This is a genomic window from Paenibacillus sp. GQ49, assembly GCF_059759055.1.
The window spans coordinates 57,672-173,014 of sequence record NZ_JCAXEL010000007.1 but is presented as its reverse complement, the minus strand read 5'-3'; the positions used below and the strand labels follow the sequence as shown (position 1 = coordinate 173,014).

Below are 115,343 nucleotides of genomic sequence, written 5' to 3'. Positions count from 1 at the left end.
GAATACAGGAATCAAGAATAACGTTAATCCCGTAACGATAAACAGATCATGCCATCCCAGAAACTGAGTAATACTTCCGCCAATGACGGGACCAAGTCCAAGCCCCAGTGAACTGGCAGACATGATGACAGCCATCGATTTACCCCGGCGATCATGTGGAATGTACCGGGTAATCAGCACAATGGCAAGCCCCGGAACCGAAGCAGCACCTGCAGCCTGAATCAGACGTGCAATGAGCAAAATGATGAAATGATTACTGAAGAACCCGAGAACGGATGCCGCACCAAGTAACGTAAGCCCGGTCGTGAATAATGTACGAATAGGTATGAAATCCGATAGACGTGAGAACGTAATCGAGGAAATGGCAAATACAATGGAATACCCTGTAACAATCCATGAGGAAGCGACGGATGTAAGCATAAATTCGGCTGCAATTTTGGGCAGGGCCAGATTAAACATCATTGTATTCATCACAACGAGTACAACGGTGAAGCCAAGCAAGCCTACAATTAATCCTTCCTGTATTCCGGTCCGTTCCCCTGATGATGCGGTTGCGGTGTTGTTCATAAAAACCTCCTAAAGTGATGTGTATTTCGCAACATTTCAGAAACGGTGTGTAACATTTGCAAAATGTAGTATGATGTCAATCCCGTGCCTGACAGCAGGGGTTACATAACGAAATCATTAAAGTTCGATTGGTGTCGAACATTAGAAATATATCATGGATGTGTGTTAAAATACAATGGATAGTCTGAGAAAAGGGGACTACAGTATGAAAATTTTACATCATCCACAGGTGTCAGATATTGAACTTTCCTCCGTATTGTATGCGTTAAGCGACCCGACCCGTCTTGGGATTGTTGCGGAAGCAGCGAGAAGCGGGGAGCAGCCGTGCAGTCATTTTCATGCACCTGTTGTGAAGTCAACGATGTCGCATCACATTCGTACCTTGCGGGAAGCTGGAGTTATTCGGGTCAGAGTGCAGGGCACACAGCATTTTCTCACCCTGCGATCCGATGATCTGGAAACGCGCTTTCCAGGACTCCTGCAACCGTTATTGCAGGCCGCAGCTCAGTCGAGCACAGATCCTTCCTAAATGTTGTCCTTTCTTCAAGTCGAAGAGGGGACATTTTTATTTTCTGCTACTGCATGTTCAAAAAGTTAACGATTCAGCACCGAGAAGGTGAACGCAAGATTCGATGTCGAGTTCGCTTCTTGGGCTACTTCGTGATCAATTGGGGACTTTTTGAACAACCTTTAAAACTGATGCGACATTCTGTGTCGTACCTTGCCCTATATAATAACGGTGAACACACAAACCATATCGAAAAGAGGTTCACAACCATTGGCAAAAACGAAAAGAGGACGCGTTTTGTGGAGTCTTCCTTCCAGGGGCCGGGGAACATGCCCGGTGTGTAGCAGTACCCGAATTAAATTGTTGTATACGCAAACAAAAACAGACGGTACAAGTCTGAAAGTATGCAAGAAATGCTTCAAAGCTGTGCAATCCAGAGTGGATAAGGCACATGTGTAACATAACCGGCCTGTTCTTCGGAACAGGCCATGTCTTTTGATATAATCGAATATATTAGGAATGGATGAGATGGGGGCGGGAAGATGAGTAACATGCATCGGATTCACTGGTTTGACGAACAGATTCGGGGTGGACGTTTTCCGAATAGCAGCTGGCTTGCCCGTGAATTTGAAATCTCCCGTCGTCAGGCTCAGCGTGATATTGAATATATGGCAAGTTCCTTGCGAGCCCCTTTGGTGTATATGGCAAAATATCGGGGCTATTGTTATGAGGATCAGACTTTTCGATTGCCCCATTTGTATATGACCGAAGAAGAGCAGCGTGTGCTGAAATATCTGGCGCATCGCTATCGACATTACGATTATGATCAATCGGACGCGGTGAAACGTGTAGCACATTTGCTGGAGCGTTTTACGTTGGAGGAACAACAGATGGGAAGTAGCGAGCTTCCGGTATTTTCGGCGCAACCGAAGCAACTGCAATTCTTTGAATTATTGTCCCATGCCATAACCGACTTGCGCAGAGTACATATTCATTACAGGGATCACGATGGAGAACGGCAGTTTTCCTTGTGTCCATTAAAGATGATATCCCAGTTTAACGCCGATTACGTGGTGGGTTATGAAGCAGATCCTGTACAGCAAGTGGCGATTCGCTTGGAGGGCATTGTTCATGTATCGATCTTGGATGAGAGATTTGAGTACAGGTCAGATGCCCTCCTAGGTGGATGGGAAGAACCACTGCCTGTGCGTAAACCGTTTGTAGCTGAGATTCGCTTGAAGGAATTGCAGCAAATGGACCTATGGCAAGGGTATCGTATCCAGTCTAGGCAAGATCAGATTTATTCAATTGAATTTTATGACACGGATGCTTTCTTGCAGCATTTGTTTGTTAGCGAATGGGAGGAACTATTGTCTCCTGGGTGGCTTAGGCGCAAGCTTCAGCAAAGCGCAGAAGGATTAATGGACAGGCTCGCGATACAACGTAAGCAAAACGTGGAATAAAGCAGCATAGAGAGGAGAAGATCCGTCCTTGGCTGAGAATATTTTAAATAACCTCATCATGAAGCGGGAGTCCAAATCGTACGTGGATAGTCTGCATGCGATACTAACCCATACGGGCCAGTTTCAAGGTTCCAAGGTTGTACTTGCCGGATATACGGGCATGGCTTTCAAGCTGTCGGTGCATCGCAGACTACTTCCCATGTCGGTTACAGCATATGGACAATGGGGGGAAGCACATCGTCCTGGAGTCGATAACCTGGGGATATTCACGATCTGGGATGGGGGACGTACACGTCATTCCACGTTCAGTTATTATCAGCAGGATGCCGTGAATTGGGCGAGACGGAGTATTGATGAAGGCACTGGTGTGATTTACTGGATTCCTGAGTTCGGTGTTATCCATGGATATGATGACAGTGACCGCATCTTTTATGTGCAAGACGGATGGAGCAAGGAACCGCAGATTTTGTTGTATGACAATTTCGGCTTGAACTTTACCGGATTTTGGTATTGTCAGGTGTTTGGTGATCAGGTGCGCATCCCTGAACAGCAGATGCTGCTGGAATCCCTGCGACTGGCGATTGAGGATTGGGATATTCCCTATCGTCTGTTACCTGATCAGAATATTGCTTCAGGCAGAAAGGCATATGATGTGTGGGTGAAGGCCTTGCGGAGTGGGGATTTCGATGAATCCGGTGCAGGTTATATTTTGGAATCCTTCTGCCATTCGCGAACCGAAATACGAATGTATTTGCAGGGTGTTCGAGGGATATGGAACGAACTGGACCACGCTTGTGCAGGTTATGAACAGCTTGGGACGTTAATTGACCAAATGAAAGGATATATGGTTCAGCAGGAGAATAGACGTGTCTTGCGACCAGACACCACAGAAGATTTAGCACAAGTACTCGTGAAGGCGAAAGCACTGGAAGAGCAGGCTATTGATTATTTTCGAGTGATATCCAGGAAGTATCCTGACCGTAAAAGGTCCACTATACCACGGTGGGGAGCACATTCCGCACGATAGGATGAGAGAGGAAGGGAGTGAAGGATAATGGCGACAAAAGTAGTATTGCAGGACTGGATTCAATCCCCGCAATCTGTGAATTCTGCTGATGAATGTAGATCATGGAGCGGTGTGAGCGCGTATACAGATGCGTTGTTTCGCATTTTATTACATAAACAGTGGACGGTTTTCCCACACCACATGATTGCAGGCATGACAGCAAGTGCCTTCCGGTTAGTGGTGGATCGGCGTCTGACGTCAGAATCAATTTCGACATACAATTGGATGGCAGAGAACTTTGTCGCAGCTGACTTCATTGGTGTGACGGCGAGCCAGGCAGCGGGCTTTTCGTTCGAACCAACCTTTCCGCTCTATCAGAAGCAGGCTCTGCTGGACATCAAAGCTTCCATTGACCGGGGCGTAGGTGCGATTCTCTGGCACGATCAATTTGTCATTGTTACTGGATATGATGATGCGGAACGGGTGTTATTCATCTGTAAAAGTAAAGGTGATGAAATCATTCGTGTGCCCTATGATTCGTTTGGGAGGAGCAGTACAACCTACTGGTATTATCAGATTCTGGAAGCCTGTGCACCTATCGATTTATGGGAAGTCTGCAAGGAATCGTTAATCCAGGCCGTGTACAAATGGGAAACCCATGACTATATGCTGCCGCCCCAAGATTATGCCTGTGGGGCGGCTGCGTATGCCGCTATTGCTGCTGCTTTGCAGTCAGGAACATATGACGCAGAACAAGCGGCAACTGTACTTCGCTATTATGCCAAATCAAGATTGGATATTGCCTCTTATGTTGCAGGACTTAAGCATCTGTCCATTCAAATGGATGAGGTTATAAACGAGTATGAGCTACTGGCAAACCTGTATACAATGATCGTTGAGGAAATAGACAACTCCATCTCTTGGGATTCGAGAGAACCGGAATGTGTACAAAGCGTGATTGAGCTTATCCGGAAGGCAGGGGCTACGGAACAACGTGCCATTGATGCCATTAAACGTGTCTTTCCAGAGACGATAGGCAATCGTTTTAAGGATGTTGGATTAAGATGAATGGAGCATGATAGAGAAAATTGAAAAACTCAGCAGGAATAAAACCGGACAGGCCGCAGCCGATCCGGTTTATTTGTATTGAACATATATGTACATCAACTCATGTGATCCACGCTAATCATAACTTTTACAAGAAAAAATAACCAAAATTTTAATTTTGGGGTAATCCAAATCCCCTCTTGTTCCGAATATTATATTAGATGGTCTTTTTTGGATGATGATATTCAAGGACAACAGGGGGCGGGAGTATGGTACATAATCCGGAAACCATTCAGGAATGTATCGAACATGCACGGCAAAGGCTCTACCAGATTGCAGCTCAATACCCGGAACTATGGCATCCGGAGGTTATTCGCCAATCCATGGTGCTGGATGAGTTAATTAATGAATATAACAACGCAACTCGCGGGAGAAAGATCTCGAATCAACTGAAATCATGATCTTTCTGAACAAAGAATCCCATGAAGGGATTCCGTGTGTTTGCCTTACTCTTTTACCGCCCCGAGCACAATCCCCTTTACGAAGAAACGCTGCAAGAACGGATATACGAGCAGAATCGGCAGAGCGCCAATAAAGATCTGAGCCGCGTTCACCGTACGTTGAGACATGTTCTGGAGCTGCGTTGCATCCACGTTCATGTTGGAGAAATCTTGCTGTACAATTATGGTCTGCATTAACGTGGCGAGTGGATATTTGGAAGCATCATTCATATAGATCAGCCCGTCAAACCAGGAATTCCATTGACCTACCATGGTGAATAAGGAGATCGTGGCAATGGCGGGCATGGAAACAGGCAGATAGATTTTGAACAGAGTTGTGATATGGTTGGCTCCATCAATGAATGCGGCTTCTTCCAGCTCTTTTGGCACGTTGCGGAAAAAGTTCATCATGAGAATCAGGTTCCAGACAGCCACCGCGCCTGGCAAAATGAGAGCCCACATCGTATTCATCAATCCAAGCTTCTGGATCAAAATATAGGATGGAATTAATCCCCCGCTAAATAGCATCGTGAAGATGAAAAACCACGCATATAACGAACGTCCTTTAAAGTGCAGACTCTCCTTGGATAACGGATAAGCCGTCAGGAAAACAAGTGTCATACTGAGCAGTGTGCCAAGAACGGTACGTTGAACTGAAATCCAAAGCGCGCTGAGAAAGTTACTGTTACCAAATGTTTTGGTATAGGCGTCCACCGTAAAATCAATCGGCCATAGTGTTACCAGATTGGCGGATGCTGCTGCTTTACCACTGAAGGAAACCGCCAGAATATGGACCAGCGGCAGGATGCACAGGATCGAGATGGCCGCGATGAATAGCAGGTTAAAACCATTGAATATACGGTACCCGGTTGTTTTGTGATACACCTTGATTCCTCCTCAGAAAATACGGTAATTGGCGATTTTGTATGCCATCCGGTATGCAGAGATGACCAGGAACATCGCGACAAATGATTTGAATAGTCCAACGGCGGTCGCAAAGCTCATTTTGCCATTCAGAATCCCCATCCGGTAGACAAAGGTATCGATAATATCGCCCTTCTCATATACCAGCGGATTGTACAGGTTGAAGATCTGGTCAAAACCTGCATTCAGGATATTGCCCAGCGATAACGTACCTACCACGATAATCATCGGCACGAGTGCAGGCAGGGTAATATGCAGTGTCTGTCTAAGTCGTGTTGCCCCGTCCACCTCGGAAGCCTCATACAGTGCAGGGTTAATGCCCGCAAGTGCTGCCAGAAATACAATTGTCCCAAATCCAAACTCCTTCCACACATCACTGACAACCACCGTGACACGGAACCAGTCGCCATCTCCCAGGAAAAAAATTGGTTCAACACCGGCCGCCGCCAGCACCTGATTTACCAGTCCACCTTCCGGTGATAACATGTCGAGCAGAATTCCACCCAAGACAACCCAGGACAGAAAATGGGGCAGATACACCAAGGTCTGTGAGAAACGTTTGAACGTAGAGTTCCGAACCTCGTTTAGCAAAATGGCAAACACCACGGGGGCCACAAGTCCGGCCACGATTTTCATTGAAGCAATCAGTACCGTGTTCCAGATGACCTGAACGCTGTCGGGATATTCGAACATGAACCGGAAGTTGTCCCAGCCCACCCATTTGGAGCCAGTGAACCCCAGCCACGGTTTGAAGTCTTGAAAAGCAATAATAATGCCGCCCATAGGCACATAGGCGAACAGTAAAGTGAGCAGTACAGCAGGCAGCAGCATCAGATGCAGCGGCCACGTGCGTTTGAAATTCCAGCGGGTACGTTTGCGTGGATGGGGTTTCATTTTGCGCACCGGCGTATTGGTTGTTAACGGTTGTTCTATAGCCATCAGGGTCCCTCCTTTATCTCGTCCAGCCCTGAAAGTGAGGCGAGTAAGCCTCTGTACAGAGTGGAGCAACTGAATTATAGCAACGGAGAAAGGTCGACTATAGAACAACATTTCAATGCGGATGTTGAAATATTAACTTGTTGATGGAAACAGAGGTTTTCAAGTCACAGGAAAACGGGAGAACATAAAATCATATAGAAATGTAAGGGTTTTCAATATAAAATAGGACTTCGGTGTAGAAAGACTTCAAATTCAGGGACAGGGTGAAACGATGAAATTCACAGTATTTGCGAAGACGGTCATTCTCTTAATCTGCCTGCTCGTACCCATTCTGCTGCTCTATACGTATGCGAACCAGGCAAATGTGGACATGGTCGTTGAAGAGAAACAACAGTCGAGTCTAAACCAGTTCAATTATTTCAGTTCCCAGGTGGATAAAAATATCGAGCAGCTCTCGCTGTATGGCCTGACGTTGCTGAGAGATCCCAGTATCCTGCATTACCGTTACATGACGGACTCCACCAGCCAATATGAGAAAAACAGTATCTATCTGGATATTCTCGACAAATTATCATTGTACCAGTCCACCAGCCGCTGGAAGAACGATATTACCATTGTGCTGCCACAAGCGGAACTTGTGTTATCCACCATGTCCAGCCGGACGGTCTACGATGAGAAGATGTTGACGTTCCCGCAACCTGGCCAATGGCAGCTGGAGCAGGGGAGTTTCACCTACTTTTTCACGGATAACTACGAGTGGAATGAAAAACCGGTGAACACAGGCGTGCGAACCGTGATGGAAATTAATTTTGACCCGATGAACGTGGTTGCCATGTTGGATGATTTTAAAGAAACGCAGGGAGGAGATCCTTTCTTGCTAGTACCGGGCAATGATCCGTTGCTGAACCGTACGGCAGACCCCGAACTGGTCGAAGCGATTATGCGTGATATGCCTTTTAACGGGCCGGAGAGGGAAGGCAATCATCAATTGGAGGTGGGCGGTAAACAATATCTGGTCAGTTACGTGCACTCCAAACAACTGCAAGCGGTATACGTGAACCCGGTGGTATTGGATGATTTGTTAACCCCGATGGACAAGAGCCGAAATATGTTTATTACCTCCATTCTGTTACTGCTCGTGTTGAGTATCGGGGCTGCACTGCTTTTGTATCGAAAAGTTCAGGTGCCCATCCATCGTTTGATGAGAGGGCTGCAACAGATTCGCAAAGGGCAGCTGTCCACGCGGATTCCGGTCGATCACTCCCGTGATGAATTCGCGTATCTCACCCAGAGCTTCAACCATATGGCGGAGCAGATTCAGGAACTGATCGAGAAAGTATACGAGGAACGTATCCGTTCACGGGAAGCGACATTGAAACATCTGCAATCACAGATCAATCCGCATTTCCTGTACAACTGCCTGTTTTATATCAAAAATATGACCCAGCTTGGCAACCGTGAAGCGGTTATTGCCATGTCGCTAAGTCTGGGAGACTACTATCGCTACATTACGCGGGGCGAGAATGACATGACAACAGTGGAAGAAGAGATTCGGCTGCTGGACCATTATCTGTCCATTCAACAGATGCGGACCAATCGGCTGACCTACGAGATTGCCGTACCACAGCAACTGATGTTGCTTCACATTCCGCGACTGCTCATTCAACCGATCGTAGAGAATGCGGTGATCCATGGCATTGAGCCGATGGAGGGCAGTGGGCATGTCGTTGTAACGGGGATGGCGGTACCCGAACATATTGAGGGTCGGAAATATACAAGATATAGCCTGTTTGTAGACAATGACGGGGTCACACTGACAGCGGAAGAGATTGCCGAATTGGAACGGGAGATCAATGAACCAATGGGTGAAGAGATTGGAACAGGCACGTGGAATGTGCACCAGCGTCTCGTTACGCGATATGGGCTGTCGTCAGGGCTTCATTTTGGAGCGATTCCGTACGGTGGACTCAGTGTAGAAATTCGATGGTTTGAGGAGGAACAACCGCATGATGAATCTGATGGTCGTGGATGATGAACATTCGGCAGTAGAGTCGATCGCTGTCTCGATACCGTGGAGAGAACACGGGATTGGTCAGGTATTCAAAGCCTATTCAGTCAAAGAAGCTCTGGAACATATGGCATCACATCAGGTCCATATTATTATCACGGATATCCGTATGCCGGGTATGTCCGGTCTAGATCTGGTCAGTCACATCCGCCAAAAGTGGGAACAGACCAAATGTATTATTTTATCGGGGCATGCTTCCTTCGATTATGCGAAGCAGGCGCTCAAACATGGGACGGTTAGTTATTTGCTCAAACCAGTCCGGGATGAAGAACTGATCGAGTCCGTGCAGCAGGCCGCCGTGCAGATTCGCCTGGAGGGTGAGAAACAAATGCTGCATCAGCGGGCCATGTATTCGGTGAGGGAACATCTGCCCGAGAAGCGGGCGGAACTGATGAAGGATGTACTTTTAGGGCATAAATTTGCGGATGATGAACTCGAGGGCAAGCTGGAGCAATTGGAGATCGGGTTCCGTCCACAGGATAAAATGCAACTGTTGCTCATCCGGTATGATGACCATCAACCCACACATAAAGCGTTTCGACTGATGAAGTACGCCATCTCCAATGTGGTGGAAGAGATCTACGGCAGTACCTATCACCTCTGCCATACGGATGACGCCTACGATGATCTGGTCTTCATGGCTAGTCCCAAACAAACCCAAGCCGAACCGGAAATGTTAATGGGCCGACTTGGAGAGCGGTTGATCCACAGTGTGAGGCAGTATCTGAACGCGACTATTTCCCTGTCCGTTAGTCGTATGGGACGTTTTCCAGATCAGGTGCCGCAGCTATATCATCAAGCCGTCAGTGCGCTTCGCAAGCAGGCCGAGGCGGGCAAAGGATTACATCTGAATGCGGCGGCAGGAACCAATGGGGCCACGTTGAAGTCTCTTGCAGCGCTTTATGAACCGCCGGGTCTGACGACGTTACTGGAAGCCGGGCGCATGGAGGATGCACACCGTAAGATTGGTCAGATCTTTGCCGAGCTGTCGAACAGTGTGTTCCCGGAACATGTGTATGTGGCCTTTCATTATTTGGCGGCAGCATTCTCATATATGGCTCATCGGGAAGGAAGACAGTTAGCCGAAGTGCTTGGGGAGCAGTACCAGCAGCTGCTCAAGGATGGTTATGGCATCTCGCTGCGTAGTCTGGAAACGTGGACCAGAAGTGTGATGCAGCAGTGGGAAGAGAGCACAAGCGATGCGGGACAGGATGCCGGATCAACGCTGATTCGGCAGGTGCAGCAATGGATTGACCATCATCTGGGTGAGGATCTATCGTTGCAGGTCATTGCCGGAGAGGTGCATTTGCACCCCGTATATCTGTCGAAAATGTACAAACAATCCACAGGTGAAGGCATTAGTGATTATATTATCCGTTCCAGAATGGAACGTGCGGTTCATTTGCTCAAGCATACGGCGATGAAGATCTATGAAGTCGGTCAGGAAGTGGGGTACAACAACACGCCTTATTTCATTCAGGTGTTCCGCAAACATTATGGACTGACCCCGCAGGATTTTCGGAACGGTTAACAAATCAATATGAACATTGAAATTGTGATATATGTTTGCCTCCCCGGCTGCACTATCCTTTTCATGTAAGGTGCATTTGGCACATAAGGGTATCCAAGTTACCTGAGGAGGGGTTAGTTTATGTATAGAAAAATGATGACAACATTGCTCGCGATCACGATGGTTGCTGTAACGGCATGTAGTTCGGGGGCCAAGGAAGAACCGGCGAAGGAAGCCGCTGCACCACTTGCTCTGCAAGGTGGGAAGTATGAACCCGCGGTACAGATGAGTTATTTGCGGGCCTGGAATGATGATACGAAATTCAAGAATGGGGAAACGGCCCAGAACAATGTGCATACCAAATGGGCCAAGGAACGACTTGGCATCGATCTGACTACACCGTGGGCTGTATCGGTTACCAATGATGCATTTTACACGAAATTACGCTTGTCTCTGTCCGCTAACGAAGAACTGCCGGATATCGTCTCCATTCGGGGGGACTACAATTTGGTAAGGGAATTAATTGAGTCCGGAAAATTTGCGAATGCAGGTGAGTTGTTTGACAAGTACGCTTCGGACACATGGAAACAGGCATCAGAATCGGCGCCGGAGGAATGGTATCCGTACATGTATGAGGGCGAGCGTTATGGCATTCCAATCTTCGATTATGCCTACAACGGCGATTCGGTCATGTTTATTCGGGAAGACTGGCTGAAAAAGCTGGGACTGGAAGAACCAAAAACCATGGATGAGCTGGTTACGGTCATGGATGCTTTTACAAATCAAGACCCGGATGGGAACGGCAAGAAAGATACGTATGGTCTGACCGTGGGCATGAAAAATGCGCTCAATACCTGGATGACGGAATCCGGCTGGATCTTCGGAATGTACAACACGATGCCTGGACAGTGGAATGATGCCGGAGACGGAACACTGCAATATGGCTCCATCCAGCCAGGTGTGAAGGAAGGTCTTGCAACGATGAAAGATTGGCTGTCCAAAGGTTACTTGCCCAAAGAAGCAGGCGTCTATGACGAGATCAAGGCAGCAGAACTGTTCACCGCAGGTAAAGCTGGCATTATCGTGGGACCACACTGGATGCCAAACTGGCCGATTGATGATGTGAAGAAAAATGTGGACGGTGCCACGTACAAGGCCATTGCCTTACCTACAGGACCAACAGGTGAGAGCCACCAACATGGTTCTGGTGCAAGTAATGGGGTGGTGCTGATTAACAAAGACATGGCGAACCCGGAGATTTTCTTCACGTATCAAAATTATCTGTTCGACAACTTTGCTAATCCGGAAGTGGGCAGCGAGTTCGAACATGGCTTCGCGCAAGGATACGACTATGACATCGTGGACGGCAAAGTGGTTGGTGAAGCTGAAGTGAAGGACGGCGTATCCCCACTCAAATATACGATTACGTATGATGGTGCACGGATTCCGAATCTCATGATGGATACGCTGGCGGAACTTGCGAAGGGCAAGGAACCGGAGACTCCTTTTGAGAAAAATACGAAGATTGCCAACAAACCGGAAGTGTTTGTAGCCGCTGAAGTCGTCGTTGCGAATAAAGATAACGCGATCAAGAACAAGTTCACGGGAGCACCAACCGAGACGATGAAAATGAAGAAGGACGCGATCGACAAGCTGGAAAAGGATACGTTCAGCAAGATCATCTATGGTCAGGTAGGCATTGAGGAATTTGATGCGTTTGTGACGAAGTGGAAATCCATGGGCGGCGATGATATTACCGCCGAAGTGAACGAGTGGTATAAGACAGTTAATTAATTTACAAAGCAGGGGAGAACGGATGAATTCATCAGTCCACCCTGCTTTTTTTGTCTCGAATAACATTTATGGAAAAATAGATCCTTTGGAGTTATAACTATTAATCTATATCGTACAGATCGATTATGACTCGCAGCGGACAAAAGTTACTTGTTTTCCTAGAATCACATTCTCAACCTTCCATCCGGCATTTAACCAGGATAGTGCCTGTGTATGATTATTGGAATTATTCACCCACCATTGTTCGCGATTATACGCTGTAGGGGGTAACTTAAATCCGAGAATTTCCTCAAGCTCTACGTATGTAAGGGTGATTGAAACTTGATTCAAATAGTTTTCCAAGGGGAAGTATTTGCTGTAGCTCATTTAGTCAGACCTCCTGAAAAGGAATACAATGATTATACAACGTGGGGATGACGATAGCGAGGGCATGCCGAGAGCGTACATAGTTATGAAAGGAATCCGTATCCGTAGATCTCTTTGACTAGGGCATGTCTTAAATACCACTTATGGGCATCTTTCTCCACCTTTTCTCCCCCTGCTGCCTTATTGTTCCGGGTGTCTGGAGAGAGTAAAATAATAGGTAGTATACGAACATCAATACGTATGTATAACATAGATGTCCCGGATTGACCCGGGATTCATAGAGGTTCAAGTGTGTTTGATGAACATCATAAGATGCATGGGAAGGCAGGAGATCAGATGAGTACACTTTATGATCAGGCGATGGAAGAGATGATAACGACGATTCATGAATGGTTTGATGAACAGGAAAAGCGGGATGACTTGGAAAGTGTTGTGAAGCGAACTACACTGCAAATGGGTGTTTTTAATGATATTGTGCTGGATTACAGACCTGGACGGACCACGGTAGACAGCCTGGATCTGGGTTTGGATAATGATGTGAAATCAAAGCAGGAAGGAGCTTTTACCGAGGAACAGGTACGTAACGAGATCGGGCCTAAGCTTGTAGAGGTTGTTGAGGGCAGATTAGACAAGCTGGCAGATACTCCGTTGATTGACTACCGCTTCACCTTACGAGGGAAATTCCCAACAACTGAAGGCAAGCTGCAACTGACTTTATTGGAATGGATAAACGAAGAGAAAAGACAGCTGCTCCTTGAGCGTATTCATACCTATGTAGACAAGAAGCTGGAACACGGTACATATCCAACGAAGCCATTGGAATCCTTCTTTTTGACGAGTCATCTGCTCGATCCAAAGCTGTTCCCGGAGTTGAATGTAGCATGGACCATCAGGCTGTATGACCGGATTCAAGAGTTGAATCAGGGGCGTCCGGATGCACTGGCGGAACATCGTGGTGAGATTACTCGTACAGTGACGGCATGGGCGGAGAATCAGTTTTTGCCACAGTATTATGATGTACAATCTTCGCCTTATCGTACCAATGAATATTCGCTTAAGCCCGGAGCAACGCTTCAATCGAACATTGAAACACAGACAGGTCAACATTTGGATGAGCATGGGGAGCAGCAAACATCCGGGTCTCAACCAATCGATCTGCTGTTATACGTGGCGGTCATGATTCTACGTTTTGAGCCGAGTTATAGCAAACCCAAAGGTGTGACTTTTCTGGAACTCGCGAAGCAGCTGGGTAGCCGTCGTGCGGCACGGATGATGACAGAAGGTAGCGGAACGTATGCGAAGGACGATATTCATGTGAAAACGGAAGAAGTAGAATGCAAAGCAAATGATGTATTTGCACTGATGACCATTCACATTCGTAAGGAAGAGCCGGGTGCCTATCGGCAGGCACTTACCTTTATCACTCATTTATTGAAACAGGGCTTTCCGAAAGGTTATAAGATCAAGCTCAAATCTGCCGTAAAGCAGTATTTGCCGATCAAAGGACTTGCGAAGTCGGATACCCACCGATTCTTTGCCAATGCACTGGAGTACCCGGAGCTGCATCCACTTCTGGAAGAGTATGCGCGTGACGCTATCCAAGAGTTCGAGTTTTATGAGGATACCGAGGGAGAGAAAAGCTGTATGCCAGGCAGTTATGCAACCTTTGGACTGGGGCTTGTGGATGAGCGGTATTTCCCGCTGGTTGAATATTACATGGGCGAAGTGGATGATGAGCATCAGTTAATTCAGAATAAGTTCATTGCGGCATTTGTGGAAAAACACGGTGTAACGGCTCAAGCCATACCTGCGTTAGTCGCCAGCTTACGTCGTGCGACCCATAGTCTGAAGCTAAAGATTCAGCCCGAACTGGAGAATGGGGAGAAACTCGAACTGTTGGTTAGACAGATTCAAAAACTTGAGCATTATGAAGTGGAACGTGTACTCTATCCGATCTTTGGCAAGGTGGAGAAGCTAACAACGCTAGCTCGCAAAGCGGAAGGAAGACGGAAGGAATTATTGCTGAAACTGTTGCAGGCCGCAGGGAAATAAAAATGTGAACAAGCTAGATTGTACTGTGTCAGCCAGTAAAGCATTTTAGAGAAGTGAAAGTTTATAAGGAAGGGGGGGGAGAGTTATGGAAACATGGAGTCGAGACATGTGGCAGGCGTTGAATGCTCAGGACAAAGAGGCCTGGATGCGTAAGCTTGTTCGTCAGTTACCAGACGGTATGGTATATGAGGGTCTCGAGACATTTGAACGATTTGGTCAGCGGATGGAGACAGGTGTATTTACGGAGGATGGGCTGAGATTTGTGTTTGTGCCTGGAGATCAAGTAACACTCGGCTGGGATCGTTGGCAGCATGGTATGAACGAAGAGACATCAGCCGACCTGCATGAAACGGTCAGTGAGTATGGTGTGGAGGACGTGGATTCGTTTCTGGCGAGTCAAATGTCACCTGTAAGAACGGTCAACATTGCGCCGATGCTTGTTGAATGTGAACTGATCTCACTTGGCTGGATTGAAGTGTCCAATGAGGAAGCATTGGCACAGGAAAATCCTGATTTCCCGTCAGCACTGGAGCAGTTTAAGCAATCGGAAATACGTGAATATGAATTGCATCAACAATTCCGTCTGATTCGCCAAAGTGAGGATGAAGTCCGAGTTCTGTGGTTCAACGAAGGAATAGAGTTGGAAGACGTTGTGAGGGAGGAAGCTGCGGCGGGTTTTGGTTTGCTGACCGAAGACGAATGGGAGTACATCTATGGCGGCGGTTGTCGCACGTTATTTCCCTGGGGTGACAGCTTCGACTATACGATGAGATTAAAGCACTTTGGAAGTCTGGAAGGCGTGGATGAAATTGTGGATGGATTGGCAGAGACGGCCTCTTCACGGGTTGAAGAAAAGGATGATTGTCCTTATGATCTGGAACTGCCAAATTTCTTCGGAGTGCAATTTGCCGGTGATCCCTACAAGTATGAGCTTACACTGGATTCGGTTGGAGATGTGATGCCCAAAGGCGGAGACGGCGGTAGCCTGATATGTGGTGGAACAGGACCGCTGGTTGGTTTCTTGCCTGCTGCTGCGGTCTATTATCGAGACGTTAATGCAAGTGAACTTGACTGGGAGGATTTGATGGATGCGATGATGTATCGCAGGGTTATTCGTTTGGCTGAACTAAAGGTTTGATGGGTTAACCGAAACAGCTATTAAGCGGTAGCATCCCATACGTAGAAAGAGATTTAGTGAATTCTAAAGGGCAGTTGACAGATAAATGTAGATCTGTCGCTGTCCTTTGGAATGTTCCATTAGGGCCAGAAGATGGAAGAAAAAGTAATGAATATTTAGATCAAAAGTTCTATACTTAACGAGTCTCAACCAAATCCATTACACAGAGAAGGAGTTAAGTATGTCCAGAATATCCAAATGGCTCATCGTCAGTTTAGTTTCAATTTTTATACTCAGCATGTCGCAATTCACAGTCTCAGCGTCCACTTCAATAGTTCAAACCACACAGAACGCAGAGCGATCCATTTCATCCAAAGATCGTGTGCAACACAACATTCGTTTTGCAGTCAGAGGAACGGAGGTGGCCGTGACTACGCTTCGAACAAGTTTTGATACTGGTGAAATCAAAGAAAATGAGCACCATTTTACCGATCCAGCTATTCTTCCTCGGATACATACTGGTCTGACGACAACTTCCCATCATTATGATCCTATTGTTAGTGACACACCAGCAGGGTTAAAAGGATACATAACTTATTATGCCACGGATGATAAGCAGCATTATTACGTTTTGTACGAGTATGACTATAGCTCGAACACACTTCGCAAGGTCCATGAGGGCGAAAACCGTATCTACTTGGAACCTCAAATCGGAATATATTATACGATCTACGAGAAAAACGTTCCTAAATCCAACTACTATTCCATGGTCACAGGAAAAAAAGTATACACTCGCGGAAATATTTTGCTGGAAAGGGATTTTACAGATACTAAATATGTGGTATCACCGATTCCACAAACCCGTAATTTTGGGGTGTATTGTACAGATACTTTAGACTGTCACTATCTTGATTATGGCGGTATAAAGGGGAAGAAGGCCAAAGTAAGTGACTTGTGGATGAAGCCTGACCAGAAGACAGGCTTGTCTACTAAAGCTTTTCAGGTAAGTGCAGATGTTCATCTAAATGTTTCTCAAGGTAACACGAGGGATCGGAAATCAGACTGGACTGTGGTTGTAACCAAAAATGGCAAAAAAACCACACTGATTAAAGAGCGAGTGGGCTATGTGCATTCATTTATCTCACCCGAAAGAAAAACATTGGTTCTGGTAACAGAGAACGGTCTGGATAGTAAAATGGAGTCGTCCAAGGTACAAGTTTATGATCTGAAGACCCTTAAACGGATTCGTTCCTATGATTCTCCTTATCGCGCTCGTACCCAAAGTATTCAGTGGATTACTGAGGATGAGTATATTATTGAACAGTATTTTTCCAATCCGGGCTCTTACCCGCCATCCTTGTATATTATTTCAGAAAATAAACATCTCAAATTGACATATGAAAGGTACATTGACTGGAAAAATTACTGGAATTCCTTTCAGTTCTCTACTATCTTTTTCCCTATGGAGCCTGTAGCCATTAAGTCTGATCAGGGTGTATTGGAGTATAAAGGACAGCCCACCTTCTATATGGAAGGGCAGCATTATGTTCCTTTAGAAGTATTTACTAAAGCATTTCATATTCAATATAATCTCGGCAAGGATCGGATCACCTTCACTCGTGGACAGCGTTATTCCAGTGTAAATCAACCTTCAAAACAATTGTTGACGCTATACAATCAGACCTTTATTCCTTTAGGTCAGTGGAGTAAGGACTTGGGGCTCAAAGTATCGGAAACAAAAGGAAGTAGGTACAACAAACAATTAAGCATAAGCGATGAAGAAAAGGGTACTGATCTGGCCATGGAGCCCAAAAATCTCCCTTTTCAGGCAAGTGCACGATGGATGGATCGGGTAGGGGACAGTTACCAATTAGATCCGGTAAATACTAGGCCGATGGAATCAGCTGTGCCAGACCGAATTGATGGTGTAGTGCTGAATTTTGATCGAACATTGACCATTTCCTCCTCTAAAGATTCAATTACAGAGTTGCTGTTCACCAATCCAGACTACACTTCGGTGATCGGGAAAGTATCTTTAACGGACATACCTGAGAGGAAGTGGGGATTTAGCACAGCCAAAATTCCGAAAAACATGTTACAAGATGGTGTGCTTAACGTGATTGTTCCCGTGAAAGAAGGAAAATCAACGATGGTGTACTCCTTAAAGCTTCCAGAACCATTTGATAAAAATAAATTTTAAAGAAAATAAGCAGTTCCGGTACAGCATTATTTTTGCTGTGCCTTTTTCATTTTTTTGGGTAAATATAATCAGGCCTAATGGCTTAAGATCAGGAGTGGGGGCGCATTGAGCCCAGCCAAGGTTCCTTTTACAATAAAAGAATAGAATCTTTCGCCGACCTCTTTAAATTGACAGCATGGAAAAGGGGAATGACTTTGCCTTCATATACATCGTTTCAGTGTTGCGGCCGGGAGGCCTTGTTGCTGTTCCAACTGATGAATATTCCGGAAGCGGATCAGCTTCTCATGGATCTGAAAGACCCTTCATTACAGGGTGAACAGGCCAAGCATAGCTATGAACAAATTCTCATAGGTCTTGTTGAAGAAGGTATTATTGAATTGGACAATCAACAGATCACCATAGACCCGCAAATATACAACCTGCTTACAGGCTGTAAGCTCAGTAGTGCAATAACCAGACTAGATTTGCGTGCAACAGATGGGAAATCATCGGTGACCTATGGATTTTTGTCAGGCATGCAGATGGTTGAGTGGGTCTGGGAACCTGCACAAGATCAGGCGCTACTCACTTCTTTTGACGAATTCGAAAAAATGTTTCAGGTCATTGGGAATCGGATTGAACTACCTGATCCATTAGCTTCCAATGTGAACCCTCAATCACAGGATACAATTCGTACACCCATGCAGGTAGAAACGTTGCAGCGTCTGTCTGCGTTGGCGGTCGATTCAGCACTGGAGATGATCGAATCTATTTTGCAAGAGGACCGGCATCTGGATCAGACTTTGATGCAGACATTGGCTAAAGGCTTTGCCACGCTGGAGAAGTGGGGGCAGTATGAAGTGTACACCCGAGGACAGGAAGGACAGCCGCAAACCATTTATTTTATAGGTAGTATCCACGGTAATTGGTTGTTCCTTGAGGGGGAAGAGAATGGTCTATTTACAGCTTTCAAGATAACGGAAGAAGAACTGGTGCAAAGCCTGTTTCTGCTAACGACGCGTTCATTATCCGTACTGTCCGGAGTTTAAGTCCGATATGAGTCATACATATATGTAAACTAAGGGGGAATCCAGTTGACCAAAATTGTCATGAAGTCAGACTATCTGAATTCACTCGCACAGCAGATTGAACAGGTGACGGCACAACTGCAACAGGTGGACAGTGTTCTCCAACATGCCATTCAGGGAGCTGCCTGGCAGTCGGGGAATCGACAGACTATTATTGGTCTGTACCAGACACATCAGCATCGGTTTCAGACGGCTGGACAGAGCATGCAGCAACTGGCTACATATGTAAAGACAACACGTGAGAAGATGGAACAGGAGGATCAGTCAGGGGGGACATTTGGGCTTACGGGTATCAATCCACTCGCTCCGTTTGATGGCCCTGGGAGCACGGTAGGAACATTGACAGGAGCAGCGGCAGTTGCCAGATTGGGTTATCGCGTGAAGAACGGTTATATGATCAAGCCTCAATTGGATCGGAATTCTCCTCGCGTTCTGGTCCGTGAGAGCTATGATTCAGTTAAAGACAATAAGGCTACGAACGGCAGACCAAGGGATTACAAAATCCATTATGTGCGTGATATCGAAGCCAAAATTGCCAATGGAACGGCTACTCCTCAGATTAAAGAAGTAGCTTCTATGATCAAGCCTGGTTATGCCGTAAAATCGGCCTTGACAGACAAGCTTGGCTGGGCAAGTGTGGGAATAGACGTGTTTACAGATACCCAAGAGAACATCAATCAGAACGCGGGCAGTGACAAAATTGCTGGTGATATCATTGGGAATGTTGTCGTAGGCGGTGCAACAACGGTAGGTGCAACGCTGTTGACTGCGGCCATCTTGCCTGCGGCGGCACCTGTGCTTGCAGTAGGTGCAGTGGGGTTGGGCGTTTCCGTAGGTCTGACTTACCTAGCTGAAGGGGTTACGATGAATATGGATTTGGACGGTGATGGGAAGGATGATTCGGTGAAGGATGTTGTTAAGCATGGTGCGAAGAAAGCCTGGTCCACAGTGGCGGGGTGGTTTAAATAAATGGCGAACAAAAAACGTTCAAAACCCTCGGCCCGTGACGTCGTTGTTTCTACAATGTATGAAGGCACTCCTTACCCAAGGGAAACATTTGAGAACTATCTGGTCATCTATGCGGCAGATGGTATTCGACTGAGTGTAGGTACGCTTGTTCTGTTTTTTCTTAACGTATTTCTGCTCATTCCCGTGTTCAGTGTCCCGTTCCAATCTATGTATGCGTATATTCTCGTGCCACCGCTAGTCTTTATGAATATATGGGCGATTGCCCTTATTGCTGCCCCACGCAGACTCCAACTGAATTATGTATTGTTCCGAGGGGTATTTGGCATCGTTTGTTCTGTGGGATTTATGGTGATTATACAGAAATTTGCCTATGGGACACTTGATCTGACGACACCTTGGTACGCCATTGGATCATTTGCAGTATATGGTTTTGCCTTGTTTCAATACGTGAAGTTTCGTTTGCGTAAGCTACGGCAGCCCCCTCAGCGGAAAAAAGGGGATAAAAGCCCGGGTATGCCTGTTGCCACATTAACGATGATTACGGGCGGAGCATATCTTCTGGCCAATATTTCACTGGCCTTTGTTACGCAGCAGACTGTGGCTGTTGTGCTGATGTGTGTATACATTATGCTGGCCTTTGTCGTGTTTCACTTCATTATGGACTTGCATCGGTATTACTGGCTTCGCCAGGTTATGAACAAATCAGAGGGGTAATTGCAGGATAGAGACATAATTAAGGAGGGCGATCATTTTGGAAAAAAATATAGCTTCGTTTCTGCCGAATGGGTCTGTTATTCGTTTAAAAGAAGGCACCAAGAAGCTTGTCATCTATGGACGCAAGCAGATGTTAATGACAGAACCACCCCGTCAATTTGATTATATTGGCTGTCTATACCCTGAGGGTTACATTAATCCGGATTATACGTATGTATTCAATCATGAAGATATCGAAGAGATCATTTTCAGAGGGTATGTGGATCAGGAGGAAGAGACATTTGCGGCGGAACTGGAGCGTAAGTAGCCCGAGTTGTAAAGGTCGGTTCTACATATGAGGAAATGAAAAAAAACGGATCAGTCCTAACGTGACTGATCCGTTTCGCGGAAACGCGTCGCTGTCTGTTGAAGACTGGTGCTTGTTTCCTGTAAACCGCGCAAATAATGACCGATGTTTGTCATGCTGTCATTCATACGCCCGAGAAACTCTCGCTGGCGTTCCCCTTCCCACTGTCCCTCAGACTGATCAATCATCGTTTTGAGTTGGGTAAGAATATCATGTCCGTTCTGGGATGCCTTATTGAACTCACCCGCAAGTTGTTGCAGTTCTTCTGGGGACAGATCAATACGCTGGTTCATGAGGTCCACTCCGTTTCTCTTCTTGCATAAGATAATGTATATTCCATTATAACCCCATCTTTTTCAAAATGAAGCTGGACAAAAGCCTTGTTTTCAGATCAGTGTAGCGTGTCTTACATAGGACAAAACACACATCAAATCAGCCCCAGCTCATAGAGCGGGACCGAAATGATGTGCGTTTATTTTTGTTTATTTTACTTTTTGTACGGATACCGCCATTTGCTCCAGTTGAGTATGAGTCAATTGGTTATTTGGTGAGCTGAGTGTTACATAACGATCATCCAGCTTGAATGTGAGCATATCCGTTTGGTCCGGTGTGTACCATTTGGCTGATACGCCATTAGGCAGTTTTACCGTTTTGCCATCATAGCTGAACGAGTAATCTTTAGGGGATACCGCTACATTCATACGATTAAAAACAAAGTTTACACCATCACCGCCCGCACCTACGCTTTTGAACGTATCTCCAGCAACCATATGTTGTGGGGCATAGGCTGTGGTGAACCCGTCAAACTTCGCAAATGCTTTGCGAATGTTATCCAATTGTTGTTTGCTATAGTTCACATCTGCGAATGCAGTGATCCCTTGATCATTGTTGCTGTTGGCTTTTTGAACAGAGACAGCGACTTGTTGCAACTGAGCTTGGCTCAGCTTATGATCCGGGGAGCTAAGGGTAACGTAGCGATCATCCAGTTGGAATGTGAGCATGCTCGTTTGATCGGGTGTATACCATTTGGCGATAACGCCATTGGACAGTTTCACGTCTTTGCTTGTATAGCCGTCCGAATAATCTCTTGGAGATACATCCACTTTCATATGGCTAAAAATAAAGCTTATACCGTCGCCACCCGCACCTACACTTTTGAACGTGTCACCTGCGATCATCTGCTGAGGGGCATAAGCGGTCTCGAACCCATCGAATTGTGCAAAAGCTTTTTGAATGGCCTCTTTTTGTGCTGCACTATACGTTACATTCCTCAATGCTGATGGATTGCTGGTAGCTTGGCCGATCATGACCTGTCCTTTTTTGCCGTCATAGGATACAGGCACATGTAGTGCATCGGCAAGCGCACGTACGGGCAGATAAGTAGAGTTGTTATAGGTAATTGGCGCAAGTTTGTTGCCATTGCCATCCGTTGGTGAGTAAGCCGCGCCATCAACATTAAAGCTGATTCCATGGTTAAGGTATGCAGAGATTTTCTCCAGTTGCGTTCCCGCAAATACGCCTGTTGCTCCTGTTAAAGTCATGCCCAGTACCATCATCGTTGCTACGGATTTCTTCATGTTTTTTTTCATCATATATCTCTCCTTCAAGTTGGGGTTTAGTTTTGTTTAATGGGCTCGCCGTCCCTTATGGCTTTATATTAAACCCCGAACATATCCAGAATAATTCTGAATTATCTCCAACTTGTAAACATGTGTATATAGACAGGAGACTAGCATCTGTCTGTTGAATAGATCGCTTAGGATCAGGAAACGAGGTGAAGGCATGACAATTTTTCATTACGTGGCAGTTCATTATGATATTGGGAATATTGTAGGATTTAATGCCATAGAACACGGTAATAGTTCTAAAGCGATGTTGATCGAGTCTACACAAGGTAAATTCGTTTTACGTAAATTGAGGAACGAACAACAGGCGTGGATTGAGTATGAAATGGTTCAGGCATTGGCATCAGTAAATATTTCGCCATCCATGGTACAGACAAAATACAGGATTCCGTATATTACATATAATGATGAGATTTATAATTTGCAGATCTACATAGAGAATTTGCTTCCACGTTCCCAAAGTAACATTGACTTTGTTCGGTTAGGTCAGGTGGTCGGTCTTTTTCATCGTATGACGAATCATCTTAAGGTTACTGGTATGGAAGATCGGTTCGAGTTATCTCAATTATGGCTTGAGGTTTCCAATGTAGTGTTAGCCTCGTCATCTGAACAAATTCGTACGTTAGCCCAGCTTACAGAGGAGTGTCTGGAATTTCGCAAGACGAACCATTCAGTCATTCATGGGGATCTGGGCATGTGGAATTTGTTGTTTACAAAAGAGTCCATCTACATCATTGATTTCGGTGAAGTAAGAATGGACGATCATCATTTCGATCTGGCAGCTGTACTGACTTCTACAATTCCCTCGTCAACACATAGGCAGGAACTTGGAAAGATTATGGCTGACTTTGAAGATGGTTATGTGCAGGAGAATGCTGATTTTAACAGGAGGCAGCTTTACGAACAGTTACAAGTATGGATGTTACGTGGATTTTTGGCAGTAATCAGGGAGAGGGGAGATGGCCCCTCAACCATTGGATATGTAGAGCGAAAACTGAAGCTGCTTGGTGTGTTTGAACGTATTCTTTGCCGAATCGAAACATTTTAGTTAAAAAGATAGAGGATGAGTCCGCCAAAACCAAGGACAATCGCACCAACGTATACATAGGAAAGTTTGCTTAGGTTTTGCTTTGTGCGGCGGTCATATTCGGGGTTGCTGGTCTGATTGGCTTTGGAATTTCCGATGATCATGGTAGCAATACCTCCAAACAAGGCGATACCCACAATTAAAACATAAGGCAACCAGGTCATGAATGGACCTCCTTCGCGGATAATATGTTATGTCCTTATTGTACTTCAGGATAACCTTTGATGTAAGCTTTAGTTGAGAAATAAAGGAAAATGAAGTATCTATAATACAGTATGTATGTGGTCTTGGATCGGAAAGATCACTACAATTTTATATTTTTTTAATTCAAAAAAACCTTGATACAACAGGCGTTCGCAGCTTTCTTCACTGAAGGCTGTGAATTTTTTTGGCCCACAGAGTGATCCAGAAGAGAGAACCCTGCGTTACACCCTATGAAGACGACGACGAGGAAAGAAATTATACACAAAACATAATCGAGGAGTGAACACGTAATGAAAATGAAGATGAAGAAGTTTATCGCACCTGTACTTAGCTTGACACTGTTGATGCCGGGGATCGCTGGAGCAGCTGCCGCACCACAGACACCAATGACCATGATGAAAGCATCCGTGAACACACCTGCGGCTGACCTGAGAGCAAACCTGGACCACCTGTTGTCCGAGCACTTTGCACTCGCAGTAACCGCAATGGCCAAAGCATATGACGGAGCAAAAGATGCAGATGCAGCCTACAAAGCACTCGACCAGAATGCACTGGATATGCAACCAGCAATCGCTTCCCTATACGGTGACGCAGGTGCCAAAGAATTCGAACGCATCTTCCGCGCTCATAACAAATACACAGATGATCTGGTGAAAGCAACCAAAATGGGCAACCAGGCTGGAATCAAACAAGCACAGGCAAACATCAACGGTTTCGTGGATGAGTTCTCCACATTCCTGAGCACAGCTACCGAAGGCAAGTTGCCAAAAGCAGCAGCCAAACAGGCGCTGAAAGTACATGAAGATCTCGTGCAAAAAGTATTTGATGAGTATGTAGCTGGAGATTACGCTGATGCATACAAGGCTTACCGTGAAGGTTTCAAAGAAATGTTCGACGTAAGTAAAGCACTCTCCACAGCAATTACGACACAAATGCCTGAGAAATTCGAAAATACCAAAGCGGATACAAAAGCAGCTGATCTGAGATCTGCACTCAACCACTTGGCTTCCGAGCACTTTGCACTTTCGGCTCTGCAAATGCAAGAGGAATTTGATGGACGTACAGCCGCTTCCAACGCACTGATTACAGCTGAAGCTGGAAACACAGCTGACTTCAAAGCAGCGATTGCTTCCGTTTACGGTAACGACGGTGCCAATGCTTTCGAGAAAATTTGGGTAACGAACCACGTCAATGCACAAAGCGATTATGTAAAAGCTGTTAAAAACAATGATGCTGCGGCCCGTGCGGCAGTAGAGAAACGTATTGATGGATTTACAACAGAATTCGCTACATTCCTGGATTCAGCAACAGCTGGCAATCTGCCAAAAGCAGCAGGACAACAAGCGCTGACAACGCATGAAAATCAAGTACAAAACGTATTGAATCAATATGCAACAGATAACTATGATGCTTCTTACACAACAAATCGTGAAGGCTTCAAAGTGATGTTTGGTGTAGGTCAAGCCCTGGGTAACGCCATCGTGACTCAATTCAACGACAAATTCCAAGAGCCAGCAACACCAGCACCAGCGCCAGATATGACAACGGTGTGGATGCAACTGAACAGCAAAATGCTGAAAATTAACGATAAAACAACCAACATGGATACCACACCAGTGCTTTGGAAAAACACAACATACATTCCATTGCGTTTCCTGAGTGAAGGTATCGGTGCAACGGTGAAATGGGACAAAAAAGCACAACAAGTAACGGTAATGGCTGGCGATGATACCCTTGAATTCTGGGTGAACAACAACGTTATGGAAGTGAACGGTGTGAAGAAAAACGTGGGTGCAACGGTATTTGTAAATAAAGATGGACGTACGCAAGTGCCTCTGCGCTTCATTGCTGAACTTCTGAACTGGGACGTGAAATGGGCACAAAAAGATGGCTCCATTACGCTGACGAAATCGATGTAATATAAAGTTTTCATATGAATCAAACAAAAGAGCTGCCCCAACGGCAGCTTTTTTGTATTCACCCAAAAGTTCAAATATTTGGTATAATCATCGAATAATGACCTACATAACAGCTTGAATAGCCGATGGAGTCTAGAATGATGTATGATAATTTGGTATAAGCAAAATGAAGAGGGGGACAGAGGAATGAGTACATCATCAAAATCGGAGCGTCCAGCGAGAAATGTGGATACCCGGTTATTTGTTGCTTGGGCCGTTTCCGTTATTGCAACAGGGGGGAGTCTCTATTTCAGTGAGATCAAGGGATATCTTCCATGTGATCTATGCTGGTACCAGCGTATATTCATGTATCCACTAACCATCTTGCTGGGCATTGCCTACTTCAAGGATGACGTGGGCATCACCAAATACGTACTCCCACTTAGTTTCGTCGGTGGCGGCATTTCGTTGTATCATGTAACGATCCAACGTATTTTTTCGGCTACAGGTAATGCCGTCGCGTGCGGTAAGGTTCCATGTTATACCGACTATTTGAACTGGTTTGGTTTCATCACGATTCCATTACTGGCACTGATCGCCTTTATTATCATCATCGTGATGCTGTGGGGTATCTGCAAAACACCAAAATCTTCTTAATAAGAAAGGATAGATGGTGATGAGCGGACAAGCTCGTTGGTTCATGCCCTTCCTGGCGCTATTCCTTTTGATCGCTGGCTGCTCCTATGAGGAACAGTCTGCTTCCGGGGAGATGCCGGAAATGATCAAAGTGAAACTTGACGTTCCAGAGAAGGCTACTCTTCATAAACCAACACGGTTACAGGTGAAGCTTACACAGGGAGATGCACCGTTAAGTCATGCTGACCATGTGCAATTCCAGATCTGGAATGAGCTTGATGATCCGCCTTCTGTATCTCCGGAACAAGGTATGATGACAGCGGACGAACTGGAGAATCAGGGGGCTATAACTGCCAAGGAGGCAGAGGAAGGGCTGTATGAAATCCAGCATACTTTTGAAGAACCAGGTACGTATGTGGTACAGGTCCATGTTACGCACGGAGCTATGCATAGTATGCCGAGAGCGAGAATTGTAGCGGAATGAAGCAGCAGGCGGGTGCCAAGGCTTCGGTTCAGGTTTAGCAATAGGTTTATAATTATAATGTTAAAGGTATGAAGAATGTTGTAGGAAAAGAGGCTGTTATGGCAACTATTCATGATGTTGCACTCAGGGCAGGAGTTTCTGTAACTACCGTCTCGCGTGTATTAAACAACCGGGGATATATCAGTCAGAAGACTCGGGACAAAGTGTATCAAACCATGGACGAACTAAACTATCGACCCAACGAAATTGCCCGTTCTCTTCTGCGTAAACAATCCAATGTTATAGGCTTGATTATTCCCGATGTATCCCATCCGTTTTTTGGAGAACTGGCTAGCTATGTTGAGTATCATGCTTACCGGAATGGATTTAAAATTATGTTATGCAATTCTCACATGGACCCTTCCAAAGAGCGTGAATATGTGGAAATGCTTAAGGGGAATCGCGTGGATGGCATTATTATGGGAAGTCATACACTGGAAGTTGATGAGTATATGAATCTGCATTCCCCAATCGTGACCTTTGATCGTAAGATCGGTGAAGACATCCCGTTTATCTCATCTGATAACTATCAGGGAGGGGTTATGGCTGCTGAATTACTGCTCTCGAAGAACAGACGACATTTTGCACATATCTGCGGTAATTTGGAATTGCAAATGCTGTCCAATCGCCGGACGACAGGTTTCGTTGATACCTTGCAGGCTCATGGAGTCAAACCGGTCATGATTCATGAAACCGATCTCAATGTGTTTGACCAGCATCAGTATACGGAATTGGTGGATAAACTGCTTGCACAACACCCGGAGGTGGATGGGCTCTTTGTAACGAGTGATCTGATGGCGGTGCATGCGCTGAAGCAGATCGTGTTAGGTGGGCGCAAGGTACCTGACGATATCGCTATTGTAGGTTATGATGACAGTCGTGCAGCAGCGTATACGGTGCCTGGCATTACAACGATCAGGCAGCCTGTGGAGGCCATGGCTAAGCTGGCGATTGATCTGATTAGGCGCCAACTTGCGGAAGAGAAGATCGGAATGGAGCATATTTTGCCAGTTACCATCGTGGAGAGAGAGACGACCTGATACAGGTCGTTTTTTCATATTCGTCCTTTTGCTACGATAAAATCAAGGAGAAATATTTTTTTAAAATAGTATGTCAAACGATTGACATGTCAAACCTTTGACACTATAATTCGATTTGTAAGCGTTTCCTTTTAAACTATTGATCGGGGGCCATAACAAGATGAAAAGAGAACAGAGATGGATGAAATTATCGGTATTGTCTTTGATTTTGATGCTTGTATTGTCGGCATGTGGAGGTAAAGCAGCGACGGAGTCCAACTCCGCCTCAGAGGGTAACAGCAGTGAGAGTGTCAAAATTACCATGCTTAATTCCAAATCGGAAATTAACAGTCAGCTGGAACAAGCGGCTAAAGACTTCCATGCCGAAAATCCAAATATCACACTCGAAATTGTACCTGTAGGCAGTGGACAGTCTCCGTTTGAAAAAGCGTCTGCTTTGTATGCCTCCGGCAGCCCTACAACGATGATGATGCTGGATACAGGGGATGTCGAGAAATTCAAGGATCGTGTTCTGGATCTCACATCCGAGTCTTGGATGAAGGATGCTGTGGAGAACAGCACAGCGGCTACAACGTTTGATGGCAAAAACTATGCCTTCCCGTTCTCTATTGAAGGATATGGATTCATCTATAACCAGAATGTTTTGGATCAGGCAGTAGGTGGGACATTTGATCCAAAGTCTGTACAGACCACTGCACAGCTCGATGAGCTGTTCCAAAAGATCGCCGCTACTGGAAAATCACCTTTGATTGTATCTCCGATGGATTGGTCGCTTGGTGCGCACTATCTGGGGCTTGCATATGGTGGGCAGTCGCCGGACCGTGCGAAGGTGGATCAATTTATTACTGATCTGAAGGCAGGTCAAGTGGACCTTGCATCCAATGCCGTGTTTAATGGCTTGTTAGATACATTTGATCTGATGAAAACCTACAATATTGACAAGGCTTCTCCATTGTCCGGAACTTATGAGCGTGGACCTGAGGTGCTTGGCAAGGGTGAGGTTGGCATCTGGTTCCAGGGCAACTGGGCATGGCCGCAAATTTCCAGCTTTGATACAGCAGATGGAAAATACGGCTTCCTCCCGGTACCTGTGAGCAATAACCCGGATGATTTCGGTAATACGCAAATCTCTGCTGCCGTATCCAAACGAATATTGCTGGATAAGGAAAAGAGCACACCAGCCCAGCAGGAAGCAGCGAAGAAATTTTTGGATTGGATCGTGTATAACGAAAAAGGTCAGGATTTCCTGGTGAATCAAGCCAGTATTATTCCGGCATTCAGCAACATTACATTAGAGCCAACCGATCCACTTGGCAAATCCATTAGTGAATACATCAAAGCAGGAAAAATCGAGGAATCAATGAGTACACTTCCTGCGGATCACTGGTCCAAACTGGGTGCATCCATGCAGAAATATTTGGCTGACGTCATTGACCGTGCCGGACTTGCCAGCGAAATTCAGGCATACTGGAGCAATGTGAAATAAAGGAATTAATCTTAGCCCTGTGCAGCACATAGAGAGAGACTTGCGGTAGCCGGAGATGATGAATGTACAGCTTCCACATGAGGTCTGTTCAACTTGTTTCCGGCATAACCGTTAGGCTAATCATTTGGATAGAGTGGAGGTTGACAATGCTGACCGAAAAAGGATTATGGACACGTCTGCGCACCCGCCTGATCTTTACTGGCCCGACATTATTTGCGTTTGCTACAGTGATGATCATTCCATTTTTGTATGGTATTTATTTGACGTTTACGAACTGGGATGGCATTGCCATCGATCAAAACTTTGTTGGCTGGGATAATTATATCGGTGTGTTCAAAGACACCGTGTTCTGGAAATCATTCGGGATGACGCTGGAGTACGTATTTATTACTGTTGTGCTGACCAATGCGGTTGCCTTCCTGCTCGCTTACGCTGTAACTCGGGGAATGAAGGCACAGGGCTGGTTTCGGGCCGGATTTTTCCTGCCGAATCTGGTGGGCGGAATCGTGCTTGGTTTCATCTGGCAGTTTGTTTTTAATCAGGTACTCGTTTTTGCAGGACAAAAAATGAACCTTACTCTGTTTTCCACCTCCTGGCTAGCTGACCCGGATAAAGCGTTCTGGGCACTCATTGTGGTGACCGTTTGGCAGTATGCCGGCTATATGATGGTTATCTACATTGCAGGACTGATGAATGTGCCGAAGGATGTTATGGAAGCAGCCAGCATTGATGGGGCAAGTAATCGCAAAATGTTGGCGCGCATTGTATTGCCACTGATGGTTCCTTCGTTTATTGTATGCATCTTTTTGTCACTGCAACGGGGATTCATGGTGTATGATCTGAACGTCTCCCTGACCAGTGGCGGGCCCTTCAAGAGCACAGAGATGGTATCCATGCATGTTTATGAGCAGGCCTTTCTTGCTCGTGACTACGGATTGGGTCAGGCAGAAGCCTTTGTTCTGTTTATCCTTGTAGCCGCCATTACATTGCTCCAGGTCTATTTCAGCAAAAAACTGGAGGTCGAGGCATGATGGCTGGACAATCACGCATTCTCAACTGGATGAAGTTTATTGTATTAATCATTGTGATGATTTTGTTTGTATTTCCGTTTGTACTTCTAATCGTCAATTCGTTCAAGGCTAATCAGGCAATTACCTCCGATCCGCTGGGCTTGCCAAGCTCCTTTCAATTCGATAATTACGTCAATGCGTTTGACAAAATGGGATATGTATCCGCCTTCAGCAATTCGTTGCTTATTACCATTGCAGGTGTATTACTGATTGCTCTTTTTGCGGCGATGACAGCCCATTACTTTGTTCGTCACAAAAGCAAGCTGAATCAGTATCTCTTTTTCCTGATGGTAGCTGCGATGATTATTCCGTTCCAGGCTATTATGATTCCACTGGTTAAAATATACGGCTCGCTCAGCCTGCTGGATAACAAGTGGTCGCTGATCTACATGTATATTGGCTTTGGCAGTCCGCTTGCCGTATTTATCTACCATGGCTTTATCAAAAGTATTCCCCTGGAGCTTGAAGAAGCGGCTCTAATGGATGGCTGCGGCAAAGTGCAGACCTTTTTCCGTATCGTACTGCCGGTGTTACTGCCAACAACCGTAACGATTAGCGTACTGAATGTATTGTGGATATGGAATGATTTTCTGCTACCTTCCCTGGTGCTGACTTCATCCGAGCAGCGTACACTGCCGCTGTCCACGTTTTATTTTTATGGGACATACACCGTGGATTACGGTCCATTGATGGCTGGTCTGGTGTTGACCCTGCTGCCTGTCCTGATCGTTTATCTGTTTGCGCAGAAGTACATTATTCAGGGGGTCATGCAAGGGGCTATCAAATAAGTTCGGTTGCGTGATTTAGAGAGAGACAGGAGTGAAGGACATATGAACCAGGAACGATACGAGAAGCAGGGAATGGACACAAGGCAAGAGACAGACCCTGGACTGACGAGTTCTTCGACTCAGACAAAGGAGAGTTATACACTCGCCCGGGCCAACGCATATATCAAGGCGCATCGACATCAGGTTAATCCAACCTATCGAATGGCCTATCATTTGATGCCAGAGGTGGGCTGGATGAATGACCCCAACGGCTTCATATACTTCGGTGGGATGTATCATTTGTTCTATCAGCATTATCCCTACGAACCGGTATGGGGGCCGATGCACTGGGGCCATGCGGTGAGCCGTGATTTGGTTACGTGGTCTTATCTGCCTGTTGCCCTGGCACCCGATCAGAGCTACGACAGTGGAGGCTGTTTCTCTGGAAGTGCAATCGTGCAGGATGGCAAATTGGTGCTGATGTACACGGGGCATGTCGTGACTGGACCCGACAAGGATAACGATTACTTGCAGACACAGAATATCGCTGTCTCGGACAATGGAATTGATTTTGTCAAAAGCGCGATGAATCCGGTCATTCGACTGGATCAAATCCCAGCGCATACCAGTCCGAAGGACTTCCGTGATCCAAAAGTGTTTGAACGAAACGGTGTGTACTATTGCGTCCTTGGATCGAATGATGCTGCGGGCAAAGGTGTCATTCTGTTATACCGTTCAACGGACTTGCTGGATTGGAGTTATGTCAACATTATGGCCCAGAGTGACGGGACGCTTGGCGACAATTGGGAATGTCCCGATCTGTTCACACTGGATGGCCGAGATGTGCTGATCATGTCTCCGCAGCGCATGCCTGCTCAGGGAGATAACTATCGCAACCTGCATTCGACCGTTTATATGATGGGAACGCTGGATGAAGACCAGGGTGTGCTGAAGTACGATCAGTACGTTCCGCTGGACTGTGGCTTCGACTTTTACGCACCTCAGACGATGGAGGATGCACAGGGGCGACGAATTATTGTGGCCTGGATGGATACGTGGGAAACGGAAATCCCGACACAACAGTCCCATGCCTGGGCTGGAGCGATGACTTTGCCAAGACAACTCATTCGCAGGGGAGAACGATTGATATTCCAGCCGCTTCCCGAACTTAGACAGTACAGATCGGAAGGCACCGAGCAGTATGGTATACATCTAAACGATGATGAACATGTTCTTGATCTTGGAGTCAGCGGAGACCGTTACGAACTGTATGCTGTATTCGAAGCGGAACAGGCACAACACTTCGGGTTGAAGCTGCGCACGGGTGAAGATGAAGAAACCGTAATTTCCTATGATGTAGAGCAGCGTCGTTTATGCTTGAATCGCGAGCAGGCCGGACAAGGGCCGGGCGGAGAACGAGCTGCGACAGTGGAACTGCTTGACGGGAAACTGGAACTTCATATTTTTATGGATGTCAGCTCCGTTGAGGTGTTCATTCAGCAAGGAGAGCAGGTAATGACAGGGCGGATATATCCGGGGCCGAACTCAACAGGTATTAAAGCATTCTCGTCTGGAACGTGTACGTTGACCGAACTTCGCAAATGGGATATACGAATTCCCCGATAAAATTCTATCTAAAATTCAGCCTTGACCTTGAAGTATACTTCAAGGTTTATTCTTTTTTTATCAAGAAATATTGGAGGCTGAATAATGAGAATTTTAGAATGGATTTTAGTAATCATGACAGTTATTGGCGCAGTGGTCATGTTGGTGGCTCCCAAGCGTCGGACAGTGGGGGGCATTACGTTGTTGGCACTGGTGCTGGCTATCCTTTTGCATGGGGTAATTGATCATTTTCGCGTACAGATGCTGCCTACCTATCTTGTGTCTCTTGTTTTAATGATTGTATTGTCCGTTCAATTATGGAAGTCCAAGCGCAATATTCAGAATACACAGAAACAAAAACGTCGATCGTGGTTCAAAATCATTTTGGCATCCATTCTGGTGCTGGCTCTTAGTGCAGGTACTATAGTGTTGACGTCGTTATTCCCTGCATTCACGATGCCCGAATCGACGGGTTCATTTGCCATAGGGACCTTTTCGCAGCAGTTAACGGATGATTCCCGGGAAGAAACAAAATCGGTTGAACCGGGCGACAAGCGGGAACTCATGATCAATGTCTGGTATCCTGTAGATCAGGAAACAGCCAAAGGATTGCCGCTAGAGCATTATCCTGCCGAATTGGGAGAGGCGATCAGCCTGGTATTTGGTATTCCACCAGTGGTATTCAGTTACCTTGACACGATTCCGACGCATGTTGTTAAAGGTGCCGAGGTATCTGCCGCACAGAGCAAGTATCCTGTATTACTGTTTTCACCAGGGATACGTTCTACTCGCTTTCAAAGTATGACCGCGATTGAGGAACTTGTGAGCCACGGCTACATTGTGGTTGGTATCGACCATCCGTATACATCTGCACAAGTTACATTCTCGGATGGCCATGTCGCTTCTTATCAGCCGGACCCTGACTTCCCAACCTCCAAAGAACTATATCAATATAATATAAAAGGTATAGGTATTCGTGCAGAGGATGCAAGCTTTGTACTGGACACTCTCACACAGTGGAATTCACATGATCCGAATCAATTGCTCGAAGGCAAGCTTGATCTGGATTCTGTCGGTATCTTTGGTCACTCCTACGGGGGTGCAACTACGGCGGAAGCGCTGGCTCAGGATGACCGTTTCAAAGCAGGACTTAGTTTGGAAGGCGGTTTCTGGGGTAAAGTATCCACAACAGCCTTGAAACAGCCGTTTATGTATATCATGTCGGGTGAAACAGCCAAAAGTCTGGACCCGGACGCCACTGCCAAGGATAAAGTATTTTATCCCGAGTTTGAGCCTGATTTGGATCGGGTGATGTCAAATAGTCTTAATGATACCTATTATCTGACAGTGGAGAGTTTGTTCCATCAAAGCTTTACGGATATTTCATTAATCTCACCGAAAATGTTTGCCAGAGGTATGACGCCAGAACATAATGTGGATATTACCAGATCCTATACGCTGGCCTTCTTTGATCATTATTTGAAGGGGGAGGAGCAGCCGTTGTTGCAAGGCCCTTCATCTAAATTCCCTGAGGCCACCTATGATGCCACATATACTAAGATACGCAACGAACAAACACAATAAATCCGCAGAAAGGTGGAGGAGTAGGCATGGAAACCATGACAAGAGGAATGTTGGCCAAGCGTACCGGTGTAAGTATGGCAACCCTCCGTTATTACGAAGATAGTGGAATTCTGCCTGCTCCCCGTCGTTCATCCAATGGATATCGGGTGTATACCGAGGATTATCTGGTCAAAATTAAGTTCATTAAGGATGCCCAGTCGCTGGGATACTCTCTAAAGGAAATACAAGAGACCCTGCAACTACTCAGCCAGGAAGACATGGAAAAGGATACGTTAAAAACCCTTGTACGCGAACGCATCGCTGACATTCAGAAACATATTGACCATCTGGAACAGATGCAGATTCATCTGGCACGACTGTTGCATACACCGGAGGACGATATCGACAATTATATTCAATCGTTCAGAGTGCAGAAGAAAGAGCCGTAATCGCGGCTCTTTCTTCTGTTTAGGAGAAAACAGGGCGCCGACTAACGAGCAGGGAATCGGAGATGTAGAACGAATACATAATGTAGTTTGCCAATACATAATGGTGGTTAACGTGATTTCAATATTTCAATAATGAAATTCACACCACAAAAGGAGTATCATTTTCTATGAGGGATTTACAAGGTTTTGTATCCGATTACATCAAGGGAAAGAAACATCTGCATCTTGAGATTGGCGTTATCACGAAGGGAGATATCGAATATCATTCATTAGGCAATCCCAAAAAGAAGAGCGTGGCTGCTCCTGAACATAGGTTGTTCGAAATCGGCTCTGTAACCAAACTATTTACATCTATCCTTCTATTAGAATTGGAACGTCAACAGCAGCTTTCCACGGATGACACGGTTGGCAGGTACATACACAATGGTAAAAACGATTATTTGAATAAGGTTACCTTAAAAAGTCTTGCTACGCATACCTCTGGATTACCTAGACTTGCCACAAATCTAAACCCCACGAAAAACCGATTGAATCCGTATTCAGATTATACCGAGGATGATTTACTTGCTTTTTTGTCCGATGCTGACTTTACGGATCAGATGGGTTCATTTGAGTATTCCAATACCGGCGTGGGCTTACTGGGTTATATCCTATGTAAAGTATCAGGAAGAACATATGACGATCTGCTGAAAAAATATATCACAGGTCCATTAAACATGACGGAGACAGCAGCTATGTTGAATCCAGAACAGAATGGCAGATTTGTGGATGGACATACGTCAACGGGGAAAAAAGTCCCTCACTGGGATCTTAGTGTACATGCAGGGGCTGGGGCGATCAAGTCATCTGTTCACGATATGAGTTTATTTGTTCAGGCCAACCTTAATGATGATCATCCGATAGCCTCTGCAATACAAAAAAGTCATGTTCCTATAATGATTGGAGACTCGGACTTATATTTAGGATGGCATAAGGATAAGCTCTCAGATCAGAATATACTCTGGCATAACGGTGGCACATTTGGTTTCTCCAGTTATTTGGCTATAAATAAGAAACAGAGTATAGGTGTTGTATTATTGTCCAATTATTGTTTTGGATCAGCCTCTATTGTGGATGAGTATCTGGATGCGATATTCAAGTTTATAACAAAAAAAGACCTTTATCCACTCATGCCGCTGGACCCTGTGGGTAATAAAATACTGGAAGCAATGATGCAGAGATAAAAAACACCTCCAACAGAGATCACCTGAGGATGTACTTCGGCGCTCTCTGTTGGAGGTGTTTTTGTTTCTATCTTAATGATCTCAATCATGACATGCCCGCTTCACGCAGAAAATGGTGCACAATCTTCGTCTGATACTTGATACGGGTCGAGCGTTTCAGACTCCAACAGGTCTCCACTGTGACGGAACGGGCTTGTAATAGTCTTGAAGCCGCTGTACGGGCAGATCCCGGCAATTCATGCTGCTTGAGGTTAAAATTACGATCACGAATGGCAATCGACCGATTCATCCGTTCAATAACTCTTCTGCAAGCTGGAATCGTCCGACTGCCGGGATTAGTGATCAACGTCTGTCCAAGCACTCGTGAACTCAGTTGAGACAGGCCGTTGGCTTCATGCAGATCAAGCCACCAGTCGGCCCGATGTTCACGCGCCAGCTGAAAAACCGCCGCAGCGAGCGGATGTTTGGCCTTGCCTGACATACGGCGTGGAAACGTACGATTCAGATCTGGCTTGCCTCTGATTTTCTTTGCGTAGGCTTGCTGGTTCACGCGTGGCACGATAATTAACAGCCCTCGTTGAATGGCATGACGACCTGTAGCAATATCATCTGCGAGTTTTTGCGCAGCGGCCATACTCGCCGTTTCATTCCCGTGAACCCCGGATGTAATGAACATCACGGGTCCCGGCATCATGCCACGTACGATGAAGTAGGGAGTAGCGTGTGCGCTGGATGCTGCAAGGACATGTTTGGTCACAAGCATGACACTTCACCTCCGTTATTACAGTACGCCATGTCCCTCTTTCATGTAACGGCGCAAGAACAGGTCTTCATCTTATTTCCTCACAAAATGGGCCGACTAATACACCCGATGAATGATATCTTCAAAATCGGGTTCTTTCATCTCTACATCTTTAATCTCACCCCAGTGCTCCAACTGTTTCAGAATGTCCATTGTGCTCCATTCCTTTCGGTTCACTTCGACGGTGACAATCTGTCCTTCCACTCCAGTAATATGTATCGCGGACGACACAACATCCGGGATATGAAACGCTCCCCGGAACGTTACCCGAATCAGCGTAGGTAGTCCGATGGTTTCGCGAAGAGACGAGATCGTGCCGTCATATGTCAGTTGACCATGGTTAATCACCATGACCCGGCTGCATAACTGCTCAATGTCGTCCATGTCATGGGTGGTCAGCAAAATCGTTTTTCCAAACGTTTCATTTAATGTACGTAGAAACTGCCGAATGTTCCGCTTTGCGTTCACATCCAGTCCAATCGTTGGTTCATCGAGAAAAAGCAGTTCGGGATCATGCAGCATGGAAGCTGCGAGATCCGCACGCATGCGTTGTCCAAGCGAGAGCTTGCGGACAGGCGTGGCCCAGAACGATTCAAGGTCCAGCAGCTCGGCGAACTGGGACAGCCGTCTCTTTTTGTCCTCGGCACGGACGCCGTACATCTCGGCCAGAATATCATATGAATCTTTCACGGGCAGATCCCACCAGAGCTGGCTGCGCTGTCCAAACACAACGCCCAGTCGACCAACGGTCCTGCGCCTGTCCTGATGCGGGTTCATACCGTCAAGCTTTACCTCACCCGAGGTTGGGTGCAGGATACCTGTCAGCATTTTGATCGTCGTAGACTTGCCAGCCCCGTTCGGACCGATGTAACCCACAAACTCCCCTGGGCCGATATCAAAACTGATATCGCGTACCGCTTCCTTGGACACATATTCACGTGAAAATAACGTACGTAAACCGGAGAAACGTCCTTCGCGAATAACAGGAGTTTTGAATTCCTTTTGCAGATGCCGTGCTGTGATCATGTTCATGATTCGTTACGCCTCCTTAGCTACCTGTACTTTGATATTTGGTCATGCCGAATTGCCAGAAACGCAGACTTGCAGCCAAACTCAGTACGGCAACCGCTGCAACAGCAACAAGAATCCACGCTCCTCCTTCACCCCGTAACAGGTAAAGTGACGGAATGTAGTTGACGAATCCCACCGGAATCACCGTTAGCAGAATGCCAGACATCCATTTGGGATATAACGTTAGCGGATACTGGGCAGCCGTTCGTGCTGCATCTTCAGTGATTGTCTGTAATTCCTCGATACGTGTGGTCCAGAATCCGAGTGTGGCGGTAGCAAGTCCGATGGAAAAGAGAATGACTGCGCCCGTCAGGATAATGAGCAGGGAGAAGGGAATGGCGATCCAGCCAATCTGTCCGCTATGCATCATGCCTGCCAATGACCAGCACAGAATGAACCCGCCTTGCAGGACTTCCCCAGCCATGATGCGGAAGTTTTGCGGCAGCAGTGCCAGCAATACGGGCATGGGACGTGTTAACAGTTGATCAAGTTCACCATTAACCAGATATTTTTCCAGATGATGCACCTCATTACCAAACGTTCGATACAGTGTTTTGGATAACGTCATGATGGCGAAGAGATAACCGATCTCATGGAGGGACCAGCCTTTAATGGCTCCGAATTTGTGCAGCACGAGAGCAACCATCAGAAACTCGGAGATTTGAATTAAAGCGGCCAGTACGGACGCCATGATGAAATTGAACTTGTATTGCATCCGGCTGCGGATGCTTGTTCGGATGAGCATTTTATATAAATTGAACCAGGAAGTCCGTTTCATCCGCCCTGCACCTCCACTTTACGACGTAACACTTGAGTGATCGCAAGACAGATCAACGTCATGAAAACACACCAAAGCAAGGTTCCCCATAACAAGGAGCCATCTTCGAAACCAAGATAGATTCGGGTAGGTACATAGAGCAGGAAAGGGTAGGGTGATATCCAGGCAAGTTGTTCAAGCCAGTTCGGTAGCCACTCCAGCGGAATGAAAAAACCAGCCAGCAGATTCATCATCGCGTGATTGCCCCAGTGAAGCCAAGAGGACTCCGTGGTCCACATCGACGTGGCACCAATGATGTAGTTCATACAGATGGATAAGTATGCGGCGCCGGCAAGACCAAGTGCGGCATAGAATAGTGTTGAAACGTCTGAGGGCCAATGCAGGGAAAAGACAATGGAGAAGAGCAGGTAGATCGGAATACTTTTGTACACGAACTGGTAGGCAATCTGCCCCCATTCGCGTGCCATCAGGTGGGTGAACAGATGAACAGGCCTCATCAGATCCAGTGCGATCTGCCCTGTCCTGACGGATAAGGGAATACCCAATCCGTTCGTGAGAAAACCCGAGATCCAGAGAGAGGATTGCGTGAACGCAATGTAACTGATCATCCCCTGTGTCCCGTATTCTCCGAGAGTATGGTCGGCCCCGATGCCGATCCAGAGGCAGGCATACATGTAACCAAACATGGCGCTTGCCAGGTTATGTACCATGTGTGCCCCGCGGTATTGCAGATTCCGGGAGTAGGCTTTGGAAGCCAGAGTGAAATAAAGCATGTGACACCTCCGATAAGTGGATTGAACGGCGTTTCCGTTCACTTCAGTCAAGGCGAAAAAGAGAGAAGGACAACAGCATACCAATTTATTCCTTCACAGGCAAGACATTTTTTTAGCTAATAATGGTATTAACAGGGGTGTTCATGATTGCGCCACAAGACAACAGTCTGTCCGTTCATTTATAATTGAGAGGTAGTATCGCAAACGTTTACAATGTGAAATATTCAAATTTTAAATAAACCGCCGGGCTTGTGCTTGACGATTGAGGATACAGAACGAACAATCCGGCAAGAGAGAAGGATGTCATGAAGAAAATTGCATGGGTCACCGATAGTACCAGTACACTGGATCCCGTTTTTGCGGAGCAAAATCATATCTACATCGTACCGCTGCGCATCGTATTTGGAGAGGAATGTTACCGGGAAACCGATGACATTACATCTGAAATGTTCTATGAGAAACTTGCGGAGTCTTCACGTGCGAGCAGTTCGCAGCCACCCATTGGCGAGTTCATTGAACTGTATGAGTCGCTCAAAGATAAGTACGATGAGATTATTACGATTCATTGCTCTACTGCACTGAGCGGAACGCTGCATACGTCCATGCAGGCTGCAGAGATTGCAGGAGTGACGGTGACCGCAATTGATTCGAAGGCAGGTGCCTATCCTCACCGTGAGATGATTATGCAAGGACTGGAATGGCAGAAGCAGGGATGTTCAGCTGCCGAGATCAAAGTAAACATTGAACAGATGATTGATAACATGTCCTTTTACCTCATACCGGCCAGTCTTCAACATCTTCACCGCAGTGGCCGGGTGTCGGGCACACAGCTGATCATCAGTCAACTGCTCAAGATCCATCTGCTGCTTCGATTTGAAGAGGGCAAAGTGGTTGTGAATGAGAAGATCCGCACGTTCAAGCGGACAAAAGAGCGCATGCTCGATATGCTCAAGCTGGATATGGAGAAAGTAAAGCATGTGTGCATTATGCATGCCAACAATCAGGAAGAAGCTGTTACAATCAAAAAACAGATTGCAGCTCTGCTGCCTAGATTAAAGACCGAAATCATGCCGTTTATCCCTGTGGTGAGTATTCATGCAGGTGCAGGAACCATTGGACTGTGCTGGATACACAGCGAGAACGGATATAGAGAATAGAAGCAACAGCATTGATCTACAGACACTCATAGACCTGGCAGGAAACACACTTGTACCAAAGTGGTGCTCCTGTCAGGTTTTTTCGTATGTCATTGCCAATTCAAACAAACTGTGAGGTAATAAAGAAAACTGTTCATGTTGGAGGGAAACATGTGTTAAGTCACCGCTTGTTGCTTGTTGAAGATGATCGATCAATTAGTGAGATGGTCGGGCCATACTTGGAAAAAGAGGGCTACGACGTCACTTATGCATATGACGGCTTAGAGGCAGAACATCAGTTCAGCCAGTCACAACCCGGGTATGATCTGGTTATTCTGGATCTGATGCTGCCCCGCAAAAGTGGGATGGATGTGCTGCAAACCATTCGGGCAGTCAGTCTGGTACCTGTGCTCATTCTGTCTGCGAAGGATGGGGAGGTGGACAAAGCATTAGGTCTGGGGTTCGGTGCAGATGATTACTTGAGCAAACCGTTCTCGTTAATCGAACTGACTGCCCGAATCAAAGCTGCGATTCGCCGCGCCAATTATACCACTCCGCCTGTGGCTGAAATGGCTAAAGATCAGCGTATTCACATTGGAGGACTCGTAGTTGACATAGAGACGTACGAGGTGGAACGTGAAGGTACACCCGTCAAGCTGACATCCAAGGAATTTGGCATCCTGAAGCTGTTGGTTACCCATCCTGGCAAAGTGTTCACCAAGGCTCAGATCTACGCTTCCGTCTGGAACGATCATTATTATGGAGACGAAAATATCATTAACGTACATATGCGTCGTCTGCGTGAGAAACTGGAGGAAGACCCTTCGGCTCCCCAGTATATCAAGACACTCTGGGGTATCGGGTATAAGCTGGAGGCGGAGCAGGGATGACACTGATTTTTGCCAGTACAACAGCTATTTTGGCCATTGCCGTCATTGGATTGTGGATGAGATTGCAGAAACGCACCCAACACCTGTCCTATATTCATCAGAAAATATCCGCTATTCTGGATCAAGGCACCTTTGAGCGTTTACTTGTATTCAATAGTGATGACCAAGTCAGTCAGCTTTTGAAAGACATGAACCAGCTGCTGGATCATGCGCACCGTGCTAAGGCCGGTTATGCTAACCAGGAGAAGGAGATGCGTAATATGCTCTCCAACATTTCGCATGATCTGAAAACGCCACTCACCGTTGTGCTGGGTTATAGTGAGACCTTACTGCACAGCCCATCATTGACCGATCAGGAACGGAAGATGATGACGGAGAAAATACAAGATAAGGCGCAGGAAGTGCTGCGTCTGATCCATTCCTTTTTTGATCTGGCGAAGCTGGAATCCGGAGATACGGAACTGGTGCTTAGTCGAGTGAATATAAGCGAATTATGCCGGTTGAAGATGCTTTCCTTTTATGAAATGTTGACGAATCTCGGGTTGCAAGTCGAACTGGAGATACCTGATGGGGATATCTTCGTGCAAGCGAATGAAGAAGCATTGGACCGTGTGCTGGATAATCTCATTACCAATGGAATGAAATATGGAGCAGAGGGTAAGGTACTGGGGCTTTCACTGGATCATTCGATAGGTGCACCTGTGACGTTACAGATCTGGGACCAGGGAAAAGGAATTCCGGAGAGCGAGCATAGTCGTGTGTTTGAACGCATGTATACACTGGAGGATTCCCGCAATCGACTCTATCAAGGCAGCGGCCTGGGTCTGACCATTACGAAACGGCTAGTTGAGCGGATGGGTGGAAGTATTCACTTGCATAGTGTGCCACATCAACGGACTGTATTCTCGGTTACCTTAAAGGCTTGGTAGACCCTGCGTAGGCGTGTCCGGTCAGACTTAAGGTTTTTGTAAGATTTGATTAATAAAAAAGAAGACTTTTCTCTTTACAATATAGATATAGGAACCCGGACAGGGGACGTAAAGGAGAACAAGGACGATGAATTATATCGCACGAACAATAGATGTGACCAAAGTATATGAAGGGGTGGAGGTTGTATCCAACGTCAATATGAATATTAAGCAAGGTGAGATCTATGGATTCCTCGGTCCGAATGGTGCAGGTAAAACAACCATCATGAAGATGCTCACCAATCTCGTCAAACCAACCACAGGGGAGATAGAACTGTTTGGGGAGAAGCTTACGCCGACCTCCTATGAAGTGCTGAAGCGAATGGGCAGCATTATTGAATATCCTTTTTTCTACGATAGACTGTCTGCTCGCGAGAATCTGGAACTTCACTGTGAATACATGGGGTTTCACAACAAAAAGATTATCGACAATACGATGGAAACGGTAGGGCTGAAGGATACAGGCAAGAAACCGGTCAAGGACTTCTCCTTGGGCATGAAGCAGAGGCTCGGACTGGCTCGTGCACTCATAACCACACCTGAACTGCTCATTCTGGATGAACCGATCAACGGATTGGATCCTGTAGGGATCCGGGAGATGCGAGATTTGTTCAAACGCCTTAGCAATGAGTATCGCATTACCCTGTTGGTCTCCAGTCACATTCTTGGCGAGATCGAGCAGATTGCGGACACAGTTGGTGTCATTCGCGGCGGTCGTTTGGTGGAAGAAGTATCGATGGAGAGCATTCGTGGAAGTCAAAATGAGTACATTGAGTTACAGGCGGTGGATATCCGCAAAGCGACCTATGTCATTGAACACCAGCTTGGTTTGAGTAATTATAAACTGGTTGATGACCAAACGTTACGCATCTATGATCCGGGAATCATTCCATCGGAACTGAACACCAAGCTGATCCAACACGGCATTGAGATCGAATCGATATCCAAACGGGCTCATTCCCTGGAAGAACACTTCATGAAGCTTGTGAAAGGGGATGAAGACGTTGCTTAAACTCATCAGACTTGAGATGCGGAAGCACCGTTTTGCACGTAATTTTGCAGGTGCAGGTATTGCCAGTATAGCCATTCTTCTTTTCCTGATCATGATTGGATTCGTGGATGTGGGAGCAGAAGATTATGCCTATGCCGATTACGAGACCGCCTTTATGATTATCGATACGTTTGTGAGAGCGACCTTTATCATATTTGCAGGAGCTTTATTATCCAAGCTGGTGATCAGTGAGTATAGAAATAAAACGATGAACGTCATGTTCACCTATCCCATCCAGCGTCATAAAATCATTGCTGCCAAATTGATTATCGTGTTTGGTTTTACATTTGTGATGATTATGGTTACCGATCTGTTGATGGGTTCACTGCTGTTAGTTGTTAATCATTTCTACTCCTTCATTCCTGGATCATTGACGAATCAGGATAAATTGGGACTTCTGGCGAAGTACAGTATGAGTTCTTTATCGGCTGCGTGTATGGCACTCATTCCCCTATTCTTCGGTATGCGTAAGCATTCTGTTACAACTACAATGGTCTCGTCCATTTTGTTGGTTTTGATTGTCTGCTCCGGATTCAACGGGTCGGAAGTTTCCATTCATTCGCTTATTATTATCCCTCTGACCCTTGGAGCAATAGGGATATGGATTGCTTCGATGTCCATGGTTCGTCTGGAGACAAAAGATGTGAACTGAATCATTCGGAAAACCATGCTCTGTATGGCTTCAGATGCCATTGACATCCGCTCGTACAAGGGATAGGATAATGTCAACTGAGACACGAAGGAGAATGCAACTACCATGACGATTCCAAAAACATTAACAATAGCTGGTTCGGACACGAGCGGCGGTGCAGGTATTCAAGCTGATTTGAAAACTTTTCAGGAGCTGGGTGTGTATGGCATGACCGTACTGACTACGGTTGTGGCAATGGAGCCCGAAACATGGGATCACCAGGTCTTTCCTGTTGAATTAAATGTAGTTGAAGCGCAGCTTCGCACTGTTCTGGACGGTATCGGTTTCGATGCCATGAAGACAGGTATGCTCGGTTCTGTAGATATTATTGAACTGGTAGCAAAACATATTCGCCGCAGCGGTTTGCCACAGATCGTTATCGATCCGGTAATGGTCTGCAAAGGTACAGACGAAGTACTGCAACCGGAAAATACGGAAGCGATGATCGAATTCCTGTTGCCAGGTGCTGATTTGGTTACCCCTAATCTGTTCGAAGCATCCCAACTGGCGAAGAGTGGACCGATTCGCTCCAAGGAACAGATGGAAGCAGCGGCAGCAGCAATTCATGCCCATGGCTCGAAACATGTCCTGATCAAGGACAGAGGTGTCATTAGCCCGGGTAAAGCAATGGATCTACTCTATGATGGAACCAACTACGAATGGTTTGAAGCCGATGTTGTCGGCTCCGGATATACGCATGGTGCGGGCTGCACGACGTCTGCGGCGATTACCGCTGGATTGGCTCGTGGTCTTTCAGTGAAAGAGGCTGTTCGTGAAGGTAAAGCCTTTGTGACCAAAGCGATTGCCGGCGGATTCCCGCTGAACCGTTTTGTTGGTCCGACACTGCATGTGGCACACCGTCTGGAGCAACAACGCTAAGTGTTGCCAGGGAGCGTACAGTAGCCCATCAATTCTGGATAACACACTTCGATTTCATTCAAGTAGCTGTCAATGAGCAGGAGCTTGCTCGTTGATGGCTTCTTTTTTATGCGAATTTTTATAAAAATTAGTAACTTTTGGCTTATATTAATCGTATATATCATGGGAGCATTCCAAAACAATGTATGGACACATGAACGACACATGGAATAGGTATGTTAACATCAGAAATCTAAAAAGGAGAGTCGGCCATGATCAGAACAGTGCTTCTGGTGGAAGATGAAAGCCGCATTCGTGAGATTGTGGCCGATTATTTCATAAAAGAACAATGGAACGTCATAGAAGCAGAACATGGAGTACAGGCACTGGAACTGTTGGCTCTGCATGAGGTGGATCTGGTTATTCTGGATGTTTTGATGCCTGAAATGGATGGATGGACGTTATGTGGGCATATTCGATCCCAATCCACCGTACCTATTATCATGCTGACTGCACGGTCCGAGGATGACGATAAAATTCATGGATTTCAGCTGGGCGTAGACGATTACGTTACCAAGCCGTTTAGTCCACGTGTGCTGGTTGCACGTGCAGAGACATTAATGAAGCGTGTTGAAGGTGCATTTGGACGAGAGCAGGGTGTGATTCGCTTTGGTCAGGTAACCCTTGATCCATGGGCCAGACGCCTGGAGAAGGACGGAATTGAAGTGGAACTTGCACCAAAGGAATATGATCTGTTGCTTTATTTGGCACGTAATGCAGGCATTGTGTTGTCCCGGGATGCCATTTTGAATCGGATCTGGGGATTTGATTTTGAAGGGGACTCACGTGTTGTGGATACTCACATCAAGAAGTTGCGCAGCAAATTGGGTGATGAAGCCAAGTGTATCCGGACGGTGATTGGCACTGGATATCGTTTCGAGGCAGAAGCATGAGAAGAAATGGCGTAACGATGAAGCTTTTTCTGGTCATGGCAGGATGTCTGGTTCTTCTATATGGTACGACGGTTTTTGCCCAGTTGGTCTGGTTCCCCGACTTCTATCAGCATCAAAAGGTCAGCAGTATGAAGAAAAAGCTGTCCAAGTTCGAACAGCAATATTCCAATGGACATTGGAGTGATTTACAGCTAGCCAAGGAGACCGGGAAATTCATGCGTCAGAATCAGTCACATCTGGTCATTTTGACGAATACCGGAAGACTGGTTAATGACCCGTTCCACATTACGTTGCTTCAAGAAGATGGAAGTCACGTGAAGGTGTCCTTGTCCTTGTTTATCAATAGTGAGAATGCTGGCTGGATTACATCCCATCTGAAATATGGGCAAGAACTGACGGTGAAAGGTCCGGCCAGCGAGTCCATGGTCTATCCATTCAAAATCCAGGATGCCACTTCTGCCGCATGGGGAACAGAAAGCTTTCAGGAATCAATTGAACCGGTAAAGGAATGGTCAGGCGTATTGACCGAGGTTGTTCTTCCCAATCTGGCAACGTGGAGTCAGAGGCAGGGCCTGCTGGTGCAAGCACTGGATAGCCGGTTCCCTTTGTCCACCGAAGACCAACTGGCCTTGGCGAATGGCAAAATGCTCAATGAAGAATGGATGGATAGCTGGAGCGGTGTTCGCAATGTCATCACCATTGCTCCAGTGCATCGTTCCGGACCTGAGCAACAACTGATCTTCTCGCTCACCTCTCTACAGGAGATGAGGGAAGCGAATGAGGCAACACGATTGTTCTATGCGTATTTCGGCATAGGGGCATTTATATTGATTCTGTTGCTGGCGTTACTCCTGTCCCGAATTGTAACGAAGCCGCTCTTGGCCTTGAACCATGTCGCCAAGAAAATGTCTACGCTGGATTTCACGGTGAAATCACCCATCCGGCGTAATGATGAAATCGGCAGTCTGTCTAACAGCCTCAATGCCTTGTCGGGAACTTTGGGTCAGACACTGGAAGAACTGAGGCAGGCCAACACGCAGATGCGTACAGATATGGAAATGAAGCAGGAGATTGAACAGCGTCAGCGCAAGTTTTTTGCCGATGCATCACATGAACTTAAGACACCAATCAGCATTATTAAGGGATATTCTGAAGGGCTGAAGGATGGCGTGAGTGAGAGCAAACGGGAGCGTTACATTGAGATCATTGCCGATGAGGCGATCAAAATGGAAACGATGGTTGAAGAAATGCTGGATCTGGTGCGACTTGAATCCTCAGCGGTTCAATTGAATACGGATGCTGTTGCACTGGCTGACATGATTGAAGATATCGCCGGCCGTCTGGGTCCGCAACTGAAGGACAAAGGATTGGATGTGGTGCTTGTATCCACAACAGAACAGACGGTTGAGGGTGACCGAAGCAAGCTGGAGCAAGTTATTTTCAATATCATGATGAATGCTATACGTCATGCGATACCACATACCGATATAACTATTGAGATTAGCAGGCGTGAAGGTTTTGTCCATATTTCCATTGAGAACAAGGGCGAGCAGATAGCTGAAGCTGAGCGGCAGTATATATGGGAGAGGTTCTATCGGGTAGAGCGCTCACGTAATCGTAAAATGGGGGGGACCGGGCTTGGTCTGGCCATTGCGAAGCAGATTCTTGATCTGCATGGGTGCAGTTATGGAGTGGAGAACACACCGGATGGAGTCCGTTTTTATATTATTTTTCCTAAAGCCTAGTACGAAAGGGAGTCAAATCTTATGAAGTCTTTACCATCGATTTTAACCTTGGGGAATCTGAGTTCAGGCATGCTGGCAGTCATTATGGCTATTCATGGTGAATTTGCCCTGGCTGTGATGATGATATGGGTAGCGATGTTCTTTGATCTGTTTGACGGGTATGCGGCTCGTAAATTGCATTGTGAGGGTGAGTTCGGCAAGTCCCTGGACTCACTTGCGGATGTAGTTTCATTCGGAACAGCACCTGTGCTGATTCTGTATCTGAATTCCATGCTTGAAGTGAGTGTGCTGGGGATGGCACTGACTGCATTGTTTCCGGTTTGTGGTGCTTTGCGTCTAGCCCGTTATAACTGTCAGAAGACAGCAAGCAGTGGTTTTGTCGGGATGCCGATTACATTTGCCGGAGGTCTGATGTCCTTTTTCGCACTCTGGAGTCCTTATTTCACACATGGTGTAGCCTATCTTGTCATTATTGTATTATCCGGTCTCATGGTGAGCCAAATCCGATTCCCGTCTCTAAAACAAGTGTTAGCCTCACATGAGAAGGATATTGTGGAACCGAAATAAGGAGCGAGTCAGTATGGAATTTGCAAAAGAATTTATTGGTCAATATGGTTATTTCGCAATATACGGACTTCTGGCTCTTGGTGTTATTGGCATGCCGATTCCGGATGAGGTGATGATGACTTTTGTCGGTTATCTCGCCTCTATCTCGGTATTGAATTACTCCGTATCCATCGCCGTCAGTTTCGGTGGCGCATTTACCGGAGGGCTGCTTAGCTACATGATTGGCAAGAAAGCGGGCAGGCCGCTGGTTGAAAAATACGGCAAGTGGGTCGGCGTTAATGCCAAACGATTCAGCAGGGTGGAGTCGTGGTTCATCAAATATGGGTATTGGTCCATCATTCTGGGTTACTTCATTCCAGGCATTCGTCATCTGATGTGCTGTTTCTCCGGGATTAGCCGCATGGCGATTGGCAGGTACGTAGTTGTATCCAGCATTGGTGCATTCGTCTGGTGTGTTGTCTTTATCTCCATTGGTTTTTATGTTGGCGTGTTAACTTAAAATGGGACAGCCTGTTGCAGTAACGGGCAAGGATGGAAGACCTCTTGAGTGTAAGGTGGTCTTTTTTTGTTTTTCTATATATGGTCGGAGACCTCATTCTAAGTAATTTAATCGACTACAAGTAACTTACCCTTGGAGCTGTAGGCTAGCCCGCAAGAAGTTTCAAGAAAATTCAAGCTCAGAGCTGTTTCTCCGAGTAATTCTCCGGCGTTAGCAGACAATGCTGCCAGCATAAATCTTTAAAATGCCGTACATCCAGATCACGGGCATGTGGCCCGTATCCTTGGATTTCAATACCTCCCTTAACGCCGTTACCTGGCATGTATGCAAGATCCAGATACCGATAGCCGTTATGAAAGTCTCGAACTTCCCATTCGGGTTGCAAATGGTTAAAGTTTTTCATCACCGGAAACCAGACTGAACGCAAAAATTCCAATGTGCCATGTTTAAGTCCATTTTCTAGTCTGGACAGCACTCTGGGGTTCGTTTCCTCCTCCAAAAGGGAGTGCATCCAAACTTCGTAAGCCTCATCAAAATCAATGCTCATCGTCTTCATCTCCTCTAAAAAATAAAATAGAACGAACGTGAACAGGGCTTCAGGTCGTCATGTAAAAATACAAAAAGCCGCTCCGACCATTTCCAACCTTCGCGTTGAAGGGGAAAATGGATCAAAGCGGCGTGTGCTTCACGACCGATATATTACATTTCTAAAGCAAGTATAGCTTTAAATACCGAATAATTTCAATACCTTTCAAACAGTTACCCACTTAAATGAGATTCTTCAATTCCTCTTTCGACTTGTTTTTCTCCTTTTTTGCGTGCAAAGGTGATTTTGAGGAGTGGTGGAGTGACCAGTGTAGTCACAATGACCATGATCACGACACTCGTGAAGTATTCCGGATCAAGTAATCCGGAAGCAAGCCCGGTTGAAGCGATAATCAGTGCAACCTCACCTCTTGAAATCATTCCTGAGCCAATGGCAAGAGACGATATACGATCAAATCCGGTAAGACGTGCACCGGCTCCCCCGCCAAGAAGTTTAGTTGCAATGGCAATGAGACTGATAACAACAATAAACCAAATTTGTGAACCCACGCCATCAAAGGTGACATTTAAGCCAATACTTACAAAGAACACTGGAACAAAAATTCCGTAGGCGATCGGTTCCAGTTTGGTTTCAACTTCATGTTTGAAGTTGGTTTGAGAGATGGCGATACCAGCGGCAAAAGCACCAATGATTCCAGCCACACCCATCCACTCTGCGAAGTAGGAAAATCCGAAACAAATGATCAGTCCCGCAGTAATGACGGTCTCCGTTACCTTCAGTGGTGCCATCCACTTCATGATGCGTGGAACAAGGAACCAGCTGGCAGCGATGATGATCACAAAGAACAACAGCTTCTTACCAATAAGCAAAGAGATCGAAGTGTCTCCTCCACCTGTACCTAACAAGCTCATCATAACGGCAAGAATGACAACGACCAGGACATCATCAACAACAGCTGCGCCAAGGATTGTTGTACCCTCACGAGAGCTGAGTTGATCCATATCTTTCAGTGTCTGAACCGAAATACTGACGGAAGTGGCACAGAATAAAAGTCCAAAGAACAGAGCATGCGTTGTCGACATACCAAAGGCTATGGCCGAGCCGTATCCTCCGATAAAAGGCAAAATAATACCGCCGACCGCTACGGCAAAGGCCGCCTTCCAGTTTTTCTTTAATTGCTCCAGATCAGTTTCCAATCCGGCAATGAACATTAACAGTAGTACCCCGATCTCGGCCATATAATGAACGAAATCACTTTGCTGAACCCAACCGAGCAGTGCAGGCCCGAGGACGACACCTACAATTAATTTTCCCAAAACGGATGGCTGACCCAATCTTACGGATAGATCACCAGCAAGTTTGGTAAAGATCAAAATAAGTGCAAGAACCAAAATAAATTCCATAGGTGTACTCCTCTCCAGTAGTGGCGTTTATAGGTTAACCAGCCCAAGGGCGATCCATTCTCAGCTTCAAAAAAGACAAAAAGACACAGAAAGGCATTAGGAAAAGTGCCGTTCTGTGCCTGAAAAAGACAAAGAGGGGCCCTTGGTGACAGGCTCCTCCAGTTTCAACGCGTATGTGATTAATTGCATTAATTATACCACAAATATGGACTTGGGTAAATGGGAGCTGGTTTGGATTTGATTGAAAATGGCCGTAAAGGGGCATTTTATCATGTAGTACTAAGTTTTTTGTTCAGAGTGTTGTCACTTAACAGTCCGGAATTGCCGAGATATAATGATATAGAACATAGAAGTTAGGATATGAGGAGGATTTTGCATTGGGCAAAAATAACAAAGGGGAGCCGAACATTCCATCCCCGACGAGTAATAAAAATTTCGCAGGTATCATTATCACGATTTCCATTCTCGCTAATGTCATTATTTTATTATTGTTCTTCGCACCGTCGATTGGTTACAAAGGTGATGTAACTTTTGATATTACGGTGTTGCCGCGGTTTAATGCCGTGTTTAACAGCTTTACCTTCATCTTCCTGCTCGCAGCGCTTATTGCTATTATCAAGCGGAATGTGAAGCTGCACAAACGATTTATTCTTGCTGCATTCTCAACAACACTGTTATTCCTTGTGACCTATCTGACGTTTCATTACCTCTCACCAGAGACGTCCAAATACGGCGGCGAGGGCATCATTCGTTCGATCTATTTCTTTATTTTGATTACCCATAGTATACTGGCAGCCCTGATTGTTCCATTGGCATTATTCACACTTGTGTGGGGTTGGACGAATCAATTGAAGAAACACCGCAAAATTGCACGTTGGACTATGCCAATCTGGCTGTACGTCAGTTCTACAGGTGTTGTAGTATATCTCATGATGGCACCATATTATTAATGTAATGAACGTTTCACTGTGCTAATTAGTTTGACTTGCGGGTAATGTTTCCATGGAAGGAGGGTTCACGTTTATGTACAGAGTTGTATTGATTCGCCATGGACAGAGCATGTGGAATGTAGAGAATCGTTTTACCGGATGGACAGATGTGGATCTGACGACGGATGGTTACGGAGAAGCTCGTAAAGCAGGGAAGATCATGAAGGAACAGGGATTTGATTTTGATTACGCCTATGCATCCGTGCTGAAACGTTCTATCCGAACTCTCGATATTGCCCTGGATGAAATGGACCTCATGTGGATTCCCATTACGAAGACTTGGAAGCTGAATGAACGCCATTATGGTGCGCTGCAAGGACTGAACAAACAGCAGACGGCTCTGAAGTATGGGGAAGACCAAGTAAAGGAATGGAGACGATCCGTGAATGTATCTCCCCCGGCACTGGACGAAACTGATGCCCGATATGTGCAGGATCTGGACAAGTACAAGCGGCTCGGATGCACCATCCCGTTTACGGAGAACCTGATGGATACCTCGAAGCGTGTACTGGAGTACTGGAATGCGGAGATTAAACCGATGGTGTCTGCTGGCAAAAGAGTGCTGATCTCTGCGCATGGTAACACGCTCCGTTCACTCGTCATGCATCTGGACCAATTGTCCGAAGCAGACGTGATGGCGCTTAATATCCCGACAGGCATTCCGCTTGTCTACGAATTGGATGAAGATCTGCATCCCATCGGACACTTTTATCTGACCGCCGATGGTTCGACCTACAAACATGAAGAAATGACCCATGTGGCAACGCCATCTGATTAAACGGGTGTGAACGTTTATGCCTCAACAGAGCAAGTGAAAGATGGCCTCTGAATTTTAATTCGAAGGTCATCTTTTTTTCTGCGATCAAGCCTGCACTTCGTTTCGTGTTTGCTCCCACAGGGTAATTGTCAAACAAGACACGATGTACATTTATCCTGAAGGAGGAGAAGCACATGTCTAAAAGAAGAGGAATTATCATGACGGCTATCGGCGCAGGTGTGACTTATCTGATGAGGAACAAACAAGCAAGAGATAAGCTGTTTAGCACTGTCTCGGGTATGATGAAAAACTCCAATTCGTCGTCCAATGGAACAAGTAAAACCAGACCACGCGTGGAAGTGAAATAGATTGCGATAGTTCGTTTATCGTTGAATTAAAATGATGATCATGAGAAACCTGGAGATGAAGTCGTTCCAGGTTTTTTTGTGCAATCAAAAGCAATCCTTTGCTTTTGAGTGTAAAGCGATTTTTGCCAGCAAGAATGATACAATGGATACTTGCAGAACGTATGGAGGGAGATGCAATATGAAGAAAAATCGTCTGGGTACATCCGAACTGATGGTGTCTGAGATTGGGCTGGGATGTATGTCACTTGGAACTGAAATGGATCATGCTATGGGCCTGATTCATGAGGCTCTGGATCATGGGGTCAATCTGCTGGATACTGCCGATCTGTACGACGCAGGGCGTAATGAGGAAATTGTAGGGCAAGCTATTAAAGGGCGTCGGGACCAAGTCATTGTGGCGACCAAAGTAGGTAATCGTCGTCTGCCGGGTAAAGAGAGCTGGTCTTGGGACCCGTCCAAAGCCTACATTAAGCAGGCTGTACATGAAAGTCTGAAGCGTCTGCAGACCGATTACATCGATTTGTATCAGCTGCATGGCGGGACCTTGGACGACCCCATCGAAGAGACGATCGAAGCGTTTGAGGAACTGAAGAAGGAAGGACTTATCCGATATTACGGAATTTCCTCCATTCGTCCCAATGTGATTCGGGAGTATGTAAAGAGGGCATCCATCGTCAGTGTGATGAACCAGTACAGCATTGCTGACCGCAGAGCGGAAGAAGGAGTGTTGCCTTTATTGGAACAAAAGGGGATCAGCGTAATTGCCCGTGGGCCCGTAGCTAGCGGTGTGCTTGCCGATTCCGGATCTGCCAAGGCAGACAAAGGTTATCTGGACTACACACCAGAGCAACTATATACCATTCGGCAAGGGCTAAGTCGTCTTGTTACAGACCAACGCAGTATGGCTCAGACGGCTATTCGCTACGCGTTATCCCATCCTGCCGTAGCAGCAGTTGTCCCTGGTGCCAGTTCAAGAGAACAGTTGCTGCACAATATTGCTGCTTCGAATTCGCCTGAACTCACCACTGCTGAAATTCAGGAAATACGAGAACTCAGTCCCGCTAATCTGTACAAGCAGCATCGTTAACTCGATCCAGCCTATTTTCAATTGTAACTATACGAGGTACAATGAAGATCAGCCAAAAAAGGAACATATAAGGGAGAGAAGACATATGGAAAGAATTCAAAGTGAACAGCAGTATTTGGATACAATTAACTCTGATGGTTTTACTGTCATTAAATTTGATACAACCTGGTGTCCGGATTGCAAAAACCTGGATCGTTTTATCGGGGATGTTATCGACCAACATACGGACAAAACCTTCTATGCTCTGGATGCAGAAAAGTTCCAGCCTTTTGCCGAAGAGAATGGTGTACGCGGCATTCCAAGCCTGCTCGTCTTCCAGAACGGCAAGAAAATCGCACATCTGCATAGCAAATGGGCTAAAACACCTGCTCAAATCTCCGAGTATCTGGAGACGCTTGAATCCAAAGTTTAAGCGTACGAAGGCATCAGCAGTTTGTTTAATTAACTTAGCTAAGGAGACCTCTTCTTGTCCTAGACAGGAAGGGGTTTTTCTGCTTCATTCCAGCACGTATGATGTGCATTCAAATGTGCATTCGAATAACTCAAGTTGAGAAACAACGCTTGTTTAGAATTTGTTCAGTGCTCCCATGTATACTGTGAGAACAAACTGAATATTTGGAGTGAACAAGATCCATATGAAGAATGAAATTTTTGAGGAAATGCACCAATTAAGTCACAATGATGACCGGAGATATCGATTGTTGATGATCGGAGTGAAGCAATTGCTTCAGGAACAAAAGGAGAATAGATATAATCTGCGTGAGAGATTAAAGAGTCGAAAGAAACACCGGAACATTCAAGTGAAAAAGTGGTACTAGCCAGCCTGCATTTCAGAAGTGAACATAAATATGGATGTCCATGATACATAGTAAACCTAATCGGCATCACCCATGATCCAACCGAGCAAAGAAGGAAGCAATGAAGGGTCAAACTTCTTCTAATTACAGATATTCCTGTCTCTGAAGCAGGAACAGAATCGTGAAGCAAAAGAAACGTAGCTCAGAATATAAAATATGGCGGCCTCGCTTCCCAAGGGAACGTGAGGCCGCCATTGATTTTGCCGTTCTATTTGCTTGAGTTGTAATGCTTACATCAAAATAATAAAGAACACGGCTGCCAAGACAAAGCGATACACAGCAAAGACGGTCAGGCTCAATTTTTTCAAAATGGACAGGAACGTCTTGATCGCAAGCATGGCGACGATGAAAGCAGCGATGAATCCAATCGCAAAGATTGGGAAATCACTGCCGTTCAGATGATCGATACTTTTGTACAGGTCATATCCTGTAGCACCAATCATAATTGGCACAGACACAAGGAATGTGAACTCCGCAGCGGCTACACGGCTTACCCCAGCAAAGAGACCGCCTGAGATCGTGGACCCGGAACGGGAGAATCCTGGCCACAATGCCAATATCTGGAATATACCCACCGTGAATGCCTGTTTGTAAGAGATATCATCAACATCATGGGTAGTAATCCGTTCACTCTTACGGCTCCAGCGTTCGGCCACGATCATCAATATACCACCTATAACGAGGCTGTACAGCACTGTTTCCGGACCAAACAAATGTGCTTTGATCCAGTCGCGGAATACAAGTCCGATGACTACGGCAGGAACCATCGCCAGGAAGATATGTCCCAGATTGAGGCGGCGGGAGTAGGGTCTGCTCCCTCCGGTAAAGCGGAACATATCAATGAATTTGTTCCAGTACAGTACTACAACAGCAAGTACAGCTCCGAGTTGAACAACCACCTCAAACGTTTTGACTGACTCGTTGTCCTCTGATAAACCGAGCAAATGGGCAGTCAGGATCATATGTCCAGTGGAGGATACGGGCAAAAATTCTGTCAAACCTTCGATGATGCCCATAATAATGGATGATATAATATCCAATTCTCTTCCTCCTTGAAATGCAGGTGACAGCACAGGCTGTCCTGCTTGACCATGCCTGTTCATTTGAACAAGGCTATCACCTATTATGATCACAAATGCACTCAACTTCAACTTCTGCTTGTAACCATTTGTTTAAAACTATATTGACAAAAACCTAGTTATCCCATAGGATATAAATTAACTGACTGACTGATCAATCGGGAGGGTTACATGAATGACCAAAATCAACGGTTTGGAACCCGGTGAAGAACGCCGGGACCAAATAATACGCATAGCGATGGAGCGTTTTGCAACCCAAGGCTACCATCAGACGAAAATTTCCGATATCGTCCGCGAGGCTGGTGTGGCGCAAGGGACGTTCTACTGGCACTTCAAGAGTAAAGAAGCCATTGCTTCGGAGATTGTCTTAACGGGCAAGGAGGAGTTGCTTGAGGCGATCGGACAAGGGTACCGCAAGGATGCAGGATCGGTAGAAGATATGGTGAAAGCATCGGAAAGGCTGTTCACTGACTTGTTCTTGTTTGCCGCGCAGAATCGCTATTTTATGGAACTGTTGCTCAAAGGCATCGTGACGGAAGAATCCGTACAACGCCTGGTTGAGGAGACACGTAATGCTGTCGAAACTGCGTTTCGTCACAATATGGAACGAGCCATCGAGCTCGGTATGTTGCCTCAGGGCATGGATGTACCGCTTCGAGCAGCACTACTGGTAAGCATGATTGAAGGCATGATATCACGCTGGTTGTTCGGTTCCGATGAGTTGCACAGCAAATTCTCAGGCATGACAGCTTCATCGCTGGCAGTTGAGGCAGCAAGCTTTGAGTTTTACGGACTGCTAGGCACATAAGATTCACATGATTAAACAAATAGCAGGGAATAATGGGTACAACTGCGGTTTAGTCACAATAAAGTAACCCAATGTGCATCCAGATTAATACACGACTGAGAGGAAGTTAACGTAATGAACAACACATATGGATCGAAAACTCGTAAAGGCTGGTCTTTGACAGCAATTCTGCTGATGACCGTGCTGGTACTTAGTGCTTGTGGAAGTAAGGCAACAGATGGTGGAAGCACGAATGGTGCACAGGCAAGTAATGAACTGGAGCAGATCAAGTCGGCTGGCGTTATCAAAGTGGGCATGATGGGCACATACGCACCGTACAACTTCCTGAACGATAAGAAAGAAATGGACGGTTACGATGCTGATATTGCACGTGAAGTTGCGAAGCGTCTTGGGGTTGAAGTTGAATTTGTATCCCAGGAGTTCTCCGGTCTGACACCAAGTCTGCAAGCGAAGAAGCTTGATGCCATTATCAGCCAGATGACGATTACCGATGATCGTAAGAAAGTACTGGATTTCAGTGATCCGTATATTACGAACCAAGTTAAAATTATTGTAAAAGAAGACAATAACGATATTACCAAGCTGGAAGACTTCAAAGGAAAAACGATTGGCGTAGGTCTGGGTACAAATGATGAATCATATCTGCGTAATGAAGTGTTGCCGAAGGTGGGAGACTTCACGATCAAAACCTATGACGATGTCATCTCTTCACTCAAAGATCTGAATGCTGGGCGGATTGACGCAACAATCAACAACATGTATGCGCTGAAACCGATTGTGGATGCCAACGGATTGAATATTAAAGCTGTAGGTGAACCGATTAAGAGTGACCAGGCAGGTATTGCTGTTCGTAAAGACAATCCGGAATTCGTAGCAGCACTGAATGATGCTCTCAAAGGCATGAAAGATGATGGCACGTACAATACCATTTTCAAAAAATGGTTTGGTGAAGAGCCTGCGCAATAACGAACCTGCAAGGCGAAGGGAAGATTTGACCCATGGAACTGGTATTTGAGAATATCCCCTTCTTTCTGAAGGGGGCTTATTATACGCTGTATGTAACTGTGATCTCCATGTTTTTTGCGTTCATCATCGGGGTGCTTGTTGCGATTGCTCGTCTGAAGGGACCGATGTGGCTTAGGTTGATCGCAAGGTTCTATGTATCCATCATGCGGGGAACCCCGCTGCTGGTGCAATTATTCGTTATTTATTACGGATTGGTCGATTATGGAGTGACCTTGGGATCACTCACCGCAGCATGTCTGGGACTGAGTCTGAATGCAGGTGCGTTTCTGTCGGAGACGTTCCGTGGAGCCATTCAGGCTGTACCAAAAGGACAGACGGAAGCTGCATATGCAACGGGAATGACCCCGGCTCAAGCGATGAGACGGATTATCTTCCCGCAGGCTGTCCGCATTGCGATTCCGCCGATGGGGAACACCTTTATTGGCATGTTGAAGGAAACATCACTTGTGGCGGCCATCGGTGTTACCGAGTTGTTGCGTTCAGCACAGCTGCTGGTATCCCAATATGCATTGAATATGCCTTTTTATCTGGCGATTGGTGTGATCTACTGGATCATGAGTATCGGCTTCTCGGCCATTCTGGAACAAGTGGAGCGCCGGTTGGCCCGGGCTTACTGATGGGAGGAGAGAACCGATGATTACAACAACCGGACTTACCAAACGATTTCAGCAAAATGAAGTACTTACGAACATCGATCTGCATGTCGATGCCAAAGATATTGTTGTATTGCTCGGACCGAGTGGTTCAGGCAAAAGTACCTTACTGCGCTGCCTGAATGGACTGGAAGAGCTGTCCGGAGGACAGATTGAAGTCAACGGCATTGTGGTTAACAGCGCAGATCCGCTGCGAGTCCAGCGTGCCAGGGTATTGGAGATTCGTCGCCAGACCGGCATGGTATTCCAGCAATTCAATCTGTATCCGCACAAGACAGTGCTGGGTAATGTGATGGAAGGTCTTGTTACGGTAAAAAAAATCAAGCGTGACGAAGCGGCTGAACGCGGCCGGATTCTGCTGGATCGGGTCGGCTTGTCGGACAAGCAGGATGCGTATCCATCCCGATTGTCCGGTGGACAACAGCAGCGGGTCGCCATTGCACGTGCACTTGCGATGGAGCCAGAAGTGATGCTGTTTGATGAGCCAACTTCAGCTCTTGATCCTGAACTGGTCGGAGAGGTGCTTTCCGTCATGAAGGAGCTTGCAGAGGAAGGTATGACGATGCTGGTTGTGACGCATGAATTGAAGTTTGCCCGTAATGTGGCGAACAAAATCGTCTTTATGGCGGACGGATCGATTGTGGAAGAAGCAAGTCCACAGGAGTTCTTTGAACAGCCGAAGCAAGAACGCACTCGCCGTTTCTTGCAACAAATTACTGAATTCTAATTACATTACTACAATTTATACTGATTGATACGATCGATTATAGCGATAAGCTGCTGAGTGAAGGGGACGGAATCGATTCTGAAGAAGCGTAGCGCTCGCCTTTGTCTCCGAATATTGTCCTTTGTGAATATAAATCAAAAATATTTGGAGACAACAGCGATCGGAAGAACGAGCCGTACCCGGAACGGATTTCTGCAAATCGTAAACTATTGTGAGAAAGAAGGATAACATCATGAATGTAACAACCGTATGGAAAGGCAAACGTGCGTTTACTTCCGAAGGACCCTCTGGCTATGCCGTTGGCATGGATGCCACTGCTGCTTATGGTGGTGACAGCAAGGGAGCTACCCCAATGGAATTGTTGCTGGCGGGTCTCGGCGGCTGTATGGGAATCGATATTACCATGATTCTGGACGCTTTTCTGGACAAAATTGATTCGATTGAGATTGAAGCGCAAGGCACACGCAGTGAAGAGATGCCCAAAGGCTTCACATCCATTGATCTGATCTTCAAAGTCGATGGGGATATCCCGGATTATCGCATCTGGAAAGCCATTCAGATGGCTGAGGAAAAATATTGTGCAGTTTCCGCTTCGCTGAGCGCCGATATTCATCCAAAACTGATCCTGAATGGGGTAAGTACACCTCGTCCTTAATAGCTAGCACATGAGCAGATTCTATACTAAGCAGGCACTTCCAATCGTGGGAGTGCCTTTTTTTGCTTTTCTAACCTATCAACAGTTCGTAAGTAAAGTCAGGCTGGATGTTGAACAAGGTTCCAGATGCCCATGAGCCAAAGGATATGGATTTCGCCCATCTAGGAGTCACTAAACTTCTGTCAGTAGAAAATAATTCGGTAAGCCCGGTCGCCATGTTAATGGCGGCCTCTTCTACTAGAGGTTAGGCTGGCTTGTTGCCTGGCAATATAGACCCATTGCAATGACAATCCGAATTCTGGCGGTTATGTGGTATGATTAATTCTGAGGACAGAACATCCTGATCCTGCTGTTTATATGTAAGCGCTTATACAGATGACGGAAGGTGCAGACATGTTGAAAAGGCTGATACGAACCACTAATAATCTCAAATTAAAGCATAAATTGCTCATTTCCTATGTACTGGTTGTCATGATTCCGGTCCTGATTGTTGGTCTTGCTGTGACCAGTTATTTTCGCCAGCAAGCCTTGGACAATGCGATAGGACAGACGATCATCAATGTGGACAAAATCAAGAGCCAGACGGCAACCATGCTGCGTGTACCAACCGATATATCCAATCTTTTAATGTTTAATGCGGATCTCAAGGAGATCGTGAATAAACGGTACAAGAGTGTTGTGGAGTTAACTTCAGCGTATCTTGCATACAAAGACTTTCAGGAGTACAGGCGTTTGTACCGTGAGATAGCCGGCATTCGTTTTTACTCAACTAACCCAACATTGATCAACAACCTCGAATTCATCCCGGTAGACAAGCAGACGGAAGAGAGCTACTGGTACCAGCAGGCACTGAAAACAACCAGCATCGGGTGGTTCTACATTCCGGACAAGGAAGATAATCCTGTACACAAGCTCAGCCTGGTGCGCAAAGTACCTTTTGCCGAGTATCGGACAGAGGGCGTGTTGATGATTGTGATCAATCAGGATGAGCTGAATGGATTGTTGCGTCAGGAACAGTTTGAGACGATGATTACGGACGAGCAGGGGTATGTGGTTGCAGCCAAGAATACCGAACTGGTAGGAAAAACGCTGGATGAGCTTGATTTTGGCGTCGATCTGCAGAATCAGGCGAAAGGCACCATAGAGGGTGATTTCCGGGGGGAACCATCTAATATTGTTATTGATGAGCTGGGCCCTGGATCGAGTATGAACAGCCTGAAGGTGATTTCGGTTTTTGCCACCAAAAATATCGTCAAAGACGCCAACACCGTCAGCATGATCGGCATGATTTTCATTATACTTGTGCTCGTGATCGCCCTATTATTCGTATATATCATCTCGTTCCTCACGTCGAACCGATTGCTCCGGCTGAGTAAACACCTCAACAAGCTTGCATTAGGAGACCTGAACGTGACTTCGCGGATTGATGGAAACGATGAGATTGGGCAATTGTCACGACAGTTCAACTATATGGTGAAAAGTATCAATGAACTCATGACGCAGGTGGTAGAAGCGACCGAACAGAACAATCAATTGGAAATCGCGCAAAAAGAGATTAAACTGAAAATGATGGCGAGCCAGATCAATCCCCATTTCTTGTTTAATGCACTGGAGTCCATTCGGATGAAAGCGCATATTAAGGGAGAAGCAGAGATTGCCAACATCGTCAGGCTGTTGGGCAAGCTAATGCGCAAGAGTCTGGAGATTGGCAGTGGAAAAACAACCTTCCGGGCTGAACTTGAAATGGTACGTTCCTATTTGGAAATTCAGAAATTTCGTTACGGCGACCGCCTTGCATTTCAGATTCATATCGATCCAGAGGTGGAGAAGATGTACATTCCGCCTTTGATTATTCAACCTTTGGTTGAGAATGCGATTGTGCATGGTCTGGAGAACAAAGAGGGGACAGTTCGTGTTGATATAAGTATTCGTTTAGTAGAGAACATTGTGCAGATCCGTGTGGATGACAATGGTGCAGGCATAACGCCAGAACGACTGGCTGAGGTGATGCAGTTTATCTGTGGACCGGAGGAACAGGAGAAGAGTCGGATCGGCATGCGTAATGTACATCAGCGCTTAACATTGACGTACGGCGAGCCATATGGATTACAGATTAAGAGTGTATATGGGGAAGGAACAGAGGTTTCTTTCACTTTGCCAGCAGGAGGGGACCAACATGTATAAAGTGTTTTTGGTGGATGACGAACCGAGCATACGTGAGGGACTGACAACCATTATCGAGTGGGAAAAATACGGATTCCAGGTCATTGCTACAGCTGCCAGCGGGCGTGAGGCCATCTCCCGGTTTGAGGAATTGGAGCCTGATCTGACGATTATTGATATTCGTATGCCCGGTATGACCGGGCTGGATGTGATTGAAGAAGTGCGCCGGAGTCATCCGGATTCGCACTTTTTGATATTAAGTGGTTATGCGGATTTTGATTATGCCAAAAAAGCCATCAGTTTTGGTGTGGATGGTTATCTGCTCAAACCGGTGGATGAAGAAGAGATTATTGGTGAACTGGAGCGTATTGCTACAATCCTGACCCGTGAACGGGAGACAATTGCACGTCATGCTGGTGAAGATACCGTCTATCGGGAGCATCAGATCGAGGCTTTGCTCTTTGACAGTCTGGAGGGTGCGGGTAGCATGGAAGAAGATAGCCTGGGACTGCACTGGCCTCACTATCAGATTGTGCTGCTTGAGCTGCATGTAGCCCCCGACCTGCAACGGGGAAGTGTTATGAAACGCAAACTGATAGAAGCATTTGACCATAAAGACCGAGGCATTGTATTCTCGTTCCATTCAGGTCTGGGGTTGTTAAGTAAGGAAACAATCACATCCGAGTCATCTGCAAGAAATCTGTATGATGAGCTGGAAGGATTGCTGGGAGAATGGGAGGTTCACATGTACGGTGCTGCGGGAGAACCTGTACATTCCACTTCTGAAATTGCGCGGTCATACACGCAGGCGAATCGATTACTCGGGGAACGCTTCTTGTTCACGGAGCAACGTATCATTCTGTGGACTGAAGGTAGCGAAGGCGAAAGCGTTGTTAAACCAGAAGTTGAAGCTGGAGACGGAGCACATGAGCCAGTTGAGGACGAACTCGCGGACAAGCTGTATTATGCGCTAGACATCCGCAGTAGTGAGTCCGTTATGCGGGTGCTGGGTGAGATGGAAGAGCGCCTGGTTCCATATCACCGAACAGAGCAAGCGATCAAGACGGCGTTCTCACAGGTATTTTCCCTGGCGTTCAACAAACTTGCAGCGACGAATCAACATATGCACTCCATTATGCAGGAACATTCGGTTCTGATTAATGAAGTCTATCATCAATTTACGATGTCTGATCTCAAAGTTATAGCAGCGGAACATTTTAATCGACTTATTCAACGTATGGGTGGGGGAAGCAAGGATACTGTATTGAAACAGATGATTGAATTTATCCAGCGTAACCCTGGCGAGAATCTCAAGCTCGAAGTACTGGCAGAAGTGTTTAACTACAACAGTAGTTACTTGGGTAAGTTGTTCAAGAATCATACTGGAGAGTATTTCAATGCATTTCTGGACAAGGTTCGTATGGAAAAGGCCAAAGAATTGCTGGACGAAGGACTAAAGGTCCATCAGGTTGCGGCGAGAGTGGGGTATGCCAATGTGGACTACTTCCACGGTAAGTTCAAGAAATATGTAGGGGAATCCCCTTCTGCTTACAAACAGGCCAGAACCCAATCATCAATTAAAGGAACGGCTACGGATACAAACGAGGAATAAGTGCGAAGTGCTGGGCCTTGCCCTTGCCTATTGTGTAAAACGTTTTCGGTATTACTTAGAAATTCCCAGATTCATCATATTGTCCATGCACTTCCCATGATAAGCAATGGTCACGGAATGTTTCACATTTTAGACTGGATTTACAAGAATCCAGTTGAAGGGATGGCTATACGATATGAATGTATCTGATATAGGCGCTGTACGTCATACATTGAACTTAAATGGAACATGGCAGTTTTGTTTGGATCTGGAGTCCGATACACTCGTTGAACAAGAGATATTACCGCCATCACAGTGTGAAAACACATCATGGGAGTCCATTCAGATTCCCGGTTCATGGGAAGAGCAAGGATATGGAGATGAGCCTGAATATGAAAGGCTTGATACCTGGACCAAGGTACGCGAGTATGAAGGCTCAGCCTGGTATGCTCAGGATGTTCATGTTCCATCAGACGATCCCGGATGCCACTATGTATTCAGATTGGAAGGTGTCCGATGGACAACGCATCTCTGGATCAATGGACAATATGCCGGGCAGCAGGATAGTCTGGTGAATCAACAGAAGTGGGATGTCACTTCTCTGGTGAAGCAGGGAGAAGTGAATCGTGTGGAGATCCGCGTGGATAATACGATGAAACTTCCGCTGGCGGGTAGCCATATTCATTCATTGCATACGGCCACAGCCTGGGGGGGAATCACAGGTGGTGTTTATCTGGACAGTATGCCCCCCTGCCGATTACATACGTTACGTATTCAACCAGATGCTGAGAACGGAACCATTCTGGTTGATTGTACTGTAAGCGCTCCCGCAAATGATTCCGCTAGATCGATGCAATTACATGTGGATATCCAGCATCCGGACGGCACATGGCTTGATCGATATAGTTGTCATGTGAATCTGAGTGATCCATCACATGTGGATACAAGCTCAGCAGAGTTAACTGAAAGTAACGCTGTAATAGATCAGTGGCGATTGGAACTTGGAACAGAGAAGTCTATCGCAAAATGGTCGGATGAATCCCCTGAATTATACAAGGCTGTAATCCGTCTCCATGAAGGTGAACAGGAACTGGATCGACTGGAGCAATCATTTGGTGTACGCTCCTTTGTAACAAACGGGAAGCAGCTTGAATTGAATGGGACACCAGTATATCTGCGTGGATACGTCGATTGCTGTATTTTTCCACTGACGGGTTATCCCGTCTGGGACAAGGAGCATTATCTTCAGCAATTTCGAATCGCCAGATCGTATGGCTTCAATCATGTCCGACTGCATGGGTGGAGCGCGCCGGAGCCTTTCTGGGATGCTGCTGATGAAGCGGGCATGCTGGTGCAGGCAGAACTTCCCCATTGGTCTCGTTTCTTTGAACAATCGGATCAGTCTGCGCCAGCTGAAGTATTGACCTATCTGACACAAGAACTGGACGGGTTGCTTCAGTCGCTGCATAGACATCCCTCATTCGTTATGTTCTCCATGGGGAATGAACTCCTTGGTCCGAATGGCCACCCTGAACTCAATGCATTAGTATCTAGGGCAAGGGATATGGACCCGACCCGGTTATATACGGACAATACAGGTTTTGGACAGCTTCCGGCGCAAGGGCGGGAAGGTGATTATTATATTCAGTCGTTGAACTGGCATCCCCCGCTGGAATCCGCATATTCTGCTGTGCCGGATACCACGCTGGACTATCATGCAGTCACCCGGCTTGCGGAGCATCCCGTCATTGGGCACGAACATGCACAGTACACCATGTATGTGCGGCCCCAAGAGCGAGCCAAGTATACTGGCGTATTGCGTCCTAGCTGGTTACGACCGATCGAAGAATCGTTAACAAACAAAGGCATGATGGAGGACCTCGAGCATTTTCAACAGGTCAGTGGTACCCATCTGGTACGTTCCTTAAAAGAAGCCATGGAGCGAATTCGGCGAACACCGGACGCTGCGGGCGTACAACTTCTGGACATTCGCGATTTTCCAGGGCAGGGACATGCTACGACGGGCATTCTGGATGTATTTTGGGATGACAAAGGCATTACAACACCAGAAGAATTCATGTGTTTCAACGCAGATGTGGTGCTGTTATTAAGCTGCAAGGAGCGTACATTTTACGCCGGACAATCCATTCATGTCGATGTACGCATCTCTCACTACGGTAAGGAGCCGCTTGAGGACGCGCTCATTCAGTGGAGGTTAATAAGCGATGATGTGATACTCACTGAAGGAGAATGGAAGACCGGAGATATCCAATGTGGGTCTGTCATGTCACTGGGAAGCATCGTCGCTACAGCACCTCGGGAAGCAGCAGCGGCTTTTCGGATTGAGGCGGAGTTGATATCAGGCGATTTGGAAAGAACTGTAGCGAATGTATGGCAGGGCTGGTCGTTTCCTTTTTATCAGTCTCATCCGAATTCGAATCGGTTCTGGAATACCATGGAAGAGCTGCAGCCACTTCTCGGGGAAGCACAACATGATTGCGTAGATCGCATCGATGGATTTCAGTTGTTGAAAAATCGGGAGATTGACTTGGTTATCGTTCAGTCGTTAACACCCAATGTCGTTGATTATGTGGTTAACGGGGGGCGTGTTTGGCTACAGCCAACCGCAGAAGGGTTATATGATTCAGTGGAGACCAAGTATCTGCCTGTATTCTGGAATTACCTGATGTTTGCTACACAGCCTGGTGCAACGATGGGCATGGTTTTGAGAGAACAGCTAGCACTACTAGGCTCCTTCCCGCATGATGGGGCTTCGGACTGGCATTGGTATCACTTGGTGAACGGTACACCAGCGATATGTTTGGATACGTTGCCCGGGGTGGAGCCGCTGATCGAAGTGGTGGACCATTTCCATCGGGCCAAACGACTCGCTTATGCCTTTGAGGCAAAAGTAGGGAAGGGCAAGATTTTGATATCCTCACTTCCGTTTGCCAATCTGGCTGTAATGAAGCGTCCGGAAGCCGCCTTTTTATTTCAGGAGATACTTGCGTATCTGCATGGAGATCAATTCCGTCCAGCAACCTCCATATCCGTAGCGCAACTACTCGGCATCGTTAAACTGCAAACGATTCAATTCACATTGTAATTATAGGGACCCGAAAGGGTCTTTTTTGTATGCAATCAGTTTGAAGTAAACGATTTCTATAAAACGTTTTCGAAATATACCAATTTAGATAATATATTACCTTAATATAACTTTTATTTCATTTAAAAGTAGAATTTATCACTGATTTTAACGAATTAATGTCTGATTATATATGTCTATATCTAATTTTTATATGATTTTCTCTAAAATCCAGATGGTATTTTGAAAACGCTCTATCGAGTATGATTATTTTATAAAACAGAGGAGGGGGAACGGAGATGGAAACGCTAACAAAAAAATCCGCTTCCGCGAACAGAAGCAGTGACCCCAAACCGCCTTTAAAGAATCGGCGGAACGGAATTTGGGACAGAATGAAACAGCAGAAATATCTCTATCTCATGTCATTGCCATTCGTAGCTTGGGTTTTCGTATTTAACTATCTGCCACTATGGGGATGGACGATGGCTTTCCAAAATTATAAACCTGCCAGATCATTTGGTGATCAAGAGTGGGTTGGTTTTAAACACTTTGTAGAGCTGTTCAGTGATGATCGTTTCTATCTGGTACTTCGAAATACGCTTGCAATGAGCTTGATGGGACTGGTTGTCGGTTTTATCGTACCGATATTCTTCGCTATTCTCCTGAATGAAATGAGAGGCATGTTCTTCAAACGTGCCGTACAAACGGTATCATATCTGCCTCACTTTGTATCCTGGGTCGTTGTGGCAGGGATTATTACCAAGATGCTCTCCACCGATGGCGGGATTATCAATGATCTATTGGTAGGACTGAACATTATCGATCAGCCGATCCAATTCATGGCCAAGGGGAACTTGTTCTGGTACATTGTAACCGCTTCAGATATGTGGAAGGAAACCGGTTGGAATGCCATCATCTATCTGGCGGCGATTACAGGTATCGATAATGAGCTGTATGAAGCTTCCCGTGTAGATGGAGCCAACCGCTGGAGACAAATGTGGCACATCACGTTGCCTGGCATACGGACCACGATTTCCGTACTTTTCATCATGTCAATTGGACATCTTATCAGTATCGGTTTCGAGAAGCAGTTCTTGCTTGGCAACAGTCTGGTCACAGACTACTCGGAAGTACTTGATCTATACGCGCTCAATTATGGTTTGAATATGGGACGATTCTCGTATGGTACAGCCATAGGTATATTCAACTCCGTTGTCAGTATCATCCTTCTGTTTACTGCGAACGGCTTGTTCAAAAAATTCACTAAAGAAAGCATCATGTAGGGAGGGGACGACATTATGGCGAACAAAGCATTCAATGCTACTCGGGGCGATAAACTGTTCGATATATTCAACATCCTCGCGATGACCATGGTGCTGGTTGTAACACTTTATCCATTCCTTAACGTACTAGCCATCTCACTCAATAACTCGACAGATACAGTACGTGGCGGAATTTACTTGTGGCCTCGCGAATTCACATTACAGAACTACAAAACGATTTTCCAATATGATGGATTGCTACAAGGTTTGCAGATCTCCATTCTGCGTACACTTGTAGGTACGGTGCTCGGATTGATCAGTTCATCCATGATCGCCTTTACACTGAGCAGACCTGATTTTGGACTTAGAAAATTTGTTTCCACAACGCTCGCACTCACGATGTATTTCTCCGGTGGTCTGATTCCGGTGTACATTCTGATGCGTGACTTGAACCTGATCGGTACATTCTGGGTATATGTATTGCCTGGCATGATCAGTGCGTTTAACGTGTTCATCATCCGTTCATTCATTGATGGCCTGCCATACTCATTGCAGGAATCCGCGAAGCTGGACGGAGCGAATGACTTTACAATCTATTACAGAATCATCTTGCCACTGTGTAAACCAGTGCTTGCTACCATCGCATTGTTCCTGGCTGTAGGTCAGTGGAATGCGTGGTTCGATACGTACCTGTATAATGGTTCAAAGGCACATCTGACCACGCTCCAATATGAGCTGATGAAAGTATTGCAAAGTACGCAGCAAGGCTCAGGTGCTGGACGAAATGCCAATGATATGGCACAGCAAATGACACAGATTTCACCGGAATCGATCAAAATGGCGATTACGATCGTTGTAACGGTTCCAATCCTCATTGTATATCCATTCCTTCAGAAGTACTTTGTTGGCGGTATGACACTGGGCGCAGTAAAAGGTTAAACAATTGGGTACAGGCTGCCACATAGAGCGGCCGTACATCTACAAATGAAGCATCAGGATACCCGAAGCGCAGCCATTTGGTCTGCGCTTCACCGTATAGGGCTGCGGTGTGGTATTCATGAAGCTATAGACAGGGACAAAAAAGTCCCGGACAAACAGACATATGAAACAGGGAGGATTACCATTATGGCAAGTTCCAAAATGAAGATTGCACTGGCACCAGTGCTTGCAATGTCTTTACTCGCAGGTTGCGGTGGAGGAAGCGGCAGTGATACGTCGTTCAAGGATACAAGCGCAGAGACAACTCCACTTACTTTTGATTTCTTCAGCGTTGACCCCAGTCCGAACTGGAATGGCATGAAGGATGAAGTAGGTAAAGTCCTTACGGAAAAAACAGGGATAACCCTTAACGGTGAGTTTGCCGTTAGTGGTGGTCAAGATAAAATATCCTTAATGGCGGCGAGCGGAGACTATCCGGATATTGTCTCCCCCAAAGGAGAACTCAGCAAACTGGTGGATGCCGGAGCAATGCTCGATCTGACAGATCTGATCGACCAATATGCTCCCAATCTGAAGAAGCTGTATGGTAATTACATGGACCGGTTGAAATACAGTAATGAGGATCAGGCTATTTATGTGCTGCCGACGTATTATGCGGTAGACCAAAAGTACTTTGATGCAGGTGGTGGATTTGGGATTCAGCATCGTGTACTGAAAGAACTTGGATACCCGGAAGTGCGTACACTTGAGGATTACGAGAATGTACTGAAGGCGTACAAAGAGAAACACCCAACGATTGATGGTCAGCCAACGATCCCGTTAACACTGGACGCGGATGATTGGAGAATCATGATTACCGTAACAAACCCTGCCTTCCAGGCAACAGGAGCTCCGGATGACGGTGAATACTATATCGATCCAGAGACGTATGAAGCAAGTCTGCATTACAAACGTCCAGAGGAAAAAGAGTACTTCCGCTGGTTGAACCATATGTATAACACTGGATTGCTGGATCAGGACAGCTTCATACAAAAAACAGACCAATACAAATCCAAAATTGCAAGTGGACGTGTTCTGGGTGTCATTGACCAGGATTGGGGTTATTCCGATGCAGAAAATGCACTGAAATCCGCGGGCAAGGATGAAGCAACGTATTCACACTTCCCGGTAACCCTGTCCGAGGATATCAAGGATCATGCCTACCAAGACCCAGGTTTTGTATCCGGTTGGGGTGTAGGGATTACCACATCGAATCCTGACCCGGTTCGTACGATCAAATTCTTCGATTACCTGGCTTCTGAAGAAGGGCAAGTGCTGATGAACTGGGGAATTGAGGGCAAACAGTACGAAGTGAAGGACGGCAAACGTGTCATTCCTGCCGACGTTCTGGATCAGAAAACCAATAATGCAGCCGTATTCCAGAAAGAAACGGGTATTGGACTGTACACCAATATGTCCGGTCACTATGGAGACGGTGTGAAGGATTCAACGGATAACTACTACACTACGAATTTCCCTGAACAGATCGTGGCAGCATATTCCGATGCAGAGAAAGAAACACTCAAAGCTTACGGTGCTACGACGTGGAAAGATCTGTTCCCGAGTGAAGATGAGTTCCCGATCAAACCATGGGGAGCAGCATACAATCTGCCAACACCAGGTGACTCCAACTACAACGTCATCTTCAAGAAAACACAGGATATCATCCGGAAACGCATCCCGGAAGCCATTCTGAGTACTCCTGAGCAGTTCGATGCCATCTATGACGGCATGATTGATGAAGTGAACAATGCAGGAGCAGAGGATATGGAGAAACAATACACAGAACTCGTTCAAAACCGTGTTCAATTGTGGAGCGGTGAAGAGGCTAAATAAGCGATTAGCAATTCAGATCTAAAACGAAAAAGAACCCCGAATATCTGGGTTCTTTTTTTATCTAAAACGTTTTCTAAAAAACGTTTTCAATTTTATAAATTCACTATTGACAAGGGATATAGGAGCGATTATTATTCAAATATGAAAGCACTTACATTTGCTTGTACATCATGTGAGATACACCAGAATCTCAAAGTTAACACTTGCAGGAATGAAGAGGAAAAAGGTAAGAGAAGAACAGTTTTTTTATTTTAAGAAAACGCTTCTAATGTTATAAAAACAAGGAAATTACATTTGTTTCATCTGGTCACGGTATGTGCAGGTCAGCCTGTTATACAAATATACAGCTTCATTAATATCCATAAGGGGGATTACACATGAAGGGCAAAACACCAAAAACATTCGCAATGCTTCTGTTAGCCAGTGCACTTGCAATTACAGCAGGATGCAGCGGCAGTGGAGGAGGAACTAACGCTTCAGAAAAGCCGGTTGATTCCGGAGATACAACCAGTCCAGTGACCTTTACATTCTTTGGTGCAGATGCAAGTCCAAGCTGGAACAACATGAAAGATGCAGTGGGCCAAGAGATTACCAAAAGAACAGGTGTTACAATTGAAGCAGAATACGATGTGAATAATGGTGGCGACCAAAAGATACCTTTGATGGCTGCCAGCGGTGATTACCCTGATATTATCTTTCCTAAAGGTAACCTGTCGAAGCTGGTGGATGCAGGCGCAATGCTGGACCTGACTGACCTGATTGAGGAACATGCACCTAACCTGAAAAAGATATATGGCGATCAGATGAATCGTTTGAAATACAGTCTGGAAGATCAAGCGATCTATGCTATTCCAACCAACATGGGTGTAGATAACGTCGCTTTTGATGCAGGTGGTGGATTCGAAATTCAGCAAAGAGTGTTGAAAGAACTGGGATACCCAGAAGTGAAAACACTTGAGGATTACGAAAACGTTCTTAGAGCGTATTATGAAAAGCATCCAACGATTGATGGTCAACCAACCATTCCACTGACACTCAATGCAGATGACTGGAAGATCATGATCACGGTAACGAACCCGGCCTTCCAGGCAACAGGTGCACCGGATGATGGGGAATATTACATTAATCCTGAAACGTATGAAGCGATGCTTCACTACAAACGTCCAGAGGAGAAAGAATACTTCCGCTGGTTGAACAAAATGTACAATGAAGGCTTGCTCGACAAAGATACTTTTGTTCAAAAAGATGATCAATACAAATCCAAAATCGCCAGTGGCCGTGTCCTCGGTCTGATCGACCAAGACTGGAACTATGGCGAAGCTGAGAACGCTCTCAAAGCAGCAGGTAAGGACGAAGCCACATATGCTCACTTCTCCGTGTCCCTGAACAAGGACATTGTGGATCACACATTCCAGCCAACAGGATTTGACGGTTATGGCATCGGGATTACAACTTCGGCCAAAGATCCGGTACGGATTATCAAATTCATGGATTGGCTTGCTTCCGATGAAGGCCAGGTGTTGAGAAACTGGGGTATTGAAGGCGAACACTACAATGTAGAAAATGGCAAACGTGTGATTCCTGACGAGGTTCAGGAACGCAAAACGAATGACAACTCCAATTTCACGAAAGAAACAGGAGTTGGGTTGTACAATATTTTCAGCGCAAGATACGGTGATGGTGTAAAAGATTCTACAGACAACTACTATACAACGAACTTCCCAGAGCAGATCCAAGCAAGCTACACACCAGCTGAGAAGGAAACGTTGAAAGCATACGGTATCACAACATGGAAAGATTTCTATCCTTCCGAAGACGAATTGAAATTGAAAGATTGGGGCGCAGCGTATAATATGCCTGTACCTTCTGACACAGACTACAACGTAACGTTCCAGAAAACACAGGATATCATCCGCAAACGGATCCCAGAAGCGATCCTTGCCAAACCTGAGAACTTTGACAGCGTGTATGACAGTCTCCTGGCTGAACTTGATAAAGCAGGTGCAGTAGAAATGGAGAAACAATACACGGTTTGGGTGAAAGAACGTGTCTCCCTGTGGACTGGAAAAGATGTGAAATAAGCTTGAAAACGAAGCATTAAAATTAAGAATTTTCATAGCAAAAAAAGCCCTTGAGAAAGGGCTTTTTTTGTTGTTGACGTAAGGTGATGGATAGCCTATAATCTATCATGTAAGCACTTTCAGTAAGCGGTTTATTTCATTTCCGAAAACGTTTTACGTCTGTTAGCAGAATAATCTTCTTTTTACAGAATTGAAATGTCAACTTCACTAAAAACGTCGGAATGAATGAACTCGAAAGCGTATTCAAAAAAAGTGGTATCCTCAGGCATAAAGCCTGTTATACAGATAAAACCTTCATAAATAATAGGGGGAACTAGACAATGAGAGGCAAAATGAAAGGCAATACACCCAAGACGTTTGCAATGTTGATGCTCGCAAGTGCAATGTTGGTTACAGCTGGCTGCGGGAATTCGGGAACCAAAGAGACTTCGGAGTCCAGCGGTACCGAACCCATTACAGTTACATTCTTCGGGGCGGATGCTAGTCCAACCTGGAACAAGATGCAAGATGCTGTTGGTAAAAAGATTACGGAGCAAACAGGCGTTACCATTGAAGCAGAGTATGATGTAAACGATGGTGGTAACCAGAAGATTGCGCTTATGGCTGCCAGTGGTGACTTTCCTGATATGATCTACCCTAAAGGTAACTTATCTAAGCTTGTGGATGCAGGCGCGATGCTGGATCTCACGGATCTGATTGAGGAGCATGCTCCCAATCTGAAAAAAATCTATGGGGAACAGATGAACCGTTTGAAATACAGTTTGGAAGATCAAGCGATCTATACCATTCCAACCAATATGGGTGTTGATAATGTTACGTTTGACGCTACAGGTGGATTTGAAATTCAGCAAAGAGTATTGAAAGAGCTTGGATACCCTGAAGTGAAAACACTTGAGGATTACGAGAATGTACTCAGAGCCTATTATGAAAAACATCCAACGATTGATGGTCAACCAACCATTCCATTAACATTAAATGCAGATGACTGGAAGATCATGATCACGGTAACGAATCCAGCTTTCCAGGCAACAGGTGCACCGGATGATGGGGAATATTACATTGACCCTGAGACGTATGAAGCAAAATTGCACTACAAACGTCCAGAGGAAAGAGAATATTTCCGCTGGTTGAATAAAATGTACAATGAAGGCCTACTGGACAAAGATGCATTTGTTCAAAAGGATGACCAATACAAGTCCAAAATTGCCAGTGGCCGTGTCCTCGGTCTGATTGACCAAGAGTGGAACTATCAAGAAGCGGAGAACGCGCTTAAATCATCGGGCAAGGATGATGCCACATACGCTCACTTCTCTGTATCACTTAACGATGAAATTGTGGATCACACGTTCCAACCAGCCGGATTTGACGGTTATGGCATCGGGATTACTACTTCGGCCAAAGATCCAGTGCGCATCATCAAATTTATGGATTGGCTTGCTTCCGATGAAGGACAAGTTCTGAGAAACTGGGGTATCGAAGGTGAACATTACAACGTAGAAGATGGTAAACGCGTGATTCCAGATGACGTTCAGGACCGCAAAACGAATGACAACTCCAATTTCAGTAAGGAAACAGGAATTGGGATGTACAACGTATTTAGCGCCAGATACGGTGATGGTGTAAAAGATTCTACGGATAACTACTATACAACAAATTTCCCTGAGCAGATTGTAGCTGGTTACACAGCTGCAGAGAAAGAAACGCTGAAAGCTTACGGTATCACGACTTGGAAAGAGTTCTATCCGGCTGAAGAAGATCTGCCAGTTAAGGATTGGGGCGCAGCGTATAACATGTCCGTACCTTCCGGTACAGACTATGAGGTAACGTTCCAGAAAACACAGGATATCATCCGTAAACGGATTCCGGAAGCTGTTCTGACTACACCAGCAAACTTTGATGCAACCTATGATGCTTTACTGGCTGATTTGGACAAAGCGGGTGCAGTTGAAATGGAGAAACAATTTACGGTTTGGGTTAAGGAACGTGTCTCTCTGTGGACAGGAAAAGACGTAAAATAATACGAATTGTCTGCAAACCATGGTTACACAAGAAAGGGCCCTATATGGGGCCTTTTTTTGTGGATGATGTGATGATTTGCATTGACGCAAATTTTGAAATCACATATAATTTTATTATTGTAAGCACTTACCGAAAACGTTTTACGACATAAGATATATACAGCTGATTCAGGAACAGGAGCTAATCATGTCCCAACACAATAACCAAACTAAAATCAATCGTCTATGGTATCGACAACCGGCACAACGCTGGGAAGAAGCATTGCCCATCGGAAACGGCCGTCTTGGAGGCATGGTGTACGGTGGCGCAGCAGATGAACGAATTCAGCTCAATGAAGATACATTATGGTCAGGGTTTCCACGGGATACGATTCAATACAGCAGCCAGCGGTATTTGAAGCAGACGCGAGAGTTGATTATGTCTGGGCAGTATGGTGAAGCTGAGGATTTGTTGAACCGTGAAATGCTTGGTCGTGATGTAGAGGCCTACCAGCCGATGGGTCATTTTCTATTGCACCATGAGGGTCTGGATGATCCTACATATGATGCATTTGAACGGGAACTTGATCTGGAATCGGGCATTGCAACCACGACGTACTCATGGGAAGGAACTCGTTACGTACGTGAAGTGTATTTCAGTGCTTCGGATGATCTGATGGTCTGCACATTGACTGCTGATCAGAAGGGCGCTGTGAGTGTAAGTGTTACGCTAGACAGTCCCCATCCTTATCGCGTTGAGACTTCGGGAGATGCTCTAACCATGTTCAGTCGGTGCCCAAGTCATGTGGAGTCCAATTACTTCAGGGATCACCCGGAATCCGTCCTCTATGAAGAGGATCGGGGGACGGCTTATGCTGTCCGTGTAGCGTTTGCGGCATCTGGCGATCAGGTGAAGGTCTCCAATCTGGAAGGCAAGTTACATATTCAGGGTGCTGATCAGGTTGTGTTTTATCTGGCAGCGGCTACATCCTTTGAAAGTTATGATGTGTTACCTGTGAAGGATCATCTTGTATTGGAAGAGGAATGCAAGGAGTTGATCTCCAAAGCGATCACACATGGCGCGGAAGCGCTTCGTGACCGACATATTCAGGATCATAGTGCGTTGTTTAACAGAGTCTCGATTGATTTAGGGGTATCGGCTAACGCCGAATTACCTACAGATGAGCGGCTGCAGGCTTATCAGGCAGGGCAACAAGACCCTGGGCTTGAGGCACTTTATTTTCAATATGGAAGATATCTGTTAATGGCTAGTTCGCGTCCGGGCAGCCAGCCTGCCAATCTGCAGGGAATCTGGAACCATCAGGTAGAGCCGCCATGGCATAGTGATTACACAATCAATATCAACACGGAGATGAATTACTGGCCGGCAGAAGTCTGCAATCTCAGTGAATGTCATGAGCCGCTGTTTGATATGCTGACCGATCTCAGTGATACAGGACGCAGAACGGCGCGGATTCTGTATGGAGCTCGTGGATGGACTGCCCATCATAACGTGGATATCTGGAGAACCCCCACGCCTACAGGTGGAGACGCGAGCTGGGCATTTTGGCCGATGGGTGGCGTATGGTTGACCTCGCATCTATGGGAGCATTACCAGTTTACCGGTGATCAGCGTTTTCTTGAGGAACGTGCGTATCCCATCATGAAAGAGGCGGCGCTGTTCTGCCTCGATTGGCTGGTGGAAGGGCCTGATGGTTATCTGGTTACGATTCCATCCACTTCACCAGAGAACAAGTTTCTCACAGATGCTGGGGAGGCACGCAGTATATCCATGGCTTCAACGATGGATATGACGTTAATTCGTGAACTGTTCAGCCGCTGTATTGAGGCCGCGAAGCAATTGAATCTAGATGAGTCATTGGCGAGCGAGTGGGGTGAGGCTCTGGAGAAACTCTATCCATTCCGAATTGGAAGCGAAGGACAATTGCTGGAGTGGTTTAAAGATTTTGCTGAATCTGAACCAGGACATCGTCACGTCTCCCATCTGTATGGGCTGTATCCGGGGGAGCAGATCAATCGAGTACACACACCGAAATTGGTAGAAGCAGCACGGGTATCACTTGAACGTCGTATCTCACAAGGTGGCGGGCATACAGGATGGAGCTGTGCATGGTTGATCAATCTGTATGCACGACTGCTGGATAGCAGCCAGGCACATCAGTTTGTGCGCACGTTGCTGGCTCGATCCACACATCCGAATCTGTTTGATGACCATCCACCATTCCAAATTGATGGTAATTTTGGAGGCACGGCTGGAATCGCGGAGATGTTATTGCAGAGCCACTTGAACGAGTTACATTTACTGCCGGCACTGCCTGAACTCTGGACTCAAGGTCAAGTTAAAGGGCTTCGTGCAAGAGGTGGTTATACGGTAGCCATAACATGGACGGACAACAAGCTTGTGACAGCGGTTATTAAGGCAGACCGAAGTGACTCGCTGATCCTTCGCAGTGCTTATCCGCTACGCGTGGAAGGACATGAACAAGCCAAGGCAGAGCTTACGCCTCAGGGCGATTATGTAATTATTTTAACCATGACCGCAGGACAGACGATCCGCGTGTCATCATGAGACGGAGGAGCCAACCATGACCATTTTTAAATTTCCGCAAGATTTTCGCTGGGGTACAGCAACAGCTTCCTATCAAATAGAAGGAGCGGCACAGGAAGGTGGACGCGGGGTATCCATCTGGGATACGTTTGCGCGCACACCTGGCAAGGTATATAACGGAGACAATGGGGATGTCGCATGTGACAGTTACCACCGTTACGAGGAAGACATCGAACTGATGAAGAAACTCGGGATTAATACGTACCGGTTCTCCATTGCCTGGCCGCGCATTATTCCTGACGGAGATGGGGAGATCAATCGGGAAGGACTGGACTTCTACCATCGCTTCGTGGATGCATTGATCGAGGCTGGAATTGAACCGTTCCTCACCCTGTATCACTGGGATCTTCCACAAACGCTGGAGGATGACGGGGGCTGGGGCAACCGCAGAACGGTAGACGCTTTTGTGAAATATGCCGAAGTAATTTTCAAAGAATTCTCGGGCAAGATCAACTTTTGGCTGACATTCAATGAACCATGGTGTATCGCGTTCCTGTCGAACCTTCTGGGAATTCATGCGCCAGGAAACAAAGACCTGCAAACGTCAATTAATGTGGCACATGGATTGCTGGTTGCTCATGGTAAGGCCGTTCAATCCTTCCGTCGCTTGGGAACAACGGGGCAGATTGGTATTGCTCCGAACGTATGCTGGGCTGAGCCGTACAGCAAATCCCCTGAGGACCAAGCTGCCTGTGACCGATCGATTGCGCTCAATACCGATTGGTTCCTAGATCCAATCTACAAAGGTTCATATCCGCAGTTTATGGTGGATTGGTTTGCAGAAGCGGGGGCTACTGTGCCAATTCAGGAAGGCGATATGGAGATCATCTCACAACCGATCGATCTGCTCGGCATTAACTATTACACGATGGGGATCAATCGCTTTAATCCTGAGGCAGGTGCTCTGCAATCGGAAGAAGTTGATATGGGCCTCACCAAAACCGATATTGGCTGGCCTGTGGAATCACGTGGTTTGTATGAATTTATGCATTACTTGCAAAAGTACGGCAATGTGGATGTATATATCACAGAGAATGGTGCCTGTATCAATGATGACCTGGAGAATGGCAAAATTAATGATGATCGCCGGATTGCCTATTATGAACAGCATTTGGCTCAAATTCACCGCATCATTAATGACGGCATTAACCTGAAAGGGTACATGGCATGGTCACTGATGGATAATTTCGAGTGGGCAGAAGGCTACCGCATGCGTTTTGGTCTTGTTCATATGGACTATCGTTCACTCGTGAGAACGCCGAAGGAGAGTTATTACTGGTATCAGAACGTCATCAAGAATAATTGGTTGGAGACACGGAACGAACATAATCCCCAATAGTTTGGGTGGCAGGTTTAAAGGGTAAAGCAGCTCCTCATTATATATGGTCCACTTATTAAAGCTGAGAACGGCGGTAACATTGGAATATTCCAATGTGCCGTCTTTTTTTTGTATTTTTACCGTTGGAAATGAGTAGTTCATAAAGGTTTCATAAGGTCAAGTGCAGTTCCTGTTATGAAGAGACGTTTTTTGGGTTATAAGAAGTATGAATGAATTGAAAAATATTTTGTCAACAGTTGAAATTGAAATAAAGTGTCCAAATTGCGAAGAGAATTTGAACATTTGTTGACTAAAAATCATACTGATGTGGTATATTGGTATAAGGAAAGCACTTACAAAAAGGGAAAAGGAAGTGTTTACTATGGCATCGAAGACAGCAATGGTTAGCCAATTGGAGCGCAAAGACAAAAATATGCGGCGCGCCGTCTTGACGATGACAGTTCTGGCATGGGTCGCACTCATTACGGGAGTGATCATGTGTCTGATCAATCTGAATGAATTTAATGATCGCAATCTTGGCTTGATGGTCGGTATTGGATTCCTTGTAGGTAGTGTGTTTATTTACGTTATTGCCAAAGCGATTGGCCTTGTTCATACACGCCGGGAAGACGAAGGCGCCGATTAATTATAATCCTGCGTTTATTCGTTCATAATAAGACTGGATAAGTACCCGGAATCCAGTCAATAAAGCCCTTTGCGGATTCGTTGACATTGTTCAACGAGACTGCAAAGGGTTTTATTTTGTGACTTGATGTGTAAAGATTACAATAAGCAAATATCAACCATACAAGCGATTTGTGAGAAAAAATTCACACATTTAAGGTGTAAAATCGACAAATTTGTTAACAAGAACAAAAAAGTTGTTCATTTCTGATATCTTTAGTAGGAAGAGAGTAGTATACTGATTTTTCAGTATGAGCGAATTTAAGGAGAGGGGATCAAAATGAACAAGAAACCTAGGTCGCTAACCCGGATTATCATTCCGGTTGTCCTGACGTTGGTTACAATTGCATTGATTGTCTGGCCAATGCTGGCAGGCGGGCAGTACGTTGTTCTGGATCCGAAGGGACCAATTGGCGCTTCGCAGAGAGATTTGATTGTCATCTCGACAATTTTGTGTGCTGTCATCATTGTGCCAGTACTCATTTTGTCTGCCGTAATTGTATGGCGTTACCGCGACAAGCCGGATAACAAAGCTGCTTATGAACCTAACTGGTCTCATAGTACAAAGGCTGAGGCAATCTGGTGGACCGTTCCAATTATTATTATTGGAATACTCGCCATTGTTACGATTCGTTACACGTATGATCTGGAGCCTTCGAAGCCGTTGGCTCATGAGAAAGCACCAATTACCATCCAAGTGTCTTCACTGGATTGGAAATGGCTGTTTATGTATCCTGAGCAAGGGATTGCAACGGTCAACACGTTGAATATTCCGGCAGATCGGCCCGTGAAATTTGAACTCACTGCGGATTCACCAATGAACTCGTTCTGGATTCCGCAACTTGGAGGACAGATTTATACGATGTCGGGTATGGCAATGACCTTGTACCTGCAGGCAGATCATGAAGGTAAGTACTGGGGTTCCGGTGCTAACTTCACAGGTGAGCATTTTGGAGAAATGCGTTTTGATGTGAATGCTACATCGGACGATGATTTTGACAAATGGGTAGCTGATGTGAAACAGAATTCTCAGCCATTGACCACCGAAGGTTACAGTGCACTGGCTGAACCAGGAACAAGCAATGTTGCTTATTATTCTGCCTTCCCAGAAGGATTGTTCCAAAATATCGTAACCAAGTATGTTGTAGATGGTCAAAGTGCTCATAGCAAACATGGAACTTCAAACGAAGCTTCTGGAGCCATTCAAAATGCAACTGATACGTCCAATCAAGACGAGGACAAGAGTGCTAACTAAAGATTCGAAAGGAGGCCCCCAATGTTAGAGGGACTTAAAGAGTTTGCATCGGAGTTTTTCGTAACCGGTGATCCGCTCATTTATGGTGCGATGGTAGCTATCGGAATTACCATGATTACTATTGTAGCGGTGCTAACTTATTTCAAAAAATGGGGCTGGCTCTGGCGTAACTGGTTAACGACTGTCGATCATAAAAAGATCGGTATCATGTATATCATCGCTTCCATTATCATGTTATTCCGTGGTGGTGTGGATGCGCTAATGATGCGCCTTCAGCTGGCTATGCCTAACAATGAATTTCTAAATCCTGAACACTATAATCAGGTCTTCACAACTCACGGCACGATCATGATCCTGTTCATGGCGATGCCATTTATGTTTGGTCTATTTAACGTTATCGTACCACTACAGATCGGAGCAAGAGACGTTGCGTTCCCGTTCCTGAATGCACTCAGCTTCTGGCTGTTCTTCTTGGGCGCAATGCTGTTTAACCTGTCCTTCGTTATCGGTGGTTCACCGGATGCAGGATGGCTGAGTTATCCGCCTCTATCGGAGCTGTCGCACAGTCCAGGGGTAGGACAGAACTTCTATATATGGGGTATACAGATATCAGGTATCGGTTCCCTGGCTACCGGTATCAACTTCCTGGTTACCATCATTAAAATGCGTGCGCCAGGCATGAGATGGATGAAAATGCCGATGTTCACATGGTCGGTATTCTCCACTTGTATTATCATCTTGTTCGCTTTCCCAATCTTGACCGTGACACTTGCATTGTTATTCCTCGACAGGTTTGCCGGGGCGCATTTCTTCACACTTGATTTGGGCGGTAACCCAATGATGTATATCAACTTGATCTGGATGTGGGGTCACCCTGAGGTATACATTGTCGTCTTGCCGGCATTCGGTGTATTCTCTGAGATTGTAAGTACCTTCTCTCGGAAAAAACTGTTTGGTTACAAGTCGATGGTATTCGCAATGTTGATCATCAGCTTCCTGTCCTTCTTCACATGGGCGCATCACTTCTTCACGATGGGTTCCGGAGCAGACGTGAATGCATTCTTCGCCGTAACTACGATGTTGATTGCTATTCCAACAGGGGTTAAGATATTCAACTGGCTGTTTACCATGTATCGAGGAAGGATTCGCATGGCGACTCCGATGATGTGGACACTTGCCTTTATCCCGTGCTTTATTGTCGGGGGTATGACAGGCGTTCTGTTATCCGTTGCTCCTGCTGACTTCCAGTTCCACAACAGTTACTTCCTGATTGCCCACTTCCACCAAGTATTGATCGGTGGTGTTGTCTTCGGATACTTCGCAGGTCTGTACTACTGGTGGCCTAAAATGTTCGGTTTCCAACTCGAAGAGAAACTGGGCAAATGGGCATTCTGGACTTGGAATATTGGTTTCTATGTCTGCTTCATGCCGCAGTACGCTGTCGGCTTGATGGGTATGACACGTCGTCTGAGCACTTACGGCTGGGATACTGGCTGGTGGGAATTGAACTTCGTATCCACAATCGGGGCATTCCTGATGGGTGTCGGATTCCTGTTCCAAGTTGCGCAAATCGCAGACGGTATTCGCAAATACAAATCACTCAAAGCTCCTGCCGATCCATGGGATGGCCGTACGCTGGAGTGGTCAATTCCTTCACCAGCTCCTGAATACAACTTCGCCGTTACACCGCGCGGAGATGATATTGATGAGTGGTGGGAAGAGAAAGAACGTCGTGCCAAAGGCATCTATCCGCCAGAGCAACCGCTTGAGCCGATTCATATGCCGAAGAACTCTGGAATTCCGTTCATCATGTCTGTCTTCTGGTTCATTGCCGGTTTCGGCTTTGTTTTCGGATGGCTGTGGATGGCAATTCTCGGACTCGCTGGCGTAGGGATCTGTATGATCGCCCGTTCATTCTCATACGATACGGATTATTATATTCCGGTCGACGAAATTAAGCGTACCGAAGCGTCGTTAAGGGGGTCGGTATAGATGGCTCAAGCAGCCGCTAAGCACGGTGAGAATCATGCACATGGTCACGACCATGGACATCATGATCCACAGGAAATGAAAATTCTCGGATTCTGGTTCTTCCTGATTTCCGACGTTATCCTGTTCTCCGTATTGTTCGCAACCTTCATTGTGTTGCGTGACAATACGGCGGGCGGACCGATTTTGTCTGAATTGATCAAAATGCCTGGTGTTATTGCCGAAACGTTTATCTTGCTCACAAGTTCATTCACGAGCGGACTAGCCGTACTGGCGATGAATCAAGGCAAAGTAAAACAATTAATTAGTTGGCTGGCTGTTACAGCCGTTCTTGGTGCAAGCTTTATCGCACTGGAAGTATATGAGTTTATTGAGTTGATTCACGAAGGGTTCAGCTTTACAACGAGTGCTGCTTCTGGCGCATTCTTCACCCTTGTGGGAACTCACGGACTTCACGTATCGCTCGGTCTGATCTGGATGATTGGACTTATGTTACAACTGAAAAAACGTGGTATTACCGATGTTACTCGCGGTAAAATCAACGTCATCAGCTTGTACTGGCACTTCTTGGACGTCGTATGGATTTTCCTCCTGTCGATCGTCTATCTCATGGGGGTGATGTAGATGTCAGAGCACAACTCACATGATTCCCACGGTCATGAGCAACATGGTTCACTGAAGTCTTATGTCATCGGCTTCATCCTGTCCGTCGTTCTGACAATCATTCCACTTGTGGTGGTTCTCAATGATATGATGGAAAGAACAGGAACACTCATTGTTGTTCTTGGCACGGCAGCACTTCAGTTTGTGGTTCAACTCTTCTTCTTCATGCATATCCGTGAAACAGAGAAACCACGCTGGAATGTCATGGCCCTTATTTTCGGACTACTGATTATGATGACCATCGTAATTGGTTCGATCTGGATCATGCTTAACAATGCTGTTGCACATTAATTGATATGATGAAAGAGCTTCACGACCTTGGTAATCAAGGTTTGTGGGGCTCTTTTTTTTCTAAGCAGAAGTTATCGCAAATTTTAATGAAAAAAAGTTGTATTATATCTTAATAAGTCGTTTATGAAATAATTTACCAGTGATATTATTGTTATACACTCAGTCAATATATTCAATATTTTAGCTAGGCTATTTTAGCAAAATTATTTTAGGAGATGTACCAATGAAAGCTAGGGTAATCCGTTATTATCGTTTTGGCGAACCAAGCGAAGTGTTATGTATGGAAGAAAAAGATGTGATACCCCCTGGCCCCGGTGAATTAGCAGTGAGGATGTATGCTCGGCCTATTAATCCCTCCGATATTATTCCTGTTCGAGGAGCTTACCCGCATCGTACCCGATTACCAGCTGTTCCCGGGTTTGAGGGTGTGGGGATAGTAGAAGCAGTAGGGCCGGGAGTATCCAATCAAATGTTGGGGCGCCGTGTCTTGCCGCTAAAAGGTGAGAATACTTGGCAGGACGTCGTGAAGACCTTGGATCGTCATACAATCATCTTGCCAAATGATATCGATGATCACTCAGCCAGTCAGCTCTATATTAATCCGGTTACGGCTTGGTTGATCTGTACAGAAGTGCTTAAGCTTACGTGTGATCATACCCTGATTGTGAATGCAGGGGGATCTGCGATCGGGCGAATCTTTGCACAGATCTCAAAAATCTATGGATTTAAATTGATTGCGCTTACGAGAGATGATCGTCATACTGCTGAACTGTATCATCTTGGAGCAGTTTCTGTTATCAATACGACGAAAGAGTTGCTACAGGCTAGAATTGCGGAATTAACTGAGGGATACGGTGCTGATGCAGCCGTGGATTGTATTGGAGGGACAGACGGGGAACAGTTGGTGAGCTGCCTTAAGCCAAATGGTACGGTCATCAGTGTAGGACTACTTTCGGGGATCACACCGTTATGGCATGAAGCAACCCGGGGAACACAAGTTCATGTGAAACTTTTCTGGTTAAAACATTGGGTGGAACGCTGTTCGCAAGAACGCTGGGAACAGGTATTTCATGAGGTGATGGAGCTGGTCAGAGCAGGAAGGCTTGTCATGGCAAACATTGGGGCGACGTATGAACTAACGAATGTACAACAGGCTATTGCAGCGGCTGAATCGGGTATCGAGGGGAAGGTTCTCTTATTACAGTAGTACATAAGACTTGGAAAAAAGTCTTAATCTCATTATCACATAAATTACTTTTTCGAAAATAAAGGTACACAAAAGATACATAATGAACTAAAATGAACTTATATGAACATATTCAAACTCAATCCCAACTAATTTAAATGACGAAAGGAATGGATTAATAATGGAAAATCGTTATGCTGCACATCCCAATGAAGTGAAAACGTATGATACATCTCGCCTGCGTGAGGAATTTTTGATGGAGCAACTGTTTGCAAATGATGAATTGGTAACGGTGTATTCTCATGTGGATCGTTATATTGTGGGAACGGCTGTACCTGAGAGCAAGGACATTACCCTTGAAGTGAACCTGAAAGATATCGGAACGAACTTTTTCCTGGAGCGTCGTGAAATCGGTATCATTAATGTCGGTGGTCACGGAACAGTGACAGCGGACGGACAAGGTTATGAGATTGGAGCGAAGGAATGTCTCTACATCGGTAGAGGTGTGAAGGAAGTTGTGTTCACGAGCAGTGACAAGGCTCAACCTGCCCAATTCTATTTTGTATCCACACCGGCTCATCACACCTATCCAACAGTAAAAGCAACGCAAGAACAAGCTCAGCCAAATCATCTGGGCAGCATCGAAACTTCCAATGAGCGTACGATCTATCGTTACATTCACCAAGGAGAAGGCGGAATTCAGAGTTGTCAGTTGGTGATGGGCATTACCGAACTCGACAAGGGTAACATGTGGAACACGATGCCTGCACATACTCATAACCGCCGTTCCGAAGTATACTTGTACTGGAACTTGCCTGAAGACGGTGTTGTATTCCATATGATGGGTGAGCCAAACGAAACACGCCATCTGGTTGTACGTGATCGCCAGGCGATCATTTCCCCAAGCTGGTCCATTCACAGTGGTGTGGGTACAAGCAATTACACCTTCTGTTGGGCGATGGCTGGTGAGAACCAAACGTTCGAAGATATGGACGGCGTAGCGATGAAAGACCTGAAATAATAAATTACAGATGTCTGAGTTAAATTGACAGGGTAGACACTAGAACGGAGGGTACAGAAAGGACCAGAAGAAGCGAAGCGTGCGCCTTTATCACCAGATTTCTCCCTTTAAATAAGGGATCAAAGGAAATATGGGGATAAGAGTGATCGGAAGGTTTTCTGTACCCGAAGTGTACGTGTGAAACTGTTACTCATTTAACTCAGGTGGTATAGGAAGTTGATTATGATGAATCCATTGAAAAGACATGAAAAAATTATGGAGGCTCTGCTGGAGCGCCAGGAAGTAACCGTCAGTGATCTGAGTGAGTTGCTGCAGGTGACGGGGAAGACTGTGCGAGAGGATCTCGACAAGTTGGAGAGTATGGGGTTACTCGTACGTGTCCATGGTGGTGCTATGCTGGCTCAGAATGACCAGTATGGCATCTTGAATAGCCGCGGAGTTACCGAGAAGCATCATCCGGAGAAGACGGAGATTGCTGAACGTGCCCTTGCTTACATTCGACCTGGAGATATCGTTGCTCTCGATGGTGGCAGCACCACGCTGGAGATGGCCAAACGTCTCGATAATCAACCGCTGACGGTGGTGACCAATGACCTGTTCATTATTGCGGAGTTGACCAAAAAGGAGCAAGTGCGACTGGTTGTGCCTGGCGGGGCTCGTGTACGGAATATGCTGGTTGGGGATGATACGGCTGCGTTTATATCCAGTCTTAACATTCATAAAGCCTTCATATCTACGACAGCCCTTCATCCGGAATTTGGATTATCCATATACACGGGAGATCTGGTTCCTTTGAAAAAAGCAATGATATCTGCCTCGCAGCAAGTATACGGCGTTGTGGATCATTATAAATTCGGACAATTTGCACTGCGAACTTTCGCCCAGTGTTCGGAACTGGACTACATTATCAGCGATAGTCGTTTGGATGAAGAGACGGCTGCCTTATACGAGCAGAGCGGTGTCACAGTGGATTATCAAAGTTAACCTCATTCATTATTCATGGGATTAAAGAACTTACGGCTCTACGGATTGCATATCAAAACCATGCGGAGGAATCATTCATGAACCCATTTGATTTGAGCGGACAAGTTGCACTGGTAACAGGTACCTCGGGAGGACTTGGACAAGGGATGGCCATTGGTTTGGCAGAAGCAGGTGCTGATGTGGTGCTGGTCTCTTATTCCAAGCCTGCGGAAACGGCAAGTGCCATTGAAGCACTCGGACGCAAAGCTTATGTGATTGAAGCGGATTTAAGTCGTGAAGATGAGTTGTCGGCAGTGTTCGAACAGGCGCTTGCGTTCCAGGGCAGAATTGACATTCTCGTCAACAATGCCGGAATCATTCGTCGCACACCTGCGGTTGATCATGCAGGGCAGGACTGGCATGATGTAATTGGTCTGAATCTGAACACTGTATTTTTCCTAAGCCAATTGGCAGGCAGACATATGATTGAACGCGGAAGTGGCAAAATCATTAATATTGCATCCATGTTGTCCTATCAAGGTGGGATCAATGTGCCAGGATATACAGCCAGTAAACATGGCGTTGCCGGTTTAACCAAAGCACTCGCCAATGAATGGGCAGGGAAAGGAATCCAGATTAACGGTATCGCACCTGGTTATATGGAAACCGATAATACTACCCAGATCCGTGCGGACGAGAATCGTTACCGGGATATTACAGCCCGTATTCCTGCGGGGCGCTGGGGAACACCTGAAGATCTGAAAGGCCCGGTTGTCTTTCTGGCATCTGCAGCTTCGGATTATCTGAATGGTCATGTGCTGAATGTCGATGGTGGCTGGATGGCACGTTAATCACTTGATAATCGGATTAGTATAAGGAGGCAGTGAGATGAAACTTGGTATTCTGGCACATACATTTGGCAAACAGCCTACAGCACAGCTTGCGCAGACGATTGCGGATAACGGATTTAATTCCGTACAGCTGGCGCTGGCCAAAGCATTATCCGATGTGGACTCATCGAATGGCAAGCTGAGCCCGGGGCTAGCGAATGAGATTGGAGATCAATTTGCACAGCGCGGGGTGAAGATTGCGGTACTGGGCTGTTATATTAATCCGATTGACCCTGATCCGGTAACAAGGCGTGCGGACATTGATCGATTCAAGGAGCATCTGCGATATGCCCGGGATTTTGGTTGTAGCATGGTAGCAACGGAGACCGGGAGCTTGGACACCTATCAGCATACGCATCCGGATGGATATGAAGAGAAGGCGTGGAGTGTGCTGAAAGAAACGGTTGAGGAGTTGGCTGAGGAAGCGGAGAAGTGGGGCGTGCATACGGCGATTGAGCCTGTGTCCACACATACTCTTCATACCCATGAACATATGACACGTTTGTTTGAAGAGATTCCTTCATCGAATCTGGGGATGCTGTTCGACCCGTGTAATCTGATCAAGCAACCACATGCAGCAGATCAAGGGGCTTTCTTGCGCGAGGTGATGGAATCGCTGTATCAACGCATGATTGTAATCCATGCCAAGGATGTAGCCTTTGATGCACAGGGAGAGAAGTTTAATCCGGTACCTGGGGCAGGTATACTGGATTACCCGTTATTTTTTGAATTGCTAAAAACGTACAAGCCGCATATCGATATTTCACTTGAAGGCGTAACTGCGGAGGAAGCTGTACCTGCGGCCAAACATTTGCGTGAAGTATGGAGTGCAGTTCGGGTCTAACCAAACCCAGGATGAGGTATTGCATACCAAAGCCAAAGTAGCTGAAAAACCTTTGCGAGGGCAAAGGTTTTTTTGGTACAGAAATCGATAAAGTGGATATTTAATTTTCCTTATCGGAACAATCGGAAATAAGTCTTTTCAAATACGGCATCTTGTGAGAGAATATGGAAAACATACGCCACCATGCGAAGACATCAGAAACTTAAAGAACGTATATATCGAGGGAGGATTCAGATTTATGTCAAACGAACGTGAGCTTTCATTTGAAACATTGGCAATTCATGCAGGCCAAGAGATTGATCCAACCACCAACGCACGAGCTGTGCCCTTGTATCAGACAACATCCTATGGATTCAAGGACACCGAGCATGCAGCTAACTTGTTTGGTTTGAAAGAGTTTGGCAACATTTATACCCGTCTGATGAATCCAACAACCGACGTGTTTGAGCAACGGATTGCGGCGTTGGAAGGCGGAGCTGGAGCGCTGGCTACAGCTTCTGGTCAGGCAGCCATTACGTTTTCACTTCTGAATATTGCTGGTGCAGGCGATGAGATCGTATCTTCGGCGAGTTTGTATGGAGGTACATACAATCTGTTCTCGACGACTTTGCCGAAACTGGGTCTGGACGTGAAATTTGTAGATTCCAGTGATCCTGAGAATTTCCGGGCAGCGATTACGGAGAAAACCAAAGCATTGTATGCCGAAACGATCGGTAATCCAAAGGGGAATGTACTGGATATTGAAGCGGTGGCAGCCATCGCCCATGAACATGGAATTCCTTTGATCGTGGATAATACGTTCCCGAGTCCGTACCTGCTTCGTCCCATCGAACATGGCGCAGATATTGTCGTTCACTCTGCAACGAAATTTATTGGGGGTCATGGTACGTCCATTGGTGGCGTTATCGTGGATAGCGGAAAATTTGACTGGAAAGCAAGTGGCAAGTTCCCGGGATTGACGGAGCCGGACTCCAGTTATAACGGTGTTGTATATACGGAAGCGGTTGGACCGGTTGCTTATATTATCAAAGCTCGTGTACAACTTCTGCGTGACCTGGGTGCAACGATCTCTCCATTCAACTCCTGGTTGTTGCTGCAAGGACTCGAGACATTACATCTGCGCGTAGAGCGTCATAGTAGTAATGCCCTTGCGGTTGCAGAATTCCTTGAGAAACATGAGGATGTGTCTTGGGTAAGTTATGCAGGTCTGCCGAGCCACGGTTCTTATGAGCTTGCACAGAAGTATCTGCCAAGAGGGCAGGGTGCGATTCTGACCTTTGGCATCAAAGGTGGTGCGGACGCGGGTCGCAAGTTGATTGAGAGTGTCAAACTGTTCTCTCACCTTGCAAACGTGGGCGATTCCAAGTCACTGATTATTCACCCGGCAAGTACAACTCACGCGCAGTTGACCGAAGATGAACAAACCGCAGCAGGGGTTAATCCGGAGTTGATTCGTCTGTCTGTGGGTACGGAGAACATTCAAGACATTATCTATGATCTCGAGCAAGCCATCAAAGCAAGTCAGGGAGCAAGTGTAGGGGCGTAAATGGCATTGGGTGAATGTGCGAACAATCACTTAAGTGGTATGCCATAAAAAGGTCAAACGAATATCAATAGATGGTTAAAGCCGTTGTCCTCCGGGACAGCGGCTATTTATCTTTTTGAACACGCATGTATGACTATCCATCGAAAAAAGCCCATTTACAAATGTGGATCACAGGCATATACTGATTAAAAGTTGTATTGAGTAAACACAATTGCATAAGTGCAAAAATGATTATCATTCTCATTCGAGATTATTTAAAATCATTCACAAAACCATGCTGCTGCGGGATTCCCGCAGCAGCATGTGTCATTTTTAGGGCATTAACAATGGCTCTCATTCTCAATACAACTTCATTTTTGGGAGCGGAATTTAGCAGACTCGTCATCCGCAAACCTACCATTCGAAAGGAACGTGATTCATATGCAAGCGATACATCAACCTCTACACAGACAGCAACAAGCAGAACAACGCTCATCCCAAACACCCGGCCCCAATCGGGGCAAGAAGCCTGATTTTCGAGCCATGGTGCAGAATAAAGAGATGCAATCTGCATTGGGCAGCGGGCTGTTGATGCTGATTGCCTGGGGAACTGCACCGTATTTTGGTACCTTATCCATCATGCTCTACATTGTGGCATATGCCGTAGGCGGTTGGACCAAAGCGAAGGAAGGCATCGAGACACTGGTCAAGGACCGTGATCTGGATGTAAACCTGCTGATGATTGCCGCATCGCTTGGGGCAGCAGCCATTGGCTACTGGAATGAAGGCGCGATGCTAATCTTTATTTTTGCACTCAGTGGTGCGTTGGAAAGTTATGCGACAGAGCGCAGTCACAAGGATATCTCATCGTTGCTGGCGCTCAAGCCGGAGACGGCACTGCGTATTGAGGATGGACAGATGAACCTTGTGGCTATTGATGATCTGAAGCCAGGGGATCTGTTGCTGGTCAAGCCAGGAGAACTGATCCCTGCGGATGGCGTGGTGTACCGGGGGAGTTCTTTTATCAATCAGTCGTCGATCACTGGAGAATCCCTGCCTGTGGACAAAGTTGCAGGGGATGAAGTCTATGCAGGTACGGTAAACGGGGAGGGCGCCTTATACGTAGAGGTCACAAAATCCGCTGAAGGGTCACTGTTTGGCAAAATCATTAAAATGGTGGAAGAAGCGCAGGCGGAAGTACCGGATTCCCAGCGTTTTATGGAGCGGTTTGAAGGAATATACGCACGAATTGTTGTAGGGGTAACCTTACTTGTAATTGCAGGAACTCCACTGCTGCTTGGCTGGACATGGAATGAGGCATTTTATAAAGCGATGGTATTTCTGGTTGTTGCTTCGCCTTGTGCACTGGTGTCTTCGATCATGCCTGTCATGCTGTCCGCGATGTCCAGTAGTGCCCGTCGTGGCATTCTCTTCAAGGGTGGTGCCCATATGGAGAATATGGCTCGCACGCGGGTCGTGGCTTTTGACAAAACAGGTACATTGACCATGGGCACCCCGCAAGTCACCGATATTATTACGGCTGAACATGTAGATCGCGCCAAGCTGTTAGCTGCAGTAGCGGCGATTGAGAACCTCTCGATGCATTCTTTGGCTCGTGCCATCGTAGATCAGGCGAACAAGGAGAATATTACACTTCAGGAAGCGGAACACGTACAGGCTCTAACAGGCTGGGGCATCGAAGGAACTGTGAACGATGTGGTCTGGAGCATTGGCAAAACAGATGTACTGGGATCAATGCAGTCAGAGGAGATGAAAGACAGCAACGTTGATGATCCAGATGAACATGGTGCTAACCATATGAAGGTATCTTCTAAGTGGGGCGATGTATGCTCCCGTCTTGAGGGGGAGGGGAAAACCGTATCCGTTGTGATGGCTGATGGTGAATTAGTCGGGCTGATCGCGATGCGGGACACGGTACGGCCACAGGCAGCAGCTGCAGTGAAAAAGCTTGAAGCGATGGGTGTTAAAGTTGCCATGTTAACAGGAGATCGAGCCAGATCAGCTTCTGTAATTGCCTGTGAAACTGGAGTAAACATGGTCTATGCAGATTTGCTGCCTGAAGATAAAGTGAAGCAGGTTCAAACGCTCCGCAAACAGTATGGTCCTGTGTTAATGGTAGGGGATGGTGTCAATGATGCACCGGCACTTGCAGCAGCTACTGTGGGTATGGGGATGGGATTGTCTGGCAGCGGGACTGCACTGGAGGTCGCTGATGCGGTACTCATGAACGATAACATTGAAGAGATCGCTTGGGTGATTGGGCAGGCTCGTCGAGCTCAGCGTACGGTGAAACAGAATATGTGTTTTGCCATCACCGTTATTCTGGCCTTACTTGCGGGTAACTTCCTGCAGGATGTCGCACTGCCTTTGGGTGTGGTAGGTCATGAAGGCAGTACAATTCTGGTTATTCTGAATGGGCTTAGGCTGCTACGGTAATGAGATTTGAAGAGGAAAATGAGTAATTGGTTACGCTGGTAGTATGCGGCTCATTGAACGGCTACGTTTGAACCTTGGGTCAGTGGGTAATGATTCGAAGAGACGATTCGAGGATAAAGGGAGCTGTGAAATATGGGACGTTATGTACAAGTGGAACCGAATGTAAAAGTATATGTTGAAGATATTGGCGAAGGCACCCCGGTTGTCTTTTTGCATGGCTGGCCTGTTAATTATAAAATGTTTGAATATCAGTTGAATGTACTGCCGAACCATGGCATTCGTGCCATCGCGATAGATTTTAGAGGATATGGCTTATCGGATAAGCCTTCCACAGGATATGATTATGATCGCATGGCAGATGATGTTCGTGCCGTTATTGATGATCTGGAGCTGAAAGACGCGGTACTCGCAGGGTTCTCCATGGGTGGAGCGATCGCAGTACATTACATGGCTCGCCATAAGGGACATGGTGTCTCCAAGCTGGCCTTGTTATCTGCAGCAGCACCTGTGTTCACACAGCGTGAAGGTTATCCGTATGGATTGACTCCAGAGCAGCTGAACGAGCAGATCATTGAGCCGATCTTTGCAGATCGTCCGAAGTTACTGGAGACGTTTGGCGGCATGTTCTTTGCGAAGAAACACAGCCAGCCATTCATGGATTGGTTCCACGCCCTCGGCATGGAAGCTTCATCTTATGGTACCATTCGCAGTGCAATTGCGTTGCGGGATGAGGACTTGCGAGGTGACCTGAGTTCCATTCAGGTGCCAACAGCCATTTTGCACGGGAAAAAAGATGAGATCTGTCCGTTTGAGTTCGCCGAGCAGATGCATCAAGGCATCGCTTCGTCTCAACTGATTGCTTTTGAAGAGAGTGGTCATGGTGCATTCTATGATGAATTGGAAAAATTCAATTCGGAACTGATTCGTTTCATCCAATCCTGATCAGGAGAGGGCATAATACCTCTGACAGACGATCCCATTAATTTCATGGAATCTTCATTTGTGGCTAAACAAAGAACCCGGTCGACAGTCTTGGACTGTTCGCTCGGGTTCTTTAGTCTTCGATTAAAACAGTTCGGTCAGGCCAATCATCGTGATGAGCCCGAGCAAAAAGGACATCGTCGCCACACGTGCATTGCCATCGCCGTGACTCTCGGGAATAAGTTCCTTATAAACAATGAACATCATCGCACCGGCTGCAAAGGCCAGACCATAAGGCACAAGACCAGCTACGAGACTGCTCAAGGTGTAACCAATCATAGCTGTAATAATCTCTACCGCTCCGGTCAGGGTGGCAATACCCAGCGCTTTGAAGCGGCCGATGTTCTGGTTCACAAGAAAGAGGGCCACCAGGAATCCTTCTGGCGCATTCTGTAATCCGATGGAAAAGGCAATGAGATTGCCCAGGCTCTCATCCGAGCTGGCGTAGCTGACTCCAACGGATAACCCTTCCGGCAGATTATGCATGGTGATGGCTGCAATAATCATGAAGGCTTTGGTTTCAATTTTAAAAGGCATTTTCTCGGGATTCTCCAGATCAACGTGTGGAATCTTCATCTCCAGCACCAGTAGAACCAGGCTACCAAGCATAATACCAAATGCGAGTACAAAGAGATTTGATTGGCCAAGCGCTTCGGGAATGAGATTATACACCGAGGCCGAGGTCATAATACCCGCGGCGTATGCCAGCAAGATATCACGCAGACGGTGCGATATTTTGCGCATAAATAGAATCGGTACGGCCCCTAGGCCGGTAGACATGGCTGATATAAAACTGCCAATGAGTGCATCGTTCATGCTTCCATTTTCCCTCCTGATGAAGACTTCTTCATAATCGCTGCCGAGCATTGACACCGTACATAAAAGAGATCATAATGAACAACAGATTAGAATGATTATAAATTAGAATTCCGTTTCTGCATAGGGCCATTGTCATATCACAGGCAGGTCTTGTGGACATGATGTGGGCTTTTCGTTCTAGTGTATGCAAAAGCCTAAGCTTTTGATGCCGGAGGGTCTAACCTTTTTGCAGAACCCGGGGGAGGAACTATACATGTATAAATCAATTATTATTGGAACAGGCCCTGCAGGGCTGACAGCAGCAATCTATCTGGCACGTGCCAACTTGAACCCACTCGTTATTGAAGGACCACAACCTGGTGGCCAACTTACAACAACGACTGAAGTGGAGAACTTCCCAGGTTTCCCTGATGGAATTATGGGTCCTGAACTGATGGATAACATGCGTAAACAAGCTGAGCGCTTCGGTGCTGAATTCCGTACAGGCTGGGTGAACAACATCGACATGAGCGAGCGTCCATTCAAGATTCAAGTTGAAGGTATGGGTGAACTCGTATCGGAAACATTGATCCTGTCTACAGGCGCATCTGCTAAATACCTCGGTATTCCTGGAGAAGAAACGAATGTGGGCCGTGGTGTCAGCACATGTGCAACATGTGATGGATTCTTTTTCCGTAACAAAGAAATCATCGTCATCGGTGGTGGCGACTCTGCTCTTGAGGAAGCAAGCTTCTTGTCCCGTTTCGGTTCCAAAGTAACGCTGGTACACCGTCGTGAAGAACTGCGTGGCTCCAAAATCATGCAGGATCGTGCACGTAGCAACGAAAAAGTAGAAATGGCTTTGAACCGTACACCACTCGAAGTACTTGCTGGCGACAACGGCGTAACCGGATTAAAAGTGTTGAACAACGAAACAGGTGAAGAAGAAGTGATTCCGGCAAGCGGCGTATTCGTAGCGATCGGTCACACACCAAACACTGGTTTCCTTGGCGGACAGATCACTACGGACGAACACGGTTATATCCTGACTACACCAGGTACATCCGAGACAAACATCCCAGGCGTATTTGCATGTGGTGACGTACAGGATACACGTTACAAACAAGCGATTACAGCTGCAGGCAGCGGATGTATGGCTGCCATGGACACAGAGAAATACATTGAGAGCTTGGAGCACAGCGCAGTTGTTCTGTAATAGAATGAGCTGATTTCAACCAAACTATAGATTAATATAAAACCATATGAGGTGAATTAAACATGGAAAACGTAATTGTATATACATCAACGAACTGCCCGAACTGCAAATCCGTAAAAACGTTCCTGGCTGACAAAGGTATCTCTTATGAAGAGCGCAACATCGAAACTAGCGATGAATATGCACAACAAGTATGGGACATGGGCGTACGTGCCGTGCCATTGACTGTCATTGGTGAACACCGCATTCTGGGTATGAACAAAACCCAATTTGCCAAAGCATTGGACGCTTAAATCAGGCTTATTATCTGAATTATCATGTGAAGAATGAGAGATTCAATTCATATGCAATTCCGGTTTTCGCGAGCCGTTAGGATATAGAAAGAACCGTACCCGGAAGGGTACGGTTTTTTGTGCAAACGCAGAATATGATCTAGAAAAAAATACTCATGAAAGTCTGAAATACAACATACACCAGCAATCCTGACAGCATGTACATGAAACCAGCCTTCTTTTTGCTCTGGAACAATCGGAGTATGCCAAGGCTGAACAGGGGCGCAAGCACAATCAGGAACAGGAGGACGGTGACAAACATTTGCGCCGAGATATCAGAAGTATCCACGTAGGTCACGCTTTTTTTCACTCCGTTTCGTTATCGGAATTAACACAGCTTCATTCACACAGCCATGACAAAAATCACATAACCCCATTATACATCTGGATTTCTTTAACAAAAAGGGAGGAAATGGGGCGAAATGATGTCAATTTTCGTCTGTTATTAGACAGACACCCTAATTTTTCCTAGAAACTGGGAAATTGCAGAGTAAGCGGCACCAATACGGGTGGAACGGCTGCCCAGAGCTGCCCATTCAATCTGCAAACTGCGGCGGTGATAAGGTAATGTACGTTCCTCGACAACTTGTTTTAGCGCCGTTTCAATCCAGGGACCTGCTTCAGAGAGCGGACCACCAATGATAATACGTTCCGGGTTGAAACTGTTAACGATATTGGTAATGCCAATCCCCAGTTTGCGTCCAATCGTGTTGTATAATTCCTGAACAGCATCGTGGCCTTGCTCCGCATAATGAATAAGCTCGCGTGTGGTATGAGCAGGTAATTTTAGCTGATGATCCGGGTGCTCGTAGGCTTTTTCCGATGCGTATAACTCCCAGCAACCACGATTACCACAGGAGCAGGGCAGACCTTCCGCTTCAATGGACATATGGCCTGTTTCCCCTGCGTAGCCCCATGCACCTTTGTATAATTCACCATCTACCATGATGCCTGAACCAATCCCCATGCCTGCACTGATGTAGATCATGTGACGGACACCGATACCTGCCCCAAAATTCAGCTCTCCATGAGCACCCGCATTGGCTTCATTATCGATCGTTACAGGCAGTTCAAATTCTTCTTCAAGCATTGAGCGCAGAGTTACCTTCTCCCACCCCAGGTTAGGTGCAAACAGGACCGTTCCTGCCTCATCCACCATGCCCGGCACGCCGATACCAATACCAATGACACCGTGAGGGGAAGGAGGAGCTGCTTCAATGAGCTGTTTTGCTGCCAATTTCAATTGCTCCAGTACAGAGGACACGTCGTGATGTTCCAAGGTCACTGCGTACTCTGTAATGATGTGTCCTTCGAGATCTGTAAGCACGCCTTTCAAATGGGTCACACTGAGTTCCAGACCGACTGCATAGCCTGATGTCCCTCGGAACAGCAGCATAAGTGGTTTACGTCCACCGCTGGATTCCCCAGGGCCAATCTCCTGCACCAGGTCATCACTGATCAGATCAGCAACCAGGTTGGATACCGTTGCTTTGTTCAGCCCCGTAACCTCGGACACTCGTGCGCGAGAAAGAGGGGCATGGCGCCGGATCGTATCCAGAACGATCGACTTGTTTATTTTTTTGACCAGCATCTGATCTCCGGTAATTTTCATATGGTTAAGGCACTCCTATTCTTCTGATAAAAGGGTTCTGACCCACATCCGAAACAAGTTATTCGACTATTATAGCGTAAACAAACATGTAAAAAACAATTTTATTTTACTTTGTTTAACCAATAGACAAAGTAAATTCGATGTGATAGGATAACGGTGTAAACGATTTCTTAAAACTATTGAGGAGGCATTTTACACATGGCCTATTTTGAATCCGTTAATAAAATTGCATTTGAAGGTAAAGATTCCAAGAATCCTTTTGCTTTTAAACATTATAATCCGGAAGAAGTGGTAGCCGGCAAATCGATGGAAGAACATTTCCGTTTCGGCATGGCTTACTGGCATACATTAACTGCAGGCGGCAGTGACCCGTTTGGTGCGGAGACAGCTGTTCGTTCGTGGGATAAATACTCGGGTCTGGACCTCGCGAAAGTACGAGTGGAAGCGGCATTTGAATTTTTGGAAAAAATGAATCTCCCGTTCTTTTGTTTCCACGATGTGGACATTGCACCAGAAGGCAACAACCTGCGTGAGTTCTACAGCAACATTGATACAATTGTTGATCTGATTGAAGATCATATGAAATCCAGCGGCAAAAAACTGCTCTGGAACACGGCGAACATGTTCTCGAACCCACGCTTCATGTTTGGTGCAGCATCCACTTGCAACGCAGATGTGTATGCTCACGCAGCAGCACAGATCAAAAAAGGTCTGGAAGTTGGTAAACGTCTGGGCGCTGAAAACTATGTATTCTGGGGCGGTCGTGAAGGTTACGACACATTGCTGAACACAGACATGCAACTGGAGCAAGACAACATTGCTCGCATGTTCCACATGGCTGTAGACTACGCGAAGGAAATTGGCTTTGATGCACAATTCCTGATCGAGCCTAAACCAAAAGAGCCAACGAAACACCAATATGATTATGATGCAGCAACTTCCATTGCTTTCTTGCAAAAATACGGTTTGGACAAACACTTCAAACTCAACCTGGAAGCGAACCATGCTACTCTGGCTGGTCATACATTCGATCACGAAATCCGCGTTGCTCGTACAAACGGCATGCTCGGATCCCTCGATGCAAACCAAGGCGATATGTTGATCGGTTGGGATACGGATGAGTTCCCGGTTGATATGTACGATGCTACGTTGACAATGTATGAAGTATTGAAAAACGGCGGTATCGGTCGTGGTGGTGTGAACTTTGACGCGAAAGTACGTCGTGGTTCCTTCGAAGCTGACGATCTGTTCCTGGCACACATTGCAGGTATGGACACGTATGCAAAAGGTCTGAAAGTAGCAGCGAAGTTGATTGAAGATCGCGTATTCGATGACTTCATCGAAAAACGTTACAGCAGCTTCAGCGAAGGTATTGGTGCAGATGTGGTTGCAGGTAAAGCAACACTGGCTTCCCTTGCTGAGTACGCGTTGAACAACGAAAGCCCACGCAAAAACCAATCCGGACGTCAGGAATTGCTGAGAGCACAACTTAACCAGTACATCTTGGCTGACTAATAGCGCATAAGGCAGGGTTGGTGCACGTCGACCACCGATGGTTACTCAACTCATATGTGTTGGACATTAGTATCCAAACTAGCCTATGCACAAGATTAGCTTGTACCATGGAACGCCTGAACAAGCATGACATTCGGACCGTCCCCGACTTTCCCTTGGGAAGACGGGGACGGTTTTTAAATTTTTGATATAAATGTTTCTTTAAGATGGTGCATGCAGAACGAAGTGACCACATGAGCATCAAGGTTTCATTTATAACCAATGATGAATCAAGGTCATTGGATCAATCCTTCTGCTAATAAGAACGAGTATGTTTTTACTGTTTTGATATAAATGGTTGTCTAAGATGGTGCATGCAGAACGAAGTGAGCAGAAAGGACCCGAGGAAGCGAAGCGTTCGCATTTATCACCGGATTTCACCCTTGCTAAAGGGTATAAAGGAAATCTGGGGGTAACGGCGATCCGAGGGTTTTCTGATCACGAAGTGACCACATGAGCATCAGGCTTTCATTTATACAATCCTGTGATAAACGAAAGGAGTTAACCTATGAGTTACGTAATTGGTGTCGATCTTGGAACCAGCGCGGTCAAAACCGTGTTGGTCAATCGTGAAGGAAAAGTGGCATTTGAAGCATCCGAGGCATATCCGTTGTACCAGCCCAAGGCTGGATACAGTGAACAAAATCCCGAAGATTGGGTAGAGCAAACCATTGTTTCCTTGCGTAAATTGCTCGAAGTGTCTGGCGTGCAGCCTTCGGAAATCGAGGGATTGAGCTTCTCCGGTCAGATGCACGGACTGGTTTTGGTGGATGCTGAAGGTAAACCGCTGCGTAACGCAATCCTGTGGAACGATACACGCACAACGGCTCAGTGCCGCCGGATCGAAAAAGTACTGGATGGCAAGCTGTTAAGTATTGCCCGGAACCGTGCACTGGAAGGATTCACCTTGCCGAAAATTCTGTGGGTTCAGGAAAACGAGCCTGAATTGTTACAGCAAGCATCCTTGTTCTTGTTGCCAAAAGACTATGTGCGTTATCGCCTGACGGGTGATTACGCTATGGATTATTCCGATGCAGCGGGAACTTTGTTGCTAGACGTTGCAGGCAAGCAGTGGAGCAACGAGATTGCAGAAGCATTCGAGCTGCCAATCTCCCTATGTCCACGTCTTGTGGAATCGTTTGAGGAAGTGGGCACGTTGCTGCCTGAGATTGCGGATCAAACGGGTCTGGCGACTGCAACAAAAGTATATGCAGGTGGTGCGGACAATGCATGCGGTGCGATTGGCGCAGGCATTCTGAGTGAAGGACAGACGATGTGCAGCATCGGAACGTCCGGGGTTGTGCTTTCCTACGAAGAGCGCAAAGATCTCGATTTCGAAGGCAAAGTACACTTTTTTAACCACGGCGAGAAGGATGCCTTCTATATTATGGGGGTAACACTTGCCGCAGGATACAGCCTGTCTTGGTTCAAGGATACGTTTGCAGCGGACAAATCGTTTGATGTGCTCTTGCAGGGCATCGATCAGGTTCCGGCGGGCAGCAACGGATTGTTGTTCACACCATATATTGTTGGGGAGCGTACGCCTCATCCGGATGCGAATATCCGTGGCAGCTTCATCGGTATGGATGCAGGACACAAGCTGGAGCACTTTGGACGTGCGGTGATGGAGGGCATTACCTTCTCGCTGCGGGAGTCCATTGATATTCTGCGTGGTGCAGGCAAAACAGTCAATGAAGTCATCTCCATTGGTGGTGGTGCCAAGAACGAAGCTTGGTTGCAAATGCAGGCGGATGTCTTTAACGCCACGATTGTGAAGCTGGAGAGCGAACAGGGTCCTGCGATGGGTGCAGCAATGCTGGCTGCCTATGGCTGTGGCTGGTTCCCGTCCTTGCAGGAATGTGCAACAGCGTTTATTCGTCCAGCGAAGTCCTATGAGCCGAACCCGGAAACGGTTGCCGTCTATGATGGACTGTTCGCACTGTACCAGGAAGTCTATGGACAGACACGTAGTCTCAATGATCGTTTGGCTGAATACCGTTAATTCATTTATTTCACTACATTAATATTGTGATTACCTTAAAAGCATCCGCGAAGGCGGGTGCTTTTTTGTCGTTCATCAAGATTAACCCCATGAAAGGTTTACTTGGCCTGCATATCCGCATTCCGGCTCTGCATAGATTGGAAATAGAGGATTGTGATTCGTCCAGGCATCGTGTGTCGGACATTTTAATAGGTAGAAGCTTGAGCATGGGGGTGAAGCTTTGGATGGACATGAGGAACATGAAAGACCACATATTACCTTGTCGATGATCGTTCGTAATGAAGAGAATCGCTATCTCAGGCAGGCACTGGAGAGACATCGTCCCTGGATTGATCGCGCAGTAATCATTGATGACGGAAGCACGGATGGAACGGTCGCGCTGTGCAGGGAACTTCTGGACGGTATTCCACTCGTATTAGTGGAGAACGCTACTTCACGTTTTGCAGACGAGGTAAGTCTGAGAAAACAACAATGGGAAGAGACGGTGGCGACCAATCCGGAGTGGATTTTGAATCTGGATGCGGATGAGATTCTAACCAGTGACTTTGGGTTGGTACGGGATCTGCTGCTCAGTGGCAATGAGGATGCGATCTATTTCAGATTGTTTGATATGTGGAGTGAGACGCATTACCGGGAAGATGAGTTCTGGCAGGCGCATGCCTATTATCGGCCATTTCTGATTCGTTATCACCCGGGAATGAGCTATGAATGGAAGGAGACACCCCAGCATTGTGGTCGTTTTCCGTTAACGATCCAGCATTGGTCCTATGGATGTCATGCTCCCCGGGTGAAGCACTATGGTTGGGCGCGGGAAGAAGACCGTATCCGCAAATATGAACGCTATCAAGCACTGGACCCTGAAGCAAGATACGGTTGGAAGGAACAGTACGAATCGATATTGGATCAAGAGCCACGACTGTTGGCATGGTTCGAATAAGGAGAGGGGGAGTGAGTACATTGAAGAAAGACCCTTTATGCAATTCGCAAGAAGAATCCCAACCTCAAATAGAGTCGAATTCGCACGAGAAAGATAATCAGAAAGAGAATCAAAAAGAGGAGCAACCTGAGAGCCAGAAAGAGAGCCAGAGTAATCATCGACCGCCCAGACGTTCTGATCAATCGCAGGAAACCCATCAATCGGAAAAGCTTGAAGAGCTTAGCCAGGAAAGAATACTGATCGCCAGCCCGGTTCGCCAGACAACGCCGGTGCTCCGTGAATTTCTGGATTCTCTGCATGCACTGGAACGAACCACAGTGAAGACGGATTATCTGTTTGTTGACGATAACGTGGAAGAAGCCGCATCGAATATATTGCGTGAATTTGTGCTTCAGCATGAGGGGACGGTTATTCAAGCAGATGAACATGGTAGCGGTAGTCCTGACAACAAAGGGGTGTACAGCAAGGATGAGGGAGGACATTATTGGCAGGATGAGCAGATTTGGCGTGTAGCCGGTTTGAAAAATCGCATATTGCAATATGCACGCGAGAATCACTACGATGCGGTTTTCCTGATTGATTCTGACTTGGTGCTGCATCCGCGGACGCTGGAGCAACTTGTATCGAGTGGCAAAGACATTGTATCCAATATCTTTTGGACCCGCTGGCAGCCGGATGCCAGGGAAATGCCGCAGGTATGGCTGCAAGATGAGTATGCTTTGTTTCGCCGCGGTGGCAAAACAGTAGAAGGAACCGAGACGGAGGACGAGGGCACGCAAACGACTGCTTTTCTAAATCAGCTACGGATCCCGGGTTGTTATGAAGTTGGAGGGCTAGGGGCATGTACCCTTATTCGCAAAAATGTTCTGGCAGCAGGAGTTTCATATGACCAGATTCCCAATGTATCCTTCTGGGGCGAAGATCGTCATTTCTGCATCCGTGCTCAGGCACTGGGTTTTCGTTTGTTCGTTGATACTCATCTCCCCGCATACCACATCTATCGATTGTCCGAACTTCCGGGGGTTTCCGCCTTTAACCGCAGGGCCAGACGAGGCGAAGAGACGATCAGTATTACCCTATGTATGATTGTGAAAAATGAAGAAGCTTCCCTCGCCAGATGTCTGGACTCGGTAAACGGGATTGCCGATGAGATTGTAATCGTAGATACCGGTTCGACGGATCGTACCCGTCAGATTGCTTCCAGATATACGGATCGTATCGTTGATTTTGAATGGGTGGATGACTTTGCAGCAGCACGCAACTATGCCTTCGATCAGGCAAAGAGTGAATATATTCTTTGGCTGGATGCCGACGATGTGTTCGAACCAGAAGATCGGGCGAAACTGATCGCCTTGAAACGTTCACTGGACCCGGATGTTGATAGTGTCACAATGGATTATAATCTGTCATTCACAGCAGATGGCAAGGTAGCCTACAGCCTGCGCCGGAATCGTCTGGTCCGTCGGGATCGGCAATTTCGCTGGATTGGCGCGGTCCATGAATATCTGGCTGTAGCGGGCAATCTGCTGCATAGTGATATAGCGGTTACCCACAAGAAAGATAAGGTGTATACCGATCGTAATCTGCGGATCTATCGCAAAAGGGAACAGGCCGGAGAGGAATTCGGGCCGCGTGACTTGTACTATTTCGGTAATGAGCTGAAGGACCATGGACAGCATAAGGATGCGGTGAAGTACTATGAGAAGTTTCTGGATACCGGATTGGGCTGGGTGGAAGATCAGATCGCTGCTTGCCAGAAAATTGCGGATTGTGAAGTTGCACTTGAACGTCCGGAGCAGGAAGTCACGGCGTTGTTCCGATCGTTTGTCTATGATTTGCCTAGAGCCGAGATTTGCTGCCGATTGGGTGGTTATTTTGCCGACCGTGAAGATTATCGCAAGGCCCTGTTCTGGTACGAACAGGCGACTCGTGCTGTACGTCCTGATGATCCTATGGTCGTGCTGAATGAAGCAGCCTGGACCTGGATGCCGCATCTGCAACTATGTGTGTGTTATGACCGGATGGGTAACCGTGCCAAGGCCCGGGAACATAATGATATCGCACTCGCCTATCATCCAACACATCCGAGCATGTTATATAACGATCGATACTTTAAAGATTTGGAGAAGGATAACGTGTTGGAAAACGCTTAGTATTTTCAGTCAAAATGCGGCCTCTTTCGTGGAATTGAATGGGTGAATCAGCCCATGTTCCATGGAGAGGTTTTTTGCGTTGTGATAAAAGTACATCATAGAGTTGGTGACAGACGGATTCACATTGAAAAATGGATTAATGTATTTCATCCAGGAGAGGATATGCTTTACAATAATGAATAACGGAAAAGCGGTAAACATGATTATCTGTCTTCGGCTGCCGAATTGATGAAGCAAGGGGAACTGGATATGAATTTGACGGAAGTACTATTGGAGTCAAGGCTGGTCGCGATTGTGCGCGGTATAAGCCGTGAAGCGGCAGTAACTGCTGGACAAGGTATGACAAGTGGTGGAATCCGACTGATGGAAGTCACACTGAACACACCTGGAGCACATGATATTATTGCAGACTGGCGTGAGCGACATGAAGGAAAGGCTTTTGTTGGAGCGGGTACGGTACTGAATGTGCAGATGGCGAAGGAAGCAGTTGCTGCAGGCGCACAATTTCTGGTGTCTCCCAATGTCGATCTGTCTGTCATTGAATATGCTGTAGAACATGGTGTCGAGATCTGGCCTGGAGCCATGACACCTACGGAGATTGTCGCTGCTCATGAAGCGGGAGCACGAGTTGTGAAGTTGTTTCCCATGGCGAGTTTGGGCATACCGTATCTGCGGGAGATCAAAGCTCCACTGAATCATATTCCACTGTTGGCAACAGGTGGTGCCACACTGGAGAATATTGCTGACTACTATGCAGCAGGTGCTGCTGCAGTGGGTCTGGGAAGTGCACTTTTACCACGAGAAGCTCTTGTAGCAGGAGATCATGAGCAGATTGCGGCATGTGCACGGAGATTTGTGGGAGCAGCTGAAGCCTAGGATTCCAGCGTGAGATGAGGGATATGTATATTTGGGCATAAATGAAGGTGCCTTTAGGTTATTTGTTAGGTTAATGTTTATCATAAAAACCCATGTCGCTTAACGTGCCGTTCATTCTATTGTTTTATGATGGATATATGCCAGAATTCGGAGAGGAGAGATGCCCTGTGAAAGCTAAAACAATGATAGGCGGCATGCTCGCCGTGGCCGCAGTAACGGCAGGTGGATTATGGAAGGCAGCGGTAAAGAGCCAAACCCCCAAGAAGATTCCAATCACACTCACACCCCCAATGCCATTTGAGGATGTGACCTTTGACAGTGGGGGAGGTCGGGTGCATGGCTGGTTCATCCCGGCCAGAGCCGACATTCCGAAACCATGGCCGCTCGTTATTATTGCACATGGCTGGGGCTCCAATCGCTCCCGTGTTCTTCGTTACGCACGTCCGATCTGGGAAGCTGGATATGCCTTATTTATGTATGATGTGCGTAGTCATGGGGCCAGTGATCCGGTTCGTGCTGCATCTGCCTACTTGTTCCGGGATGATCTGCTCGCGGCGTTGCAGTATACGACTGCACGACCAGAGATTGATGCGGATGCCATCGGAGTGCTTGGACATTCTTTGGGTGGACTAGGTACGATTCTTGCAGTGACGGAGGGAATTCCTGTATCAGCAGTGATTACGGACTCGATGCCATCGCAATTTGAGGTAATCGTCAGTTCAGAGCTGAGACGCCGACGGCTGCCCTTGTTTCCACTGGCCCAGTTAATTCCGAGAATCTGGTTCTGGCGACTGGGTGAATCTCTGAAATCTTATCGTCAGCGTGATCCGGTGATGATGCTGAATGAACGGCGCAGGGGGATGCAACTGCCGATGCTTATGGTGCACTCCAAGGGAGATAATTTCATTCCCCCGAGTGAGCTTGAATATTTTATGTCCAAAGCCGATCCACCTGTTGAACATCTATGGGTAAACAGCGGAGGACACAGTTGTTCCGAGGAAGATCCCGCCTTCTGGGACACCGTTATTCCCTTTTTGAAAACCCATGTCCAAGGTCAGGAGAAGTCGAACGATTCGTCTATAGCGAGTAGTTAAAAAGATAGAATCAGCCTACATAAGAGTGCAGGCTAACAGAGAAAACGCCAACGTAATTGGCGTTTTTTTGCTGTTACTAGCAATATGCAGAAATTCACATTTGCAAAATTGCCCCGAAAACGACCATTAAAAAGGAAGCTTATGGTATCATAGGATAGACTGGCAATATTCATGCGAGGTTATTTGTTATGCATCTTTGTATGAAATTGAAGGGAGAGGTCCAGATTTGAGTTTGAATTGGAAGTTTAATGTGCGTTTCAAAATGTTCACAGCGAAAGCTGCAACGGCAGCGATGGCAACACTGTTACTTGCTTCGCAAACACCAGGTTTTGCAGGCAGTGCATCAGCCGCGCAAGCAGAACAGTTGACTGAAGCGACAACGGGGGAAAATGAACAACTAGACGCAACGAGCAATGACGTGCCCGAGGGAGCGAAAATCTCATCCAGGCAAGCCAGTGAAAATATACTGAAGCTATTTCCTTTGTTAAAGAAAGCAACGATCTCATCTGCACGATTCGATTCACCTAATTCTTATCCACCGCCAGACTACAAGGCATGGGAGATCGGGTTCCAGATTACGCAAGGCAATCATACGTCAGGATTCAATGCAACCGTACATGCAGGCACAGGGGAAGTGTTAAGTGTACATTTGCCGTCGGATATCCTGGATAAACATGTCTCGGAATCAGATGTGAAGCTAACCAAAGCTCAAGCTGAAGAAAAGGCCGTGGCACTGTTGTACCAAGCGATTCCAGGTCTTAAGGACAATGAATATGCTCCGCTTGGAGATCTGTATTCTTCCATCGAACAACAGTCATTGTTTGGCAGAACAGAGTATCGATACGGTTACCAGTTGAAGCATGACGGGTTATTATCTGACGCAGAGACAGTCTACATAAATGTGGATGAAAGTGGTTTGGTGACAGGTTACTCACGAGGTACTACCTCAGCGAAGTATCCTTCATCGAAACCGGCAGCTTCGGAAGAGAAGGCGAGACAGCAGTTTGAAGAACAGTTCGATGTGGAGCTGGCCTATATCTCCAAAGATCGTCTGTCTTCCAAACAAGGTCAGCAGTATTATCTTGGCTACACACCAAAGACTATCAGTATCGTTCCGATTGAAGCCAATACGTTGGAACGGATTAATACATTAACCGGTAAAGCTGTATATGAAGATTCTTTGCAGCAGGATACGAAGCTGAAAGGCGATGTAACGCCTTTTGTCCCAGCCAATGGTACGAGGTTAAATGTACAGCAGGCCGCCAATCGGGTCGCAACAAACTTTGATATTCCCAAGGGTTACAAGCTGGAGCACAGCCAGTTAAGCAAGGGATTATATGCAAGCCCGAACAATCAGGTATGGAGTCTGAGCTGGAGCGATCGAAGTGCCAATATGTCCTATATGTTCATGAGGGATATCTCAGCACAGGTAGATGCAGTTACTGGACAGATCTACAGTTATACGATGATGCAACGAATCGGACCGGAGATGGAACAGGAGAAGCCGGCTGAGGAGAAGGCAGGCAAATTGGTAACCCGGAAACAGGCTGAGAAACTGGCGATGGACACAGTGATTGCGCTAGTTCCAGATGCAACGGAGCAGTTCCGCCTATCTAACGTCATTGAGGTAGATGATGCACGTACCTTTATGTTCCAGCGTTACCTGAACGGAATTCCGGTTAAGGATGACACGGCACAAGTACAGGTGCTGAACAACGGAACGATTAACGAATTCTATACGCGTATTGCCGCAACGCCTGAACAACTGCCAGCAGAGAAAGAACCAGCTATCAGTTATGAAGAGGCCAAGGCACTGTATCTGGAGGAGTTCAAGCTGATCCTCGCATATTCCCGTTATGGCGGATATGGTATGAACGGTGGTCAAGTCATCCCGGCGGGGGTGAACCTTGCTTATATACCTACACGTGATGAGAATTCGATCTATGGCAACTATGAAGCGCTGGATGCGAACACAGGAGAGTGGAAGCTTTTATACGGGGACACAAGCTCTGCAACCAAGGGCGAACCTACGGATATCTTGGGTCATGTGGCCGAAGCAGCTCTACGCAATATGACACAACATGGCGTATTGCTTGCTGATGAACAGGGACGCGTATTCCCGGATCGTGTGATCACCCGGGGAGATTGGTTTAACTATCTGGCAAGAGCGATTAACCCAAATATGGATCTGTACTACAGTGGTGACGGAGATGACAAGTTATACGCTGATGTGACACCTGACAGCCCGTATTATAAGGCAGTTCGGGCATTAATCGATCAGCGCTGGCTTGCCGGAGCGGACCCTGAACAGAATTTAAATCCGCAAGAAGAGATGACACGTGAAGAATTGGCAGTGTTACTTGTACGTATTTTACGCTATGAGAAGCTGGCCGGATTCTATACGTTGCCATCGGATCTTCCCAACATCGCGGATGCCAGTGCCATTACAAGTAAGGGAGCAGTCTCCCTGAGTCTGAAGCTGGGATTGCTTCCTTCGATTGAAGGACGATTCATGCCTGCACGCAAAGTGACGGTAGCTGAAGCGTCACAGGTATTGGAACGGCTCGCGAAGCTTCAAGGTAAGACAGATACGTTTATGAGTGGTAATCGTCTGTATTAGATGATGAACCACTCATATCGTGACCAAACGAATCATAGGATGAAGATAACGGGTAATCGTGATTCAATGAACTGAAGATCAAAGAGACCTTCCCTAGAAGGTCTCTTTTGATTTAATTTTTACAAAAATTATATCATTTCAACTAACATTTACACGATAACGGAGAGGTCAGAAATAACTTGAGGAAGCGAAGCGTACGCATTTATCACCGGATTTCCCCATTTGAATAAAGGATCAAAAAAATCTGGGGATAACAGCGATCGGAAAGTTGTTCTGACATCGGAGTGTTGGTGTAAATATTCTTTAGTTGAAATGATATAGAAGAATGACGACAGAGCCTTTTGTGATACAATAGGGCGTGAGAACTTTGCAAAGAAGGGTGGGTTCCTTTCATGGGTAAGAACGGGAAACGAATTATCACCATACTGCTGGCAGGCTGTCTGATTGCTGTAGCGTTACCACGTACGGTTGATCTGGATCAACTGTATGCTGCATCAGGAACATCAGATATATCCACGGCAACAGATTTGCGCCAGACCTTGCTTACCGCAATGTCACAGCGAACGGAGGAACTTGTTTTTACATACAAAGGCAATGTGAAAGGCCTCAAAAAACAATTACAAACCTCCATCGATGAGGCAATGAAGAGTGACCCTTATATCCAATATACCGTTAAAAGTTATGCATTCAATTATAAAGGCTCCAATGTGTCGGCCGAGGTGCATGTGACTCTCTCCTATCGGGAGACCAAGGAACAGACCGATTATGTGAATCGTAAAGTCACAAACGTGTTGAAAGAAATCATTAAACCCGGCATGACGGATCATGAGAAGGTCAAGGTCATTCATGACTGGATTGTGCTTAACCTTTCCTACGATACTTCGTTGAAGAAATATACGGCCTACGACGGGCTTGTTACAGGCAGTACCGTCTGTCAGGGATATTCACTGTTGGCATATCGAATGCTGGAGCGAGTAGGTATCGATAACCGGATTGTGGAAGGTACAGCAGGTGGGCAGCTTCATGCCTGGAATATCGTGAACCTGGACGGCAAGTGGTATCACATGGACACGACCTGGGATGATCCTACCCCTGACCGCAAAGGTAAGGTTAGCCATAGCTATTATTTGCTGAGCGATGATGAGATGGCACGTGACCATATCTGGACAGGCAAAAGCAAGTACCCCGCTGCGCCAGCCCCATATCGAGAAGCTTTATTAAAGCTGGTGAAGGCCGGAGATAGCAAAAAAGCCGCTTATCAGAAGCTGTACCATGCTCTGGACTATTCCCTGTATGATGAACAGGATGCCATCAAAGGCCATGCTGCGCTGAAGACCAAGGTTCAAAGTACACTGAAGGAAGGCGGAACCTCGCTCACGTTCAGGTACAAGGGTACGGAGTCTGGACTGATTGAAGATTTGCAGGATTTGTACCAGCTTGGCATGAAATCGATCTCTTATTATGTGTCCAAAATGGAAGGTACTACGGATCTGCGCGTCAAAATTAACTGGACAATATAAAAACCGTTTGAACAGGATGCTCCGCTTGAGGAGTATCCTTTTTTGTGTTCAATTTTGTGTTCAAAAACGAGGATTTTAGTGTTGTCTATTTTTTGTATATGTCGCTTTGCTATTCTAATCTTCGGCGTATGCCAACACTACGTACGAGGAGGATATGCAAACAATGAGGAAAAAAGTGAGCATAGTGATCATTGCTCTGTTACTGGTCACGCAAATGATGCAGGGTTGGATATTTACACCAACAATGCATGCTCAGGATGAATTAACTAATTTGCCAGCCAGTGCAATCAGCGATACAGCGTCAGAAGAAGGTTTGGCAGTTTCGGAAGAGATGAACAACGTTGACGTTGCAGCCACTCCGGAAGAAGAGGGGGAGGGAAACCTCAACCAGAGCAGTTTAGCAATGGCAGCTGCAGGTCCGGTAATTACAGATCAATTGATTACCAGTGTGCAGATGTACAATCAGGTACCAGAAGACAACGGGAATGGCACGATTGAAGTCAAAGGAGATATGATCAAAGATATTCGACCACGCATTCAGGATGAGGTGGCTGTAGTCTTTACATGGGGACTTGCAGATGACAACCACAACTATAGCGATGGCTCTACGTTCACCTTTAACTTGCCCGATAAATTCATCATCGGGTCGCAGCTTAAGGGTAATCTGGATGGCGGTGTTGGGGAGTATGTGGTGAATCCAGATGGCACAATCATCTTTACCTTTAATGAACTGATCGAGCATGCGAAGCTAGAAGGTAACTTCTACGTGTGGATTAAGTTCGATGAGAGCAAGATGGAAGATGGTTTGAAACAACAGATAGACTTTAGTTCCGTAGGGCAGGGCATCATTGATGTACATTTTGCCAACACAGCCGTAGATAAGTTGAAGAAATCGGGAAGCGCAAACAAAGAAAACTTCAACTCCGACGAAATTGAATGGACCGTAGATTTTAACCAAGGCGAGAAGGCTTTGAAAAATGCGGTTCTTGCAGACACGTTCCCAGCAGAGCTAGAGCTCAAGGGCGATATCGAGATTCGCGAATTGGAAGTACAATTGAATGGATCTGTAAAAGAAGGCCCAGGGGTTCGCACAGAATCGCAGTTTCCAATTCAATTGGGAGATACAGATAAGGCATATCGTGTAACCTATACGACAAGTGTTAAAGCACCAACCACTGCTCCGTTCGCCAACGTGGAGTATCAAAACCAGGTTGCGCTTACAACAGATCAGAGCGAGCATAACGAAACAGATATTGGCCGAGTTCGTGTAAGTTTTAATGAGCCTTTGAACAAGTCAGGGCAAGATAGTGCGTATGATCCGGTGACACAGACGATCACATGGAAAGTGCAATATAACTACAATCAGCAAGAAATCATGCAAACGAATGCATGGATTGAAGACCGCTTTGATACGGCAAAACAGCAACTGATCAACAATTCCGTCAAAGTGTATCAAGTGGACATTAATGCAAGTGGAGCGGCTTCGAACAGAACACTGATCAATCCAAATGAATACACACTCGAAGCGATCGGTACAGGGGTTGATGATGGCTTCAGATTACATTTTAAGAACGATATTACAAAGGCCTATGAGATCGAATATGATACACAATCCATTCATCGTGTTTATACAAACGACACCATTACGAACACAGTGAACATGTATGATGGTACTTCCAAAACAGGCCGAAGAGACATTCAGGAAGTCATTTTTGCAAAGAGTGTAAAAAGTGAAAACTTCAATACAAAAGAAATCGAATGGCAGATAGTTTTGAACCGTGATTTGCAGGACATGACGGATATCGTCATCACCGATAATTACGAAGGCAGACATATGAAACTGATTCCGGGTAGTCTTCAAGTGAGCGGTGTTAACAAAGAAGACTTTGAACTGACTCCAGACCCGGCTGATCCAACGTATGAAAAAGGATTCTCACTTCTCTTGAAGGACGGCGTAACGCTCAGTACGGAGCATGTTATTACTTATAAGACAAGCTTTGATCCCACAGCGGGTATGCCAACGAATGATGAATATCGCAACTCAGCCAAGATCGATTGGGAAGAGTCTGATGTAAAACAGACTGCGATTACAAAATCTGCTGCGGTCAAACCGCAGGACTACACGATTCAAAATGGTAACAAAAAGGGTGAATATAGCGCCAAAGATAAAAAGATCACCTGGACAATCGATGTAAACTACAATTTGTTTGATATTCAGGATGCAATCCTTAAGGATGCTTACACTGGAGACCAAACTTTTGTAGACGGCTCATTGAAGGTTCATGAGTTAGAGTTGCAGGGAGCCAATAATGTTACTGCTGTAGGTAGCGAGGTTCCGCTCACATCTGGTCAATTCCAGCTGGACCCGGACGGTAAAGGTTTTGTGTTGGATCTGGGTAACATGGGCAAAATGGCTTATCGCATTCAGTACCAAACAAGTCTGGATGGACCATATTCTATCGTAGGCGCTTATGCCAACCAGGCTGTTCTGACGGATGGTGAGGGTGGTGCAATACGATTTAATAGATCAGCCAGTGTTACACCTGCCAACGGTGGTGTATACGTGCGCAAAACAGGGAAGCAAGAAGGTACAACGGATAAAGCCTCATGGACGGTAAATATCAATCCAAGTCAATCTTTCATTCCTGCGGGTAACCAATTAACAGATACCTTGTCAGAGAACCAGATTTTATTGGCTGATTCATTGAAATTATATGCAACCAATTTACCTGCCAGCAATTCAGGCAATGTATCCACGAAAGCTGGACTTGTTGATCCGGCTGATTATGAATTGGACGTGGAGGGCAATACATTTACCTTTACCTTCAAGAAAGATATCCATACCGCATTCATTTTGGAATATCAGTCTTATATTAATGCCGATCATGGCGCCCGAATTGAGAATAAGGTTGAATTTGCAGGCCAATCTTCCTCGGTAATCGGAGAAGGTAATCAGTCGGGAATCAAAGTTTCCTTGGCTGGAGCAGGTGGAGGAGCCTCTACAGGTCTGGGCAAAATCAGAATTCACAAAGTCAGTGATACAGGAGTTCCGCTGGAGGGTGCAATATTTGCAATCTATAATGCGTCTGGAACTACGCTTCTGGAAACATTGAAACCAACGGACGAGAATGGTGTGGTCGAAAGCTCCAGAAACTATCGATTAAACAATCTAACCAACGGTGTACCTTATAAGTTAAAAGAATTATCTGCACCGGCAGGATATTTGGTTGATCCTGAATATGGTTCTGTCTCAGGTAAAACGATTGAATTCAAGGATGCGGATATTGCTTTTGAAATTGAAAACAAAAAGATTCGTCAAGGCTTTGAATTAACCAAGGTAGATGCGGTGGACTCCTCCAAGACACTTAAGGGTGCGACTTTTGAATTGTACTCCAAGGACGGCGCAACGAGAGAGAAAATCGATGAGTTAACGACAGGGGGAGATGGGAAGATCGCCAAAGGTGGACTGTCGCCAGGGGATTATGAGCTGGTAGAAGTCGTGGCACCTGAGTTTTATCAATTGGATGCTACACCAATTCCGTTCACGATTGTAGAGAATCAGACGGAGAGTATTACATTGACGAAGTCTAATGCAATGGGTGCAGGCGGTAAACTTGTCGTTACCAAAGTAAATGCCAAGGATAAGTCCGTATTAAGCGGAATTGAATTCGAATTGCGTGATCGTTCCAACATTGTCATCGATACAAAAATAACCGACCTAAATGGGGTCGTTGAATTCGACGGTTTGGAATATGGTCCATATACATTGGTAGAGACCAAGGCAGAAGGTTATGTTATTGAACAGCCGGAGACCCTTGTATCTATTATCAAACCGGAAACTCAACTGACCATTGAAAATAAAAAAAATGATCGTTCTGTGAAATTGATTAAAACCAATGCGGGTCGAACTCAGCACCTTCAAGGAGCTGTATTTGAATTACGGGCTCAAACTGCATTGATGGATGCAAATGGGAATTGGGAGTTCCACAAGGTAACAGGTCTAGATGAAGCTACATTGACAACCAATCAACAAGGTGAAATTGTACTTGAAGGCCTGGATATCAATAAATATCAGTTGGTTGAAATAAAAGCACCTAACGGATATGTCTTAGACACAACACCCGTACCATTTGAAATTACGAACATACAAACCGAAGCTGTAGTTGTGGAAAAAACGAATCAGGTTATCCCGGTATCGGGTGGGTCGAGTGGACCTTATAATCCGGGAACACCTACTACGGGGGGAACACCAGATCCAGAGAAACCAGTAACTCCGGAACCAGGAAAGCCAAATCCGTCGGTTCCAGGCACGGTTGTAACTGAACCTACAGAGTCTGGGGGAGGAACCGGAAGTCCGACAGATGAAGATTCCGGGGTAGTGACACCGACACCAGGCGATTCCAACGGTGACGATACTGCACCTCCAGTTGGGGATACAGATGCACCGGATGGGGATGGTGCACTGGCACCTCCTGCTGGAACGGATACAGATGGATCACAGGGCAATGGAAATTCTGCAGCACAGCCAAACGGAAATTCTGGATCTCAGGGAGTGCTGCCACAAACAGGTGAAGAGAGCACAATGGCTTACACTGCTGTTGGCATGATGCTGATGGCGTTAGGTAGCGCGGGATTCATGTACTTCCGCCGCAGACAACAGCTTCAACGCTAGATCGAAACACGCAGGATCTAAGATTCATCGTGTGTAGATAGAAATACCCTCTAGCAATCACTACGAAGACTTATCGTCGACGTGTGAATATGCTAGAGGGTATTTTTTGGTGATATTTAGGGAGGATCAGGTCCCCGTAACATTTGGTTTCACTGCAATAGCTCTTACAATTAGGCGATGTGTTGGATTGACGAGTG

The 115,343-nt window shown here is 46.3% G+C and carries 100 protein-coding genes and 2 pseudogenes (2 of these 102 cut by a window edge); 84 read left to right on the top strand and 18 right to left on the bottom strand.

From position 1 onward, the window contains the following. On the bottom strand, positions 1-567 hold the 5' portion of the coding sequence (locus tag AC6CIF_RS15100; RefSeq protein ID WP_498200267.1) for an MFS transporter. It extends 801 nt beyond the left edge of the window; 567 of the gene's 1,368 nt are visible here — the first part of the coding sequence; it begins with the start codon at positions 565-567; its stop codon lies off the left edge, out of view. A gap of 205 nt (positions 568-772) precedes the next feature. Here AC6CIF_RS15100 and AC6CIF_RS15095 point away from each other — a divergent pair, with 205 nt between their 5' ends. The 6 genes from AC6CIF_RS15095 (at position 773) to AC6CIF_RS15070 (ending at position 5,052) form a co-directional block, all read left to right on the top strand. Next, positions 773-1,096, top strand: coding sequence for an ArsR/SmtB family transcription factor (locus tag AC6CIF_RS15095; protein WP_036606795.1), 324 nt, complete (start codon positions 773-775; stop codon positions 1,094-1,096). A 249-nt stretch (positions 1,097-1,345) separates the two neighbouring features. Then, complete coding sequence (locus AC6CIF_RS15090) at positions 1,346-1,534, top strand: hypothetical protein (protein ID WP_074096524.1); 189 nt, start codon at positions 1,346-1,348, stop codon at positions 1,532-1,534. 83 nt (positions 1,535-1,617) lie between these two features. Continuing rightward, the gene (locus AC6CIF_RS15085) at positions 1,618-2,538 is read left to right on the top strand and encodes a helix-turn-helix transcriptional regulator (protein ID WP_498200264.1); all 921 of its coding nucleotides are present in this window, start codon (positions 1,618-1,620) and stop codon (positions 2,536-2,538) included. Positions 2,539-2,566: 28 nt separating this feature from the next. Then, the gene (locus tag AC6CIF_RS15080) at positions 2,567-3,565 is read left to right on the top strand and encodes a hypothetical protein (protein ID WP_498200262.1); all 999 of its coding nucleotides are present in this window, start codon (positions 2,567-2,569) and stop codon (positions 3,563-3,565) included. 27 nt (positions 3,566-3,592) lie between these two features. Beyond that, positions 3,593-4,612 carry a hypothetical protein gene (locus AC6CIF_RS15075; protein ID WP_498200261.1) on the top strand — a complete coding sequence of 340 codons (1,020 nt, stop codon included), beginning with the start codon at positions 3,593-3,595 and terminating at the stop codon, positions 4,610-4,612. Between the two features lie 248 nt (positions 4,613-4,860). Beyond that, complete coding sequence (locus AC6CIF_RS15070) at positions 4,861-5,052, top strand: aspartyl-phosphate phosphatase Spo0E family protein (protein ID WP_076328857.1); 192 nt, start codon at positions 4,861-4,863, stop codon at positions 5,050-5,052. A 45-nt stretch (positions 5,053-5,097) separates the two neighbouring features. On the opposite strand, the gene AC6CIF_RS15065 is transcribed toward AC6CIF_RS15070, so the two are convergent. Together AC6CIF_RS15065 and AC6CIF_RS15060 are read right to left on the bottom strand one after the other, a co-directional pair. Beyond that, positions 5,098-5,976, bottom strand: a complete 879-nt coding sequence (locus AC6CIF_RS15065; RefSeq protein WP_498200259.1) for a carbohydrate ABC transporter permease — start codon at positions 5,974-5,976, stop codon at positions 5,098-5,100. A 12-nt stretch (positions 5,977-5,988) separates the two neighbouring features. Next, positions 5,989-6,909, bottom strand: coding sequence for an ABC transporter permease (locus AC6CIF_RS15060; protein WP_340017442.1), 921 nt, complete (start codon positions 6,907-6,909; stop codon positions 5,989-5,991). 316 nt (positions 6,910-7,225) lie between these two features. On the opposite strand from AC6CIF_RS15060, the gene AC6CIF_RS15055 reads away from it, so the two are divergent. The 3 genes from AC6CIF_RS15055 (at position 7,226) to AC6CIF_RS15045 (ending at position 12,326) form a co-directional block, all read left to right on the top strand. Next, positions 7,226-8,986 carry a sensor histidine kinase gene (locus AC6CIF_RS15055; RefSeq protein WP_221820682.1) on the top strand — a complete coding sequence of 587 codons (1,761 nt, stop codon included), beginning with the start codon at positions 7,226-7,228 and terminating at the stop codon, positions 8,984-8,986. Further along, positions 8,961-10,553, top strand: coding sequence for a response regulator transcription factor (locus AC6CIF_RS15050; protein WP_498200257.1), 1,593 nt, complete (start codon positions 8,961-8,963; stop codon positions 10,551-10,553). Before AC6CIF_RS15055 ends, AC6CIF_RS15050 begins: the two co-directional genes overlap by 26 nt. Positions 10,554-10,673: 120 nt before the next feature. After that, positions 10,674-12,326 (top strand): extracellular solute-binding protein, encoded by a 1,653-nt coding sequence (locus AC6CIF_RS15045; protein ID WP_498200255.1) that lies wholly within the window; start codon positions 10,674-10,676, stop codon positions 12,324-12,326. Positions 12,327-12,449: 123 nt separating this feature from the next. Here the strand turns inward: AC6CIF_RS15045 and AC6CIF_RS15040 are convergent, their stop codons facing one another. Next, positions 12,450-12,692, bottom strand: a complete 243-nt coding sequence (locus AC6CIF_RS15040) for a DUF7662 domain-containing protein (protein WP_498200253.1) — start codon at positions 12,690-12,692, stop codon at positions 12,450-12,452. A 336-nt stretch (positions 12,693-13,028) separates the two neighbouring features. Between AC6CIF_RS15040 and AC6CIF_RS15035 the strand changes: the two genes are divergently transcribed. The 7 genes from AC6CIF_RS15035 to AC6CIF_RS15005 all read left to right on the top strand — a co-directional run bounded on the left by AC6CIF_RS15035 (position 13,029) and on the right by AC6CIF_RS15005 (position 21,118). Continuing rightward, on the top strand, positions 13,029-14,744 hold the full coding sequence (locus AC6CIF_RS15035) for a DUF6138 family protein (protein ID WP_498200251.1): 1,716 nt from the start codon (positions 13,029-13,031) through the stop codon (positions 14,742-14,744). Between the two features lie 85 nt (positions 14,745-14,829). Beyond that, positions 14,830-15,882, top strand: coding sequence for a hypothetical protein (locus AC6CIF_RS15030; RefSeq protein ID WP_498200249.1), 1,053 nt, complete (start codon positions 14,830-14,832; stop codon positions 15,880-15,882). Between the two features lie 220 nt (positions 15,883-16,102). Beyond that, positions 16,103-18,061, top strand: coding sequence for a hypothetical protein (locus AC6CIF_RS15025; RefSeq protein WP_498200248.1), 1,959 nt, complete (start codon positions 16,103-16,105; stop codon positions 18,059-18,061). Positions 18,062-18,300: 239 nt separating this feature from the next. Continuing rightward, positions 18,301-19,089 carry a hypothetical protein gene (locus AC6CIF_RS15020; RefSeq protein WP_498200247.1) on the top strand — a complete coding sequence of 263 codons (789 nt, stop codon included), beginning with the start codon at positions 18,301-18,303 and terminating at the stop codon, positions 19,087-19,089. A 45-nt stretch (positions 19,090-19,134) separates the two neighbouring features. Beyond that, on the top strand, positions 19,135-20,097 hold the full coding sequence (locus tag AC6CIF_RS15015; RefSeq protein WP_498200246.1) for a hypothetical protein: 963 nt from the start codon (positions 19,135-19,137) through the stop codon (positions 20,095-20,097). 54 nt (positions 20,098-20,151) lie between these two features. Beyond that, positions 20,152-20,811, top strand: a complete 660-nt coding sequence (locus tag AC6CIF_RS15010; protein ID WP_498200338.1) for a hypothetical protein — start codon at positions 20,152-20,154, stop codon at positions 20,809-20,811. Between the two features lie 37 nt (positions 20,812-20,848). Then, on the top strand, positions 20,849-21,118 hold the full coding sequence (locus AC6CIF_RS15005) for a DUF4176 domain-containing protein (RefSeq protein ID WP_076212877.1): 270 nt from the start codon (positions 20,849-20,851) through the stop codon (positions 21,116-21,118). Positions 21,119-21,174: 56 nt separating this feature from the next. On the opposite strand, the gene AC6CIF_RS15000 is transcribed toward AC6CIF_RS15005, so the two are convergent. Together AC6CIF_RS15000 and AC6CIF_RS14995 are read right to left on the bottom strand one after the other, a co-directional pair. Beyond that, a complete protein-coding gene (locus AC6CIF_RS15000; protein ID WP_076212874.1) occupies positions 21,175-21,450 on the bottom strand; it encodes a WXG100 family type VII secretion target in 276 nt (91 codons plus the stop codon). Positions 21,451-21,639: 189 nt separating this feature from the next. Then, positions 21,640-22,749: a stalk domain-containing protein gene (locus AC6CIF_RS14995; protein ID WP_498200243.1), complete on the bottom strand. Its 1,110-nt coding sequence runs from the start codon at positions 22,747-22,749 to the stop codon at positions 21,640-21,642. 190 nt (positions 22,750-22,939) lie between these two features. Between AC6CIF_RS14995 and AC6CIF_RS14990 the strand changes: the two genes are divergently transcribed. Further along, the gene (locus AC6CIF_RS14990) at positions 22,940-23,830 is read left to right on the top strand and encodes a phosphotransferase (protein ID WP_498200241.1); all 891 of its coding nucleotides are present in this window, start codon (positions 22,940-22,942) and stop codon (positions 23,828-23,830) included. Here AC6CIF_RS14990 and AC6CIF_RS14985 read toward each other — a convergent pair. Further along, positions 23,827-24,033, bottom strand: a complete 207-nt coding sequence (locus tag AC6CIF_RS14985) for a hypothetical protein (RefSeq protein WP_017692174.1) — start codon at positions 24,031-24,033, stop codon at positions 23,827-23,829. The two genes, AC6CIF_RS14990 and AC6CIF_RS14985, sit on opposite strands and share 4 nt — an antisense overlap. 336 nt (positions 24,034-24,369) lie before the next feature. Between AC6CIF_RS14985 and AC6CIF_RS14980 the strand changes: the two genes are divergently transcribed. The 11 genes from AC6CIF_RS14980 to AC6CIF_RS14930 all read left to right on the top strand — a co-directional run bounded on the left by AC6CIF_RS14980 (position 24,370) and on the right by AC6CIF_RS14930 (position 36,333). After that, positions 24,370-25,992 carry a copper amine oxidase N-terminal domain-containing protein gene (locus AC6CIF_RS14980; protein ID WP_498200337.1) on the top strand — a complete coding sequence of 541 codons (1,623 nt, stop codon included), beginning with the start codon at positions 24,370-24,372 and terminating at the stop codon, positions 25,990-25,992. 186 nt (positions 25,993-26,178) lie between these two features. Next, positions 26,179-26,628, top strand: coding sequence for a disulfide oxidoreductase (locus AC6CIF_RS14975; protein WP_498200240.1), 450 nt, complete (start codon positions 26,179-26,181; stop codon positions 26,626-26,628). A gap of 19 nt (positions 26,629-26,647) precedes the next feature. After that, complete coding sequence (locus AC6CIF_RS14970; protein ID WP_498200239.1) at positions 26,648-27,091, top strand: FixH family protein; 444 nt, start codon at positions 26,648-26,650, stop codon at positions 27,089-27,091. 98 nt (positions 27,092-27,189) lie between these two features. Further along, positions 27,190-28,170: a LacI family DNA-binding transcriptional regulator gene (locus tag AC6CIF_RS14965; protein ID WP_076212863.1), complete on the top strand. Its 981-nt coding sequence runs from the start codon at positions 27,190-27,192 to the stop codon at positions 28,168-28,170. A 160-nt stretch (positions 28,171-28,330) separates the two neighbouring features. After that, entirely contained in the window at positions 28,331-29,656 is a 1,326-nt protein-coding gene (locus AC6CIF_RS14960) for an ABC transporter substrate-binding protein (RefSeq protein WP_498200238.1), read from the top strand. 146 nt (positions 29,657-29,802) lie between these two features. Further along, a complete protein-coding gene (locus AC6CIF_RS14955; protein ID WP_076212860.1) occupies positions 29,803-30,687 on the top strand; it encodes a carbohydrate ABC transporter permease in 885 nt (294 codons plus the stop codon). Further along, entirely contained in the window at positions 30,684-31,514 is an 831-nt protein-coding gene (locus AC6CIF_RS14950; protein WP_498200237.1) for a carbohydrate ABC transporter permease, read from the top strand. Before AC6CIF_RS14955 ends, AC6CIF_RS14950 begins: the two co-directional genes overlap by 4 nt. Before the next feature lie 42 nt (positions 31,515-31,556). Then, positions 31,557-33,119: a glycoside hydrolase family 32 protein gene (locus AC6CIF_RS14945; protein WP_498200236.1), complete on the top strand. Its 1,563-nt coding sequence runs from the start codon at positions 31,557-31,559 to the stop codon at positions 33,117-33,119. Positions 33,120-33,203: 84 nt separating this feature from the next. Then, complete coding sequence (locus tag AC6CIF_RS14940; RefSeq protein WP_498200235.1) at positions 33,204-34,682, top strand: alpha/beta hydrolase family protein; 1,479 nt, start codon at positions 33,204-33,206, stop codon at positions 34,680-34,682. A 26-nt stretch (positions 34,683-34,708) separates the two neighbouring features. Beyond that, the gene (locus AC6CIF_RS14935; protein WP_498200234.1) at positions 34,709-35,110 is read left to right on the top strand and encodes a MerR family transcriptional regulator; all 402 of its coding nucleotides are present in this window, start codon (positions 34,709-34,711) and stop codon (positions 35,108-35,110) included. A gap of 167 nt (positions 35,111-35,277) precedes the next feature. Next, positions 35,278-36,333, top strand: a complete 1,056-nt coding sequence (locus AC6CIF_RS14930; protein WP_498200232.1) for a serine hydrolase domain-containing protein — start codon at positions 35,278-35,280, stop codon at positions 36,331-36,333. Between the two features lie 85 nt (positions 36,334-36,418). Here the strand turns inward: AC6CIF_RS14930 and AC6CIF_RS14925 are convergent, their stop codons facing one another. From AC6CIF_RS14925 to AC6CIF_RS14910, 4 genes are all read right to left on the bottom strand, one after another. After that, complete coding sequence (locus AC6CIF_RS14925; RefSeq protein ID WP_498200231.1) at positions 36,419-37,096, bottom strand: succinylglutamate desuccinylase/aspartoacylase family protein; 678 nt, start codon at positions 37,094-37,096, stop codon at positions 36,419-36,421. 96 nt (positions 37,097-37,192) lie between these two features. Continuing rightward, positions 37,193-38,161: an ABC transporter ATP-binding protein gene (locus AC6CIF_RS14920; protein ID WP_498200336.1), complete on the bottom strand. Its 969-nt coding sequence runs from the start codon at positions 38,159-38,161 to the stop codon at positions 37,193-37,195. A gap of 22 nt (positions 38,162-38,183) precedes the next feature. Then, positions 38,184-38,984: an ABC transporter permease gene (locus tag AC6CIF_RS14915; RefSeq protein ID WP_133387183.1), complete on the bottom strand. Its 801-nt coding sequence runs from the start codon at positions 38,982-38,984 to the stop codon at positions 38,184-38,186. Continuing rightward, complete coding sequence (locus AC6CIF_RS14910; protein WP_036606839.1) at positions 38,981-39,757, bottom strand: ABC transporter permease; 777 nt, start codon at positions 39,755-39,757, stop codon at positions 38,981-38,983. The genes AC6CIF_RS14915 and AC6CIF_RS14910 overlap by 4 nt, the downstream gene beginning before the upstream one ends. Before the next feature lie 305 nt (positions 39,758-40,062). Between AC6CIF_RS14910 and AC6CIF_RS14905 the strand changes: the two genes are divergently transcribed. From AC6CIF_RS14905 to AC6CIF_RS14860, 10 genes are all read left to right on the top strand, one after another. Then, a complete protein-coding gene (locus AC6CIF_RS14905; RefSeq protein WP_498200228.1) occupies positions 40,063-40,914 on the top strand; it encodes a DegV family protein in 852 nt (283 codons plus the stop codon). Positions 40,915-41,066: 152 nt separating this feature from the next. Further along, a complete protein-coding gene (locus AC6CIF_RS14900; protein ID WP_498200226.1) occupies positions 41,067-41,783 on the top strand; it encodes a response regulator transcription factor in 717 nt (238 codons plus the stop codon). Continuing rightward, positions 41,780-42,712 carry a sensor histidine kinase gene (locus AC6CIF_RS14895; protein ID WP_498200224.1) on the top strand — a complete coding sequence of 311 codons (933 nt, stop codon included), beginning with the start codon at positions 41,780-41,782 and terminating at the stop codon, positions 42,710-42,712. Before AC6CIF_RS14900 ends, AC6CIF_RS14895 begins: the two co-directional genes overlap by 4 nt. A gap of 127 nt (positions 42,713-42,839) precedes the next feature. Next, positions 42,840-43,763, top strand: a complete 924-nt coding sequence (locus tag AC6CIF_RS14890) for an ABC transporter ATP-binding protein (protein ID WP_498200222.1) — start codon at positions 42,840-42,842, stop codon at positions 43,761-43,763. Beyond that, positions 43,756-44,454, top strand: a complete 699-nt coding sequence (locus tag AC6CIF_RS14885; protein ID WP_498200220.1) for an ABC transporter permease — start codon at positions 43,756-43,758, stop codon at positions 44,452-44,454. Before AC6CIF_RS14890 ends, AC6CIF_RS14885 begins: the two co-directional genes overlap by 8 nt. A 105-nt stretch (positions 44,455-44,559) precedes the next feature. Then, positions 44,560-45,372: a bifunctional hydroxymethylpyrimidine kinase/phosphomethylpyrimidine kinase gene (gene thiD / locus AC6CIF_RS14880; protein WP_017692191.1), complete on the top strand. Its 813-nt coding sequence runs from the start codon at positions 44,560-44,562 to the stop codon at positions 45,370-45,372. A gap of 251 nt (positions 45,373-45,623) precedes the next feature. Continuing rightward, positions 45,624-46,304: a response regulator transcription factor gene (locus tag AC6CIF_RS14875; RefSeq protein ID WP_076212829.1), complete on the top strand. Its 681-nt coding sequence runs from the start codon at positions 45,624-45,626 to the stop codon at positions 46,302-46,304. Continuing rightward, the gene (locus tag AC6CIF_RS14870; RefSeq protein WP_076212826.1) at positions 46,301-48,049 is read left to right on the top strand and encodes a sensor histidine kinase; all 1,749 of its coding nucleotides are present in this window, start codon (positions 46,301-46,303) and stop codon (positions 48,047-48,049) included. The genes AC6CIF_RS14875 and AC6CIF_RS14870 overlap by 4 nt, the downstream gene beginning before the upstream one ends. Before the next feature lie 21 nt (positions 48,050-48,070). After that, complete coding sequence (gene pssA, locus AC6CIF_RS14865) at positions 48,071-48,616, top strand: CDP-diacylglycerol--serine O-phosphatidyltransferase (RefSeq protein WP_237178207.1); 546 nt, start codon at positions 48,071-48,073, stop codon at positions 48,614-48,616. 13 nt (positions 48,617-48,629) lie between these two features. Beyond that, positions 48,630-49,115, top strand: a complete 486-nt coding sequence (locus AC6CIF_RS14860; RefSeq protein WP_076212821.1) for a DedA family protein — start codon at positions 48,630-48,632, stop codon at positions 49,113-49,115. 196 nt (positions 49,116-49,311) lie between these two features. Here the strand turns inward: AC6CIF_RS14860 and AC6CIF_RS14855 are convergent. Further along, positions 49,312-49,662: pseudogene (locus tag AC6CIF_RS14855) on the bottom strand (transcriptional regulator); the annotation flags it as partial. A 212-nt stretch (positions 49,663-49,874) separates the two neighbouring features. Then, on the bottom strand, positions 49,875-51,065 hold the full coding sequence (locus AC6CIF_RS14850; protein ID WP_076212818.1) for a cation:proton antiporter: 1,191 nt from the start codon (positions 51,063-51,065) through the stop codon (positions 49,875-49,877). Positions 51,066-51,442: 377 nt separating this feature from the next. Here AC6CIF_RS14850 and AC6CIF_RS14845 point away from each other — a divergent pair, with 377 nt between their 5' ends. From AC6CIF_RS14845 to AC6CIF_RS14820, 6 genes are all read left to right on the top strand, one after another. Next, positions 51,443-52,015: a DUF420 domain-containing protein gene (locus AC6CIF_RS14845; protein ID WP_017692198.1), complete on the top strand. Its 573-nt coding sequence runs from the start codon at positions 51,443-51,445 to the stop codon at positions 52,013-52,015. A 73-nt stretch (positions 52,016-52,088) separates the two neighbouring features. Continuing rightward, complete coding sequence (gpmA, locus tag AC6CIF_RS14840; protein WP_498200215.1) at positions 52,089-52,832, top strand: 2,3-diphosphoglycerate-dependent phosphoglycerate mutase; 744 nt, start codon at positions 52,089-52,091, stop codon at positions 52,830-52,832. Positions 52,833-53,005: 173 nt separating this feature from the next. After that, entirely contained in the window at positions 53,006-53,179 is a 174-nt protein-coding gene (locus AC6CIF_RS14835; RefSeq protein WP_179088546.1) for a hypothetical protein, read from the top strand. A 178-nt stretch (positions 53,180-53,357) separates the two neighbouring features. Then, entirely contained in the window at positions 53,358-54,266 is a 909-nt protein-coding gene (locus tag AC6CIF_RS14830) for an aldo/keto reductase (protein WP_498200214.1), read from the top strand. Positions 54,267-54,351: 85 nt separating this feature from the next. Further along, positions 54,352-54,678 (top strand): thioredoxin family protein, encoded by a 327-nt coding sequence (locus AC6CIF_RS14825; RefSeq protein WP_017692202.1) that lies wholly within the window; start codon positions 54,352-54,354, stop codon positions 54,676-54,678. 223 nt (positions 54,679-54,901) lie between these two features. Continuing rightward, positions 54,902-55,084 (top strand): hypothetical protein, encoded by a 183-nt coding sequence (locus AC6CIF_RS14820; protein WP_076212808.1) that lies wholly within the window; start codon positions 54,902-54,904, stop codon positions 55,082-55,084. Positions 55,085-55,353: 269 nt separating this feature from the next. Here the strand turns inward: AC6CIF_RS14820 and AC6CIF_RS14815 are convergent, their stop codons facing one another. Further along, positions 55,354-56,139, bottom strand: a complete 786-nt coding sequence (locus AC6CIF_RS14815) for an undecaprenyl-diphosphate phosphatase (protein ID WP_256704276.1) — start codon at positions 56,137-56,139, stop codon at positions 55,354-55,356. Positions 56,140-56,377: 238 nt separating this feature from the next. Between AC6CIF_RS14815 and AC6CIF_RS14810 the strand changes: the two genes are divergently transcribed. The 28 genes from AC6CIF_RS14810 to AC6CIF_RS14675 all read left to right on the top strand — a co-directional run bounded on the left by AC6CIF_RS14810 (position 56,378) and on the right by AC6CIF_RS14675 (position 93,721). Next, positions 56,378-57,010: a TetR/AcrR family transcriptional regulator gene (locus AC6CIF_RS14810; RefSeq protein WP_498200213.1), complete on the top strand. Its 633-nt coding sequence runs from the start codon at positions 56,378-56,380 to the stop codon at positions 57,008-57,010. A 114-nt stretch (positions 57,011-57,124) separates the two neighbouring features. Further along, positions 57,125-57,976, top strand: a complete 852-nt coding sequence (locus tag AC6CIF_RS14805) for a substrate-binding periplasmic protein (RefSeq protein ID WP_498200211.1) — start codon at positions 57,125-57,127, stop codon at positions 57,974-57,976. 32 nt (positions 57,977-58,008) lie between these two features. After that, the gene (locus AC6CIF_RS14800; protein ID WP_017692207.1) at positions 58,009-58,653 is read left to right on the top strand and encodes an amino acid ABC transporter permease; all 645 of its coding nucleotides are present in this window, start codon (positions 58,009-58,011) and stop codon (positions 58,651-58,653) included. 16 nt (positions 58,654-58,669) lie between these two features. Continuing rightward, positions 58,670-59,416, top strand: a complete 747-nt coding sequence (locus tag AC6CIF_RS14795) for an amino acid ABC transporter ATP-binding protein (RefSeq protein WP_076212787.1) — start codon at positions 58,670-58,672, stop codon at positions 59,414-59,416. Between the two features lie 232 nt (positions 59,417-59,648). Continuing rightward, complete coding sequence (locus AC6CIF_RS14790; protein WP_498200209.1) at positions 59,649-60,071, top strand: OsmC family protein; 423 nt, start codon at positions 59,649-59,651, stop codon at positions 60,069-60,071. Positions 60,072-60,464: 393 nt separating this feature from the next. Next, complete coding sequence (locus AC6CIF_RS14785) at positions 60,465-62,255, top strand: sensor histidine kinase (RefSeq protein WP_498200207.1); 1,791 nt, start codon at positions 60,465-60,467, stop codon at positions 62,253-62,255. Then, entirely contained in the window at positions 62,248-63,846 is a 1,599-nt protein-coding gene (locus AC6CIF_RS14780; RefSeq protein WP_498200206.1) for a response regulator, read from the top strand. The genes AC6CIF_RS14785 and AC6CIF_RS14780 overlap by 8 nt, the downstream gene beginning before the upstream one ends. 175 nt (positions 63,847-64,021) lie before the next feature. Beyond that, the gene (locus AC6CIF_RS14775) at positions 64,022-66,931 is read left to right on the top strand and encodes a glycoside hydrolase family 2 protein (RefSeq protein ID WP_498200205.1); all 2,910 of its coding nucleotides are present in this window, start codon (positions 64,022-64,024) and stop codon (positions 66,929-66,931) included. Between the two features lie 278 nt (positions 66,932-67,209). Further along, on the top strand, positions 67,210-68,193 hold the full coding sequence (locus AC6CIF_RS14770) for an ABC transporter permease (protein ID WP_036606891.1): 984 nt from the start codon (positions 67,210-67,212) through the stop codon (positions 68,191-68,193). A gap of 15 nt (positions 68,194-68,208) precedes the next feature. Next, positions 68,209-69,111 (top strand): carbohydrate ABC transporter permease, encoded by a 903-nt coding sequence (locus tag AC6CIF_RS14765; protein WP_036606894.1) that lies wholly within the window; start codon positions 68,209-68,211, stop codon positions 69,109-69,111. A gap of 186 nt (positions 69,112-69,297) precedes the next feature. After that, the gene (locus AC6CIF_RS14760) at positions 69,298-70,986 is read left to right on the top strand and encodes an ABC transporter substrate-binding protein (protein ID WP_498200204.1); all 1,689 of its coding nucleotides are present in this window, start codon (positions 69,298-69,300) and stop codon (positions 70,984-70,986) included. 377 nt (positions 70,987-71,363) lie between these two features. Next, complete coding sequence (locus tag AC6CIF_RS14755) at positions 71,364-73,067, top strand: ABC transporter substrate-binding protein (protein WP_076212774.1); 1,704 nt, start codon at positions 71,364-71,366, stop codon at positions 73,065-73,067. Between the two features lie 320 nt (positions 73,068-73,387). After that, entirely contained in the window at positions 73,388-75,085 is a 1,698-nt protein-coding gene (locus AC6CIF_RS14750; RefSeq protein WP_017692217.1) for an ABC transporter substrate-binding protein, read from the top strand. Between the two features lie 187 nt (positions 75,086-75,272). Further along, positions 75,273-77,654, top strand: coding sequence for a glycoside hydrolase family 95 protein (locus AC6CIF_RS14745; RefSeq protein ID WP_498200203.1), 2,382 nt, complete (start codon positions 75,273-75,275; stop codon positions 77,652-77,654). A 16-nt stretch (positions 77,655-77,670) separates the two neighbouring features. After that, the gene (locus tag AC6CIF_RS14740) at positions 77,671-79,032 is read left to right on the top strand and encodes a GH1 family beta-glucosidase (RefSeq protein WP_340399490.1); all 1,362 of its coding nucleotides are present in this window, start codon (positions 77,671-77,673) and stop codon (positions 79,030-79,032) included. A 361-nt stretch (positions 79,033-79,393) separates the two neighbouring features. After that, positions 79,394-79,657 carry a hypothetical protein gene (locus tag AC6CIF_RS14735; RefSeq protein ID WP_036606904.1) on the top strand — a complete coding sequence of 88 codons (264 nt, stop codon included), beginning with the start codon at positions 79,394-79,396 and terminating at the stop codon, positions 79,655-79,657. Positions 79,658-79,975: 318 nt separating this feature from the next. Next, positions 79,976-80,950 (top strand): ubiquinol oxidase subunit II, encoded by a 975-nt coding sequence (gene cyoA, locus AC6CIF_RS14730; RefSeq protein WP_498200201.1) that lies wholly within the window; start codon positions 79,976-79,978, stop codon positions 80,948-80,950. A gap of 21 nt (positions 80,951-80,971) precedes the next feature. Next, a complete protein-coding gene (locus AC6CIF_RS14725) occupies positions 80,972-82,942 on the top strand; it encodes a cbb3-type cytochrome c oxidase subunit I (RefSeq protein ID WP_076212762.1) in 1,971 nt (656 codons plus the stop codon). Continuing rightward, positions 82,943-83,563 carry a cytochrome o ubiquinol oxidase subunit III gene (gene cyoC, locus AC6CIF_RS14720; protein WP_036606911.1) on the top strand — a complete coding sequence of 207 codons (621 nt, stop codon included), beginning with the start codon at positions 82,943-82,945 and terminating at the stop codon, positions 83,561-83,563. Next, the gene (gene cyoD, locus AC6CIF_RS14715; RefSeq protein ID WP_036606914.1) at positions 83,564-83,893 is read left to right on the top strand and encodes a cytochrome o ubiquinol oxidase subunit IV; all 330 of its coding nucleotides are present in this window, start codon (positions 83,564-83,566) and stop codon (positions 83,891-83,893) included. A 223-nt stretch (positions 83,894-84,116) separates the two neighbouring features. Beyond that, positions 84,117-85,100 carry a zinc-dependent alcohol dehydrogenase family protein gene (locus tag AC6CIF_RS14710; protein ID WP_498200200.1) on the top strand — a complete coding sequence of 328 codons (984 nt, stop codon included), beginning with the start codon at positions 84,117-84,119 and terminating at the stop codon, positions 85,098-85,100. A 160-nt stretch (positions 85,101-85,260) separates the two neighbouring features. Beyond that, entirely contained in the window at positions 85,261-86,100 is an 840-nt protein-coding gene (kduI, locus tag AC6CIF_RS14705) for a 5-dehydro-4-deoxy-D-glucuronate isomerase (protein WP_498200198.1), read from the top strand. Positions 86,101-86,325: 225 nt separating this feature from the next. After that, positions 86,326-87,084, top strand: coding sequence for a DeoR/GlpR family DNA-binding transcription regulator (locus AC6CIF_RS14700; RefSeq protein ID WP_181155596.1), 759 nt, complete (start codon positions 86,326-86,328; stop codon positions 87,082-87,084). Positions 87,085-87,161: 77 nt separating this feature from the next. After that, positions 87,162-87,914 carry a 2-dehydro-3-deoxy-D-gluconate 5-dehydrogenase KduD gene (gene kduD / locus AC6CIF_RS14695; protein ID WP_458124125.1) on the top strand — a complete coding sequence of 251 codons (753 nt, stop codon included), beginning with the start codon at positions 87,162-87,164 and terminating at the stop codon, positions 87,912-87,914. 37 nt (positions 87,915-87,951) lie between these two features. Further along, entirely contained in the window at positions 87,952-88,797 is an 846-nt protein-coding gene (locus AC6CIF_RS14690) for a sugar phosphate isomerase/epimerase family protein (RefSeq protein WP_498200196.1), read from the top strand. 238 nt (positions 88,798-89,035) lie between these two features. After that, on the top strand, positions 89,036-90,343 hold the full coding sequence (locus AC6CIF_RS14685) for a homocysteine synthase (RefSeq protein WP_498200195.1): 1,308 nt from the start codon (positions 89,036-89,038) through the stop codon (positions 90,341-90,343). A 420-nt stretch (positions 90,344-90,763) separates the two neighbouring features. Next, positions 90,764-92,779, top strand: coding sequence for a heavy metal translocating P-type ATPase (locus tag AC6CIF_RS14680; RefSeq protein WP_498200194.1), 2,016 nt, complete (start codon positions 90,764-90,766; stop codon positions 92,777-92,779). Between the two features lie 132 nt (positions 92,780-92,911). Continuing rightward, positions 92,912-93,721, top strand: coding sequence for an alpha/beta fold hydrolase (locus tag AC6CIF_RS14675; RefSeq protein WP_127546588.1), 810 nt, complete (start codon positions 92,912-92,914; stop codon positions 93,719-93,721). Positions 93,722-93,844: 123 nt separating this feature from the next. Here the strand turns inward: AC6CIF_RS14675 and AC6CIF_RS14670 are convergent, their stop codons facing one another. Next, on the bottom strand, positions 93,845-94,576 hold the full coding sequence (locus AC6CIF_RS14670; protein ID WP_237178227.1) for a ZIP family metal transporter: 732 nt from the start codon (positions 94,574-94,576) through the stop codon (positions 93,845-93,847). A 256-nt stretch (positions 94,577-94,832) separates the two neighbouring features. Between AC6CIF_RS14670 and trxB the strand changes: the two genes are divergently transcribed. Both trxB and AC6CIF_RS14660 read left to right on the top strand, forming a co-directional pair. Continuing rightward, the gene (gene trxB, locus AC6CIF_RS14665) at positions 94,833-95,774 is read left to right on the top strand and encodes a thioredoxin-disulfide reductase (RefSeq protein WP_036668032.1); all 942 of its coding nucleotides are present in this window, start codon (positions 94,833-94,835) and stop codon (positions 95,772-95,774) included. 62 nt (positions 95,775-95,836) lie between these two features. Then, positions 95,837-96,067: a glutaredoxin family protein gene (locus AC6CIF_RS14660; protein ID WP_076212704.1), complete on the top strand. Its 231-nt coding sequence runs from the start codon at positions 95,837-95,839 to the stop codon at positions 96,065-96,067. A 139-nt stretch (positions 96,068-96,206) separates the two neighbouring features. Here the strand turns inward: AC6CIF_RS14660 and AC6CIF_RS14655 are convergent, their stop codons facing one another. After that, entirely contained in the window at positions 96,207-96,404 is a 198-nt protein-coding gene (locus AC6CIF_RS14655; RefSeq protein ID WP_017692236.1) for a hypothetical protein, read from the bottom strand. Positions 96,405-96,551: 147 nt separating this feature from the next. Continuing rightward, a complete protein-coding gene (locus tag AC6CIF_RS14650) occupies positions 96,552-97,718 on the bottom strand; it encodes an ROK family protein (protein ID WP_498200192.1) in 1,167 nt (388 codons plus the stop codon). A 198-nt stretch (positions 97,719-97,916) separates the two neighbouring features. Between AC6CIF_RS14650 and xylA the strand changes: the two genes are divergently transcribed. From xylA to AC6CIF_RS14600, 10 genes and pseudogenes are all read left to right on the top strand, one after another. Further along, positions 97,917-99,233: a xylose isomerase gene (gene xylA, locus AC6CIF_RS14645; protein ID WP_036606941.1), complete on the top strand. Its 1,317-nt coding sequence runs from the start codon at positions 97,917-97,919 to the stop codon at positions 99,231-99,233. A 547-nt stretch (positions 99,234-99,780) separates the two neighbouring features. After that, the gene (xylB, locus tag AC6CIF_RS14640) at positions 99,781-101,274 is read left to right on the top strand and encodes a xylulokinase (RefSeq protein ID WP_498200191.1); all 1,494 of its coding nucleotides are present in this window, start codon (positions 99,781-99,783) and stop codon (positions 101,272-101,274) included. Positions 101,275-101,494: 220 nt separating this feature from the next. Continuing rightward, positions 101,495-102,211 (top strand): glycosyltransferase, encoded by a 717-nt coding sequence (locus tag AC6CIF_RS14635; RefSeq protein ID WP_498200190.1) that lies wholly within the window; start codon positions 101,495-101,497, stop codon positions 102,209-102,211. Beyond that, positions 102,199-102,852: pseudogene (locus AC6CIF_RS14630) on the top strand (glycosyltransferase family 2 protein); the annotation flags it as partial. The gene AC6CIF_RS14635 and the pseudogene AC6CIF_RS14630, both read left to right, overlap by 13 nt. Positions 102,853-103,293: 441 nt before the next feature. Continuing rightward, positions 103,294-104,364: a glycosyltransferase gene (locus tag AC6CIF_RS14625; protein ID WP_498200334.1), complete on the top strand. Its 1,071-nt coding sequence runs from the start codon at positions 103,294-103,296 to the stop codon at positions 104,362-104,364. A gap of 249 nt (positions 104,365-104,613) precedes the next feature. After that, entirely contained in the window at positions 104,614-105,240 is a 627-nt protein-coding gene (locus AC6CIF_RS14620; protein WP_498200188.1) for a bifunctional 4-hydroxy-2-oxoglutarate aldolase/2-dehydro-3-deoxy-phosphogluconate aldolase, read from the top strand. Between the two features lie 167 nt (positions 105,241-105,407). Continuing rightward, positions 105,408-106,334, top strand: a complete 927-nt coding sequence (locus AC6CIF_RS14615) for an alpha/beta hydrolase (protein ID WP_338588559.1) — start codon at positions 105,408-105,410, stop codon at positions 106,332-106,334. Between the two features lie 226 nt (positions 106,335-106,560). Then, positions 106,561-108,954 (top strand): S-layer homology domain-containing protein, encoded by a 2,394-nt coding sequence (locus tag AC6CIF_RS14610; RefSeq protein WP_498200187.1) that lies wholly within the window; start codon positions 106,561-106,563, stop codon positions 108,952-108,954. A gap of 392 nt (positions 108,955-109,346) precedes the next feature. After that, a complete protein-coding gene (locus AC6CIF_RS14605; protein WP_091038543.1) occupies positions 109,347-110,474 on the top strand; it encodes a transglutaminase domain-containing protein in 1,128 nt (375 codons plus the stop codon). Between the two features lie 163 nt (positions 110,475-110,637). Next, entirely contained in the window at positions 110,638-115,146 is a 4,509-nt protein-coding gene (locus tag AC6CIF_RS14600) for a collagen binding domain-containing protein (RefSeq protein WP_498200185.1), read from the top strand. Positions 115,147-115,272: 126 nt separating this feature from the next. Here the strand turns inward: AC6CIF_RS14600 and AC6CIF_RS14595 are convergent, their stop codons facing one another. Then, positions 115,273-115,343, bottom strand: partial view of a class D sortase gene (locus AC6CIF_RS14595; protein WP_498200184.1) — the 3' portion only. The gene runs 571 nt beyond the window's last position; only the last 71 of its 642 coding nucleotides appear in the window; its start codon lies beyond the right edge, outside the window — the gene reads right to left on this strand; the stop codon is at positions 115,273-115,275.

Coding starts and splice junctions, on each gene's coding strand:
- AC6CIF_RS14785 (WP_498200207.1), top strand. CDS start 60,465: ATGTTGAAAAGGCTGATACGAACCACTAATAATCTCAAATTAAAGCAT.
- xylA (WP_036606941.1), top strand. CDS start 97,917: ATGGCCTATTTTGAATCCGTTAATAAAATTGCATTTGAAGGTAAAGAT.
- AC6CIF_RS15070 (WP_076328857.1), top strand. CDS start 4,861: ATGGTACATAATCCGGAAACCATTCAGGAATGTATCGAACATGCACGG.
- AC6CIF_RS15050 (WP_498200257.1), top strand. CDS start 8,961: ATGATGAATCTGATGGTCGTGGATGATGAACATTCGGCAGTAGAGTCG.
- cyoD (WP_036606914.1), top strand. CDS start 83,564: ATGTCAGAGCACAACTCACATGATTCCCACGGTCATGAGCAACATGGT.
- AC6CIF_RS14860 (WP_076212821.1), top strand. CDS start 48,630: ATGGAATTTGCAAAAGAATTTATTGGTCAATATGGTTATTTCGCAATA.
- AC6CIF_RS15010 (WP_498200338.1), top strand. CDS start 20,152: ATGTATGAAGGCACTCCTTACCCAAGGGAAACATTTGAGAACTATCTG.
- cyoC (WP_036606911.1), top strand. CDS start 82,943: ATGGCTCAAGCAGCCGCTAAGCACGGTGAGAATCATGCACATGGTCAC.
- AC6CIF_RS15030 (WP_498200249.1), top strand. CDS start 14,830: ATGGAAACATGGAGTCGAGACATGTGGCAGGCGTTGAATGCTCAGGAC.
- AC6CIF_RS14995 (WP_498200243.1), bottom strand. CDS start 22,749: ATGATGAAAAAAAACATGAAGAAATCCGTAGCAACGATGATGGTACTG.
- AC6CIF_RS14670 (WP_237178227.1), bottom strand. CDS start 94,576: ATGAACGATGCACTCATTGGCAGTTTTATATCAGCCATGTCTACCGGC.
- AC6CIF_RS14985 (WP_017692174.1), bottom strand. CDS start 24,033: ATGACCTGGTTGCCTTATGTTTTAATTGTGGGTATCGCCTTGTTTGGA.
- AC6CIF_RS14940 (WP_498200235.1), top strand. CDS start 33,204: ATGAGAATTTTAGAATGGATTTTAGTAATCATGACAGTTATTGGCGCA.
- AC6CIF_RS14960 (WP_498200238.1), top strand. CDS start 28,331: ATGAAAAGAGAACAGAGATGGATGAAATTATCGGTATTGTCTTTGATT.
- AC6CIF_RS14605 (WP_091038543.1), top strand. CDS start 109,347: ATGGGTAAGAACGGGAAACGAATTATCACCATACTGCTGGCAGGCTGT.
- AC6CIF_RS15000 (WP_076212874.1), bottom strand. CDS start 21,450: ATGAACCAGCGTATTGATCTGTCCCCAGAAGAACTGCAACAACTTGCG.
- xylB (WP_498200191.1), top strand. CDS start 99,781: ATGAGTTACGTAATTGGTGTCGATCTTGGAACCAGCGCGGTCAAAACC.
- AC6CIF_RS15040 (WP_498200253.1), bottom strand. CDS start 12,692: ATGAGCTACAGCAAATACTTCCCCTTGGAAAACTATTTGAATCAAGTT.
- AC6CIF_RS14990 (WP_498200241.1), top strand. CDS start 22,940: ATGACAATTTTTCATTACGTGGCAGTTCATTATGATATTGGGAATATT.
- AC6CIF_RS15075 (WP_498200261.1), top strand. CDS start 3,593: ATGGCGACAAAAGTAGTATTGCAGGACTGGATTCAATCCCCGCAATCT.
- AC6CIF_RS14680 (WP_498200194.1), top strand. CDS start 90,764: ATGCAAGCGATACATCAACCTCTACACAGACAGCAACAAGCAGAACAA.
- AC6CIF_RS14920 (WP_498200336.1), bottom strand. CDS start 38,161: ATGATCACAGCACGGCATCTGCAAAAGGAATTCAAAACTCCTGTTATT.
- AC6CIF_RS14915 (WP_133387183.1), bottom strand. CDS start 38,984: ATGAAACGGACTTCCTGGTTCAATTTATATAAAATGCTCATCCGAACA.
- AC6CIF_RS15060 (WP_340017442.1), bottom strand. CDS start 6,909: ATGAAACCCCATCCACGCAAACGTACCCGCTGGAATTTCAAACGCACG.
- AC6CIF_RS14765 (WP_036606894.1), top strand. CDS start 68,209: ATGGCGAACAAAGCATTCAATGCTACTCGGGGCGATAAACTGTTCGAT.
- AC6CIF_RS15035 (WP_498200251.1), top strand. CDS start 13,029: ATGAGTACACTTTATGATCAGGCGATGGAAGAGATGATAACGACGATT.
- AC6CIF_RS14660 (WP_076212704.1), top strand. CDS start 95,837: ATGGAAAACGTAATTGTATATACATCAACGAACTGCCCGAACTGCAAA.
- AC6CIF_RS14735 (WP_036606904.1), top strand. CDS start 79,394: ATGGCATCGAAGACAGCAATGGTTAGCCAATTGGAGCGCAAAGACAAA.
- AC6CIF_RS14825 (WP_017692202.1), top strand. CDS start 54,352: ATGGAAAGAATTCAAAGTGAACAGCAGTATTTGGATACAATTAACTCT.
- AC6CIF_RS14955 (WP_076212860.1), top strand. CDS start 29,803: ATGCTGACCGAAAAAGGATTATGGACACGTCTGCGCACCCGCCTGATC.
- AC6CIF_RS14810 (WP_498200213.1), top strand. CDS start 56,378: ATGACCAAAATCAACGGTTTGGAACCCGGTGAAGAACGCCGGGACCAA.
- AC6CIF_RS14770 (WP_036606891.1), top strand. CDS start 67,210: ATGGAAACGCTAACAAAAAAATCCGCTTCCGCGAACAGAAGCAGTGAC.
- AC6CIF_RS14600 (WP_498200185.1), top strand. CDS start 110,638: ATGAGGAAAAAAGTGAGCATAGTGATCATTGCTCTGTTACTGGTCACG.
- AC6CIF_RS14740 (WP_340399490.1), top strand. CDS start 77,671: ATGACCATTTTTAAATTTCCGCAAGATTTTCGCTGGGGTACAGCAACA.
- AC6CIF_RS15095 (WP_036606795.1), top strand. CDS start 773: ATGAAAATTTTACATCATCCACAGGTGTCAGATATTGAACTTTCCTCC.
- AC6CIF_RS14675 (WP_127546588.1), top strand. CDS start 92,912: ATGGGACGTTATGTACAAGTGGAACCGAATGTAAAAGTATATGTTGAA.
- AC6CIF_RS14710 (WP_498200200.1), top strand. CDS start 84,117: ATGAAAGCTAGGGTAATCCGTTATTATCGTTTTGGCGAACCAAGCGAA.
- AC6CIF_RS14760 (WP_498200204.1), top strand. CDS start 69,298: ATGGCAAGTTCCAAAATGAAGATTGCACTGGCACCAGTGCTTGCAATG.
- AC6CIF_RS14750 (WP_017692217.1), top strand. CDS start 73,388: ATGAGAGGCAAAATGAAAGGCAATACACCCAAGACGTTTGCAATGTTG.
- AC6CIF_RS14700 (WP_181155596.1), top strand. CDS start 86,326: ATGAATCCATTGAAAAGACATGAAAAAATTATGGAGGCTCTGCTGGAG.
- pssA (WP_237178207.1), top strand. CDS start 48,071: ATGAAGTCTTTACCATCGATTTTAACCTTGGGGAATCTGAGTTCAGGC.
- AC6CIF_RS14910 (WP_036606839.1), bottom strand. CDS start 39,757: ATGCTTTATTTCACTCTGGCTTCCAAAGCCTACTCCCGGAATCTGCAA.
- AC6CIF_RS14620 (WP_498200188.1), top strand. CDS start 104,614: ATGAATTTGACGGAAGTACTATTGGAGTCAAGGCTGGTCGCGATTGTG.
- AC6CIF_RS14835 (WP_179088546.1), top strand. CDS start 53,006: ATGTCTAAAAGAAGAGGAATTATCATGACGGCTATCGGCGCAGGTGTG.
- AC6CIF_RS15045 (WP_498200255.1), top strand. CDS start 10,674: ATGTATAGAAAAATGATGACAACATTGCTCGCGATCACGATGGTTGCT.
- AC6CIF_RS15055 (WP_221820682.1), top strand. CDS start 7,226: ATGAAATTCACAGTATTTGCGAAGACGGTCATTCTCTTAATCTGCCTG.
- AC6CIF_RS14870 (WP_076212826.1), top strand. CDS start 46,301: ATGAGAAGAAATGGCGTAACGATGAAGCTTTTTCTGGTCATGGCAGGA.
- AC6CIF_RS14980 (WP_498200337.1), top strand. CDS start 24,370: ATGAAGATGAAGAAGTTTATCGCACCTGTACTTAGCTTGACACTGTTG.
- AC6CIF_RS14690 (WP_498200196.1), top strand. CDS start 87,952: ATGAAACTTGGTATTCTGGCACATACATTTGGCAAACAGCCTACAGCA.
- AC6CIF_RS14945 (WP_498200236.1), top strand. CDS start 31,557: ATGAACCAGGAACGATACGAGAAGCAGGGAATGGACACAAGGCAAGAG.
- AC6CIF_RS14930 (WP_498200232.1), top strand. CDS start 35,278: ATGAGGGATTTACAAGGTTTTGTATCCGATTACATCAAGGGAAAGAAA.
- AC6CIF_RS14745 (WP_498200203.1), top strand. CDS start 75,273: ATGTCCCAACACAATAACCAAACTAAAATCAATCGTCTATGGTATCGA.
- AC6CIF_RS14780 (WP_498200206.1), top strand. CDS start 62,248: ATGTATAAAGTGTTTTTGGTGGATGACGAACCGAGCATACGTGAGGGA.
- kduD (WP_458124125.1), top strand. CDS start 87,162: ATGAACCCATTTGATTTGAGCGGACAAGTTGCACTGGTAACAGGTACC.
- AC6CIF_RS14815 (WP_256704276.1), bottom strand. CDS start 56,139: ATGGGCATCATCGAAGGTTTGACAGAATTTTTGCCCGTATCCTCCACT.
- AC6CIF_RS14805 (WP_498200211.1), top strand. CDS start 57,125: ATGAACAACACATATGGATCGAAAACTCGTAAAGGCTGGTCTTTGACA.
- AC6CIF_RS14975 (WP_498200240.1), top strand. CDS start 26,179: ATGAGTACATCATCAAAATCGGAGCGTCCAGCGAGAAATGTGGATACC.
- AC6CIF_RS14895 (WP_498200224.1), top strand. CDS start 41,780: ATGACACTGATTTTTGCCAGTACAACAGCTATTTTGGCCATTGCCGTC.
- AC6CIF_RS14795 (WP_076212787.1), top strand. CDS start 58,670: ATGATTACAACAACCGGACTTACCAAACGATTTCAGCAAAATGAAGTA.
- AC6CIF_RS14625 (WP_498200334.1), top strand. CDS start 103,294: ATGATTGTGAAAAATGAAGAAGCTTCCCTCGCCAGATGTCTGGACTCG.
- AC6CIF_RS14725 (WP_076212762.1), top strand. CDS start 80,972: ATGTTAGAGGGACTTAAAGAGTTTGCATCGGAGTTTTTCGTAACCGGT.
- AC6CIF_RS15085 (WP_498200264.1), top strand. CDS start 1,618: ATGAGTAACATGCATCGGATTCACTGGTTTGACGAACAGATTCGGGGT.
- AC6CIF_RS14875 (WP_076212829.1), top strand. CDS start 45,624: ATGATCAGAACAGTGCTTCTGGTGGAAGATGAAAGCCGCATTCGTGAG.
- AC6CIF_RS14820 (WP_076212808.1), top strand. CDS start 54,902: ATGAAGAATGAAATTTTTGAGGAAATGCACCAATTAAGTCACAATGAT.
- AC6CIF_RS14925 (WP_498200231.1), bottom strand. CDS start 37,096: ATGCTTGTGACCAAACATGTCCTTGCAGCATCCAGCGCACACGCTACT.
- AC6CIF_RS14965 (WP_076212863.1), top strand. CDS start 27,190: ATGGCAACTATTCATGATGTTGCACTCAGGGCAGGAGTTTCTGTAACT.
- AC6CIF_RS14685 (WP_498200195.1), top strand. CDS start 89,036: ATGTCAAACGAACGTGAGCTTTCATTTGAAACATTGGCAATTCATGCA.
- AC6CIF_RS14890 (WP_498200222.1), top strand. CDS start 42,840: ATGAATTATATCGCACGAACAATAGATGTGACCAAAGTATATGAAGGG.
- gpmA (WP_498200215.1), top strand. CDS start 52,089: ATGTACAGAGTTGTATTGATTCGCCATGGACAGAGCATGTGGAATGTA.
- cyoA (WP_498200201.1), top strand. CDS start 79,976: ATGAACAAGAAACCTAGGTCGCTAACCCGGATTATCATTCCGGTTGTC.
- AC6CIF_RS14935 (WP_498200234.1), top strand. CDS start 34,709: ATGGAAACCATGACAAGAGGAATGTTGGCCAAGCGTACCGGTGTAAGT.
- AC6CIF_RS14790 (WP_498200209.1), top strand. CDS start 59,649: ATGAATGTAACAACCGTATGGAAAGGCAAACGTGCGTTTACTTCCGAA.
- thiD (WP_017692191.1), top strand. CDS start 44,560: ATGACGATTCCAAAAACATTAACAATAGCTGGTTCGGACACGAGCGGC.
- AC6CIF_RS15025 (WP_498200248.1), top strand. CDS start 16,103: ATGTCCAGAATATCCAAATGGCTCATCGTCAGTTTAGTTTCAATTTTT.
- AC6CIF_RS14800 (WP_017692207.1), top strand. CDS start 58,009: ATGGAACTGGTATTTGAGAATATCCCCTTCTTTCTGAAGGGGGCTTAT.
- AC6CIF_RS14650 (WP_498200192.1), bottom strand. CDS start 97,718: ATGAAAATTACCGGAGATCAGATGCTGGTCAAAAAAATAAACAAGTCG.
- AC6CIF_RS14970 (WP_498200239.1), top strand. CDS start 26,648: ATGAGCGGACAAGCTCGTTGGTTCATGCCCTTCCTGGCGCTATTCCTT.
- AC6CIF_RS14950 (WP_498200237.1), top strand. CDS start 30,684: ATGATGGCTGGACAATCACGCATTCTCAACTGGATGAAGTTTATTGTA.
- AC6CIF_RS14755 (WP_076212774.1), top strand. CDS start 71,364: ATGAAGGGCAAAACACCAAAAACATTCGCAATGCTTCTGTTAGCCAGT.
- kduI (WP_498200198.1), top strand. CDS start 85,261: ATGGAAAATCGTTATGCTGCACATCCCAATGAAGTGAAAACGTATGAT.
- AC6CIF_RS14850 (WP_076212818.1), bottom strand. CDS start 51,065: ATGGAATTTATTTTGGTTCTTGCACTTATTTTGATCTTTACCAAACTT.
- trxB (WP_036668032.1), top strand. CDS start 94,833: ATGTATAAATCAATTATTATTGGAACAGGCCCTGCAGGGCTGACAGCA.
- AC6CIF_RS14775 (WP_498200205.1), top strand. CDS start 64,022: ATGAATGTATCTGATATAGGCGCTGTACGTCATACATTGAACTTAAAT.
- AC6CIF_RS14905 (WP_498200228.1), top strand. CDS start 40,063: ATGAAGAAAATTGCATGGGTCACCGATAGTACCAGTACACTGGATCCC.
- AC6CIF_RS14830 (WP_498200214.1), top strand. CDS start 53,358: ATGAAGAAAAATCGTCTGGGTACATCCGAACTGATGGTGTCTGAGATT.